Origin of the sequence: Methylobacterium sp. Leaf113 (genome assembly GCF_001423325.1) — a bacterium.
In the GTDB taxonomy this organism is placed as follows: Bacteria; Pseudomonadota; Alphaproteobacteria; order Rhizobiales; family Beijerinckiaceae; genus Methylobacterium.
This window is the reverse complement of the sequence record NZ_LMNJ01000053.1, coordinates 1-112353: the sequence shown is the minus strand read 5'-3', so window position 1 is coordinate 112353 and position 112353 is coordinate 1. Positions and strand designations below refer to the sequence as shown.

Here is a 112353-nt window from a genome sequence, read left to right as displayed (position 1 = left end):
TCCGGCGTGAATGCCGGCATGGTCTATGGCACCGATGGCGCCCTCTCGGCCCTCGATCTGACCGTGATGAGCGATCCCCAGGGCGCCCAGATCGTCTACGAGGTGGCGCCGGTGATCCGGCAGGCCGACCTGGCGCGCCATCCCGGGATCGCACCCGCCCTCGCGCGGGTCTTTCAAAGCCTCGACGCCGCCACGCTGCGGCGCCTTAACGCCCGTATCACGGTCGACGGGGAGGTCGCCGAGGCCGTGGCGGCCCGCTACCTGTCCGAGACCGGATTGCTGCCGTGATGCCGGCCCGCTCGGCGACACCCCCCAGCATCGGTTTCCGCTGGCTGCTGCCGATCCTCGCGACCGCCTTGGGTTTCGGCGCCCTCGTCCTGGCACTAACGGAGATGCCCCTCCTGAACCTCGCCGGGAATCGCCTGGTGCAGGGTCGGCCGCTCTTCGCCGGTCTCGTTCTCGGAGGGCTGCTCCCCGTGATCCTGGCCCTGAGCGGCCTCGCCCTCGGGCTCCTGATGGGGTCGAGGCAACGCGCTTCGGCCGGAGCCGCGATCGTGCTTCTCGCCGGCGCCGTCCTGGCCCTGGCCTACGGGCTCGGCGACGGCGCCGCCCGGAGCCTCGGGGGCATCCCCCCGGCAGCGCGCGCCAGCCTTGGCCCGGGAAGTTGGTTCGCCGCCGCGCTGCTGATGACGGGCGTCGGCCTCGCGGTTCGGCGCGCCGACCGTCCGGGTCTCGGCTGGCTGATCACCCTCGGGGGCATCCTCGGCCTCGGTCTGCTGGCGAACAGCGGCGCGGTCGGCGCCCTGTCGCTCGCCGTCGAGTATGCGGCCCGTCGGGAGGCGGTGAATGCGGCGATCGGCGAACACCTCATCCTGTCCGGCGCAGCGCTCGGCCTCGCTGGAATCGGGGCCGTCCTGCTCTCGTTGCCGCGCCGGGGGCAGGGCGTCGTCGCGATGGTGCTCACCGGCGTGCAGGTGATACCCGCCGTCGCCCTGCTGGGGGCCCTGGTGGCTGTCACGGCCGGACTCCTGCGCGCGCTTCCGGTCCTGCGCGATCTCGGCCTCTCGGCGCTCGGGCCGGCGCCGGCGATCGTCGCCATCGCGGCCTACCTGGCCCTGCCGCTCTGGCGCGGCCTCGCCCTGGCGCTGCGCTCCCCCGACCCCGCGAGCCTGGAGGCCGCCGAGGCCATGGGACTCAGCCCCGGGCAGATCCTGATCCGCCTGCGCCTTCAACTCGGCGCGCCGATCCTGGTGGGCGCCCTGCGGGTCGCCGCCGTGCAGAGCCTCGGCCTCGCCACCCTCGGCGCATTGGTGGGAGCCGGGGGCCTCGGACGGATCGTCTTCGACGGGATGGCCCAGTTCGCGCCCGACCTGATCCTTCTCGGCGCCATTCCGGTGGTGGCCCTCTCGCTCGGGACCGAGCGCGGCCTCAGCGCCGTCGAAGCGGCAGCGCGCCGGCGGTGGCACGCGTGAGGATCAGCCTGCATCCCGCCCTCGGATTCGGCCTCTCGGGCCTCATCCTGGCCATCGCCAGCCACCCGGCCGTGGCGAGCCGCATCGCCGACGCGCTCGGCGAGCCCGCCCGTCGGCCGCTGGAGACCGTGCGCCTCCTCGATCTGGCGGGTCGGCACCTCATCCTCGCCGGAACCGGCCTGGCGCTGGTGGCGCTCCTCGGCATCGGCCTCGGCCTCCTGGTCACCCGCCGCTTCGCAGCGCCATGGCGTCCGGCCGTCGATGGTTTCGCCGCGGCGGCCCAGGCCGTGCCGCCGGTCGTGGTGGTGGCTCTCGCCCTGCCAATCCTCGGCTTCGGCGGGCCACCGACGCTACTGGCCCTCGTGGCCTACGGCATCATGCCGGTGCTGCGCGGCACGGTGGGTGCCATCGAGGGCGTGGCCCCGGAGGTTCGCGAAGCCGGCCGGGCGATCGGCCTGAACCGGTGGCAGGTCCTGCTGCGCATCGAACTGCCCCTGGCCACGCCCGTCCTCGTCGAGACCCTGCGCACCGCACTGGTGCTTGCCATCGCCACGGCCGCGGTCGGTGCCCTCGCGGGTGCCGCGACCCTCGGCACGCCCATCGTGGCCGGCCTTCAGAACCAGAACACCGTGGCGATGCTCCAGGGCACCGCCGCGACGGCAGCCCTGGCCTTCCTGGCGGACGCCGCGCTCCTGACGGCGGTCGCCCTGTGGCGCGCTACTCGTCCTTGAAGACCACTTCGGCGCCGCGCGTGACCCGGGTGGCGAGATCGCGGGCGTCCCAGTTGGTCAGGCGAATACAGCCGTGCGATTCGGTCTTGCCGACCTTCTCGGGCTCCGGCGTGCCGTGGATGCCGTAGGACGGGATCGACAGGTCGATCCAGACCACGCCGACAGGGTTGTTGGGGCCGGGCGGGATCGTGAACTTGGTCTTCGCCTTCACGCCGGCGAATTGGTATTTCGGGTCGTAGGTGTAGGTCGGCGCGTAGGCGACGCCCTCGACCTTGGCCGTGCCGGATGGCGCGGGCTTCTCCTCGCTGCCGATCGAGGCGGGATAGAAGGCCACGAGCTTGCCCTCCTTGTCGAAGGCCCGCACGGACTTGCTTTCCTTGTCCACCTCGATGCGCGTCACGTCCTTGGGATCGCGCGCCTTCGCGTCGTCCGGGTTCGACGGATCGGTTTTGCTCTGGTCGGACTTGGTTTGCCGGGCCTTTGTCTCGTCGGACTTGCCCACGTCGGACTTAATCACGTCGGACTTGGCCTGGTCGGACTTGGCTTGGTCGGACTTGGCCTCTGACTTGGCCTGGTCGACCTTGTCTTGCCCGGCCTTGGCCTCCTTGCCCTTGCTCCCGGAATCCTTCGCGTCGTCCTCCTTGGCCGGGCGCTTCGATCCTATCTCCTCGCGTTTCCGCTTCTCTTCGGGCTTCGGCTTGCCGGTCTCCAGCGCGGGCACCGCCGCCACCACGATGACGGTCCCGGCCTTGTCGAAGGCGGCGTCGGGATTGAGGGCGGCGAGCAGGTCGGGCGACATGTGGAAGCGCTCGGCCAGCATCTCGCGCGGGCTGGTGTAGCCGAGCGCATCGAGATCGGCCTGGGCCTCCATCTTCGGCGGAATGGACTCGACATAGGGACCGGCCGCGTCGGCGTCGCTGATGGTGTATTCGGTCAGCACCGGATCGGGGCTGGTCGCCTGCAGCTTCTCGGCAAGCTCGGGCTTCACCCCGTTGCCGGGCTTTGACCCCTTGGCAGCCTCGAGGCCGTTGGCACTGGCGAAGGCGGCGAGCGCACCGCGCAGGTTGTCGCCATCGCGGCCGTCGATCGCTCCGGGCGAGAAATGCGCCCGGTCCAGCAGGATCTGAGCCTTGATCAGGGCCGGCTCCGGCCGCTTCGTTCCGCTCCGCTTCGCATTGTCGGTCTCGGCGGACCCATCGCCCCGGACCAGGGTCGCGGATTCCACCGCCTCGCGCGTCAGGCTGGGCGCTTCGCCCGTCTTCCTGTCGTCATCCTTCGGCGCGGCCGAAGCCGTGCTTCCCAGCAGAAGCAGAGTGAGAACGGCGAAGCCGCCACCGATCGATCGTCCGCCCTGAATCACCCGAAACTCCTGCACCGTCTTATGATTTGCGCAGGAGTAAGAGCGCTCGCCCCTTCGGCGTTCCGTCCGTCACTGACAGAGCCGATGGCCGGCGTTGCGCTGGCGCTCGTCGAGGTGGAGATGGTTGGCATGGGCCGCGTCCGAGCCGGGGCCGAGTACGGTGCGGAAGAAGTCGCAGGCGCGCCCACGCACCGCGGTCAGGAAGGTCGCCTCCGGCGTTCCCTCCGTCGCCGGCATCACCGAGATCGTGGCACGCCCGGCAAACCCGAATGCCATCACGTCGACGCCGTTGGCGAAGCTGTGCTCGCTCAGCTTGGCATCGGGATCGTGGTTCTGGCCCCGGCACTCGTAGGAGGTGCCGATCGACAGGCTTTTGAGGGGCTGGCCGAGGTCGCGCGTGGCGGCGACCTGAGCCTCCGTCGTCCAGCGAGCAAGAGCTTCGGCCGTCTCGCAGACCAGCGTCGCCGGCGGTGTCAGGGCGATCTCGTCGGCCAGGGCGGTCAGCTTCAGGGGCCGCGCCGCGCCGCATTGGCCGTTGGAGATGGCCGGCAACGCCTCGAAACGAGCTCCGAGGCGCTCCAGTCGGGCCCGGCAGGCGCTGTCGTCGAGGGGCGCCACCGTGACGGCGAGCGGCGACCCTGAAAGGTCGGCCGGACGCGGCGGCGGTACCGGGATCTCGCCGCTCGCCGTCGGCTTCACGGTCTCACCGGCTTTGGCGGCTTCGTCGGATGGACCGGCCTTGCCATCCTCCTTGACCGTTTGGGCCGGTCGGGCCGCGTCCGGTCCCGCCGGAGCGCTGCGCGAGAGTTCGGCCGGACGCTCGGGCGGACGCGGCGTCTCGCCCGTCGAAGCCGCAGGAGCCACGCCCGGAAGATCGACGGGCCGCGGAGGCGGGGCCGGCGGCGGCATCGGAATCGCGGTCGCGTCCGAGGGCACGCCCTTTTCGAATGCGAGTGAAGGATGGAGCATCAGGACGAGGAGGGCCGGGCTGACCCGGAGGCCCTTCCAGAAGGCCGCCCTCGGGGAGCCGGTTCGGCAGCGCAGGCGCATCGCGTTTCCATCCTGGTCCGGCCGCTCCTTGATCGGAGCGATCCATCGGGCCGGCACGATCGTGGGCTTCAGGCCCTTCGACAAGCGCACAAAACCCACGCTTCGTCGCAAACGTCACCGAGCGGCGCCTTTGCGCCCGGCGCCCGCGTGCTTACCTTGCGTCGCGCGGCGCGACGCACTCCAGGCGACGCACCGTGCGCAACGCCGCGCGACGCACGAAGGAACGCGAATGACCTCTGGCACGCCCGACGCCACCCTCGACACCGCCGGCACCCCGGCGTCGATCGGGCCCTTCGCGGATCGGACCTGGGCTACGCCCCACGGCCTCCCGCCCTTCGAGCACATCGAGCCCGCCCATTACCTGCCGGCCTTCGAAACGGCCCTCGCCAGCCACGCGGCCGAGATCGTGGCGATCGCGGGCGAGACCGGCCCGGCCACCTTCGACAACACCGTCGGCGCCCTGGAGCGGGCCGGGCACGACCTCGACCGCGTCGCTTCGGTGTTCTTCAACCTCAGCGGCAGCCACACCAACCCGGACCTTCAGGCCGTCGAGCGCGCCATCACCCCGCGCCTGGCCCGCCACGGCAGTGCGATCTACCTCAACGCCGCCCTGTGGGCCCGCATCTCGGCGGTGGATGCCGAGGCCGAACAGCTCGGTCTCGAGGAACGCCGCGTCCTCGACCGCTACCGGACCCGCTTCCGGCGCTCGGGCGCGGATCTCGCCCCCGACGCCAAGACCCGAATGGCCGAGATCGCCGGGCGCATGGCGGAACTCGGCACCACCTTCAGCCAGAACCTTCTCGCCGACGAGAGCGCCTTCGCGCTGCCGCTCGAGACCGAAGACGACCTGGCCGGACTTCCCCCCTTCCTGCGCTCGGCCGCCGCGTCCGCCGCGCGTGAGCGCAACAGCCCGCACGAGCATGTCATCACCTTATCGCGGTCGCTGATCGAGCCATTCCTGGTGTTCTCGACCCGGCGCGACCTGCGCGAGAAGGCCTACGAGGCTTGGACCCGGCGCGGCGAGAACGGCGGGGCCACCGACAACCGCAGCCTCATCGCCGAGATCGTGGCCCTGCGGGCCGAGCGGGCCCGCCTCCTCGGCCACGACAGCTTCGCCCATTTCAAGCTCGCGGACACGATGGCGGGCTCGCCGGACCGCGCCATGGACCTCCTGCGCAACGTCTGGACGCCGGCCCACCATCGCGCGGCCGCCGAGCGCAACCGACTCCAGGCCCTGGTCCAGGCCGAGGGCCACAACTTCAACCTCGCCAAGCACGATTGGCGTCACTACGCCGAGAAGCTGCGGCGGGCCGAGCACGACCTCGATGAAAGCGAGATCAAGGCCTACCTGCCCCTCGACGGGGTGATCGCGGCGTCCTTCGATACGGCCGAGCGGCTGTTCGGCCTGCGCTTCGAGGAACTGCCGGACGTGCCGCGCTATCACCCGGACGTGCGGGCCTGGGCCGTGCGCAATGCGGACGGCTCGGAAGTGGGCCTGTTCCTGGGCGATTATTTCGCCCGCGCCACGAAGCGCAGCGGCGCCTGGATGAGCGCCTTCCGCTCGCAGGAGCGATTCAACGGCGACATCAAGCCGATCATCGTCAATGTGATGAACTTCGCCAAGGCGCCGGAAGGCGAGGCGACGCTGCTGTCCTTCGACGATGCCCGCACGCTGTTCCACGAATTCGGCCACGCCCTGCACGGCCTCCTGTCCGACGTGACCTATCCGCTGTTGTCCGGCACCGCGGTGGCGGGCGATTTCGTCGAGCTGCCGTCCCAACTCTACGAACATTGGCTGGAGCAGCCGGAGGTCCTGCGCCGGCACGCCCGCCACCACCGCACCGGCGAGCCGATGCCCGAGGACCTGCTGAAGCGCCTGCTCGCCGCCCGCACCTTCAACCAGGGCTTTGCCACCGTCGAGTACACCGCGTCGGCCATCGTGGACATGACCCTGCACCTGTCGAGCGCCGGCGAGGACGGCCTCGACGTGGCGGCGTTCGAGGCCGATGCCCTCAAGCGCATCGCCATGCCGGCCGAGATCGCGATGCGGCACCGGACACCGCATTTCGCGCATATCTTCTCGGGGGACGGCTACGCGGCCGGCTATTACAGCTACATCTGGTCGGAGGTGCTCGACGCCGACGCCTTCGATGCCTTCCGCGAAGCCGGGGACATCTTCCATCCGGAGACGGCGGCGCGCCTGCGCAAGTATGTCTACGGCGCGGGCAACCTGCGCGATCCGGGGGAGGCCTACACCGCCTTCCGGGGGCGGTTGCCGAGCATCGAACCGCTGCTGCGCCAGCGTGGCTTGGCCGCCTGAAAACAAGGTAACGGTTTCGTAAAGAAACAGCCTTAACCAATGCTTCCTGCCTCATCAGGAAGCTTTGGTCATGACGGATAAGGTCCTCGCGGCGTCGGCGGAACCCTCGCCCGACACCCTCCTCAAGCAGGCGATCCTCGGTGCCCGCGCCACGGCCGAGCGCGCCGCCCGGCCCGTGGACACGGCGGTCGCGGCTCGTCCGGCCTTCCGGTTCGAACCGCGCCTCGCCGTCCTGGCCGCCGTCGCCCTCGGTGCCGGGTCTCTCCTGGGCGCCGGTGCGATGAGCCTGACCGCCCCGCGCGGCAGCGATGGCGCCGAGGTCCTGGTCCAGATCCGCCATCAGATCGACGCCGCTCGGACCGAATCGGACCGGCAGATCGAACGGCTGTCAAAAAGCCTGGCTCAGCTTCAGGAGGGCGCCGAGGCGGCGCGCTCGGAGGCTAAGACCCGGCACGCCAACCTCGCGGAGCGCCTCGGCCGCGCCGAGCAGAACATCACCGGGAAACTCGCCGCCACCGGCGATCGTCTGGAGCAGGCCGAGAAGGATCAGAGCGCCCGCCTCGCCGCCCTGACGACCCAGATCGAGAAACGCGCGGCGATGCCGATTCCGGGTCCGGCTCCCGCACCCCAGGCCGCCAAGGCCGCCGCAGCGGAGCCGAGCGAGACCGGCACGATTCCGGACAAGCCGAAGCCGTCACCGACCGAGAACTGGGCCGTGCGCGAAGTCTATGACGGGGTGGCCGTGCTGGAAGACCGTAAGCGCCGTCTCGTCGAGGTCGGACCGGGCGACACCGTGCCGGGTGTCGGCCGGATCGACGCCATCGAACGGCGCGGCAAGACCTGGGTGGTGGTGACGAAGCAAGGCACCATCACGCCTCAGACGTGGTAAGGCCCGATCGGAATCCTGTCCGTCGGCACCAATGACGGACCCGCGCTCAGGACGCGTGGGTCTCGATCTCGGCTTCGGCGCTGCGCACCGGGAATCGCGGCTCGATGGTGAGCGGATCGGCGATCATCGAACCGCGCGCGGCGCGATTGCGGCCATGCGTCAGGGCTCGGGTCTGGGCCTCGGCGGAGGGATGCAGAATGGCCGAGAGGAAGGCGAAGCCTTCGAAATCGGAGTCGAGATTCTTGGCTTCGAACACTGGCATGGCGGTCACCGGACCTAAGGCCCTGCATGGCTCCCGAAAGGAAGCTGCAGACCCCGTCATTGGCAGATAATGGGGACATCGGCAATAAGTTCCGAAACCCATCGATTATTTACCGTTAATTCACCTCTGCACCTTGCCGAAGATGAAGGCGGTGCGGCAGCGCACCCATTACAGTGTTCGCTAGTTTTCGAAGATTTCGCCCGGACGACCGGCCACGTCGGTTTCGACGGCGAAGAGATGCCCCGCCATCGGGTCGATCGTGGCGTCGCGCCCACGCAGAGCGGTGGTGATGAACAGCGTCGTCAGGTCGGACCCGCCGAACGCGCATTTGGTCACGAGGGCGGTGGGAACCGGCAGGACGCGCTCGATGCGGCCATCGGGATCGTACCGGGTGATGCGCGATCCGCCGTAGTGGCAGACCCAGAGATGGCCTGATGCGTCCACGGTCAATCCATCAGGCTTGCCCCATCCCGATTCGAACGCCGCGAACGGGCGGGGCGGGCCGATCCGGCCCTCGTCCCAGGTGTGGACACGGATCAGCCCTTCCGCGGTATCGGCCGTGTAGATGCGCGCGCCGTCCGGCGTCACCACCGGCCCGTTCGACACCGTCACGGCTCCCCCGAAGGCTTCGAGCCGGCCCGCATGCCATCGGTGAAACGTGCCGGTCGGCTTCTCCTCCGCTTCGTCCATGGTGCTGAAGTAGAGGGCACCGTCGGGACCGACATGGCCGCTGTTGAGGCGATTGCCCGCGTGATGGTCGTCGGGGCGCACCAGCACCTCGCGCCGGCCGCTTTCCAGGTGAAGCCGCGCCACACCGGACTTGAAGCCCGCGAGCAACGTATCGGGATCCGCCGTGAGCAGGGCGAAACCGAGTTTCTCCGGCTGCGGATGATGGTGCGTCGCGCCGGTCTCGGGATGGTAGCGCCAGATCGCGGGGTCCTCGACATCGACCCAGATCAGCATGCCGGACCGGGCATCCCAGGTCGCTTCCTCGCCGAGCTCGCAGCGGCAGGCGACCGCCACACGGGGAGTGTGCGGGTGGACGCGGGGTGTCGTCATCGTGTCGGGCTCCGGGCAGCGCGGGCGGGGTGTCGGGCGGTATGAGGCGGTGGCGGGATCATCGCCGGAAGACGGTCAGGCCGTATCCTCCCGCAGCAGCTCCGTATTGACCGCGAAGGCCGCCATGGCACCCTCGGCGGCGGCGACCACGGCAAACTGCACCCGCCGCGAGGCATCGCCGGCCACGAACAGGCCGGGCACGTTGGTGGTCTCGTACTCGCCCGTAGGAACGACGCCCTTATGCGTCAGGTCGCACCCGAGTTGCGTGATCAGGTCGGAGGGTTCGCACGGCATCGGCATCAGGAAAACCGCGTGGCAGGGCAGGGTCGCACCGTCCGCGAAGACGAGGCGTTGCGGCTGCCGGCCGTCCCCCTCCAGGCGCCGGATCGCAGTCTCGACGATGCGGATATGATGCCGCCCCAGGCGCTCACGGTCCGGGTCCGAGAGAGGCGTCGCGTGGGCATCGGTGCAGAGGGTCACGTCCCGGCTCCACGCGGTGAGTTCCAGCGCCATGCCCCTGGCGGCCTCGCCATAGGCGTAGGCCACGAGGGGGTGATCGCGGTGCTCATATCCGTCGCAATAGGGGCAGGAATGGACGCCGTGACCCCAATAGGTGTCGAAGCCCTCGACGGAGGGCAGGGCCTGGTGAAGGCCCGTGGCGAGGATCAACTTGCGCGTCGTCTCCCGGCGTCCGTCGGCAAGTTCGACGGAAAAGCCCTCGTCCCCACGGCGTGCCCCGGCGACGGCGACCGCACGGTGCTCGACATTCGGATACCGGGCGAGGTCTTCCCGTGCCTGCGTCCGCAGATCCAGGGGCGGCGTCCCGTCCCGGGTGAACACGCCCCAGGTGCGGGGCGAGACCGCGTTGCGGGGCTCACCGGCGTCGCAGAGCAGCACATCGCGGCGGCAGCGGCCGAGGATGAGGGCTGCATTCAGCCCGGCAGGGCCGCCGCCGACGATGATGACGTCGTGCATGTGGTGTTGCTCCCCGATGTGAACTCACATCCGGTCAACGATCCGTGCTGCATCCCTGTTCGTTCGGCGGCCGCAAGTGCCGGGAAACCGTTCCGCGCCACCGACGCCGGATATGAAAAAGGGCGCTCGCGCGCCCTCGTTCCGGTCAGTCAGCCGAGAGGGGTCCGCCTCAGGCGGCCGTCGGGGCCTTCACGGGAATGCCCTTCTCGGCCAGGAACTGCTGCAGCTCGCCCGACTGGAACATTTCGCGGGTGATATCGCAGCCGCCGACGAACTCGCCCTTCACGTAGATCTGCGGAATGGTGGGCCAGTTCGAGAAGGCCTTGATGCCATCGCGGACCGCCATGTCGTCGAGAACGTTCACGCCCTTGAACGGCACTTCCAGGTAATTAAGGATCTGCACGACTTGGCCGGAGAAGCCGCACATCGGAAACTGGGGGGTGCCCTTCATGAACACGACCACGTCCTGGGACTTGATCTCGTTCTCGATCGTGGTGTTCGCGTCGCTCATAGGAAACCTCGTTGTCTTGGATTGCGTGTCGTAACGGCTGAGTTCAGGATTTTGAGGCGGATTTCAAGATCGTCGACTCCGCGATTGTGCGCAAAGCGGCATCCACATCGAACGGCGTGACGAGGAGTTCGTCCGGCCCCAGCGGATATCGGGGCGGCAGGTGAGGGAGAAGACTGTCGCCGTAGGTCGTCAGTCCGAGTCTCGCCTGCGCCTGAGCCAGGGTCCAGATCTTGTCCCAGTCCAGGCGCTGGCGCATCGACCGCTCGTAGCGGGCGGGCGCGGCGATCTGAAACGTCCCAGCCTCGTTGCGCCAATGCTCGACCACGAGGGTATCGGGGGCGGACAGGCGCTTGCGAAGTTGCCCGAGCGTCTGGGCAAGCAGGCTTTCCACGGCCTGGATCTGAGACCGCCCCACGCTCTCGATCTCCTCGGCGACGTTCTCCCAATCCAGGATGTTCGACAGGTCCAGCCGGCGCGCGAGTTCACGCAGGGTCGAGGCCTGCTGCTCGGCCCAGGTCACGATGTCGTCGTCGTAGAGGCTCGGCTGGTCCATTCGGCTGGTCCATGCGGTCCGCCGCCGGCGGCGACCTCAATCCTGCGGGACGCCGGTGGTCAGCGCAAGGGCGTGAAGCACGCCGCCCATGCGCCCCTGGAGGGCGCCGTAGACCATCTGGTGCTGGGCGACGCGGGTCTTGCCCTTGAAGGCCGCGGACAGGACCGTGGCGGCGTAGTGGTCGCCGTCCCCGGCCAGATCCTTGATCTCGATCCGGGCGTCGGGCAGCGCCTCGCGGATCATCGCCTCGATCTCGCGCGCATCCATCGGCATCGGGTTGGCTCCTGACGATCGGAATAAGGGGCTTCAGGCGGGAACGCCGGCCGGCTGGCTCGCCATATAGGCCGGCAGCCAGCCCTCGTGGGTTTCCCGAAGGTCGGCCACCGATATGGTCTCGCCGTGCGGCAGGGTCAAATGGTCGGTCCCGGTGACGCCGACGACGGCGGCGGGAACGCCCTGCGCCGAGGCGCTGTAGAGAAGATCCGGAGCAGTCTCGGGATCGACCGCCAGGAGATAGCGGGCCTGATCCTCGCCGAAGAGGTAGGCGTGGGCCGGCATGCCCGACGGGACCTGGGGCAGAGCGGCGCCGATGCCGCCGGCCATCGCCATCTCGGCCAGCGCCACGGCGAGGCCGCCATCGGAGAGATCGTGGACGGTGTCGACCAGACCTGCGGTGATCAGCCCGCGCACGAAGTCGCCATTGCGGCGCTCGACCGCGAGATCGACGGGCGGCGGAGCCCCTTCCTCGCGGCCGGCGATGACCGAGAGATAGACCGACTGACCGAGCCAGCCGGCGGTCTCGCCGATCAGCACCAGGACGTCGCCGGCGCGCTTGAGGTCGATCGTGGCGTGGCGGGTCACGTCGTCCAGCACACCGACGCCGCCGATGGTGGGGGTGGGCAGGATGCCGACGCCGTTGGTCTCGTTATAGAGCGAGACGTTGCCCGAGACGACGGGGAAGTCGAGCGCCTTGCAGGCCTCGCCGATGCCCTTGAGACAACCGACCAGTTGGCCCATCACCTCGGGCTTCTCCGGGTTGCCGAAGTTCAGGTTGTCGGTGATGGCGAGCGGGCGTCCGCCGACCGCCGTGATATTGCGCCACGCTTCCGCCACGGCCTGCTTGCCGCCCTCGACCGGATCGGCCTCGCAATAGCGCGGGGTGACGTCGGCGGTCATGGCGAGTCCGCGCGGGCCGTCCTCGACCCGCACGATGGCGGCATCGCCGCCCGGCTTCTGCACCGTGTTGCCGCCGATGAAATGGTCGTACTGCTCGTAGACCCAGCGCTTCGAGGACAAGTCGGGCGAGCCGACGAGGCGCTTCAGGGCCTCGGCGCTGCCGACCGTCTCGGGCACGTCGGCGGCGGCGATCACCGGCTGGTGCGTGTTGGCGATGTGCGGCCGGTCGTAGAGCGGCGCCTCGTCGCCGAGTTCCTTGATCGGCAGGTCAGCCATCACGACGCCGTCATGCTTGACGACGAAGCGGAGCGTATCGGTGGTGTGGCCGATGATCGCGAAATCGAGGCCCCACTTCACGAAGATCGCTTCGGCCTCCGCTTCCATACCGGGCTTCAGAACCATGAGCATGCGCTCCTGGCTCTCGGACAGCATCATCTCGTAGGCGCTCATTCCGGTCTCGCGAGCCGGCACCTTCTCGATGTGGAGTTCGACGCCGAGATCGCCCTTGGCGCCCATCTCGACGGCCGAGCAGGTCAGGCCGGCCGCGCCCATGTCCTGGATCGCGATGACGGCGCCCGAGGCCATCAGCTCGAGGCAGGCTTCCAGCAGCAGCTTCTCGGCGAAGGGGTCGCCGACCTGCACGGTCGGGCGCTTCGACTCGGAAGCGTCGTCGAATTCGGCGGACGCCATGGTGGCGCCGTGGATGCCGTCGCGACCGGTCTTCGAGCCGAGATAGACGATCGGATTCCCGACGCCGGTGGCGGCCGCGTAGAAGATCGCATCGGTGCGTGCGAGGCCCACCGCCATGGCGTTGACGAGGATGTTGCCGTCGTAGCGCGGATGGAAGCCCATGGCGCCGCCGACCGTGGGCACGCCGAAGGAATTGCCGTAGCCGCCGATGCCCGCGACCACCCCCGAGACGAGGTGGCGGGTGCGCGGATGGTCGGGCGAGCCGAAGCGCAGGGCGTTGAGGGCCGCGATCGGGCGCGCGCCCATGGTGAACACGTCGCGAAGAATGCCGCCGACGCCGGTCGTCGCGCCCTGGTAGGGCTCGATGAAGCTCGGGTGGTTGTGGCTCTCCATCTTGAAGACGCAGGCGAGGCCGTCGCCGATATCGATGACGCCGGCATTCTCACCGGGCCCCTGGATCACCCAGGGGGCCGAGGTCGGCAGGCCGCGCAGATGCTTGCGGGAGGATTTGTAGGAGCAGTGCTCGTTCCACATGGCCGAGACGATGCCGAGCTCGGTCAGGGTCGGGTCGCGCCCGATCAGGCCGCGGAAACGCGCGTACTCGTCCGGCGTCAGGCCGTGCTGGCGGACCAGTTCGGGGGTGATCGGAACATCGTTGCAGAACATGCGACCCTCTCGGCACGGCCCCCGTCCGGGTCCGGCCGTGCGTCACGGCTCTAAAGCGGAACGCCGCGCCCTGGCAACATGTGATCGCGGATCGAGCCGGTCCGAACCCCTAATCGGGGTCGGTTTCAGCGACCGCGCACCCCTTGGGTTGCTCCGTCACGTTGCGCCAGCGTCGGATCAGGCCGTGGACCGGCTCTGGCCCGGCCACGAAGACGATGTAGTCGAACGCCTCCGGGTCGCGGCTCGACATCAGCAGCTGAAAGTGCATGCGGAACAGGTTCCACTTGCGCCGCGCGATGATGCGCGGCTCGATCAGGTCCTCGATGCGAACATGGATCTCGACCGGGCGATGGGCACGGGGCGCCGGCAGCTTCGAGGCGCTGAGGGGATTGCGCTTGTGAACCGAGAGCCAGTCCCACTTCGCCCGCACGTCGAGCCAGACGATGGCATCCGAAGCCGCCACGCGGGCGAGGGCGGCACGGGTCTCGATGGCGCGCGGATCGAGGGTGATCCACGGGATGACGCTGCCGATGCTCACGAACGACACCGGTGTCCCGCGCCGGCCGAACTCCGGATCCCGGGTCAGGACCCGGTCCAGGGCTTCGAGACCGAGGAAGCTGGAGGAGGAATGGCCGATCACCACGATCTCGGAGGCGCGGCCCTCGGCCCCCCGGATGATGTCGGCGAAGGCGTCCAGGCGGTCTCGCATCCGGGTGTCGGCGCCGCTGGCATGGTCATGTGTGAAGGCGGTGTCGTCGACGAGATGGGCCACGTAGAACGGCTTACCGCGCGTCACCCGCATCAGCACGGCCAGAATGCCGTAGGCCAGGGGGGGCACGGCCAAGAAGACCCAGGGCCGGGCATCGACCGGTGCCAGCGCCGCCAGTCCGGCCGCCACCGCGAGGCTGAGGACGACGAGGAAGAGATAGATGAAGTGGACGCCGATGATCACGCGGGCGAAGCGCCGGGCTTCGCGCCGGAACGGCCGCAGGTAGCCGACCCGCAGCAGGCGGAGCCACAGCGCCGGGACCTCCCAGAGCCGCCGCCCGTTCGACCGGGGAAAGCGGGCGCGCACGATGTCGTCCCAGCGCAGCAGGGTGTATTGGGTCGGTGCGCCGTCGAGGGTCACGGTCCAGTCCAGGGCGAGGCCGTCCGGCGTGCGCTCGGGGTCGCTCACCGTGATCGCCATGCTGCGGCGGACGGCGGCCAGCCGGCTTTCCCGCCGGAAGAGGCCCCAATAGGTCTCGGGCTCACGCGGGTCGAAGCCCGGCATGTAGAAGACCTGACGGGGTTGCGTCGCGGTCGGCTCGGACGGCTGGACGATGAGAAATCCCTCTGTCGGTTGATCCGGACGCATCAGGCCGTCGCACCCGGCATGTCGCCGCGGCTGGCTCCGGGATCGGTGCGATTCGCCGATCTCGGCCTCGGACCACCCCAGTCCCTACACGAGTCGCGACGAAACCAACGAGTCCGAAAGCGCATCAGGCGCCCGTTGCCGGCGCGTGCGCGAGAAATTCCGCGATGGCGCCGACGAAGCGTTCGCCATAAGCCTCGCGCTTGCGCTCGCCGACGCCGTGGACGGTGCGCAGCGCGTAGAGATCGACAGGCTTGGTGCGCGCCATCTCGATCAGCGTCCGGTCCGGGAAGACCATGAAGGCGGCAATGCCCTCGGCCCGGGCGATGGTGGCGCGCAGGCCGCGCAGGTGCTGGAACAGGGCCTCGGTGGCCGGATCGAGATCCAGGCTCGCATCGTCGCGGGTCGCCCCGCGCTTGCGGTCGCGCGGTTCGGCCACCTTCGGCTCGGGATCGGGGCGCATCTGGATCGGTTCTCGGCCGAACAGGATCGCCTCGCCCTTGTCGGTGAGGGAGAGCCCGCCGAAACCGTCGCCGTTCTCGGTCACGGCGCCGGCCGCGAAGAGCTGGCGCAGCATCGCGCGCCAGGCGGCGATGGGCTTGTCGGCGCCGACCCCGAAGGTCTTGAGCGCCACGTGGCCGTTGCGCCGGATCGTGTCAGATTCCTTGCCATGGACCACGTCGCAGACATAGGCGGCGCCGAAGCGCTGGCCGGTGCGCACGATGGCCGAGAGCAGCTTCTGAGCCGGCACCGTGGCGTCGATGAGCGAAACGCCGCTGCGGCACAGGTCGCAGCGGCCGCAGGGCTCGCTCGCCTCGCCGAAATAGCCGAGGAGCGACTGGCGCCGGCAGGTGGCGCCCTCGCATAGCGCGATCATTGCCTCGAGCTTGCGCCGCTCGACCCGGCGGCGCTCGTCCGGCACCTCCTTCTCGTCGATCTGGCGCCGGCGCAGGGCCATGTCGTCGAGGCCGTAGATGGTCAGGGTGTCGGCCGGCAGACCATCGCGGCCGGCGCGACCGATCTCCTGGTAATAGCCCTCGACGTTGGAGGGCATGTCAGCATGGCAGACGAAGCGCACGTCGGGCTTGTTGATGCCCATGCCGAAGGCGACGGTGGCGGTCATCACGACGCCGTCCTCTTGCAGGAAGGTGTCCTGGTTCTTCATGCGCGTGCCCTGGTCAAGGCCGGCATGGTAGGGCAGGGCGTTGAAGCCGTCCTTGGCCAGGGTCTCGGCCAGCTGCTCGGTACGCTTGCGCGACGAGCAGTAGATGATCCCGCTCTCGGCGCGCCGGTGGCGCAGGAAGCGCTCGATCTGCCGGGTCGGATTGTCCTTCGGCGCGAAGGTCAGGCGGATGTTCGGCCGGTCGAAGGAGTGGACGAAGGCCTTCAGCTCGCGCCCGGCAGGGAACAGCCGCTCGGTGATGTCGGCCCGCGTCGCCTTGTCGGCGGTGGCGGTGAGCGCCACGGTCTGGACGTTGCCGAGGGCTTCGCGCGCCCGGGCGAGGTCCCGGTACTCGGGCCGGAAATCGTGGCCCCATTGCGAGACACAGTGGGCCTCGTCGACGGCGAGCCGCCGCACGCCGGCGCCCTTCAGGGCGTCCATCAGCCCTTCCATCATCAGCCGCTCGGGCGAGACGAAGAGCAGGCGCAGGTCGCCACTGCGGATCTTGCGCCAGGTCTCGCGCGACGTCGCCTCGGCGACCGAGGAGTTCAGGGTCGCGGCCGCAACGCCGAATCCCAGCATCTGCTGCACCTGATCGTGCATCAGGGCGATCAGCGGCGAGACCACGACGGTCAGGGACGATTCGACCAGGGCCGGCAGCTGGTAGGTCATCGACTTGCCGGAGCCCGTGGGCATCACGGCGAACACGTCGGTCCCGTCGAGGACGGCTCCGATCACCTCGTCCTGGCCGGGCCGGAAATCATCGTAGCCGAAGGTGGTCTTCAACGCGGCGCGAGCCTCGTCGAGGCGACTGGTCATCGGAATCCTGATCGTCTGTCGGAGTGAGACACGGCGGAGGCGGCCGCCGAAACGGCAAGGGCGGCAATCGCGGCGATCGCGCCGACAGGAGCCTTCCATGCCTCTGAACCATCCGGAGCGCCGAGGTCAATCACCGCGCGGGGGACTGGTCCGCGCAGGGCTCCGGGTCCGGATTTTCGCCGGGCCGGGTGGGGCATGCATGGCCCACCCCGCACCGGGCGGCACGGCGCGACCCGGGGCCTTTAAGCGGACGGAAAGATCCCTCCTCGATCCTGGCGGATGCGTTCGCCACCGGCGCGCGCATGTCCGGCATCCCCGTCGCGAGCCTCATCGAGCCATGATGGTCATCCCGTTTCTCGGCGTGTCGGGCGCTCTCGCGGCCGCCCTGGTGGGTCGGCGCTCCCTCGCGCTCGGCCTCTGGGGCGTCTCGCTCATCGCGCTCCTCCTGCTGTTTCGCCAACACGCCTCCGACGCGCTGAACCTAACCTTCTGAAAGCCGGATCCCGTGACAGACGCCCTTCTCACGCCGGTCGGGGCACGCGCCCTGAACGCCCTTGGGCTTACCGGTTGCAGCGCCATTCTCCTTGTCGCCTTCGGCTATCAGGTGGTCGACGGCGAGTTGCCCTGTCCGCTCTGCATCCTCCAGCGCGCCGCCTTCGCGGCCGCCGGAATGGGCTTTGCCCTGAACGTCTGCCTCGGCGCACGCCCCGGGCACTACGCGATCGTCGTCCTGGGCTCCGTCGCCGGCTTCGGCATCGCCGCCCGGCAGACCCTGCTGCACATCGTGCCCGGCACGGGGGTCTACGGTTCGGCCCTGTTCGGGCTGCACTTCTACGTCTGGTCACTGATCGCCTTCGCGGGCCTGATCGTGGCCGCCGCGATCCTGTGCTTCTTCGAAGGTCAGTTCGCAGCGCGCGATCGACCGTCGAGCCGAGCCCGGATCGGGGGCTTCGGCCTCGCCAGCGTGCTCCTGTTCCTCGCGATCACCCTGGCCAATGCGGGCTCGACCCTGGCGGAATGCGGCGGCGGCCTCTGCCCCGACAATCCCACCCGCTATGAGTTCTGGGATTCGCTGCTCGGCCGCTAGGGCGACGTCGGGGCTGCCCGAACCCGCTGGCGGTGCGAACCGGCCCTCCGCTCAGCGCAGGGCGATGGCGGCCGCGGCCCCCGCCATGACGATCGCCGAGCCCTGGTTGATCCGGCGGCGGGCGCGACGGGCGGTGAAGATGCGTCGCGCCCGCACCGCCGCGAGGACGTACAGATGGGACAGATCGACGACGCTCGGGAGCAGGGCCAGGAAGAACAGGATCACCTTCGGGTTGCCGAGGGTCATGGCGAGGCCGCCCAGAAACGCCCGGATGGTGTCCTAGCGCGAGGTCGTGGCGATCGCGGGGGCATCCACCGAGGCGGTCCAGGTCTTCCAGGCGAGATAAACGAGATAGAGGATGCCGGCGACCTTCAGGGCCAGGAAGATCGGGGCCGCGGCCTGCGCCAGGAGGGCGAAGCCGCCGGCCGCGATGGCGAACCAGGTCAGATCCCCCAGGATCTTGCCGAGGACGAAGCCGGCGATGCCGCGGGACCCGCTGGTGATAACCCGCGCCACCAGGGCGGCGATGCCCGGGCCGGGGGAGGCTACGACCCCGGCATAGATCATCGCGAATAGGGCAAGGCTGGAAATCGGCATGGTCGCGAAGCGCGTCAATCGCGGGCGATTCGCCCGTCCAGCACCCTTACCATGTCGGCCCGCCCTTCAAGCTCCCCGAACAGCGCCGGGTCGGCCCCCGTCATCCAGACCTGGCCGTGCAGGGCCTCCAGCGCATCGAACAGGCCGGCCCGCCGGCGGGGATCGAGATGCGCCGCGACCTCGTCGAGGAGGATCACCGGCGCGAGCCCGCTCATCGCCTGAACGAGCCGGGCATGGGCCAGCACGAGCCCGATCAGCAGCGCCTTCTGCTCGCCGGTCGAGGCGGTGGCGGCCGGTACGTCCTTCGGGCCATGGCGGACCACGAGGTCGCTGGTCTGCGGCCCGCTCAGCGTTCGGCCCGCCGCCCGATCGCGGGCGCGGCCCTGGCGCAGGGCCGAGCGGAAGCGGTCCTCGGCCTCGATCGCCGGCCACACCGCCACGAGGTCGTCGAGGTCGCCCTCCAGGCGCAGGCCGGCCCAGGGGAAGGGCTGGGCGTCGTCACGGCTCTCAGCGATGAGCCGGTCGAGGCGCTCGGCGGTCTCGCGCCGGGCCAGTGCGACCGCGACGCCGAGTTCCGCGACTTCGCGCTCGACCGCATCGAGCCATTGGCCATCCGTCGGTCGCTCATCCAGCAGGCGGTTGCGCGAGCGCAGCGCCCGTTCGAGCGCGTTGACGCGGGCGCCGTGAGTGGCGTCGACCGCCAGCACCAGCCGATCAAGGAAGCGGCGGCGATCGCCCGCCGGCCCCCGGAACAGGCCGTCGAGGTCGGGTGTCAGCCAGACCACCCGGAAAAATTCAGAGAAGGCGACCGGGGAGGGCGCGGTGGCCCCGTCGATCCGGCACAGGCGCGCGGCCCGGCCGTCGAAGCCGGGCGGTTCGTAGCCGGTCCCGATCCGGTGTTCGGTTTCGTCGCCCGACTGTGTCGCCCCAGCCAGCGACATGGACACGGCGAACCCGCCCGGCCCGCCGGTCCGCGGCATCGCCGACAGGTCGGCGCGGCGCAGGCCGCGTCCCGGAGAGAACAGCGAGATGGCTTCGAGGAGGTTGGTCTTGCCGGCACCGTTCTCGCCCACCAGGGCGACGAAGCGACGGTCGACCGCAAGGTCGAGGTCGGCGTGGTTCCGGAAGTCGCGGCAGATCAGACGGGTGAGACGCACCCGCCAGCCCTTAGCCGATCACCCGCATCCTGTCTCGCGCCGCGACGCAGGACGCGCCGATCACACCCGCATCGGCATCAGGACGTAGAGGGCGGCCGCGCCCTCGCGATCCTGGATCAGGGTCGGGGAACCCGGATCGGCCAGCTTGAACAGGGCGGTGTCACCCTCGAGCTGGCTCGTAATGTCGAGGAGGTAGCGGGCGTTGAAGCCGATATCGAGGGCGGGGGCGTCGTAGTCGACGTCGAGTTCCTCGGTGGCGCTGCCGGAATCCGGGTTGTTCACCGAGAGGGCCAGGCGGCCCTCTTGAACGGCCAGCTTCACTGCGCGGCCGCGCTCGGACGAAATCGTCGAGACACGGTCGACGGCCTTGGCGAAGACGTCGCGCTCGACCGTCAGGAACTTGTCGTTGCCCGAGGGAATCACGCGCTGGTAGTCCGGGAAGGTCCCGTCGATCAGCTTCGAGATCAGAACCACGCCGCTGGCGAACTTGAAGCGGATCTTGGCCGGCGACAGGTCGATCTCGACGCTTTCGCCGCCATCCTCCACGAGCTTGATGATCTCCGCCACCGCCTTGCGGGGCACGATGATGCCCGGCATGTCGCGGCTGCCCTCGGGCGCCTCGATCTCCACGCGGGCGAGGCGGTGCCCGTCGGTGGCGACGCCGCGCATGCGCAGCGTCCCGTCGACCTCGATGGTGTGGAGATAGATGCCGTTGAGGTAGTAGCGCGTCTCCTCGGTGGAGATCGCGAACTGCGTCTTCTCGATCAAGCGCTTCAGGTCGGACGCCGCGATCACGAAGCGGGTCGGCAGCTCACCGGCGGCCAGATCGGGAAAATCCCCCTCCGGGAGGGCGCCGAGCGAGAAGCGCGAGCGTCCCGACCGGATGGTCATCTGGCCGGTCTCGCCGCTGGTCTCGAGGGAGACCTGGGCGCCGTCCGGCAGCTTGCGAACGATGTCGTAGATGACGTGGGCGGGCACCGTGGTGGCACCGGCATCGACCACGTCGGCCGGAATGGTTTCCGTCACCTCGATGTCGAGGTCGGTCGCCCGCAGCTCCAGGCCGCCGGCGTCACAGCGGAGCAGGACGTTGGACAGGATCGGAATGGTATTCCGGCGCTCCACCACGCGGTGCACGTGGCCGAGCGACCGAAGGAGGGCCGCACGCTCGACAGTGACTCTCATGGTTTGAACTCGTGGTCTCTCGTCGGACGTCGCCAAAACGGGCGCGATCGACGCGCTCCGGTTCCACGTGCGTCCTGGCACCGTGGCCGCTGAACTTGGCGAAGCCTCCCGGCGAACGCAAGTGCGAGAGGCCGGCTATCCCGCGGCGGATTCGGGGCGTCGCATAACGGCGCGACACCCCGGCACGCTCAATCCTGCAGCATGCGCTTCAGGAGCTCGACCTCGTCGTTCAGGACGTTGTCCTCGCCGATCAGCTTGTCGATCTTGCGCACGGCGTGCAGCACGGTGGTGTGATCGCGACCGCCAAAGCGGCGGCCGATCTCCGGCAGCGAGCGCAGGGTGAGCACCTTCGACAGGTACATCGCGATCTGGCGCGGCTTGACCACGGCGGCGGTGCGCCGTTCGGACAGGATGTCGGAGCGCGAGACGTTGTAGCGCGAGGCCACCAGCTTCTGGATGTCCTCGATCTTGATGCGCTTGGGCTCGCGGTTCTTCACGAGGTCGCGAATCGCCGCCTCGGCGGTCTCCATCGTCACGGCCGCGCCCGTCAGGGTGGCGTGCGCCAGCAGCCGGTTCACGGCGCCCTCGAGGTCCCGGCCATTGGCGGTGATCGCCCGGGCGACGTAGGTCGCCACGGTGGGCGAGACTTCGAAGCTCGGATGCGAGACCTGCACGGCGGCGAGCCGCGCCGAAAGGATCGAGGTGCGCAGCTGCTCGTCGAGGGTGCCGATCTCGACCACGAGGCCGCCGGCGAGGCGCGAGCGGACCCGCTCCTCCAGGGCCTCCAACTCGGTCGGCGGACGATCGGAGGCCACCACGACCTGGCGCCCGGCATCGATCAGCGCGTTGATGGTGTGTCCAAACTCCGCCTGGATCGACTTGCCCTGGATGAACTGGACGTCGTCGAGGATGAGGAGGTCGATGGCCCGCAGGCGCTCCTTGAAGGCCAGGGCGTTCTGAGTCTTCAGGGCGTTGACGAAGCCGTACATGAAGCGGTCGGCAGTGAGATAGATCACCCGGCGGCCGGATTCGCGGGCGGCATGGCCGATACCGTGCAGCAGGTGGGTTTTGCCCAGGCCGACACCGGCATGGAAGTAGAGCGGGTTGTAGAGCGCCCCCTGTCCGTCGTGCCGGGCGACGCGCTCGGCGGCGGCGTGCGCCAGGGCGTTCGAGCGGCCGACGACAAAGCTCGCGAAGGTCAACCGGTTGTCGAGGGGAGCGCCGTTGAGATCGCCGCCCGCGTCGCCGCGGGGCGCCGGATGGGTTTCACTGTCGGAGCCGACGCTCGATTCGCCGTGCGACGGCATCGTGTTGCCGGCGGCTTGCAGGCGGGCCAGCGGGCTCGCGGCGTTGCTGGTCTTCGGGGTGCTGGTGGCGGGACGCACGGCGGCGGAGGGGCCGCGCACCGACACGTCCAGGCGCGAGACCGATTCGACTTCGCTGCGGAAGGTGTTCAGCACCCGGTCGAGATAATGGGATTCGATCCAGCTCTTGAGGAATCGCGTCGGGACCGTGAGCCGGGCCGTGCCGTCGACGACCTCCACGAGTTCGAGCCGGGCGAACCAGCTGGCGAAGACATCTTCGCCGAGTTCGGCCCGCAGGCGCCGCTTCACCCGAGCCCAGGCGGCCACCGTATCGGGTCCGCTCACGCCGCTCATGCCCATCTCGGCATTGCCGGATACGCTACCGTCGACATGCATCATCGCTCTCCTCGTGCCGAGGACGGAGGGCCGCCACCGGTACGTACGCACACTTGACTGAAGTCGCGTCCCGCGAGGCATTCGCGAGACCCAGATCGCCACCCAAAAGTCAATCGACTCCGGGAGGCCTTTTGTCGATGAAGCAAGCCTATCAACAATAAGCTACGGTTCTCCTAACAGCGGGACTAACGGGGATAGCAAAAATTGCGGCAATTCCGACGCGGGTTACGTCCCCTGAGTCCAGTCGCGAATCCCACCTTGTGGATGATTCGATCTCGACTCGATGGTGCTGAGAATTTGTTGGTTCATCATGACACATCGTTAAGCTACACTCGCGGGACAGGCGTCGCAACAGAACAGATTCAAATGAGGGTTAACGCCTTCTTTCAGAGATTGTCCTGATTCGGGAGTCGCCGGCCGAGCATTCGTGACGAATTCAAACCAAGCGCCGCCGATGCGCGCAGCAGTGAAGCGCGACTGCTGCCAAGAGGCTCCGATCAACGCCGAACGCGCTTCCGGTTGACCGACGCCGAAAACGAAAAAAGCCCGGCATCGCTGCCGGGCTTTTTCAGTCGCGTCTGGAAGAAAGGTTTAGGCGGCGAGCGCCTTCACCCGCGCGGCGAGGCGCGAGACCTTCCGAGAGGCGTTGTTCTTGTGCACGATGCCGTGCTGAGCGGCCCGCATGATCTCGGGCTCGGCGGCGCGGAGGGCGGTCAGCGCATTCGACTGATCACCGGTGGCGATGGCCTCCTCGACCTTGCGGACGAAGGTGCGCATGCGGCTGCGACGCGAGCGGTTGACCGCGGTGCGCTTCGCAATCTTGCGGGTCATTTTCTTGGCCGACACGGTGTTGGCCATGGGGCATCCTCGTCACGTTTGAGGCGATCGCGACGAGCCCTCGGGCTGTGATGTCGGTGGATCGCGTGCAGGTTGTTCGGGCAATGGCGAAGCCGACGATCGCGGTAAGCGCGCCCGTCGGCGATGTGGGCTCTATAAACACGCGTTGCCGATCCGTCAACGGAACGTCATCGTGGCGTCGTCAGGCTTCCGGCCACCGAGGCCTGCCGAACCTGTCAAACAGCGGGGCGACGGATGGCGAACGAGGCGGACCAGGCAAGGATCGACCAGTATCGGCCGCTCTCGGGCATGGAGACGCCGCGCTTTGTCGGGCTCGCCAGCTTCATGCGACTCCCGATTCTCGCCCCGGCCGAGGCTCCGGGCCGAATCGATATCGGTCTCGTCGGCATTCCGTTCGACGGCGCCACCACCAACCGGCCGGGCGCACGCCTGGGTCCGCGCGGCGTGCGCGAAGCCTCCACCGGCACCCGCGCCCGCAATGCCGCCACGGGCATCGCGCCCTACGACCTCGCGGCCTGCGCCGATCTCGGCGACGTGCCCATCAATCCCATCGACGTCGGCGCGACCGCGCGCGCCATCGAGGCGTTCTACCGGCCTCTGGCGGAAGCCGGCATCGTGCCGCTCTCGGTCGGCGGCGACCACTTCGTCACCTACCCGGTGCTGCGCGCGCTCGGTCGCTCCCGCCCGGTCGGGCTTATCCATATCGATGCCCACAGCGATACCGACGACGCACAATATGACGGAACCCGCCTGACGCACGGCACGCCGTTCCGCCGCGCCATCGAGGACGGCGTCCTCGACCCGAGACGGATGGTGCAGATCGGGCTGCGCGGCAGCATCGATTCGGCGGACGAGCTCGACTGGGCCCGGGACCAGGGCGTCCGCATCGTACCCATGGAAGCGGTGATCGCCCGCGGGCTGCCGGAGGTGCTGGCGGAGGCTCGCAGCGTCGTCGGGACGGCGCCGGCCTATCTGAGCTTCGACATCGACGCCCTCGACCCCGCCTATGCGCCCGGTACCGGCACGCCGGAGATGGGAGGCTTCACCGCCCGGGAAGCCCTGCAGATCGTGCGGGCTCTGCGCGGGCTCGATCTCATCGGCGCCGACGTGGTCGAGGTCGCGCCACCTCTCGACCCGTCGGGGATAACGGCGCTGGCCGGAGCGACCCTCACCTTCGAGATCCTGTGCCTCCTGGCGGAGGCCGTCGCGGCGCGGCGCGATTGACTTCGTGCGATTGACGCGGCGCGTCCCGTCCGGGAAGGCTGCGCCGGCGATGATGCAGGAGACACGCTTGAGCGACGCCATCACCCTCTACCACGCGCCGCAGACGCGCTCGTCCGGCGTGCGTATCCTCCTGGAGGAACTCGGGGCCCCGCATCGTCTCGAGGTCATCGACCTGCGTTCGGGGCAGGGACGGGATGCCGCCTACCTCGGGATCAATCCCCTCGGGAAAGTCCCGGCTTTGCGCCACGGCGAGGCGCTGATTACCGAGCAGGCGGCGATCTACCTCTACCTCGCCGACCTGTTTCCTGAGCGCGGCTTGGCTCCCCCGATCGGCGACCCGCTGCGCGGGCCGTACCTGCGCTGGATGGTGTTTCACGGATCGAGCTTCGAGCCGGCGGTGGTCGACCGGGCGCTCCAGCGCGAGGCCGGCCCCCGGGCGATGTCGCCCTACGGGGATTTCGATGCCGTCCTGAAGGCGGTTGTGGACGCCCTGTCGTCGGGACCGTGGCTTCTCGGCGAGCGGCACTCGGCGGCCGACGTTCTCTGGGGAGCCACCCTGGGATGGACGACGCGCTTCAAGCTCGTACCGGAGGAGCCCGCGATCATGGCCTACCTCGCCCGTGTCGCAGCCCGTCCGGCCGTTCTCAAGATGATGGCGGAGGACGCCGCTCTCTCGGCGAAGATGGAGGCGGCGCGGGCCTGACCGCGCGACCGACCGCAGAGGAACAACCGATCAGCGGAACGCTCAGCCGCGCGGCAGGGGCGTTCCGGTGCTGGTGATCGCCAGGTCGGACGCCGGTGCGGCGGGGCCGAAGGCGGCGATGAGGTGGACGCCGATCACCGGGCCGAACACCAGGGTCATCATCACGGCCATGATCAGCGCGACATTGGCATCGCCCGGCGCGGCGCGCCGTGGCTTGGAACGGCGCGCCTTGACGCGGACTAGTTTCGATCCGTCGACGCGGCGGAAGCTCAGGGTCCGCACCGGGGCGACGGCACCACGCAGACGCGGAAGGGCATTCGAGAAGGTCATCGGCTCACCTCATTCGACCGGGCCATCGCAGGCCGGTCGCGGGCGAGCCCGATCAAGCGATCAGGCGCGGGTCTCGCGGAGGGCCGTCGGCAGCGCGGTCCATCGACTACTGTCGCTGGGCATTAGGGTCGGGAGTTCCTGTGGAGCCGCATGGGCGAGCGGGATGTGCTGCACGTGCGAACGACGCCGAAATGATGCGGCGGGAGGCGTTAGTCAAGGCTTAACGCGCCGGCGCGCGATCGGCTCCGCAGGCTTTTGCGGATCGCCGGAGCTCAGGCGTTGAGCAGGCCGGCGAAGTGCCGGATCAGGCGCCGGCCGACCTCGTCCTTGTCGAGGGTCGGCCAGGTTTCGACCGTGCCGTCGCGCCCGACGAGATGCACGGTGTTGGCGGTGCCGCCCATGACGCCACCGGCCGGCGAGACGTCGTTGGCGACGATGAGATCGCAGCCCTTGCGGGCGATCTTGGCGCGGGCGTTGTCGAGGACCGTGTCGGTCTCGGCCGCGAAGCCGATCACGAGGCGCGGGCGCCCGGCCGTCCGCCCGGCGATGGTGGCGAGGATGTCCGGGTTCTCCACCAGGGCGAGGGGAGCCGGCGCGGTCCCGTCCTTCTTGATCTTCGACGCGCGGGTCTCGGCCGGGCGCCAGTCGCCGACGGCAGCGGCGAAGATGGCGAGATCGGCCGGCAGGGCGGCCTCGACCGCCGCCAGCATCTCGCGCGCGGTCTCGACCGGGACCACCCGTACACCGGCCGGGGCCGGGATCAGAACCGGCCCGGAGACCAGGGTCACGTCGGCCCCGGCGGCGGCGGCGGCGGCCGCGATGGCGTGGCCCTGCCGTCCGGAGGATCGATTGGCGAGGTAGCGCACCGGGTCGATCGGCTCATGGGTCGGCCCGGAGGTTACGAGAACGCGCTTTCCGGCGAGCGGTCCGGCGGGTGGTGCGCCCGGCGCGGATCGTCCGGCGAGGAAGCCGAAGCCTGCGGACGGCCGAGTCTCGGACGGCTGCGTTTCCGCCTCGGAGCCATCGGCCAGGAGCGCTTCCACCGCGTCGGCGATCTCGGACGGTTCGGCGAGGCGCCCCGGGCCGAACTCCGCCTCCGCCATGGCGCCGTCGTTGGGGCCGATGACGCGGACGCCGTCGCCCTTGAGGGTCGCGAGGTTTCGCTGGGTCGCGGGGTGCTGCCACATCCGCACGTTCATGGCCGGTGCGATCAGGATCGGCAGCGTGGTGGCGAGGAGCACGGTGGCGGCCAGATCCGAGGATTCGCCGGTGGCCATCCGGGCCATCAGGCTGGCGGTGGCGGGCGCCACCACGATGGCGTCCGCATCCCGCGCCAGCTTGATGTGGCCGATATCCGCTTCCTCGGCCCGGTCGAACAGGTCGGTATGGGCGCGCTCGCCGGCCAGGGCCGCCGCCGCCAGGGGCGTCACGAATTCCTGTGCCCCCTTGGTCAGCAGGGGTCGGACCTGCGCTCCGCGCTCACGCAGGCGCCGGATCAGGTCCAGCGCCTTGTAGGCGGCGATGCCGCCCCCGATCACGAGGAGGATGCGGCGGTTCTGGAGCGGGCGGGTCATGATCCGGAACCCCTTAAGGCAAAGCAATCAGGCCGGCGCAAAAGCTACCGGAAGGCCATCACCAGCGCACCGATGGCGATGCCCCAGAGGGCCAGCGTCGACCAGATCGCGCGCCGGCGCTCGGCCCGCGCGAAGGCGTCGAGGCTTTTGCCGTCGCCCGAGCCGGCCTCGTCGAGGCGCACCAGGATGCGGCGCAGGCGCTGGGCGAGGTCGGGGAGGTCCGAGACCACGTCGGTGATGGTGAGGGCGGCGCGGCCCAGACTCTCGACACGTCCCACCGGCCCGAGGTTGCGGGCGATCCAGGAGCGCACCACCGGCTCGGCGCCGGTCCACATGTCGAGTTGCGGATCGAGGGAGCGGGCGACGCCCTCGACCACCACCATGGTCTTCTGCAGCATCACCAGCTCGGTGCGGGTGCTCATGTCGAACAGGGCGGTGATGTCGAACAGCAGGGTCAGCACCTTGGCCATCGAGATCTCGTCGGCCTTGCGCTGGTGGATCGGCTCGCCGATCGCCCGGATGGCCTGGGCGAAATCCTCCACCGAGTGGTGCGCCGGCACGTAGCCGGCCTCGAAATGCACCTGGGCCACGCGCTTGTAGTCGCGCAGGATGAAGCCGAGCAGGATCTCGGCCAGGAACCGGCGCTCCATGTGCCCGAGGCGGCCCATGATGCCGAAATCCACCGCCACCAGGGTACCGGTCGGATCGACGAACAGGTTCCCGGGATGCATGTCGGCGTGGAAGAAGCCGTCCCGGATGGCATGGCGCAGGAACGACTGGATCACCGCCCGGCCGAGGGCCTTCGGATCATGTCCGGCGGCCACGATGGCGGCGCGATCATTGAGGCGGATCCCCTCGATCCACTCGCTCGCCAGGACGTCGCGGCCGGTCAGCTCCCAGTCGGGTTTGGGCACGCGGAAATCGGCATCGTCGCGGGTGTTCTGCGCGAGTTCGGACATCGCGGCCGCTTCGAGCCGGAAATCCATCTCCATCATCACGGAGCGCGCCAGGATCTCGACCACCTCGCGCGGTCGCAGGCGCTCAGCCTTGGGCGACAGCACGTGCACCACCCGCGCCATGAAGCGCATGACCTGGAGGTCGCGCTGGAAGCGCTCGCGCACGCCGGGGCGCATGATCTTGATCGCCAGGACGCGCACGGCCCCCTCCTCGTCGAGGATATGGGCCTTGTGGACCTGGGCGATCGAGGCCGCCGCGATGGGTGGGCTGAACGAGACGAAGAGCTGTCCCACCGGCCGCCCGAGGGTGGCCTCGACCACCCGGATGGCGACGTCCTGCGGGAAGGGCGGAACCCGGTCCTGAAGCGTTTCCAGGTCGCGCGCCGCCTCCATGCCGACGATGTCGGGACGGGTGGCGAGGAACTGGCCGAACTTGACGTAGCTCGGACCCAGGCGGGTCAGGGCGCGCTGCAGGGGGCCGGCGCCGCTTCCGAGGCCAGGACGCTCCAACATCCGCCCGAGGCGCAGAGCGAAGCGGAGATGCGGCGGCAGCTCGGCGGAATCGACCAGCGCCAGGGCGCCCTCGCGGGCGAGCACGAAGCCGACCTGCGCGCCCCGGGCCAGATGAACGACGGCGCCGAGCATCAGGACGCCCGGCCCGTCGCGAGAGCCACCCTCACGAGACCTTCCAGCCCGAATGGATCGCCACGATGCCGCCGGTCAGCGGCCGGTGGCTGACATGGCGGAAACCCGCCGCCTCGATCATCCCGGCGAAGCGGCCGGGGGAGGGGAACTTGCGGATCGATTCCACGAGGTAGCGGTAGGAATCGGCGTCCCCCGCCACCTGCGCCCCGAGGCGCGGAATCACGTGGAACGAGTAGGCGTCGTAGATCCGATCGAGCACCGGCAGGTCGACCTTGGAAAATTCCAGACAGAGGAAACGGCCGCCCGGCTTCAGCACCCGGTGCGCCTCCGCCAGGGCCTTGTCGATGCGCGGCACGTTCCGGATGCCGAACGCGATGGTGTAGGCGTCGAACTGCTCGGGCGGCAGCGGCAGCGCCTCGGCATTGGCGGTCACGAAATCGATCCGCCCCGTGAAGCGGTCTCCCGCCCGCTCGGCGCCGACCCGAAGCATCGCCTCGTTGATGTCGAGGACGGTAGTGTGGGTGGCGGGACCACCCGCCTCCAGGGCCCGGAACGCGATATCGGCGGTACCGCCGGCGACATCGAGGTGGCGGAAGGGCCGGTTGCGCGGGGGCCGCAGCATCGAGATCAGGTGCGACTTCCAGGCGCGGTGGAGTCCGCCCGACATCAGGTCGTTCATGAGGTCGTAGCGCTTGGCGACCGAGCGGAACACGTCGTCGACGCGCCCCTGCTTCTCGTCGAGCGCCACGTTCTCGAAGCCGAAATGCGTGCTCGCCGCCTCTTCGGACTGCGCGACCGACCGTTTGACCGAACTCATGGACCACCCTCTCGCGGACGCTCATAGCGAAACGTGGCCGAAATCGCCATCTGCCTTGCGGACGGTTTCACCATCGGCGAAGCCGCACAGGACCCGGCGGTCCCGCCGCATATGACCCGGCGGTCCCGCCGCACCTGACCCACGCCAACGCCGCACCGAGATCCCGATCCCGCCCATGCCCGAACTTCCGGAAGTCGAAACCGTCCGCCTCGGCCTCGCGCCGGCCCTGGTGGGGACCCGCTTCGCCCGAGTCGTCCTGCGGCGGCCGAACCTGCGCTTCCCGTTCCCCGCGCGCTTCGCGGAGCGCCTGGAGGGGCACAGGGTCACGGATCTGGCGCGACGGGCGAAGTACCTGGTGGCCACCCTCGATTCCGGCGAATCGCTCATCATGCACCTGGGCATGACCGGCCGCTTCGACGTGGCGTTACCCGACGGTCGCAACCTGTCGCCGGGGGACTTCTACCTCGAGGGCGCGCAGGGCAACGCCAAGCACGACCACGTGGTGATGGCGATGTCGAACGGCGCGACCGTGACCTATAACGACGCCCGGCGCTTCGGCTTCATGGACCTCGTCCCGACCGAGACGCTTTCGGCCAGCCGTCACTTCGCCGGGATGGGCCTCGAGCCCCTGAGTGCGGCGCTGACGCCGGAAGCCGTGGCGTGCCTGTTCCGAGGCAAGATCACACCGCTGAAGGCCGCACTCCTCGACCAGCGCCTGATCGCGGGCCTGGGCAACATCTATGTCTGCGAGGCTTTGCATCGGGCGGGACTCCACCCCGAGACGCGGGCAGGAGCCCTGGCCAAGCCGGATGGCACGCCCACGCCGAAGGCGCGCCGGCTCGCCCGGGTGATCGGCGAGGTGCTGACGGAGGCGGTGGCGGCCGGCGGCTCGACCTTGCGGGACTACGCCCATCCCGATGGCGGCAGCGGCGCTTTCCAGCATGCTTTCCGCGTCTACGATCGTGTCGGCCATTCCTGTAGCGGCAAAGCCTGTACTGGTACGATCGAGAGGATCATTCAATCCGGACGGTCGACATTCTTCTGCGCGACCTGTCAGCCCCGATCCGCGAAATAACAGCGCAGGATTCCGCCGCTTCTCGTCGCTGATGACAACGAGGGATGTCGGACGTTAAACCTCATTTGATATTTCGCTGCGACCATCATCTCCGGCGAACGGAATTCCGGTTCTTCGGAAGACTGGGTGCCCAACCATAAGCTTACAGGTTTTGGCCCCATACAATCAGGTTGGGAACAGCGCGGGGAGGGCGCTGTGTCTGCCTGATCCGTGTCGCCGACCCCTCGGAATCCAGGGCGCGCATGTACCCCATCGCCAGCAACGAAGCGGACCGCCTGAAGGCGCTGCGAGACCTCGAGATCCTGGATGCCGAAGCGGAACCGCATTTCGACGCCATATGTCGCACGGCGACGGCCCTGTTCGGCATGCCGATCTCCTACGTCTCGCTGATCGCGGAGGATCGTCAGCACTTCATGGCCCGGTGCGGTCTCGACCTCGACGGCACGACCCGCGAGGGAGCATTCTGCAACTACGCCATCCTGTCCGATGCGGTGTTCGTGGTCGAGGACGCCTGGGAGGATGCCCGCTTCTCCGGCAGTCCCCTGGTCATCGGGCCACCCCATGTCCGCTTCTATGCCGGCGCTCCGCTGATCGCATCGACGGGGCACCGAGTCGGCATCCTCTGCGTCCTCGATACCAAACCGCGCCGGTTCTCCCCCGACGATCGCGCCCGGTTGCAGGATCTCGCCTCGGTGGTCAGCGCTCAGTTGAGCCTGCATCGGGCGAAGGCCAAGCTGCGCGAGCGCGAGGCGCATTACCGGCTGCTGGCCGAGAACAGCTCCGACATGGTGATCTGGGCGACTCTCGACACCGTTCGCCGCTACGTGTCGCCCGCCTCCCGAACCCTGCTGGGATACGAGGCCGACGACCTCATCGGCACCCGTCCAATGGATCATGTCCATCCCGCCGATGCCGAAGCCTATGGCCGGCTTCTGAACGACCTCTGCGAGGCCCGCGTGACGCAGGCGGTCTCGACCCAGCGCTACCGACGCAAGGATGGCAGCTGGATCTGGGTCGAGGTGAATTTCAACCTCACCTACGAGGCGGACGGTGAACGCCCCAACGGCTACGTGGCGGCGGCGCGCGACATCACGGCCCGCAAGGAAGCGGAGTTCCGGATCGCCCACATGGCGCGCCACGACGCACTCACCGACCTCGCCAACCGGACGCTGTTCCGCGAACGGCTGGTCCAGGAGCTGAGCATGAGCCAGCGCCGCTCCGCCAGCTTCGCCGTGCTGTGCCTTGATCTCGATCGCTTCAAGTCGGTGAACGACACCCTCGGGCACCAGGCGGGCGACGCTCTCCTGCGCGCGGTCGCGACCCGGTTGCGCGGCCTCGTGCGGGCCGAGGACACCGTCGCCCGGATCGGCGGCGACGAGTTCATGATCATCCAGACCGGCCCCGTGGTCGGCAGCAGCATCCGCAATCTGGCCCAGCGTCTGATCGAGGTCGTCGCCCAGCCGATCGATCTCGACGGGACCCGCGTATCGGTCGGCGTCAGTGTCGGCGTCGCCATGGCGCCTCAGGACGGGGCCGACCCCGACGTGCTGTGCCGCCATGCGGATATCGCGCTGTTCCGCGCGAAGGATGCGGGGCGCAACACCTTCCGGCTCTACGAAGCCGGAATGGATTTCGGGTCCGGATCGGCCACCGGCTTCCGTCGGGTCGGTGACGTCCCGGCGGCGTGAGCCGACCCGAGCGGCGTCACCAGCCCCGGACGTCCTCGCCGGTCGGGCGCCGGCCCTGGGGTGTCAGGCCGTTGATCACCTGCGGCAGAACCTGGGAAAGTTGCGACAGGAGATCGTCGCGGTTGAGGCCGGTTCGCTGCTGAAGGGTATCCACGGTGTCAGGACCGAGCGCGTCCGCGAGCCGGTTGGGCTCGACCGGGCGGTTGCTGCCATGCCCGATCCACGACTCCATGACGTCGCCGAGGCCGCCGCGCTGGAAGCGATCGATCAGACCGTCGAGGCCCGACTGGCCGTCCTGTGGCTCGTGGTCCAGGCGGGCGTAGGGGCCTGCACCGGCGCTGCGATCACCCAATCCGCCGCCACGGTCTCCGGGGCCATCCAGCATCCCGGACAGATCGCTGAAATCGCCCCCGCGGCTCGGCGGCTGCGCATCCTCGTAACCGCCACGCCCGTATCCCGCGCCGGGTCCGCGATCCTGCCCTCCATCCTGGCCGCGATCCTGGCCGAACCCACCGATATCACCCTCGTCGTGGCCACGGGGATCACGCGCCTCGCCGCGCTGGCCGCCGCCGAGCAGATCGCCGAGTCCCCCGGCCCCCTTCGACATCAGGAGCATCAGCAGCGCCTGCACGATTGGCGACATGGCGCCGCCCAGCATTCCTCCGGACGCACCGCCGGATGGGCCACCGCCAAAGCCGCCACCGTGTCCGCCACCGCGCTCCGGCTCACGTCCCTGACCACCGCCGAGCACTTGGCCGAGTACACCACCGATGACTTGATCGAGCAGGCCCATGAGCGTTCTCCCCTATCCCGTGAATTGTGATCCGGGTCGCGCCCCCGGAAGCGGCCGCTGGTTCGCCTAGTCGCGTCGGCTGCCGCCGGTGCCGGCGCGATCCTTGGCGGGCAGATGATCGAGAGGATTGGTCCGTGCGCCCGGTTTGGCGCCAGCCGCGGTGATCACCGTGCCGGAGGAAATCGCGCTCGGCGGCGCGACCTGCCCGGTCGGCCGCGTGGCCGGAGCGGTGCCGTCGTTCGACGGCACGGTGGCGGGTGTCGGCTGGTCGTTGGGATTGGCCACCGTCTGGGCCGCCGCGGGCCGCAGGCTGGCCGGGGTGATGAGCATCCCGACGGCACCCGACACGGCCAGACCGGCCAGGAACAGCGAGGTCACACCGGAACCGGCGCGGGGCCGAAAGGGCGGACGTGGGCACTTGATCGTCGTCACGGGCGGTCTCCGGGGCGATGGTCTGAAGGTCTCAAACCAAGCCCCGGCGTCCCGAAGGGTTCCGGCCCCAGGGGCCACCATCGGCCAAGTCGACCGACAATCGCTCCGACGTTCAGCCGCGCTTGCGCCCGCCGCCGCCCTTGTATTTGGGCTTCTGTCCGCCGAGTCCCTGCGTCGACCGTGCCTTCGGGCGCTCCTGCCATTGCGGCGGCGCCGATCCGACCGGTAGTTCGCGGTCGGTGCCCGGCCCCATATTGTCGAGCGTCGGCTTCGCGATCCGGCTCTGCTTGGCCCCGAAGCGCCCGGCCTCGCGCTCCACGTCGCCCTGTCGCGCCATGGGATCGTCCGAGACCAGGAGTTCCGTGGCCTGGAGGCGCTTGAGTTCGTCGCGCAGGCGTGCGGCCTCCTCGAAGTCGAGGTCGGCGGCCGCGGTCCGCATCCGTTTCTCGAGGTCGGCCATGACCGCCTTGAGGTTGTGACCGATGGTGACGGCGTTCTTGGCGAGCCCCGTATCCACCTGGACATGGTCGCGCTCGTAGACGCTGTCGAGAATGTCGGCGATTCCGCGCTTCACGCTCTGCGGCGTGATGCCGTGCTCCTCGTTGTAGGCGAGCTGCTTGGTGCGGCGGCGCTCGGTCTCGGCCATCGCCCGCTCCATCGAGCCGGTGATGTTGTCCGCATAGAGGATGCAGCGTGCGTCGGCGTTGCGGGCGGCGCGCCCGATGGTCTGCACCAGCGAGGTCTCCGAGCGGAGGAAGCCCTCCTTATCGGCATCCAGGATGGCCACCAGGGCGCATTCCGGGATGTCCAGGCCTTCTCGGAGGAGGTTGATGCCGATGAGGACGTCGAACGCTCCCAGCCGCAGGTCGCGGATGATCTCGATGCGCTCCAGGGTGTCGATGTCCGAGTGCATGTAGCGGACGCGCACGCTGTTCTCGTGCAGGTACTCGGTCAGATCCTCGGCCATGCGCTTGGTCAGCGTCGTCACCAGCGTGCGGTAGCCGGCCTGCGCCACCTCGCGCACCTCGCCGAGCAGGTCGTCGACCTGGGAGCGGGCGGGGCGGATCTCGATCACCGGGTCGACGAGGCCGGTCGGGCGGATGACCTGCTCGGCGAAGACGCCGCCGGTCTGCTCCATCTCCCACTTGGCGGGCGTGGCCGAGACGTGGATCGATTGCGGCCGCATCGCGTCCCATTCCTCGAACCGCAGCGGGCGGTTGTCGAGGCAGGAGGGCAGGCGGAAGCCGTACTCGGCCAAGGTCGCCTTGCGGCGGAAGTCGCCCTTGTACATGCCGCCGATCTGCGGAACCGTCACGTGGCTCTCGTCGGTGAAGACCAGGGCGTTGTCGGGCAGGTATTCGAACAGAGTCGGCGGCGGCTCGCCGGGCTTTCGTCCGGTCAGGTAGCGCGAATAGTTCTCGATGCCGTTGCAGGCCCCGGTGGCCTCGATCATCTCGATGTCGAAGGTGCAGCGCTGCTCGATGCGCTGGGCCTCGATCAGGCGGCCCATCTTGGTCAGTTCGTCGACGCGCAGCTTGAGTTCGGTCTTGATGCCCTTGATCGCCTGCTGAAGGGTCGGGCGCGGCGTGACGTAGTGCGAATTGGCGTAGACCTTCACGAACTTCAGGTCGTTGATCTTCTTGCCGGTGAGCGGATCGAACTCGGTGATCGACTCGATCTCGTCGCCGAACAGCCCGATGCGCCAGCCGCGATCCTCCAAGTGGGCGGGCCAGAGTTCGATCACGTCGCCGCGCACCCGGAAGGTGCCGCGGGCGAAGTCGGACTGGATGCGCTTGTACTGGAGCGCAACCAGGTCGGCGATGAGCTGGCGCTGCTCGATCTTCTCCTCCAGCGACACCGTGAACGACATCGCCGTGTAGGTTTCGACCGAGCCGATGCCGTAGATGCACGAGACCGAGGCGACGATGATGACGTCGTCGCGCTCGAGCAGGGCGCGCGTCGCGGAATGGCGCATCCGGTCGATCTGCTCGTTGATCGACGATTCCTTCTCGATGAAGGTGTCCGAGCGCGGCACGTAGGCCTCGGGCTGGTAGTAGTCGTAGTACGAGACGAAGTACTCCACCGCGTTGTCGGGGAAGAAGCTCTTGAACTCGCCGTAGAGCTGCGCCGCCAGGGTCTTGTTCGGTGCCAGGATCAGGGCCGGGCGCTGCGTCGCCTCGATGATCTTCGCCATCGTGAAGGTCTTGCCGGAGCCGGTGACGCCCAGGAGCACCTGGTCGCGTTCCGCCTTCTTCACGCCGTCCACCAGCTCGGCGATGGCGCGGGGCTGGTCGCCCGCCGGCTCGAACTCGGACTTGAGCGTGAAGGCCAAGCCGCCCTCGGATTTCTTCGGCCGGTCCGGCCGGTGCGGCACCCAGGTCTGGCCGTCGCGGAACAGCGGATTGCCCTCGGTGAGGAGGCGCGAAAGCGCATCCACCGTGGCCGAGACCCCGTCGGTGGCGAGGGAGCTGTCCCCATCATCCGCCAGACCTTCCGGCACCGGCCCGTCCTCGGGTCCGCGCAGGCCGAGGGCCTGGGCGAGGCGCGGGTCGACATCGGCCGCATCGCCCTGGGCGAACGTCGCCTGTGCGGCCTCGCCGAAGCCCATGCCGGTGGTCTTGTCAGGGGCGGGCGCCTTGTCCGAACCAGGTGCCTTGTCCGAACCGGCTGCCTTGCCGGCTGCCGCGTTGGCCTGCCCCTTGCGCGCGGCCGGCTTCTTCGGCTGGCCGGGACGGGGCGGGGCCGGCGGTTCGATGGCCGGAAGACGGTTGCGGTTCAGCGCCGGGCTGAGCAGGGCCGCCAGATGCTCGTCGAGGGGCTGCAACTCGGGCTTCGACGCCTTCGAAGTGGACCTTTGGGAATGGGACGTTCTGGCGCCCGCACGCTGGGCACTTGGGACCGGGTCGGACGCGTCACGGGGCTTCTTCGAGATCGGCATCCTCTGAGTATGGTTCCTGCCCCCTCGTTGGGAAAGAGCCGCGCCCGGATGATCTGATCGCCCCTGCGGCTTGGCCCGCCGCAGCGGCCGATCCGGGGCGATTTGGCGCGCCTCCCCGGTGTCGCGTTGCCTCGGCAGGGATGCGGTGGCGTGAAAGCAGACGAGCGGATGCAGCGGTGGATCGCGGCCCGCAGGCGCAGCCAATTCCTCGACTCTCGGCCGGGGCGCGATAGATCTCGACTGAAACAGGATTTCAGCCCGAACGCCTGTCGACCGCTCCAGCGCCAGAAATCCCCGAATCGAACAGCGGACACCTCATGGACCCCGACGCCCCGGCGAAGCCCGAACTCGATGCGGACACCCTGGCCTTCGCCGGCCGGGTCTTCCAGTACGCCCGCATGGGTCATGCGGACGAGTTGGCCGAGCTGTTCGGCCAGGGCCTCCCGGCGAACCTATGCAACGACAAGGGTGACAGTCTGCTGATGCTCGCCGCCTATAACGGGCAGGCCGAGACCGCGCGGGTGATCCTGGAGAACGGCGGCGACCCCGAACTCGCCAATGTGCGCGGACAGACGCCGCTCGCCGGCGCGGCCTTCAAGGGCGACCTCGATATCGCCGGGCTTCTCCTCGCCCACGGGGCGCAGGTGGATGGCACGGGCGGCGGCACGCGCACCGCCCTGATGACGGCCGCGATGTTCAACCGGACCGAGATGGTCGCGCTCCTGCTGCAGCACGGCGCCGACCCGGACCTGCGCGACGGCGCCGGGCTCACCGCCGCCGAGATGGCCCAGTCGATGGGGGCCGCCGACACACCGCTGCAACTGGCCAAGGCTCGGCGCCCCGGCACCGCCTGAAAGGCCGGCGGGCGCAACGTCGCTCCAGGGAGGAAACCCCGATGAGACCCGCACGCCTGAGACTCGCACGCCTGAGACTCGCAGGTCTGAGACTCGCACGTCCGGCCGTCATGGCCGTCCTCCTCGCAGCGGCGACGCCCTGGCCGGCGGTGGCGGCCGACGATTGGCCGATGTTCGGCCGCGACCACACCAACCAGCACTTCTCGCCGCTGACCGGGATCGACCGCGGCAACGTGACGTCGCTGCGTCCGGCCTGGATCTTCCAAACCGGCATCACCGGGTATTTCCAGGCGGAACCGGTGGTGGTCGGGACGACGCTCTACGTCTCCACCACGCAGAATCACGTGGCCGCCCTCGATGCCCGCGACGGCCGGGTGCTGTGGACCTACACCCACAAGGCCCGCACCGAGAAGATCTTCGGCCCCCCCTCGAACCGGGGCGTGGCGGTCTCGGACGGCAAGGTCTTCGAGGCCACGATGGACGGGCGCGTGATCGCTCTCGATGCCGCAACCGGCAAGGTCCTGTGGGACCACGAGGCGGTGCGCCCGGAGGAGGGTGAATCCGAGACCGCCTCGGCCCTGGCCGAGGGGCTCGGAGCCGGCACCGTGCAGGGGTCGAGCCGCCTCGGCTTCAAGATGCCGCCGCTGGTGGCCGACGGTCTCGTCATCGTGGGCGTGGCGGGGGCCGGCTACGGCCTGCACGTGGAAGACGCCAAGGGCGGCCTCGACGGCGGCGCGGTGGTGGGCATCGAGGGCGGCTACGGCCGCCGCGGCTGGCTCGCCGCCTACGATGCCGCCACCGGGGCCGAGCGCTGGCGCTGGTACGTCACCAAGGCGGACGGCTGGGAGGGGGATTTCTCCGCGACGACGCCGGACGGCGTCGCGCTTCATCGCGACATCGCGGCCGAGAAGGCGGCCGCCCCGGCGCACCGGGAGGCCTGGCGCGTCGGTGGCGGCTCCCTCTGGATGACGCCGGCCTACGACCGGGACCTCGGGCTGATCTATGTCGGCACCGGCAACCCGGCGCCGCAGAATTTCGGTCTCTCGCGCCCGGGCGACAACCTCTACACCATGAGCCTCGTCGCCCTCGACGTCCGCACCGGGCAGCTGCGCTGGTACTACCAGCAGGTCCCGCACGACGAGTGGGGATACGACGTGGCGAGCCCGCCCTTCCTGCTCGACCAGCCGACCCCACAAGGACCGGTCAAGGCCGTGGCGCAGGGCTCGAAGACCGGCTGGCTCTACGTCCACGACCGCTCAACCGGCAAGCTCCTGACGAAGTCCGCGCCGCTAATCGCGCAGAAGAACCTCTACGCCCCGCCGACCGAGGCCGGCACGGTGGTGAGCCCCGGCCCCCTCGGGGCGATCTCCTGGCACCCGGTCGCCTACGATCCGCGCGCCGGCACCGCCTTCGCGCAGGTCCGGCATGGGGCCACGACCTACGTGGTGAAGACCGTGGCGGCTGCCGCCGACCGCCCGGCGATCCGCTACACCGAGACGACCGAGGCCAAGGACGAGCCCAGCTTCAGCACCCTGACGGCGGTGGACCTCGCCAGGGGCGGCGCGATTAAGTGGAGCGTGAAGGGCGGCAGCCGCCTCTCCGGCGGCACGCTCGCCACCGCCTCCGGCCTCGTCTTCTCCGGCGAGGAGGACGGCCATCTCGATGCCCACGATGCCGGGACCGGCGCCGTCCTGTGGCGCTTCCAGTGCGGCGCGGGGATCGGCGGCCCGCCGATCACCTATGCGCTCGAAGGCCGGCAATACGTCGCGGTGGCAGCCGGGGGCGCCTCCTTCACCAAGGGCTCGGGCTTCGGCACCGGCGACGCACTGGTGGTGTTCGCGCTGCCGGACGGAGCGCCTGTTCGCCCGTGATCGGATGTGAAATGACGGCGCGGGCGGCGCGCGGCTTGCGTGGGCCGCCCCTCGCAACCAGAGACTGCACCATGACGACCGACGCCGCCGAACCGCACCAGCCCGAGAATCGCGGGCCGCCGGTGGTCCGCACCATCGCCATGCCGGCCGATACCAATCCGGCCGGCGACATCTTCGGCGGCTGGCTGATGGGGCAGATGGACCTGGCCGCCGGCAACATCGCGGCGCGGCGCTCGCGCGGGCGCTGCGCAACCATTTCGGTCGAGGCCATGACGTTCCACCGCCCCGTGATCGTCGGCGACGAAGTCAGCATCTACGCCTGGATCGTGCAGGTCGGCCGCACCTCGATGCGCATCCAGGTCGAGGTCTGGCGGCGCGAACGCGAGGGCGAAACGACCATGAAGGTGACGGAGGGGCTGTTCACCTTCGTGGCGATCGGCGCGGACCGCCGCCCCCGGGTGATCCCGACCGAGTCCGCATCGGTCCCGGCGTGAATCGGTTCGGCCGATCGCGGCGCGCAATGCTCGGCGGTGCGCTCGCGTCGGGCGGTGCCCTCATCCTCGGCGAACGCTGCGCCTCGGCCGCCGCCCCGTCCTGGTCGGCCGACAGCCTCAACGCGGCGGCCGCCCGCACGGGCCTCGCCTACGGCGCGGCGGTGAACGGCGTGACCCTGCGCCAGGACCCCGCCTACGGGCGGGCGCTGGCGCGCGAGGCCGGCATCCTCGTGTCCGAAAATGCGATGAAGCTCACCTATGCGTGGCGGACGCCGGAGAACCTGGATCTCAGCTATGCGGACGAGGTCGCGGCCTTCGCGCGCGCCAACCGGCAACGCCTGCGCGGCCATACCCTGGTCTGGCACGAGGGCCTGCCCGCCTGGGTCGAGGCCCGGCTCCGGGCCGGCGAGGGCGAGGCCTTCCTGCGCCGCTGGATCGACGCCATGGCGGGGCGCTATCGCGGCCGGATCGAGGCCTGGGACGTCGTCAACGAGATCTGCGGGCCGCAGGACGGACGCGCCGACGGGCTGCGGCGCACGCCCTGGCTCGATGCGCTCGGCCCCGGCTACGTCGATCTCGCCTTCCACCTCCAGCACGCCGTCGCGCCCGACGCGGCGGGGGTCTGGAACGAGAACGACCTCGAACTCGATGCCGACTGGATCGATCAGCGCCGCGCCATGGTGCTGCGGACACTCGAGGGGATGCGCCGGCGCGGCGTGCCGATCCGCCGCCTCGGCCTGCAGGGTCACCTCTACGCCAAGCATCCGCTGAACCAGGACAAGCTCCGGCGCTTCCTGGCCGAGGTCGCGGGCCTCGGGCTCGCCATCGAGGTGACGGAGTTCGACATCAACGACCGGACCTACCCGGCCGATCTCCCGGCCCGCGACCGGGCCGTATCCGACCTCGCCCGCCGCTTCCTCGACGTGGTGCTGGATGAGGCGGCGGTCCTCAACGTGCTGACCTGGGATATCACCAACCGCAACACCTGGCTGAACACCAACCCGGAGCGCCGGCGCGCGGACGGCCTGATGCAGCGCGCCCTGCCGCTCGATGAGGCATTCGCGCGGACGCCGCTCTGGTCGGCGATGCACCGGGCCTTCTCGGGCGCGCCGGACCACCGCAAGGCCCGCGACGCCCTGCGCGGTGCGTGACGCTCAGCGGGCGATCATCCGGGCCTGCTGCGGCCGGTCGCCCGCGTGCTGGCGCAGGAAGGCCGCCATCTCGGCAAGCTCCGGGGCCTTGGAGCGGAAGGTCACCGACAAGGCCAGCAGGGTGTCGGCGTGGTCGAGCCCGGCATAGATGCGCTCCTGCACCGGCACCCGGGCGTCGCGAAGGCGGGCAGCGAGGTTGCGGGTGTTGGACGGCCGCACGGTGGTGTCGCCGTCGCCGCTGGCGAGGAAGGCGGGCGGGGACCGCGGACCCGCGAAGGTGATGGGTTGGGTCGCCGCCTTGTCGGGGGCCTCACCGAACAACTCTGTGGCGGTGCCGGCATCCAGCGGCAGGAAATCGTAGGGACCGGACAGGCCCGCGACGGCGCGGATCACGCGCGGATCGACGCCGGCCCGGCGCAGGTAGCTGGGATTCACCCCGAGCATCACCGCGTTGTAGGCCCCGGCGGAATGTCCCGCGAGGACGATCCGGCGCGGATCCCCACCATAGGCGGCGATGTTCTGCTCGACCCAGGCCACGGCCTGCGCGCCATCGTCGAGGAAATCGGGGAAGCGGACCTCCGGATAGAGACGATAATCCGGCAGCACCGTCACGAACCCCTGGGCGGCCAGCGCCTGCCCGACGAAGGCATAATCTTCCTTCGAGCCATTCTTCCAGGAGCCGCCGTAGAAGAAGACCAGCACCGGTGCGCCGGCCGCGCCGGCCACCGGCGTGAACACGTCGAGGCGCTGGCGCGGATGCGTCCCGAACGCCGCGTTCTTCAGGCTGAGACGGCCGCCCTGGTCTCGGGGTCCGATCGCGTCGAAGAAGGCGAGGGGCGAGCAGGCCGTGATCCCGATCGCGACGAGGGCGAGAGCGGCAAGGCTGGCAAGGACGGCAAGGACCCGGGTCATGCATCTCTCTGTTGGCGCGCGTGCCCCCTGTGACAGGGCTGGCGCGGCGGATTCATGGCGCGATTGGGACGCCGGAGCGGTGCAGCGCCCCGATCAGGTCCTGAGTACGAGGCAGGCGCCGCCGACCTGGCGGATCTTGCCGCACAGGATGTCGGCCGCCTCGCGGCTCTGGGCCGGTATGCGGATGCGGTAGAAAGCGCGCGTACCGCGGCTGCGCAGACGTGTGCCGATGATCATCGGGCGAACATCGCCGATGACGCTTGTGTAGAGCTTCCGTGTCCGCGTGAAACTCTGCAGCGCCAGGGCCTTCGAGAAGTTTCCGGCGAGCTGGATGCCCCAGGGCGCTGCCGGTCCCTCGTTGCCGCCCAACGCGAAGCGATCGCCGCGCGACGGAATCCGCAGGGCCGCCGTCACCTTCAGGCAGCTCGTCTCGGACTCGGCTTTAGGCTCGGTCTCCCCTCTGGCCTTGGTGTCGGCCGATTCCGGGGCCGAATCCCGGTCCCGCGGCGGGTCGCCCTCCGGCATCTCGACCGCCGTTCCGGGTCGCCACGCCTCGGCGGGCGCACCCGTGATCGCCAGCACGTAGTTGCGCGTCTCCGTCGGCAGGCCGCCGGTGCCCGCGAGCCACGACGACACACGCCCGGGTCCACCGTTATAGGCCGCCGCCGCGAGGCCGAGATTGCCGAATTGCCGGTTCAGGTCGGCGAGCAGGTGGGCCGCGTGGGGAATCGCCTGCTCGGGATCGAAGGGATCGGTCAGGCCGCGCTCCCGGGCCGTGCCGGGCATGAACTGCGCCACGCCCTGCGCGCCCACCGGGCTCACGGCGCTGACGCGGAACGCGCTCTCGCGCCAGATCAGCCGCGTCAGGAACGGCACGGGCAGCCCGCGCGCCTTGGCCGAACCCTCGATCAGCCGGCACAAGGCCTGCTCCACGGTCTCGGTCGCCCCCTCGGCGGCGGCAAGGGCCGGACACGGCACGAACGCCGCGAGGACGAGGAGAAGGGCGGCGGGAATGAATCTGAGGAACGCGGTCACCGCCGGGTTGTAGAGCGCGCGCGTCGCCGATCAATTCCCAGCGCGCGGAGACAAGGGCGGGGGTCGCGTCGATCCGCGTTCGCCGATCGGTGGCACCCACGCTATAACCCTGACGCGAACGCTTTCCGCCCCACTCCAGAACAGGCCTCGATGACCGCTACGCTCCTCGACGTACAGGACCTGTCGGTCGCCTTCCGCTCGCGCGAAGGCGAGACCCGCGCGGTGGACGGGGTCAGCTTCACCATCCAGCCGGGCGAGACCCTGGCGCTGGTCGGCGAGTCGGGGTCCGGCAAGTCGGTCACCGCTCTCTCGATCCTGCGTCTTCTCGATGGCAGCGCCCATCATCCCGGCGGCCGCATCCTGTTCAAGGGCCAGGACCTGCTGGCCCTGCCGGAGAAGCGCCTGCGCGGCATCCGCGGCGCCGACATCACCATGGTGTTCCAGGAGCCGATGACCTCGCTGAACCCGCTGCACACGATCCAGCGGCAGATCGGCGAGGTGCTGGAAGTGCATCGCGGCCTGTCCGGCCGCAAGGCACGGGCGCGCATCCTCGAACTGCTCGAATTGGTCGGCCTGCGCGACGCCGAGCGCCGCCTGAACGCCTATCCGCACGAATTGTCGGGTGGCCAGCGCCAACGGGTCATGATCGCCATGGCGCTCGCCTGCGAGCCCGACCTGCTGGTGGCCGACGAGCCGACCACCGCCCTCGACGTGACGGTGCAGGCGCAGATCCTCAACCTGCTGGCCGACCTGCAGAAGCGCCTCGGCATGGCGATGCTGTTCATCACCCACGACCTCGGCATCGTCCAGCGCATCGCCGATACCGTCTGCGTCATGCTCGCGGGACGCATCGTCGAGGCGGGCCCGGTGGCGGAGATCTTCGCCCGGCCGCAGCACGACTACACCCGCCGTCTGCTCGCCTCGGAGCCGAAGGGCCGTGCCAACCCGGTGCCGGCCGATGCCGCGCCCCTGCTGGAGGCCGGCCCCCTCAAGGTCTGGTTCCCGATCCGCGAGGGCTGGCTGCGCCGGACCACCAGCCACGTCAAGGCGGTCGACGGGGTGTCCCTGCGGGTGCGGGCCGGCGAGACCGTGGGCGTCGTCGGCGAATCCGGCTCTGGCAAGACCACCCTCGGACTCGCCCTCCTGCGCCTGACCGGTTGCGAAGGCCCCATCGTCTTCCTCGGGCGCTCCATCGCCGGCCTGCCGCCCGCCGCGATGCGCCCCGTCCGCCGCGACATGCAGGTGGTGTTTCAGGACCCCTACGGCTCGCTGTCGCCGCGCATGACCGTGGCCGACATCGTGGCGGAGGGTCTGGTGGTCCAGGGCGCCGTGCGGACGCGGGCCGAGCGTCACGCGGTGGTCGCGGGGGCGCTCACCGATGTCGGCCTTGATCCCGCAACCATGAACCGCTACCCGCACGAGTTCTCGGGCGGCCAGCGCCAGCGCATCGCCATCGCGCGCGCCATCGTGCTGAAGCCGAAATTCATCGTCCTCGACGAGCCGACCTCGGCCCTCGACCGCTCGGTCCAGGCCCAGATCGTCACCCTCCTGCGCGACCTCCAGCGCGAGCGCGGCCTCGCCTACCTGTTCATCAGCCACGACCTGAAGGTGGTGCGGGCGCTGGCGAACTACGTCCTCGTCATGCAGAACGGCCGGGTGGTGGAGGAGGGGCCGGCGGAGGCGATCTTCGCCGCGCCCAAGACCGCCTACACCCAGGCCCTGTTCGCCGCGGCCTTCGACCTGCAGAGCGACACCGTCGCCGACCCGATCCCGGCCTGAGGGGAGGGGGATGCCGCGCGCTTTCCTCATCGTCCTCGATTCCGTCGGCATCGGCGGCGCCCCCGATGCCGACCGCTACGGCGATTCCGGGTCCGACACCCTCGGGCACATCGCCGAAGCCTGCACCCAGGGACGCGGCGACCGGGCGGGCCTGCGCGCCGGAGCGCTGACGCTGCCGCATCTCGGCGCGCTCGGCCTCGGCCTCGCCGCACGGGGGGCGACCGGAACGCTGCCGCCGGGGCTCGATGCCATCGGCCCGGTGCAGGGCGCCTACGGCCACGCGATCGAGACCGCCGCCGGCAAGGACACGCCCTCAGGCCATTGGGAGATCACGGGCGTGCCGGTCCGTGAGCCCTGGGGCTATTTCCCCGTCACGGTTCCGGCTTTCCCGGCCGCGCTCACGGACGCGCTGATCGCGCAGGCCGGCCTCCCCGGTATCCTCGGCGATTGCCACGCGGCCGGCACCGCCATCATCGACCGTCTCGGCGCCGAGCACCTCCGCACCGGCAAGCCGATCTGCTACACCTCCGCCGACAGCGTTTTCCAGATCGCCGCGCACGAGGAGAGCTTCGGTCTGGAGCGCCTCTACGCCACCTGCCGGATCGCCCGCGATCTCTGCGACGCCTACCGGGTCGGCCGGGTCATCGCCCGCCCCTTCGTCGGTACCGAGCGGGAGGGTTTCCGGCGGACCGCCCACCGCAAGGACTACGCCGTCGAGCCGCCCGGCCGCACGCTCCTCGACACGCTCGCGCAATCCGGCCGGTCCGTCGTCAGCGTGGGCAAGATCGGCGATATCTTCGCCCACCGGGCGACCGGGCGGGAGATCAAGCCCGCGGGCAACGCCGCCTGCCTCGACGCGGCGCTGGCGGCCTTCGCGAGCCTGCCGGATGGGGGACTCGTCTTCCTCAACCTCGTCGATTTCGACACCGACTATGGCCATCGCCGCGACGTCCCGGGCTATGCCGCCGAACTCGAAGCCTTCGATGCGCGCCTGCCCGAGATCCACGCCGTGCTCCGATCCGGCGACCTCTGCGTGATCACGGCCGATCACGGCAACGATCCGACCTGGACCGGGACCGAGCACACCCGGGAGCAGGTGCCGGTGCTGGCCTTCGGGCCAGCGGTCGCGCCGGGGCCGCTCGGGCGACGCGAGAGCTTCGCGGATATCGGCGCGACGCTGGCGCGGCATCTCGGCGTCGCGCCGCTGGCGGCCGGACGATCCTGGCTCGAATGATCTGCCGGCTTAAATGATATCCTGGCTCGACGTGATGCCACCCGAGGGAACACCATGAGGGACGAAGATGACGGCGCGCCCCGCAGGGCGATTGCGCATCGGGTCGGGGAACCGCTCGATGCCCTGTCGGTGACCGATCTCGCGGAGCGGATCGCCCTGCTGACCACGGAGATTGCGCGGCTGGAGGCGGCCCGCGCCGCCAAGGAAGCCGCCCTCAAGCGGGCGGATTCGCTCTTCCGCCTGTAAGGAAAGTCTTTGCCTCCGCGCCATTTTCGGAAGGAATTTCGGTTCTCCCCCAAATGGGGGATGATGCTCCTGCACCCCTGCGCTTCTATGCGACGCGTTGAGACACGTGAGGGTGGCGATGCTCGAGAGATGGACGATGGCTCCGTGGATGCGTCGGCGACTGGCTCGGCACGTCGAGCGGGGTTCGAGCGACCGAGTGATCGCCTGCCTGATCACTTCGGCGCTCACGCCCACCGCCGGGGAAGTTCCCGTCAGACCGGCTCTCGGCGGACCGGCCGCGGACTACGACCTCTCGAACGTCATCCTGTTCCGGGCGCTCGCCGTCCGGAATCCGACCGGCGCCGCGTCGCGCGCCCCGTGACCGCATCGCTCATCGGATCAGGCTGAACCCCGAGATCAGGCGCGCGAGATCGACCTGTCGGGTGACGCCGGTCTTGGCGAAGATCGCTTTGACCTGACTGCGGATCGTCTCGTGCGCGACCGATTGCTGGGCGGCCAGGAGCGCGATCGTAGCCCCGTCGGCGATGCCGCGGGCGATCCGGGCCTCGGCGGCGGTCAGGTCGAACAGGCCCGCCAGGAGTTCGGTGCCGGGAACCGGGCGCGGCAGGACGGGCGCCGCCAGCATCAGCATCGTTCCGCCGCCGAAGACATCCTGGGCGAGGCCGCGCACCGGCAGCAGGTGCATCACCATCGCGGGGTTGTCGGCATCGGCGGGGACCGGGATCGAGCGGGCCGCGTTCGCCCGGCGGCCCGAGAGCACGTCCGACAGCAGGGCATCGGCGCCCGGATGGCTGAGGGTGACCCGGTCGCGCTGATCCCGGACCACCCGCGGCACCAGCCCGGCGAAGGCGGCGTTGCGGTTGTGCAATCGGCCGTCCGCGCCGAGGACGGCGGCCGGAAGGCCCAGCACCTCCAGGGCTTCCACCGCCGCACGGGCCCGTTCGAGCTTCAGCCGCGCCGAGACCAGGGCGGCGCGTCCGAGATGCGGCCGCAGGGTGTCGAGGACCCGCATCGCCTCTGCCGGAACCGGCCCGTCCACGAAGCGCCGCTCGATGCTGAAGATGAGTGTGTCGCCCGTCGAGAGCGGGCAGGCGGTCGCGGTTCCCCACCCGAGGCCACGCGGGCGCAGGAAGTGCTGGATCAGGACGTCCTGCTCCAACTCCTCGGGGGTGTAGACGTCCTGTTCGCGCACGAACCCGGCGTGGCGAGCGGCCAGCAGGCGCGCGGTCCGCTGGCCAGCGCTGCTCCAGCCCCCCGATGCAAAATCCGCCATGACTTGGTCGAGGGATTTCGAGTTGATCCAGCGGTGAGATCTCAGATCAGAGGCAATCAAAACTGTGCCTTGCGCACCGGCGATCCCGGCGAGCTGATCCAGCACGGAGGGCCAAAGTTCGGGAAGGACCGCCGCCTCGTAGATGAGATCCGTCAGGCTCTCGAAATCAATCTGCGCAGATCCCTCAGGCACGGCTCTTGATCCACCCCGGGACGATATTCTGTATTCTACCCACCATGAGTCTAAAATCTGCTTTTCAGCAAGGCGATTTGACGAGTCGATCCCGGCTCCGGACTTCGGTCGGGCCGGATTGCCGGCCCCTGCGTCGCGGAAGTCACGGCGACGTTCGCGGGTGAGGTCCTGCCCGGCGCTTGCATCATCGTCGCCCATTCATCTCGGCCTTTCCATCTGTGTTGCCCATGGATGCGCCTGATCCGCGCAGCGGAAGCTGCCTCGAAAAACGGTTCTTCGTGTTAGGGGAGGGAGCGTGGGTTCCTGTGAAGGAACCTTGGGCCGGGCCGGCAGGTCATGTCGGTTCGGGCCGGGGGCGAGGAGAGTGGCGTGCGGCATTGGCGCGAGGGGCCGGGGGACCGGCGGAGCTACCACCACGGCAACCTGAAGGAGGCCCTGATCGAGGCTGCCCGCCGCTTCATCGCGGAACGCGGCATCGGCGGCTTCACCCTGGTGGATGCCGCCCGCCTCGTCGGTGTCACTCCGGCTGCCCTGTATCGCCACTTCCGCGGTCGGGAAGCCCTGCTCGAAGAGGTCGCGGGTCGGGGCTTTGCCGATCTCGCCGAACGTCTGGCCCGTGCGCTCACCGCCAAAGGAACGCCCCTGGAGCGGTTCACCCGGATGGGTGAGGCCTACCTGGCCTTCGCCGAAGAGGAGCCCGGCTATTATGCGGCGATCTTCGAGACCCGCGGCCTGAGCGCCGGCGTGCCGAATGCGGAGGCGAGCGTACGCCCCAGTCCGTTCGACCTGCTGGTGGACGCCCTGCAATCGACCTTCCCCGAAGGCTTCGGCGGCGTCGCACCCCGCTTCATCGCCCTGGAGGTCTGGGCCCTCGCCCACGGACTCGCCACCCTGGCGGCGTCCGGCCATCTGCCGAAAGGCGCCGGCATGCCGGACAAGTACGAACTGCTGCGTGCCGGCGTCCTCGCCCTCGTCCACGGGGCTGCGACCGGAGGGCGCGGAACCAGCGCAACGACCTGAGGGGCGACCCCTTGAAAGCAGCGCGATCCGTCCGCAAGTGAATGTCGTTCACATTTACATTGGAGTCGTGAGCCGTGAGTCTGTCTTCCTCCTCCCCCTTCACCTCCGGGAAGGTCTGCCGCAGCGGCCCCTTCCCCAAGCGGTCCCTGGAAATCGGCGCGATCGTCGTCGCGTTCGTCTATTGGTGGCCGCTCGCCGCCGCCTACATCGCCTGGAAGGTCGCGGGTTACCCTGCGCTCAGCGAACTGCGCGGCTTGGCCGGCCGCGGGGCCGCGTGGAACGCGGGCGCCGCGCGCTCGCGCTTCGCCGCCGCGTTCGAGGCCGCCAACGGCACGTCGACGGGCAATCTGGCCTTCGACGCCTACCGCCGCAGCGAGCTCGAGCGTCTCGACGCGCAGCGCCGCGCCCTCCAGGAGGAGAGCCGCGAGTTCGCCGACTTCGTCGAAGAGCTGAAGCGGGCCAAGGACCGCGAGCAGTTCGACGCTTTCATGCAGAAGCGCCGCAGCGCGGACACGACCCGCTCGGTCTGAGCGTCGTCTCCGGCGAGCGCTGAATACCGAGGGCTTCCGGTTCAGGCCGGGAGCCCTTTTTCACGGGCGCAATCCGTCCGAAGACCTCGCTCGCAATCCCGCGATGCTCTAGAAATCCGGTTTCGGTCTTGCCTCGGTCTCCCGCCGCTCAGGATCAGACCTCGGCTTGATGGAGATCCAGCGATGCAGGCAGCCGCCGCGACGGTCCGGGTGGTGGACCACCCCCTCGTGCAGCACAAGTTGACCCTGCTGCGTCAGCGTGAGCGCTCGACCAAGGGCTTCCGGCAGATCCTCAACGAGATCGGCATGCTGCTGGCCTACGAGGTCACCCGCGACCTGCCGCTGGAATCGGTGACGATCGAGACCCCGATCCAGTCGATGGAGGCCCCGCAGATCGCAGGCAAGAAGCTGGTGCTGGCGCCGATCCTCCGGGCCGGCGTCGGCTTCCTCGACGGCATGCTGTCCCTGGTGCCGTCGGCCCGAGTGGCGCATGTGGGTCTCTACCGCGATCCCGAGACGCTGGAGGCGGTGGAGTATTACTTCAAGGCGCCGTCCGACCTCGTCGACCGGACCGTGCTGGTGCTCGATCCCATGCTGGCGACGGCGAACTCGGCGGTCGCCGCCATCAACCTCCTGAAGCAGCGGGGCGCGCAGGACCTGCGTTTCGTCTGCCTGCTGGCGGCGCCGGAAGGCATCGCCCGCCTGCAGGCAGCCCACCCGGACGTCCCCGTCTGGACCGCCGCCATCGACAGCCACCTCAACGACCACGGCTACATCGTGCCCGGACTCGGCGATGCCGGCGACCGAATGTACGGCACCCGCTGAACTCCGCGCCCCCCCTCCCTTGCCAATCGGGATGCCGGCCGCAGATGACGGGGCTCCCTGGAGACACCCTGCGATGACCGCCAGCCTGCCCGAGACCATGCGTCAGATCCGCTACGCCGCAGCCGGCGGGCCGGACGTGCTCACCCTCGAAACGGTGCCGCTGCCGCAGCCCGGCCCCGGTCAGGTGCTGATTGAGGTCGTGGCCGCCGGCATCAACCGGCCGGACATCCAGCAGCGCGAGGGCAAGTATCCGCCGCCGAAGGGCGCCACCGAGATTCCCGGCCTCGAAGTCGCCGGTCGCATCGTCGGCCTCGGCGAAGGCGCGACGGGCTTCGCGCTCGGCGACGAAGTCTGCGCCCTGGTGATCAGCGGCGGCTATGCCGAGTTCGCGGTGGCCGAAATCGGGCAATGCCTGCCGAAGCCGACATCGCTCAGCCTCGTCGAGGCCGGCGGCCTGCCGGAGAACTACTTCACCGTCTACAGCACGGTGATCGAGCGCGGTCGCCTGAAGGCCGGCGAGGCCTTCCTGGTCCATGGCGGATCGAGCGGCATCGGCTCGACCGCGATCCAGATCGCCAAGCATCACGGCGCCCGCGTCTTCGCCACCGCCGGGTCGGCCGAGAAATGCGACTTCTGCGTCAAGCTCGGCGCCGAGGCCGCGATCAACTACCGCGAGGCCGATTTCGTCGAGGAGGTGAAGCGGCTCACCGACGGCAACGGCGTCGACGTCATCCTCGACATGGTCGGGGCGCCCTACCTCGCCAAGAACCTCTCGGCCCTCGCGATCGAGGGGCGTCTGGTGCAGATCGCCTTCATGCAGGGCTACAAGGTCGATGCCTTCAGCATGACGCCGATCATGATGAAGCGCCTGACCTTCACGGGCGCCACCCTGCGCGCCCGGCCCAAGCCCGAGAAGGCGGCGATCGCCGAAGGCCTCGCCCGGGATGTCTGGCCGCTGCTGGAATCCGGCACGATCCGGCCCGTGATCCACGCCACCTTCCCGTTGGAAGAGGCACGAAAGGCCCATGAGCTGATGGAATCCAGCGCCCATCTCGGCAAGATCATGCTGGTGACCGGCCGCTGAGCCGGACCTGGACGGGAACTCCGCTCTCGACCCTCGCGTTTCAGACCCGAGCAACAATCACGAGCCCGGTTCCGCGGAATCGACGCTCGGGTCGAAACAGCGGTCTTCAGGGCCGTTCAAGCGAGGATCGCATGGCAGACAATCTACACGGCCAGGAAGCCCGGCAGGGCAAGCGCGGCAAGCCGGTGCTCTACGTCCTCGTCGCCAGCCTGGTGCTGCTCGCGATCGCGATCACCGGCCTGATGACGTGGCAGGGCGCGAATTCGCCGAAGGACTACGCCTCGCAGAGCCAGGATGCTTCCCGCCAGGAAGTGACGGGCTCGGTGAAGGGCGATTCGAACGCGACGTCGTCGTCGAATACCGGTTCGGTGCCGGCCTCGAACCCGGCCTACCCGGCTCCGGCCCAGCCCGCGGCCAACGGCAACAAGCAGTAGGACGAGATTCCCGTCTGTGCCGGTCCGCCTCAGCGGGTCGGCACGGGCGTTTCACCGCGATAATCGTAGAAGCCGCGCTTGGATTTGCGTCCGAGCCAGCCGGCCTCGACGTATTTCACGAGAAGCGGGCAGGGCCGATACTTCGAATCGGCAAGTCCCTCGTACAGCACCTGCATCACCGACAGGCAGGTATCGAGGCCGATGAAGTCGGCGAGCTGCAGCGGACCCATCGGGTGGTTCGCGCCGAGCCGCATCGCCGTATCGATGGACTCGACCGAGCCGACACCCTCGTACAGCGTATAGATCGCCTCGTTGATCATCGGCAGCAGGATGCGGTTGACGATGAAGGCCGGGAAATCCTCCGACATCGTCGAGATCTTGCCGAGCTTGGCGATGAAGGCCTTGGCCGATTCGTAGGTCGGGTCTTCCGTGGCGATGCCGCGGATCAGCTCCACGAGCTGCATCACCGGCACCGGGTTCATGAAGTGGATGCCGATGAAGCGCTCCGGCCGATCGGTCGATGCCGCCAGCCGGGTGATCGAGATCGACGAGGTGTTCGTCGCGATCAGGGCGTCCGGCCTCAGTGAGGCGCAGAGCGCGCTGAAAATCTGGCGCTTGGTCGCTTCGTCCTCGGTCGCGGCCTCGATCACGAGGTCGCAGGGCGCCAGATCGTCGAAGGTCTCCGCTGCGACGATGCGGGAGACGGCCGTCCGGCGCTGCTCGTCCGCGATGGTGCCCTTGGCGACCTGACGGGCGAGGTTGCCGTCGACCGTGGCGAGGCCGTTGTGGATGCGCGCCGGGTCCCGGTCGTTCAGGCGGACGTCCAGGCCGGCCATCGCGCACACATGGGCGATGCCGCTGCCCATCTGCCCGGCGCCGATGATGCCGACCGTCCTGATATCGATGCCCATCGTCTGCACTCGCACCCCTGAGGGCGTCCCCTCGTCGCCGACCGGGCCCCCCGCCCGGCCGCCCGGAACGACCGTGTCGCTTATAACGTCCTGCGGCGGCAGCGTCCTAGAGCAATTCCACCTCGCGCGACCACCCTTCGCCCGGGACGGCCGGTGTGAACAGCGCAGACCGGCCGTCTCGGGCGTTCGTCTCAGCCCTTGGCCTTGGCGATCTCGGCCTGCAGCTCGGGCACGATCTGGAACAGGTCGCCGACGAGGCCGTAATCGGCCACCTGGAAGATCGGAGCGTCCTCATCCTTGTTGATGGCGACGATGACCTTGGAGTCCTTCATGCCGGCCAGATGCTGGATCGCACCGGAGATGCCCACGGCGACGTAGAGATCGGGCGCCACCACCTTGCCGGTCTGGCCCACCTGCCAATCGTTCGGGGCATAGCCCGCATCGACGGCGGCGCGGGAGGCACCGACCGCGGCTCCGAGGCTGTCGGCCAGAGGCTCGATCAGCTCCTTGAACTTGTCGGACGAGCCGAGCGAACGGCCGCCGGAGACGATGATCTTGGCCGCGGCCAGTTCCGGGCGGTCGGACTTGGCGATCTCCTCGCCCTTGAAGCTCGACTTGCCCGACGAGGCGGCGGCCTGGACCGGCTCGATCGCGGCGGCCGCGCCGCCTTCGCCGGCCGGCTTGAACGCCGCCATGCGAACGGTGATCACCTTCTTGCCGGCGCCGGCCTGGACGGTCTGGATCGCGTTGCCGGCGTAGATCGGACGCTCGAAGGTGTCGGGCGAGACGACACTGATGATGTCGGAGATCTGCGCCACGTCGAGGAGCGCGGCCACGCGCGGGAGTACGTTCTTGCCGGTGGTGGAGGCCGCGGCGACGATCACGTCGTAGGGCTCTGCCAGGGCGACGAGCAGCGCGGCGGTGGGCTCGGCGAGGAGATGGTCGTAGATGGCGTCCTCGGCCAGCAGCACCGTCTCGACCCCGTCGAGCTTGGCGGCGGCCTCGGCGGCCGGGCGACTGCCGGCGCCGGCCACGAGAGCATGCACGGGAGCGCCGAGGGCGGTCGCGGCCGTCAGAGCCTTGAGGCTCGCGTCGCGGACGGCGCCATTGTCGTGCTCGATGAGAAGAAGGGTGGCCATGGTGTGCGAACCTCGAAATCGATCAGCGGGAGGGTCCCGGACCCCGATCGCCCGCCGCAAACCTGCGGCGGGCCGTGAAACCGATGGGTGGCGTCGGGCTCAGAGAACCCCGGCCTCGCCCTTCAGCTTCTGCACGAGTTCGGCCGGGGACCCGACCTTGATGCCGGCCTTGCGCCCGGCGGGCTCGACCGTCTTGAGCACGGTGACGCGCGGCGTCACGTCGACGCCGAGCGCGTCGGGCGCCAACTCCTCCAGCGGCTTCTTCTTGGCCTTCATGATGTTGGGGAGCGAGGCGTAGCGCGGCTCGTTCAGGCGCAGGTCGGTGGTGACGATGGCGGGCAGCGTCAGCGACACGGTCTGCAATCCGCCGTCGATCTCGCGGGTGACGTCGATCGAGCCCTCGCCGAATTCGAGCTTGAAGGCGAAGGTGCCCTGCGGCCAGTCGAGGAGCGCGGCCAGCATCTGGCCGGTCTGGTTCGAATCGTCGTCGATCGCCTGCTTGCCCAGGATGACGAGGCCGGGGGCCTCCTTCTCCACCAGAGCCTTCAGGATCTTGGCGACGGCGAGGGGCTCGACGAGGCCGTCGGTCTTCACCAGGATGGCCCGGTCCGCGCCCATGGCGAGTGCGGTGCGAAGCGTCTCCTGCGCCTGCTGCGGGCCGATGGAGACGGCGACGATCTCGGTGACCTTACCCTTCTCCTTCAGACGGATCGCCTCTTCGACGGCGATCTCATCGAAGGGATTCATCGACATCTTGACGTTGGCAAGATCCACGCCCGAACCGTCGGCCTTGACCCGGATCTTGACGTTGTAGTCGACGACCCGCTTGACGGGCACCAGAACCTTCATGGCGTTCACTCTCCTCCGCGCGGACGGTTATTGTTCGATCAGGTCGGCGCGGCGCGCAAAGGCCCCCCGGCACAACCGAAGGTCTGGACCCTGATCATTGAAGCGGCGGACCGTAACGGCCTCATTTCCGCCTTGTCAACGCAAGGCTCCGCGCGCGCGAGCGCCTGTCGCGCAGGGCCCAGGGGCCGTGCTCTCAGCTGCGGCCGCTTACGGTCAGCGGTTCTGTCCCGGAACCCAGAGCACGTCGTCGGCCCCGTTGGCGTTCGCGGTGCGGCTTGCCACGAACAGGAAGTCCGAGAGCCGGTTGAGGTATTGCAGCGCTTCGGCCGAAACGATCTCGCCCTCGGTGGCGGCGAGCGCCACAGCCAGACGCTCGGCCCGACGGCAGACGGTGCGGGCCAAGTGCAGGGCGGCGGAGGCGGCCGACCCGCCGGGCAGCACGAAGGACTTCAGGGGTGACAGGTCGGCGTTGAGGGCGTCGATGTCGCGCTCCACCCGCTGCACCTGGGCGGCGACGATCCGCAACGGCTCGTATTGGGGCGGCTCGGCGCTCTCCGGCGTCGCGAGGTCGGCGCCGAGATCGAACAGGTCGTTCTGGATGGCGCCCAGCATGGCGTCGAGGCGCGGCTCCGCATGCAGCCGCGCGAGACCGATGCACGAATTGGTCTCGTCCACGGTGCCGTAGGTCTCGATGCGCAGGTCCGCCTTCGAGCGACGCTCGCCGCTGGCGAGCGCGGTCGATCCCTTGTCGCCGGTGCGGGTGTAGATGCGATTGAGCGTGACCACGATGACGTCCGATCCTGAGCGAGCCTGGCGGTGGGGCGGAACCTAGCGCAGAATTCGGCGCCGGGGAGTCTATGCCGGCGCGCGGGAGATTGCGCGGGCGCGAAGGAGCCCACCGCAGACCCCCGCAAACGCAGAGGGCCGGCCCCGCTCTCGCGAAACCGGCCCCGGCAAGTCCGAAGGGACTGTCGGATTAGACCATGCGGCCGCTCAGAAGGTATAGCCGATCTTGCCGCCGAAATTGGTCAGGCCGCGATTGTTGGCGCAGAGGCCGGCATTCGACATGTGCTCGACCGTGGCCATGATGCTCCAATGCTCGGTGAGCCGGAAGCCGAGGGCGGCCGCCTCGCGGAACAGCGGGTTGCAGCCCAGCGTGTTGAAGCCGGCCGGGGCGGTCGGCTTCGGTCCGGTGTAGCCGTTATGGGCGCCGGCGCCGAAGAAGCCCTCGAGGAAGACCATGTTGTTCAGGGTCTGGGGGAAGAGGTCGACGGTCCAGGTCGCACCGATATAGGCGTAGCTGGTGCGGCCGCCGAAATTGTAGCTGCCGCCCACCGTCGCCCGGGGCACGAAGGCCTGCCAGAACGGATCGATGCTGACGAGCGGCTTGGAGAACAGGATCTCGCCGTTGATGTTGCTGGTGTTGTGCTCGGCGCTGCCGGGGTCCTGCACGGCCCCGCCGATGCGGACCTCGGAGACGATGCTGAGCGGCTTCACCGGGCTGAGATAGGCGGCGGCCGGCGGCGGCGCGGACGGGAAGTCTGCGGCCTGGACCGGCAGGGCCGTGGCGAGCACGGCGGCAGCGGCAGCGAGGCGGAACGAGTGGGAATGCATCAAGACGGTTCCGGTTGAACCGGTCCTGTCTAGCACGCGCGATCGCGCGGGCGGCAGGCTCCAAGGCGAGCGGATCGCCGATAGCTGTGCGGTGAGGCTCACCAGCCACACCCCCGGCTTCCCGGACGCGACGGGGATTACGCGCCGGCCACAATCGCCGGGACGCGGAACCGCTTCAGGCCGAGCGCCACCAGACCACGCCCATGATGAGGATGATCGCCAGGAACTGCAGCAGCACGCGCAGGCGCATCAGCTTCTGCGACACGTTCGCGCTGCCGCCGCGCATCATGTTGAGGAGGCCGAGGAACAGCACCACCGCCACCGCCACACAGGCGAGGAGCACGAGAGAGTTGGAAGAGATCACGGGGTCAGGTCTCGCGTCTGTCAGGTCGGTTCGGTTCGGTTGGGGGCTGAGCCCCATATGGGCCGCGCCGTTGGCGCAGCCCAGGGGGCACAGATGCCCGGCGGGGAAGGCGCCCCGAATTCGGGGCGCCGGGTCAGTTCCGGCGCAGCAGGCGCTCGAAATAATCGAGTTCCTCGCGCGGGCGGCTCGGGTCGCCGAGCTTGCGGCGCAGCTCCTCCATGATGCGGCGGGTGCGCTGCACGGCGGATTCGTCCGCCGTCGGCACGCGGGCATTGCCGCTGGTCATGTCGCGGCCCTTGCTGGGGCGACCGAGGGGATCGTCGTCGCGATTGCCGGCCTGGCCCTGCTGGCTCGGCTTCTCGCCGCCCTCGCCCTCGCCCTCGCCTTTACCCTCGCCTTCCCCTTCCGCCATCTCCTGCATCTGCTTCTGCATGCCCTCGGCGCCCCGCTGCAGGCCTTCGAGAGCCCGACCCTGGGCGTCCGCGGCATCGCCGTCCTTGCCCTGGCCGAGAGCGCCCTCGGCCTCGCGCATGGCCTCCTCGGCATCCGACAGGCCGTCCTCGCCCTGCATGCCGAGGTCCTTCATGCGGCGCTGGAGGTCTTCAAGGCGCTCGCGCAGGGCCTGCTGGCGCTGTCCGGCGCCACCCTTCTGGCCCTCGCCCTTTTGGCCCTGCTGGCCCTGCCCCTGCTGGCCCTGCTGGCCTTGACCCTGCTGGCCCTGCTGGCCTTGGCCAGGCTGACCCTTCTGTCCCTCCTGCCGCTGGCCCTGCTGACCCGGCTGCGGACGCTGGCCGCGCTGGCCCTGCCCCTGCTGGCTGCGCTTGTCCTGACCGTCCTTGAAGGTCTCGTCGCGCAGGGCCTGCTGCTCGCGCGACAGCTTGTCGAGTTCGTCGGCCTGCTTGCTCATCTCGCGGCTGCTGGGGTCGGACTTGCCGCCCGGCTCGGCCGTCTGGAGATTTTCCAGGATCTCACGAAGCTGATCGAGCAGCCGCTGCGCCTCCGCCGTATCGCCGCGCTTCATGGCCTCGGCCATGTCGCTGAGCATCTTGTTGAGGTCGTCAGGCGTCACGGTCTTGGCGTTCGGATTGGGCGGGCGCTTCTCGGCCTGAGACAGGGAATCCTTGCGCTGACGCTCGGCCATGTTCTTCATGAACTTGTCGAGGGCCTGCTTGAGATCTTCGGTAAGCTTCTTGATCTCTTCGTCGGGCGCATTGCGCTCGATCGCCTGCTTGAGGTTGTCCTGTGCCGCGCGCAGGCTCTTCTCGGCGTCGGAAAGGTCGCCGTCCTCGATCTTCAGGGCCATCTCCCACAGAAGGTCGGCCACCTCCATCAGGGCCTCGTCGTTGCGGGCGGCCCGCAGGCGGCGGGACGCGGTCTTCAGCCCGAGGAAAACGCTGGGCTGAGGCGTGAACCGGTCCGGGGCGATCTGGAGCGCATCGAGGGCGGTCTGGACCCGCCCGCGGCTCTCGTCCGGCGCCGTGATCAGGCGGCGGCGCTCCTCGGCCAGCGCGCGGGCGAGGGGCTGCGCGAAGATCCGGGCCGGCAGGGTGATCTCGGCGGTGGGGGTGCGCCCCTCCTGGCCGGCTTCGTCCTTGACCACCAGGGTCAGGCGGACGCGAGCGCCCGACCAGGGATTGTCGGTGAGATCGACCAGGGTCTTGGTGTCGTGCTCGCCGGTCGCATCCGCCGGCAGCGCCAGGGCGATCCGCGGCGGCGGCACCAGGGAGCGGGTGTTGGCAAGGGGCTCGACCAGGCCCTCGGCGGCGGCGATGCCGTAATCGTCCTTGGCCCGGTAGGTCAGGTTGAAGGTCCCGCGCGCATTCACGTCCAGCGCACCGATGCGCTGCACCTCGGGCGGGGTGTCCGGGATGGTCTCGATCACGAGGTGCTGGGTCGGGCCGCCGACCGTCGCGATGGTGAGATCGGCCGTCTCGCCGGTAAGCTGGAAGCGGTCCTCGCGCAGGTCCGCCTGCGGGGGCTTGCCGGGCAGCGCCTTCAAGCCGGCATTGGGCGTCAGCACGGCTTCGCCCTGGCCGGCGATGCGGACGATCAGGGTGGAATTGACCGGCGCGCGCAGACGCTGCCGGTCGCCGGTCATGGTCACCACCAGGGGCGGCAGCCGGGTGTAGAGCGGCGGGTCGATCCAGCCGTCGACCCGGAAGTTCGGCCCAGGCGCCGGGGGCGCCTGCCAGTCGAAGGCCCCGAGGATGCGCGGGCGCCACTCGGCGCCGGCCACGAACAGGCTCGCCACCGCGGCGACCATCAGGCCGGCCCGCAGGGCGAAGGGGTCGCGCCGCGCCATGGCGGGTCGCGGCGGGCCGGCCTTCAGGCCTGCCACGGCGGCGACGGCGCGGGCCTGATGCATGGCCCAGAGGGCGCGGGTGGCCGGGTCGGAGGTTCCGACCGCCAGGGTGTCGTCGATCGCCGCGGCGGGGTGATGAGCCAGCGCGCCACCCTTGGCGGCAGCCTCGCGGTCGATCCGCGCCAGCGCCTCCCGGCGGGTGCCGGGCCGCAGACGCGCGAGCGGCAGGAGCACGGCCCCCAGCGCCAGTGCGAACAGAGCGAGGCCGACGATGCGGCCGAATGGCGGCAGGTCGAGCCAGAGCCCGAGCCACGACAGGGTCAGGAAGGCGAGCCCCACGCCGAAACCGCGCCACAGGATCGGCCAGGCCCGTTCCCACAGCCCGGCCACCTGCGACCGCGCGACGAGGCGGTCGAGCCGCTGCTGCGGCCCGGCACCGCCGGTCGCCTGTGCCTGCGGATTGCCCGTGGAGGTCGCCGGCTCGGCCTCGCCCATCGTGTCTGGCTCCTCGCGCGCCGCATCGGCGGCACGCCTGCCGATCAGGCTAGCATGGTGGAGGCGCCGTGCGGCGGGGTCAAATCAGCCCAGGGGAGGGGTCCTGTCGAAAGCGGTCCGATCGTTCGAGGGATCGATCTGAACCGGTCGTGCCTCTCGCGGGTTGCTGCCACGATTTTCAGAACGCCGGAAGGATGCCCGCCATGGTCGATGTCAAACCCCTCGTCGATGCTCTGGTCCGCTCGCGGCGCGGCAGCCTCGCGGCGACGGCGGCCCTCGGGGGCCTTGCCCTGGTGGCGGGTCTCGCGGCGCGGGCCCTGCGGGGGCCGGGCGCGCCGGAGGCGGCAGCGGCTCCCGCCGCCGACGCTTCGGCCCCTACGGTGGGCGAGGACGAGGCTCGTATCATGCTGCGGGCGATGGTGGCCGCCACCCTGGCGGACGGCCTGATCGACAAGGACGAGCGTCAGCGTCTCGACGCGGCGGTGCAGGCCTCGGGCTTGGCCACCGACGGAGCGGCGTGGCTGGAGGCCGAGATCGCCGACCCGGTCGATCTCGACGAGATCGGGGACGCCGTGAAGACGCCGGAACAGGCGGCGCGGATCTACGCCGCCGTCCGTCTCTCGGTGCTGGCCGACACCCTGCAGGAGCGCGAGTTCCTGAAGCGTCTCGCCGAGACCCTGGATGTCCCCGAGGAGGCTGTCAGCCGCATCGAGGGCGAACTGGCGGCGTGACGGTCAGGCCTGCGGGGTGAGCCAGCCGGGCACCCGGTCGAGGCCGATCAGGTCGTCGTAGCTCTGGCGCGGCCGCACCACCGCCGCGTCGGCGCCCCGCACCAGCACCTCCGGCACCAGCAGGCGCGAATTGTAGGTGCCGGCCTGGACCGCCCCATAGGCCCCGGCGCTCATGATGGCGATCAGGTCGCCGGGGGCGACCTCCGGCATCTCGCGAGCGAGCGCCACGTAGTCGCCGCTCTCGCAGACCGGTCCGACCACGTCGGCGACGAGGCGGGGCGTCTTGGGTGTCGGCTCCGTGACCGGGCGCAGGCCATGATAGGCGTCGTAGAGGGTGGGGCGGATGAGGTCGTTCATCGCCGCGTCGACGATGACGAAGGTCCGGCCCTCGGTGCGCTTCACATAGATCACCCGCGTGACCAGGATACCGGCATTGCCGGCGATCATCCGGCCGATCTCGAACACCGGGCGCAGGCCGAGCGGCGCGAAATGCGGGCGCAGGATGGCGGAGAGCGCGGCCGGCTCCGGCGGCGGGGCGTTGTCGTCGCGGTAGGGGATGCCGAGGCCGCCGCCGAAATCGATGTGGTGGAGCGGATGGCCCTCGGCCATCAGGTCGCGCGCAAGCCCCGCGAGCAGGCCGGCGGCATGGTCGAAGGGCGCCAGATCGGTGATCTGGCTGCCGATATGCATGTCGACGCCGGAGATGGCGAGGCCCGGCAGCGTCGCCGCATGGGCATAGACCGCCCGGGCTCGGCTCAATGGAATGCCGAACTTGTTCTCGGACTTGCCGGTCGAGATCTTGGCATGGGTGCCGGCATCGACATCGGGGTTGACCCGGATCGAGATCGGCGCGGTCAGACCGAGGCTGGTGGCCACGGCGGAGAGTTCGGCCAGTTCGGGCTCGCTCTCGACGTTGAAGCAGTAGATGCCGGCCTTGAGGGCGGCGGCCATCTCGCCGCGGGTCTTGCCGACGCCGGAGAACACGATGCGCTGCGGATCGACGCCGGCCGCCAGCGCCCGGCGCAACTCGCCCTCGGACACGATGTCCATCCCGGCGCCGAGGCGCGCCAGGGTCGTCAGCACGGCCTGATTGGAGTTCGCCTTCATGGCGTAGCACACCAGGGCGTCATCGCCCCCGAACGCTTCGGCGAAGACGCCGTAGTGACGCTCCAGCGTGGCGGTCGAATAGCAGTAGAACGGCGTCCCGACCTCCTCGGCGAGGGCGGTCAGATCGACATCCTCGGCCCGAAGACGGCCATCGCGATAGTGGAAGTGGTGCATCGGCCTGCCTGCGAGCGTCCCGACCGGGATCATCGTCCGGGCACGGCGCACCGCGAGGCGCGCCGCTCCGCACGGGGGAGGGGGAGGAGCTTGGTGACCCGCTTCTACAGCAGGGGATCGAGCAGGAAAGGCCGGTTGGGAACGACGTAGCCGCGTTTGGCGCCGCGGGTCGTCTTCACCGGTGCCTCAGCCCCGGAGCCCGGCACCGCCAGGGTGTCGAGTTCGTCGCCCGCCCGCACGGCCTCCGGATCCGGCGCCGCAGTACCGCCACCGAGGCCGACGCTCTGCGGCAGGGCGCGGGGGCTCGCGACGCCGGGCAGACCCGGGCGGGCGAACGAGCGCGCGGCCTCGGTGCCCGGCGGCGGCTCGAGCGCGCCGCGACGGCCGCAGGCCGAGGCGCCGAGCGCGATGAGACCGACCAGGGCGATCGTCGGCAGATGGCGGGCGGGGAGGAACATCAACGCTTGGCGATCCGAAACGCGGTGGCGGACAGCATAGCCGTTGCGGCATCGCGAGGCGAGCACGACGGCGACGCTGTCCCGCTTGGCGTTCGACGAGGCTCAGCCCTTCTTCTTGCCGTCGGTCTTCTGGTAGACGTCGATGGCGCGACGGCAATTCTCGGACAGCTTGGTCCAGTTGGTCTGGAAGCACTTGTCCAGGGCCGGATCGTCGGTGGCGAGATTGCCGCAATAGGTCAGGTAGTCGCCGGTGCAGTACTTCTTCAGGGTCTCGTTGCCCCGCTTGGTCTGGGGTGCCGCGGCCCCCTGCGGCTGGGCGGCCGGCTGAGCGAGGGCCGGCGCGGCCAGGATGGAGGCCGTTCCGGCGAGGACGAGGGCAAGCGACGTGAGCTTAAGGGCCATGATGGGCGCAGTCCGTCTCAAAAACAGGGAATGGGCGATCCGATGAAGCGCCGACATGGTCGAAACAAGGCGCGCGGGTGGTCGCCGCGTGGTCAGGCGGCTTTCTACGCCGCGATTTCCGGTCCGCGCAACGGCCGCCACGTTTTCCGGCGCACATGACGACGCCTCAGGCCGCCACATGGGTTTGGCGGCCGATCCGTCGGTTGATCCGGGTTCGTGGCCGAACCCTCAGTTGGTCTGGGCCGGGAGCGAGAAGGCCGAGGCCGGCGGCAGGCGCTCGCGCTGCATCAGGCCGTCGGCCACGTCCGAGATCCGGCGCCGGAGGTCGGCAGCCTCGCCGTCGCGGCGGGCCATCACCTCGGCGAGGGCTTTTTCGGCCGCCGCGAGGCTGGCCCGCAGGGTTTCGCGCTCGGCCACCAGCGCGGCGGTGAGATCCGTGACATCCCTGCCCGCATCGGCGGTGTCGGTCGCGCCGCCCGGCTGGACCGGCCCGGAGCGGAGGGCGATGAGGTCGTCGAGGACGTCCCGGTGGGCCTCCTCCAGCACCTGCAGCGTGGCGATGCCGAGGGCGGTGTCCTGGCGGGCCGTTTCGAGATCGCGCTCGACCGCGTTCAAGGTCGCCCGCGTCGCCGCGATCACCGCTTCGCGCTCGCTGAGGGTGGCGTCGCGCGCCTCCACCGTCCGGGTCAGGGCGGCGGCCTCCATCGTCCGTGCCCCGATGGCGGCGAGGTCGGCGTGGCGATGGGCGGCCACCGCCTCGACCTTCCGCTCCAGGCGGCGCTGGGCGACGGCGAATTGCGCCCGCAGGTAATCCTTCTCGGCCGCCACTTCGGTGATCGAGAGGGGCAGGCGTGCCTGCAGGCGGCGCTCGGACAGGCGAGCGGCCCGCGCGTTCACGGCGGGCAGCAGCAGCAGCGCGCACAGGCTGGCGGCGAGGAAGCCGAGCGCGAAGATCATCACGGTTTCGATCACGCGGTAACGCTCACCCAAGACGCCGTGGACGGGAACGGCGCCCGATGCGCCCGGCACCGTCGCCCCTGGGACGCCTGTTTAGCTCATTTCTTCCCGGGATGGGCAAGGCTCTCTCAGAAAGCCGAGGCGGCATCGGTGACCGACGGCAGGACTTCGGCGCAAACCACGAAGACGCCCCCCCTATGCGCCGCCGCCCGGGCCGCTCGGGACGGTTCGGCACCTGGCCGGCTGCGACCTGCTGCCGCAGCGCCGGGCGTCCGGGTCAGAACGGGTTCCAGGTCGGTTTGCTGGTGAATTTCAGGTAGCCGATATTGATGCCGAGGCGGGCACCGACACCGGTCCGGATCGGCACGACCACGATGTTGTCGGCCGTGACCGCCGTCATGCCGAAGCCGCCGACGAGGTAGGCCGACCCGTCGACGCCGCCGAAGCGGCGATACAGGCCCGAGACGGCCGGAAGGTTGTAGACCAGCATCATGGTGCGGTCGCCGTCACCGCCGACATCGAAGCCGATCGACGGCCCCTGCCAGTAGATGCGGCGCTGTCCGGCATTGCGGGTGTAGAGCGTGCCCTCGCCGTAGCGGACGCCGCCCACGATGGCGCCGGACGCCTCCTGGCCCAGGATGTAGCCATTCGGCTCGCCCCAGCGGCGGGTCGCCTCCTCGACGAGTTTCGCCAGACCCCGCGACATCGACCCGAAGAAGCGGTGGCCGTTATCGACCAGCTCCTCCGGACGGAACGTGCCCGGCCCGCCTTCGACGGCGGCGAGCGCACGCGGCGACACACCGAGGAGCAGCGCGCCCGCGAGGCCGCCGACGAAACCGCGCCGCGTCGCGGGGCGGGGCGCTGAGAGGGCACGGGCGGCCCGATGGTTCGACGTCATGCCTCGTCCCTCCTGCTTATCCCTGCCGCCGATGCGAGGCGGTATCGTCTTGCTAACCGAGGCCGCGCTATCCATCGCCGGACAACCCTGGGGGCGGACGTCACCCCGTGTCGGTGCGCTCCGATCCCCGGCGAAGGCCGCAACCGGACCTGCCGACCGGTTCCGGCAACCGATTTTGGCGACCATGATGCGAAACAAAGCAACATGTGGTTAACACGCCGTCACTGGCTCCTCGCCGCCGCCGGCGTCGGACACCCGATCATCGCCCGGGCCGCCAGCCTGGTCGACCTGCCGGCCGGCCCGATCGCCCTGAACGGCTTCGATGCGGTCAGCTACTTCCTCGACGGACCCGAGGCGGGGCGCCCGGCTTACGAATGGGCCTGGCACGGCCGGACCTGGCGCTTCGCGCGCGCCGGAAACCTGGAAGCCTTCCGCCGCGATCCGATCGCCTACGCACCCCGCCTCGGCGGCTTCGATGCGGTCGGCATCCTGGACGGGCGCCTCGTCGACACGGACCCGCTGATCTTCGCGCGACTGTCGGGTCCGGCCGGCGGCGATCGGCTCTACCTGTTCCGCAACGAAGCGCACCGGGCGCAGGCGATGGCCGATCCGAGCCTCGCTCCCCGGGCCGAAGCCCGCTGGCCGACGCTGCAGGAACAGCGCGATCGAAACCTGTCGGACTGAGCGCCGGGACGCCGGCTCAGATCCGGCTCTCGCCCTGCGCCGAGCGCCGTTCCGAAGGGCGCCCGGCCGGACTGCGCTCGGGCAGGACGAGGTTTTCGGCGTAGCGGGCGTCGCCCAGGGCCGCGAACGGACCGTTGCGGTAGTTGCGGGTGTAATGGCCGTAGGTCATCGGCCGTCCGGCCGGCGCGACGACGCAGCCGCCCGCGACCGTGAGGATGTGGTCCCCGGCCGCCGTATCCCATTCCATGGTCGGGCCGCAGCGCACGTAGATGTCGGCCTCGCCGGAGGCGATCAGGCAGAATTTCAGGGCGGAGGCGGCCGAGCGGGTGGCACTCACCCTGAGAGCCCCCAGGCAGGCTTCGGTCTCGACATCACCGTGGCGGTTGCTGCGCAGGGCGACGAGGCCCTTGTCCGGCATCGGCCGGACCCCGATGGGCAGCCGCTCGCCGAGGCGTCCGTCGTGGATCTCGGCCTCGAAGGCCTGCGCGCCCGCGCCCCAGACCCGGGCGAGGCCGGGAGCCGCGAGGGCGGCGGCGATCGGCCGATTGCCGGCGACCAGCCCGATATTGACGCTGTACTCGGCGTTGCCGGCAAGAAAGTCGCGGGTACCGTCGAGGGGATCGACCAGGAAGAACAGCGGCGCGGGCGGATGATCGTAGGTCGATTCCTCGGCGATCACCGGGATGCCCGGCCAGTGGCGGGCGAGTTCGGCGAGGATGAAGGCCTCGGATTCCGCATCCGCCTGGCTCGACGGCGATCCGTCGAGCTTGACCACGTGCGGACAATCGCCGCCGTGATGCCGCTTCAGGATTTCGCCTGCCCGGCAGGCAATTTCCATCAGGGTGGCGGCAATACGGTCGCGCGTCGGAGCATCAATCGACATAATACTGCCTATGATGCCCGTGCCACAGACCCTTGTCGACCCGGATCGCGACGGGCCGAGACGCTTTTCAAAGCAATCGGCGCCGTCTATCGGTGCCGTTCACGACCGGACGCGGCCCCGAAACGCCTGCGCGGAGCGCACCATGACCCCCCTCGATCTCGACGCCCTCGACCTGTCCGCCCTGCTGTGCTCGCGCGTCTGCCACGATGTGATCAGCCCGGTGGGCGCCATCGTGAACGGCCTGGAGGTTCTGGAGGACGAGAGCGACACCTCCATGCGCGAATTCGCCCTGGAGCTGATCGCCAAGAGCGCGCGCCAGGCCTCGGCCCGGCTACAATTCGCCCGCATCGCCTTCGGCGCGGCCGGCTCGGCCGGAGCCTCGATCGATCTCGCCGACGCCGAGAAGGTGTCGCGCGGCATGTTCGTCGACGACAAGACGCAGCTCGCCTGGAGCGCGCCGCAGGCGCTCTATCCGAAGAACAAGGTCAAGCTGCTCCTCAACCTCGTGATGATCGCCCAGAGCGCGATCCCGCGCGGCGGCCTCATCGACGTGGTGGTGCGGGGCGACGGCGAGGCGCCGACCCTCGTCCTTAAGAGCAAGGGCTCGCATGCCCGCATCCCCGCCCATGTCGAGGCGATGATCGCCGGAACCCCGGAGGGCGGCACCGTCGACGCCCACGGCATCCTGCCGTTCTATGCCGGCCTCGTCTCCCGCGCGGCCAACATGGATGTGCGCTTCTCGATCGAGGGCGACACGGTGACGATCGAAGCGACGCCGAAATCCGTCGCGCCGGCCCCCGACGCCCATGCCCCGGCCCCGAAGGCGATCGAGGACGACCGTCCTTCGGATTCCGAGCCGCCCGAGACGGCCCTCGCCTGAAGCCCGGCAAGACCCCGGAAAAAGCCTGCCCCAAGGCGGATAGGCGGGAGATCGACAAATATTATTGCGGTCTCCCACTTTGATCCATGCGGTGAAACCCTTCCCTAACTGGTTCGGGTCCAAGCTCCGTCCTGCACAGACTGTAGTGCGCGTATGGACTGAGTACCCCTCATGGACGACTTGTTGCGTGAGTTCCTGACCGAGAGCGCCGAGCATCTCGATACGGTCGATGCCGAACTCGTCCGGTTCGAGCAGGATCCGAACAACCAGACGATCCTGCGGAATATCTTCCGCCTCGTCCATACCATCAAGGGCACCTGCGGATTCCTCGGCCTGCCGCGCCTCGAAGCGCTGGCCCATGCCGCCGAGACCCTGATGGGCCAGTTCCGCGACGGCATGCCGGTCACCGGTCCCGCAGTCAGCCTCATCCTCGTCACCCTGGACCGCCTGAAGGCGATTCTCGGCGATCTCGAAGCCACCGGCACCGAGCCGACCGGCAGCGACGACGACCTCATCGGCGCCCTCGAGGTGATGGCCTCGGCACCGATCGCGCCGGCCGCTCCGGCGCCCGCCCCCGAGATCAAGCTGCCCGACCCCGTCATCCGCGAACTGAAGCCCGGCGAAGTCACCCTGGAGGATCTCGAGCGCGCCTTCATGGAGGCCGAGGGTCCCGATCCGTTCGACGCCCCCGTGGCGGCCGCACCCGAGCCCGTCGCGCCTCAGCCCGTCGCTCTGGCACCGGAGCCCGAGGCGCCCGCCCCGATGCCGGTCCGGGCCGCCGAAGCCCCGGTGACCGAAGCGCCCGCGAAATCCGCCGATGCGCCCGCCGCCTCGGACGGCGAGGGCGCGATCGCCAAGGTCCAGACCATCCGGGTCAATGTCGACACCCTCGAACACCTCATGACGATGGTGTCGGAGCTGGTGCTGACCCGCAATCAGCTCCTCGAGATCGCCCGCCGGCACGACGATTCCACCTACAAGGTGCCGCTCCAGCGCCTCAGCCACGTGACGGCCGAGTTGCAGGAGGGCGTCATGAAGACGCGCATGCAGCCGATCGGCAATGCCTGGCAGAAGCTGCCGCGCGTGGTCCGCGACCTGTCGTCCGAACTCGGCAAGCAGATCGAGCTCGTCATGAGCGGCGCCGAAACCGAACTGGACCGTCAGGTCCTGGAGGTGATCAAGGACCCGCTCACCCACATGGTGCGCAACTCGGCCGATCACGGTATCGAGTCCTCGGCCGACCGCAAGGCCTCCGGCAAGCCGGTGCGCGGCACGATCCGCCTCTCCGCCTACCATGAGGGCGGCACCATCACGATCGAGATCGCCGACGACGGCAAGGGTCTCGACCTCGCCGCCATCCGCCGCAAGGCGGTCGAGCGCAAGGTCGCGAGCCAGGCCGAGGTCGAACGCATGACCGACGCCCAGGTGGCGAAGTTCATCTTCCACCCGGGCTTCTCCACCGCCGCCGCCATCACCTCGGTCTCGGGCCGCGGCGTCGGCATGGACGTCGTCAAGACCAACATCGAGCTGATCGGCGGTGTCATCGACATCAACACGCAGCTCGGCCGCGGCACCACCTTCACCATCAAGATCCCGCTCACCCTCGCGATCATCGCCGCTCTCATCGTGAAGGCCGGCGAGCAGCGCTTCGCGGTGCCCCAGGTGGCGGTGCTGGAGCTGGTGCGGGTCGACAAGGCGACCGCGCAGAAGGTCGAGCGCATCAACGGTTCGCCGGTTCTGCGCCTGCGCGAGCGCCTGCTGCCCATCGTCACCCTGACGGGCGTGCTCGGCCAGGATCAGGCCGCCGACGCCGTCGATTCCGGCTTCGTGGTGGTGGCCCAGGTCGGCCGCCAGCGCTTCGGCATCCTGGTCGACGAGGTCTTCCACACGGAAGAGATCGTCGTGAAGCCGATGTCCTCGAAGCTGCGCCACCTGCCGCTCTTCGCCGGCAACACCATCCTGGGCGACGGCGCCGTCGTGCTCATCGTCGATCCGAACGGCATCGCCCAGCAGGTCAGCCAGGGCTCGCAGTCCGGCGCGATCCCGGTCGAGGCCGAGGTCGAGGAGATCGAAGCCGCCGATGCCAAGTCCACGCTGCTCGTCTTCAAGGGCGGCGCCGGCAGCTTCAAGGCGGTTCCGCTCTCACTGGTGACCCGTCTCGAAGAGATCGAGTCGGCCAAGGTGGAATGGGTCGGCGGACGCCCGCTGATCCAGTATCGCGGTCGCCTGATGCCGCTGGTGCCGGCCGATCCGTCGATCGAGATCCGCAGCTCCGGCACCCAGGCCCTGGTGGTGTTCTCCGACGGCGAGCGGGCCATGGGCCTCGTGGTCGACGAGATCGTCGACATCGTCGAGGAACGCCTCGACGTCGAGATCGCCGCCGAGCGCTCGGACCTGATCGGCTCCGCCGTTCTGCGCGGCCGCGCCACGGAGATCATCAACATCGCCCACTTCCTGCCGCTCGCCTACGACGACTGGGCGCGCGGCCCGAAGAAGCCGGTCAAGCACAGCTCGACCCTCCTCCTCGTCGACGATTCCGCCTTCTTCCGCGACATGCTGAGCCCGGTTCTGAAGGCCGCCGGCTACAGCGTCATCACCGCCGCCAGCGCCGACGAAGCGGTGGCGACCCTGCTGTCGAACGGCCGCGTCGACGTGGTGGTGTGCGATCTCGAAATGCCGGGCCGCAGCGGCTTCGATCTCGTCGGCGCCATGCGCAAGGTCGAGGGTCGCGTCGCCAGCCTTCCGGTGATCGGCCTGTCCGGCACCATCGGGGCCGAAGCCATCGAACGGGCACGCACGCTCGGCATCGCCGATCTGGTGGCGAAGTTCGACCGCAGCGGGCTGATCTCGGCGCTGGCGGAGCTGGACGCGCCCAGCCTCGCCGCCGTCGCCGCCGCCGCCTGATCGCACAGCCCCCTTCGGAGTTCACGCCCATGATGCAGGCTGCCAACACCAATGCCGCGGATGCCGGCGGCACCCGTGATTTCGTCACCGTCTTCGTCGGCGAGACGATGTTCGGTCTCGCCATCGACCGGGTCCACGACGTCTTCATCCCGGCCGGTGTCACGCCGGTGCCGCTGTCGCCGCCCGAGATCGTCGGGTTGCTCAACCTGCGCGGCCGCGTGGTCACCGCCCTGTGCCTGCGCCGCCGCCTCAGCATGCCGGCCCGGACCGGCGACGCGGCCCAGATGGCCATCGGCCTGGAACAGGGCGGCGAGACCTTCGCGCTCATCGTGGACGGGGTCGGCGAGGTGCTGAAGCTCGGAGCCGAGACGCATGAGCCGGTCCCGATCAATCTCGATGCCCGCTGGCGCGACCTCACCCTCGGCGTGCACCGCCTCGACGGCCGCCTCCTCGTCATCCTCGACGTCGACGCCCTCCTGGCTTTCGGAACGACCGCCCGCACCGCCGGTGCAGCGTGAGCGCGCAAGGGGAGACTGAACCGATGAAAACCTGCCTCATCGTCGACGACTCCGCCGTCATCCGGAAGGTGGCGCGCCGCATCTTCGAGACCATGAACTTCCAGGTCGGCGAGGCCGAGGACGGCGAGAAGGCGCTCACCGCCTGCACCGAGACGATGCCGGACGCGATCCTGCTCGACTGGAACATGCCGACCATGGACGGCTACGATTTCCTGCGGGCGCTGCGGAAATCCCCCGGCGGCCAGAAGCCGAAGGTCCTGTTCTGCACCACCGAGAACGACGTCGGCGCCATCGCGCGCGCGCTCCATGCCGGGGCCGACGAGTACATCATGAAGCCGTTCGACCGCGACATCGTCACGGCGAAGCTGGCCCAGGTCGGGTTCGCCGTCGAGGCCGACGCGGCCTGACGCGGCCCCGGGCCGCGCCACGCGCCCCGTCCGGGACCCTCTTCCCCTCCGACCGATCTTCCGCGTCGCTCAAACCGTGAATTCATGATGGCCGCCACCGCACCGACCTACGCGTCGACCCATCCGGCCCCGCCGCCCCAGACGGGGCAGCGCGTCCGGGTGCTGATCGCAGACGATTCAGCGGTGGTGCGCGGGCTCGTCGCCCGCTGGATCGGGGAGGCCGGCTACGAGGTCGTCGCCACGGCCGCCAACGGTCGCATCGCCCTGGAGGCGATGTCGCGCCACGACCCCGACGTGATCCTTCTCGACATCGACATGCCGGAACTCGACGGCACCCAGGCCCTGCCGCTGCTGCTCGCCAAGAGCCCCGGCGTCCAGGTCATCATGATGTCGACCCTGACGACCCGCAACGCCGACATCTCGCTGCGCTGCCTCGCTCTCGGCGCCGTCGACTACATCCCGAAGCCCGAGAGCAATCGCGGCGTCACCACCTCGGACGCCTTCCGCACCGACCTCATCGAGCGGGTCCGCATCTTCGGCTCCGCCCGCGCTCGCAAGCGCGGCGCCTCCAGCGCGCCGATCCCAATCGCCCACGGCATGCCCGCCCCCGCGCCGGTCTCGGCCCTGCGGCCAACGTCGCCCCTGGTCCTGCGTCCGAAGGCCCGCACCGGCATCGCGCCCCGCGTCCTCCTCATCGGCGCCTCCACCGGCGGCCCGCGCGCCGTCGGCGAGGTGCTGGAGAAAATCGGCACCGCCACCCTGCGCCAGTTCCCCGTCCTGATCGTGCAGCACATGCCGCCGGTCTTCACCGCGGTGTTCGCCGAGCATCTCGGTGTCCGGACCGGCCTGCCGGCGGCGGAGGGCAAGGCCGACGAGCGCCTCCAGCCCGGACGGATCTACGTGGCGCCCGGTGGCCGGCACATGGGCCTCGGCGGCAGTCGTCAGGACGTGACGATCCGCCTGCACGACGGCCCGGTGGTGAATTTCTGCCGCCCGGCCGTCGACGTCCTGTTCCAGGATGCCGCCACGATCTTCGGGGCCTCCGCCCTGGCGGTGGTGCTGACCGGGATGGGCTCGGACGGCACCGGCGGCGCCCGCGCGCTGACCGAGGCCGGCGCCGCGGTGCTGGCCCAGGACGAAGCGACCAGCACCGTCTGGGGTATGCCGGGCAGCATCGCCAAGGCGGGCCTGGCCCAGGCCATCCTGCCGCTGGCGGAGATCGGCCCGGCCTTGCGCAATCTTCTGACGGGGCAGGGCGCATGACCGACGTCGAATTCGATTTCCTGCGCGCCTACCTCAAGACCCGCTCCGGCCTCGCCCTCAGCGGCGAGAAGCGCTACCTCGTCGAGAGCCGCCTCGGCCCGGTCTGCCGCCGGTTCGACATCGCCACCCTGGGCGCGATGGTGTCGGCCCTCAAGAGCAGCCGCGACGTCGCCCTGGAGCGTGCCGTGGTGGAGGCGATGACCACCAACGAGACGTTCTTCTTCCGCGACCGCACGCCCTTCGACCTGTTCCGCGACGTCCTGCTGCCGGAGGCCATGGCCCGACGCGCCAGCCAGCGCCGCCTGCGGATCTGGTGCGCGGCGGCCTCCACCGGCCAGGAACCCTATTCCCTCGCGATGATGCTGCAGGACGCGGCGCCGCGCCTCGCCGGCTGGACCGTCGACATCATCGGCACCGACCTCTCCACCGAAGTGCTGGAGAAGGCGAAGGCCGGTCTCTACAGCCACTTCGAGGTGCAGCGCGGTCTGCCGGTTCAGTCCCTGATCAAGCATTTCGAGCAGGTCGGCGAGCAGTGGCGCATTTCCGCGTCCCTGCGGCAGATGGTGGATTACCGACCGCTCAACCTGTTGCAGCCCTTCGACGGCCTCGGCACCTTCGACATCATCTATTGCCGCAACGTGCTGATCTACTTCGATGCGCCGACCAAGGGCGACGTCCTTGCCCGCCTGAGCACCAGCCTGGCCCCGGACGGAGCCCTGCTGCTCGGCGCGGCCGAGACCGTGATCGGACTGACGGAGAAGCTGGTTCCGAACGCCCAGCACCGCGGCCTCTACGTCCAGGCCGGCCGCACCCCCGCCGCCCGGCCGGCGGCCGGCGGCATCCTGTCCCCGGCGGTCGGGTCTCCCGGCCTCCTGCCACCCGCCGCCCAGACGGGTGCCGCCGCAGCGCCGCCCCTGCGCCGGGTGGTCGGGCTCTAGAACAGCCCGGTTGCCCACAGCCACGCCCCGCCGGGCCGTCGCTTCGTTCGTCGTGAGCCAGAGCCGGATGCGCTGCGTGGACGATTGCGGGCAAGCGTGAATCAGCGCGATGGGGCCAGGCCCCGCGATCCTGTCGACGGCTGAACTGACCGCGCCCCGGAACCACAGCCCCTTGATCGCCACACACGCTGACGTCCGGACACAAAAAAGGCCCCGCTCGCGCGGGGCCGTTTCACCGTCTGGCTCGGGTTCGTCAGACGGCGATGCGCTCTTCGCCCTCGTTGGGCTCGCGCAGCACGTAGCCGCGGCCCCACACCGTTTCGATGTAGTTCTTGCCCGAGGAGGCATTGGCCAGCTTCTTCCGGAGCTTGCAGATGAACACGTCGATGATCTTCAGCTCGGGCTCGTCCATGCCGCCGTAGAGATGGTTGAGGAACATCTCCTTGGTGAGCGTCGTGCCCTTCCGCAGCGAGAGGAGTTCCAGCATCTGGTACTCCTTGCCGGTGAGGTGGACGCGGGACCCGGAGACCTCGACGGTCTTCTGGTCGAGGTTCACGATCAGGTCGCCGGTGGTGATCACCGACTGGGCGTGGCCCTTCGAGCGGCGCACGATGGCGTGGATGCGGGCGACGAGTTCGTCCTTGTGGAACGGCTTCGTCAGGTAGTCGTCGGCGCCGAAGCCGAGGCCCTTCACCTTGTCCTCGATGCCGGCCATGCCGGAGAGGATCAGGATGGGGGTCTTCACCTTGGCGACGCGGAGGTTCCGCAGCACCTCGTAGCCCGACATGTCGGGGAGGTTCAGGTCGAGCAGGATGATGTCGTAATCATACAGCTTGCCGAGGTCGATCCCCTCCTCGCCGAGGTCAGTGGTGTAGGTGTTGAAGCTCTCGGACTTGAGCATCAGCTCGATGCTCTGCGCGGTTGCGCTGTCGTCCTCGATCAGAAGTACCCGCATCGTCGGTCCCCAGCCCAGCCGGCCGTCTGCAGCGTACGGGCAAGCCCCCGCTGTTCGTCCACCACCGGCCCGTGGCGGACGCTCCCTCGTCTATGACGTGAAACGCTATTCGTTAATCGTTAACAAACCCTGATTCCCGGACGCAAGCACCCAAATCACCCCGGGTGCCGGCCGCGCCTCGAACCGTTGACGGTCTGTTCTCGAAAGACCGGTCACGGGTCGGATGCGAAGCCTCTGCAAATCGCCTCAAGTGCCTCGTCCGCAAGGACATGTTGCGCGCTGTCTCTCCGGCGCCACGACGCCGAAACGTCGTGTGGTCCGGAGAGAAATTTTTTAGGTTCCGGCACAGGGCCGGCGGCCCGCTACAAGCCCGATGCCCACAGTGTTAAGGAGGGAGGTAAACGAATGGTTGAGAGATTCACCGATGACCCAGCTTGACCCTAGCGCCGCACGCTTGCGCCTGGCTGGAGCGCGCGGTGCGCTCGACGGCGTCGAGGTGCTGGAGACCTACGGACGGGTCGTGGCGATTCGGGGCCTGCTCATCGAGGTGGCGGGTCCGGTCGCGGCGATGCGCCTCGGCGGCCGCCTCGACATCGCCGTGGAGAACGGTCTCGGCGCCGTCCCCTGCGAAATCATCGGCTTTCAGGGCGACCGGGCGCTGGCGATGCCGTTCGGCTCCCTCGAGGGCGTCCGGCGCGGCTGCCCCGCCATGGTGCGCGACGAGGCCGCCGGCGCGGTCCGGCCGTCCTCGGCCTGGCTCGGGAGGACCATCGATGCCCTCGGCCGTCCGATCGACGGGCTGGGGCCGCTGCCGCCCGGCCCGGCGATCTATCCCCTGCGCGCCGATCCGCCCCCGGCCCACGCCCGGCGCCGCGTCGGTCCGCCCCTCGATCTCGGCATCCGCTGCATCAACACCTTCCTGACCATGTGCGCCGGCCAGCGCATGGGCATCTTCGCCGGGTCCGGCGTCGGCAAGTCGGTGCTGCTGTCGATGCTCGCCCGCTACACCGCCGCCGACGTGGCGGTGATCGGCCTCGTCGGCGAGCGCGGGCGCGAGGTCCAGGAGTTCCTTCAGGACGATCTCGGCGCCGAGGGCCTGGACCGGTCGGTCGTGGTGGTCGCCACCTCCGACGAGCCGGCCCTGATGCGCCGCAACGCCGCCTACGTCACCCTGGCGATGGCCGAGTATTTTCGCGATCAGGGCGCGCAGGTGCTGTGCATGATCGATTCGATCACCCGCTTCGCCATGGCCCAGCGCGACATCGGCCTCGCGGCCGGCGAACCGCCCACCGCCAAGGGCTACACCCCCACGGTGTTCAGCGAGTTGCCGCGCCTGCTTGAGCGGGCCGGTCCCGGCACGGGGGAGGGGGCGATCTCGGGCCTGTTCACCGTTCTGGTCGAGGGCGACGACCACAACGAACCGGTGGCCGACGCCGTGCGGGGCATCCTCGACGGGCACATCGTGATGGAGCGCGGCATCGCCGAGCGCGGGCGCTATCCGGCGATCAACGTCCTGCGCTCGGTCTCCCGCACCATGCCGCGCGCCTGCGACCCGGAGCACCTGCCGACGGTGCGGCGGGCGCGGCGCCTGCTCTCGACCTATGCCGACATGGAGGAGTTGATCCGGCTCGGGGCCTACCGGGCGGGCGCCTCGCCGGAAGTCGACGAGGCGGTCGCCCTCATGCCCGAAATGGAGGCTTTTCTGGGTCAGGGTAAGGAAGAAGCAACTTCGATCGGCGAGGGTTACCGTCGCCTGGCAGAGATTGTCGGTGCCCCGTAAGGGGTCACCCCGACGTAATCATCCTGAAGCCGGGTCCGGTCGCGCAGTCCCCGCGCGCCGGCAGGCCGAGCGTTGCGTGGAGTGAACCCGTCCATGAAATCCCGTGACACGTTGATCCGGCTGCGACGCTTCCAGGTCGACGAGAAGCGTCGCCGCGTGACGCAGATCGAGATGATGAAGGCGGACTTCACCCGCATGGCGCTGGAGCTCGACCGCGAAGTCGCCCACGAGGAGAGCCGCGCCGGCATCTCCGATCCCGCCCATTTCGCCTACCCGACCTATGCCCGTGCCGCCGCCACGCGCCGGGACAACATGCGCCAATCGGCAGCCGCCCTCGAGGGCCAGCTCGCCGAAGCCAAGGCCGAACTCGGCGAGGCCTTCGAGGACCTCAAGAAGATCGAGATCCTCGATGACCGCGAGCGCACCGCCGAGCGCGCCGCCGAGGCCGCCCGCGATCAGGCCGCCATGGACGGGATCGGCCTCTCGCGCATCCGCGCCTGACCCCCGGTTTCGTGCCGGCCGCAGGCGCGAGCCGGCACGAAACCGTCATGATCCCGTGGGATGAGCCGGTCCTGCCAGGGCCAGACCGAACCTCGCTTGCGATGCGCCGCATCGTCGTGCAGGGAAAGGCCCGAACCAGGGGCGTGTCCGAACCACCATGAAGAAGATCAGCGATTTCATCTGGCCGATTATCGGCCTCGCCGCCGTGATCTGTTCGGGATACCTGCTCTACAAGGAACTGGCCGGCATCTCGATGGCCGAGATCAAGGGCAGCTTCGCGGCGATCCCGACGCATCGCTTCCTTCTCGCCGCCCTCTCGACCCTGGTCGCCTATGCGGCCCTGGCCTGGTACGACCGTATCGCCCTGCTGCATCTCGGCGTGCGCCACATCGGCTGGTTCTTCGTCTCGGTCTGCTCGTTCACCACCTACGCGCTGTCGCACAACATCGGGGCCTCGGTCTTTTCCGGCGCGGTGGTGCGCTACCGGGCCTACACCGCCAAGGGCCTGTCGGCGGCCCAGGTTGCGGTGCTGGTGGCCCTGTGCTCCTTCACCTTCGGCCTCGGCACCATCCTGCTCGGCGGCTTCGTGCTGACGGTCCTCCCCGACACTCTGACCCGCCTGAACGGCTACCTGCCGGCGATCCTGACCGACCCCGCCACCGCCCGCATCCTCGGCGCCGGCCTCCTCGCCTTCGTCGCCCTGTACGTGATCGGCTCGCTGCTGCACCTGAAGCCGCTGACCATCCGCACGTTCAAGCTCGAATATCCGCGTCCCCGCATCATGGCGCGCCAGCTCATCGCCGCTCCGCTGGAGCTTCTGGGTGCGGCCGGCATCATCTACTTCGCGCTGCCCGAGGCCGGCAATCCCGGCTTCCTCGTGGTGCTGGCGGTGTTCCTGGCGTCGTTCTCGGCGGCCCTGGTCTCCAACGCGCCGGGCGGCCTCGGCGTGTTCGAGCTGGTCTTCGTGGTGGCGATGCCTGACATCGCTCGGCCCTCGGTGATCGCCGCGCTCCTGGTCTTCCGCCTGTTCTATTTCTGGCTGCCCTTCGTGATCTCGGTCGTCGTGGTGCTGCTCTACGAGCGCAACCGCCTCGCATCGGCCCTGCGCGACAAGCCGCACGATTCCTCCGCGCCCGACGCCCCCCTTACCGCCCCGGGCCTCAATGCGAACGCCCTCGAGCGCCGCATGGAGAAGAAGCCGGTCTGATCCGGCTTCGAGCACCCCCGTCGCAGCCTTGTCCGGGGCCTGTCGCCGAGCGCCCCGACCGGGGCACCCGGCGGCGGGCCCTTTTCGCTGTCCCGACGGGTGAGGAGGGTCACACCGACCCCACCGTGCGCAGCCGGGCGCGTGGATGGATCTCGGCCTGGCTCATCACCGGCGTTTCGCGCCGGAAGCGCTCGATGATCGAGCGCACGAAGGGCCGGGCCTGGACCGAGGTGACCAGCACCGGCATCTCGCCCATGCGGGCGGCGGTCTCGAAGCGATCGCGCACGGTGTTGACGAATTCGGAGAGCTTGGAAGGCTGCATCGCGAGATAGCGCTCGTCGCGCTCGCCCGCGATCGCGTCGAGGAAGGCCTGCTCCCAGGCCGGCGACAGGGTGATGATCGGCAGCATACCGTCCGGCCCCTGGTACTGGGCGCAGATCTGGCGCCCGAGCCGGGCGCGGACGTGCTCGACGATGTCGCGCGGGTTCTTCACGTGCCCGGCCACCTCGGCGATGCCCTCGATGATCGCCCCGAGATCGCGGATCGAGACCCGCTCGGCTAGAAGGAACTGCAACACGCGCTGGATGCCGGTGGTGCCGATCTGGCTCGGCATGACCTCCTTGAGGAGGTCGGCATGCTCCTTCGAGACCTCGCGCAGCAGCTTCTGGACTTCGACGTGGTTCAGGAGTTCGGAGACGTGGGCCTTGATGATCTCGGTGAGATGGGTCGAGACCACGGTGGCGGCGTCCACCACGGTGTAGCCCTTGAGCTGGGCCTGATCGCGCAGGGAGGCGTCGATCCAGGTAGCGGGCAGACCGAAGGTCGGCTCCAGCATGTGCTGGCCGGGCAGCTGCACCTGCCCACCCATCGGGTCCATCGCCATGAACTGACCGGGGAAGATCTGGCCCGTTCCGGCCTCGATCTCCTTGACGCGGATCACGTAGGCGTTGGCATCGAGCTGGACGTTGTCGAGGATGCGGACCGACGGCATCACGAAGCCGAGTTCGGCCGCGAGCTGCCGGCGCAGGGCCTTGATCTGGTCGGTGAGGCGGTCCTGCCCTTCCGGGCCGTTGACCAGCGCCAGCAGGGCGTAGCCCATCTCCAGCTTGAGATCGTCGAGCTTGAGGAGGTCGGTGACGGTCTCCTCCTTGGCGGCCTGGGCGGCGGCGACGGCGGAGGCGTCCATCGGCGCCCCGTCGGCGTCGAGGGGCGGCGCCTCGCGGGCGACCTTGGCGAAGTGCCAGGCGGCATAGCCGGAGGCGCCGGCCAGGGCGAGGAACGGCAGCATCGGCATGCCGGGCAGGAGCGCGATCAGCACCATGACACCCGACGACATGCCGAGCGCCTTCGGATAGTTCGCGAGCTGCTTTCCGAGCGCCTTGTCGGCCGAGCCCTTCACGCCGGCCTTCGACACCAGGATGCCGGCCGCCGCCGACACGATGAGGGCCGGAACCTGCGAGGCCAGCCCGTCGCCGATGGTGAGCAGAGTGTAGGTCTTGGCCGCCCCCAGGAACGGCATGCCCTGTTGGGCGACGCCGATGATGATGCCGCCGATGACGTTGATGAAGGTGATGAGCAGCGCCGCGATGGCGTCGCCCCGGACGAACTTCGACGCACCGTCCATGGCACCGAAGAACGAGGATTCCTCCTCGAGGGCGCCGCGCCGGGCCTTGGCCACCTTCTCGTCGATCAGCCCGGCCGAGAGGTCGGCGTCGATGGCCATCTGCTTGCCCGGCATCGCGTCGAGGGTGAAGCGGGCCGCCACCTCGGCGATGCGGCCCGAACCCTTGGTGATGACGACGAAGTTCACGATGATCAGGATCGCGAAGACGATGATCCCGATGACGAAGTTGCCCCCCATCACGAAGTTGCCGAAGGCCTCGATGACGTGGCCGGCCGCGGCCGTGCCTTCGTGGCCGTGCCCGAGGATGAGCCGGGTGGAGGCGAGGTTGAGGGCGAGGCGCAGCAGGGTCGCGACCAGGAGCAGGGTCGGGAAGACCGTGAACTCGAGGGGATTGTCGATGAACAGCCCGGTCATCATGATCAGCACCGAGATGATGATCGAGACCGCCAGCAGGAGGTCGAGCAGGAACGCCGGCAGGGGGAAGATGAGCACCGTGAGGATGCCCATCACGGCGGTGGCGAAGAACAGATCGGTGCGCTTCGAGAGCGCGGTCAGGTTCGCCCGGTTGGGGATCGCGAAGCTCGCGAGATGCCCCAAGCTCCCCCCGAATCCCGCTGCCGGACCCGGCGTGGCGGCCGTCTCGCTCATCGTCACCCTCACGCCCCCAACGATCCGGGGACCAGGCAAGTTTTGCCGGGTTTAGGGTTAGCGAAGCGTTAACACCGGGCCAGACCGACCGTCCTGGGCCGGGATTATGAGGGACTGGAACCCGTCGAGCGCCGAGAAAGGCCGGCGACGGACGCGCCCGGATTCGATGATACCGGGGCGCAGGTGCTTACCCGACGCACGCAGGCAAGTCTGTCCCGTCTGAAAGCCTCGGCCTCTGGGTCTCAGGCCCGTACCTGTCAGGTCATGTATTTCCGGGTGACCACGGCGCCCGCGAACAGGGCGGCGGCGCCCGCCGCGATCAGGCAGATCATCAGGACGCGACGGGGCTGCTGCGCCGATTCCGGCTTCACCGGCGGGACGATCATGCTGAAGAACTCGATCTGCCGGGCGGCGACGATACGCGCCCGCTCGTTCGAGGCCAGCACCTTGGCGAAGTACTTCTCGGCCTCCATGCGGTCGGCGTCGAAGGCCTCGAATCGGGTGAGGGCGTCGGCCAGCACCCGGCGCTGCTCCGGGTCCTCGCTCGCCGACTGGCGCTCGATCCGGGCGATGTTGTCGTCGAGGTCCTTGAGCTGGGCCTTCATGTCCTGAATGCGGCGCGTCTCCGGCGAGAGATCGCGCTGGCTCTGGATGAGCTGGACGGCCAGGTTGATGCGGGTGGTCCGGAGTTCGCTGATGACCTTGAGATTGCTCTCGTTGGTCTTCTGCGCGTCGAGGACGCCGTCCCGGTTGCGCAGCGCCGCCACTTCGGTCCGGATCTTGGTCATCCGCTCCTCGGCCCGCTTCAGCTCGCGCGAGCTTTCCGCCACGGCATCGTCGCGGGCGCGGCTGCTCAGGGCGTTCACCATGCGCTCGCTCTCGGCCAGGATCGCGTTCGACAGATCGAAGGCTTCCTGCGGATCGAAGGCCGTGACCGTCAGGTTGATAATGCCGGAGCCGGCCTCGATCTTGGCGTGGACCCGCTCGTTCCAGTACTTCACCAGCTTCTCGACCGGCTTTTCCGGGTCGAAGCGGGATAAGTAGTCGATATCGGGCCGCGAGAACATCGCGCGCACCGATTGATGCTTCTCGATAGCCTCGATCATCGGACGGCTGACGATGTAGTTCATCGCGATCAGGCTGTCCTGCGCCACCATCTGGTGGCTCGGGGAACCCGAATTGGTCCCGACCTGATCGGGCGAGGCCTTCTCGACATTGCCGAGCGCCGGCCGGAGGGCGAAGCGCGATTCGATGACGTAGCGATCGGACGCGATGAGGCCGTAATAGACGATGGCGGCCAGGGTCGGGATCACGAAGCAGACCAGGAACAGCACCGGGATGATGGCGTCGGTCTTGACGTGGCTCTGATAGGAGCGAATGCCCTTCTTGCGGTCGGCGAAGCGGGAGACGCGCGCGATCTGCTTGAGGGATTCGGCCACCGCGTTGGACCGGTCGGCGGTGGTGAGCGGTTGTCCCTGCGGGTTGCGGATTTCGATGCTCATGCGCCCCGGTCGTCCCTCTGGGTGGGCGAAGCCACCGCCCCATCCGTGTCCATTCATCATCGCCGCGGCGAAACCGTGACCGAACCGGCCCGGACGCGCGCTCACGCGTTCAGGCGGCGATAGACTTCGATGGCGTCGTTGATGTCCTCGTAGACGATCGCGCGCCCGTTGATGATGACGATCCCCTGCTGGCACCAGGTGCGCAGGGTGTCCATGCCGTGCGAGACCATGATCACGTCGGCATTCTCGCGCCGGGCCGCGAAGGCCTCCTCGCAGCGCTTCTGGAAACGGGCGTCGCCGACCGCCGTCACCTCGTCGATGAGGTAGCAGTCGAACGGGATCGCCATGCTCATGCCGAAGGCGAGCCGGGAGCCCATGCCCGACGAGTAGGTCTTGATCGGCACGTCGAGATAGCTGCCGAGTTCGGAGAAATCCTCGACGAATTCCAAGACCTTGCGGGGATCCTCGCCGTAGATCCGGGCCACGAAGATGATGTTGTCGCGCCCCGTCATCTGCGGGTGGAAGCCGCCGGCGAAGCCCAGCGGCCAGGACACGCGCCGGTTGCGGATGACCCGCCCCTTCGTCGGCATCTCGGTTCCGGCGAGCAGCCGCAGGGAGGTCGACTTGCCGGCGCCGTTGATGCCCAGGATGCCGTAGCTGACCCCCGGTTTCAGGGTGAACGAGACGCGCTCCAGGATCGTGCGGCGGTGCCCGTCCGTCCGGTAGATCTTGGTCACGTTGTCGAAGCGGATCACGGCTGAGGAGGGCTCCCGACGGCGCGGCCGGCCCGATCGCGGGCGCGGACAGCACGTCACCGCGACGGGATCGCCGACAAAAGCGGCGAATCTGAGAAAGGACACCCCGACCGGGCAGCGCCCCCCCGCGCTCGTCCGAGGGAATTCCGAGGTCCCAATTTCAAGATTCTTCGGTCCCGATTCCGAGAAGAATCGACAGCTTTGCCGTTCGGAGGCTTGCACGCCGCGGGTGCGGCTTGTACACGACGCCTCCCGGCGCCCTCGCGAAGCCCGGTCGCCCGAGCGGCGGCTGTGAGACGCAGGCCCGGGACCGGAGGGGTGGCCGAGTGGTTGAAGGCGCACGCCTGGAAAGTGTGTATACCGGAAACGGTATCGCGGGTTCGAATCCCGCTCCCTCCGCCAGATGCTCGTAACCCTCTGACAGCAAACGGTTTCGGCACGCGATAGCCCGTGTGGCGTCGTCGTGTCCCGGGGATGCGACGCCGAGGGTGCGGCGCGCCTTGAATCGGCTGTCGCCCTGCGGTCGTCGGACCGTGCGCCTGCGGGTTCTCACCGCTCTCATGGCGAGCGTGAAGCACCCCCATCCAAGGTCGGACAGCGCTGGCGCCCGCCCCGCATCTCGGCGCCGCTCCGACAGTGGCGGCGTCCGGCTTTCACGATGCGTCTGGGCCGAGGCGCGGCGGCCGCAGCCGGACGGGTCTCGCGACCAGCCTCGACCCGCCTGATGCTGTCAAAAACGCGGCGAACTCGTCGCCAGCAACGGCACCGCACCGCCTCAGTCATGCCCGCCACGCAAGCCTTCAGTTCGCAACCAGAGCGCGAACTTGCAAGTTGATTTCCCGCCGCCGCAGGCTTCAACGGCGTATTTCAACTGCCATCTGCCATGCGATCCCGTGGCGATACTACGTAGGTGCGGCACAATCATGCGCCTGCGCAGTCCATCCGGAATGAACCCTGTCCAGATCTGCAAATTTTCTTAGGCTGGACCGTTTTCCTCTTTCAAACATGAGCGCGCCGCCCTAACTTGGTTAACGAAACGTTTTCGTGGAAGCGGCCGATGAACTCCCGGGAGGGCGGCTCGTGATCGGCGGCTTCTTGTGCCTGTAAGCAACTCAAATTCCGGTTCTTTGCCAGAAATGAGAGGTCATTGCTTCGTCAACACTCGGTAGGACGTCGGCTGGATGAAGGTTGTTTGGATCAGCGGCCTTATTCCGCTCCCATTGACTGCCGGTGATCGGGTCTATTCTGCCCGTTTCGCAGAAGCCGTCGGCGCAGCCGGGGCAAACGTCTATCTCCTCGGTCTCAGTTCCGGAGACGGGCCGGACGATGCGGACAGCCTCGGGTCGGACGTCATCTTGCTGCCCGTCCACACGGCGCAGCGCGGGCGGCCGCGCGCCGTCGTCAGCCGGCTGCCCATCGTCACGGCGCGCTGCTCGCCCAGGACCATCCGCAACCGGATGCTGCGCCTGCTGGCGGAGGAAGAGCCCGACGTCGTCGTGATCGACAATTATGCGGCGGGCTGGGTACTGCGGAAGCTCGCCTGCGTGCCCGAGAGCCGGTTCAAGCTCGTCTACATCGCCCATAACGACGAAGAGCAGGTCGCCCGCGACATCGCGCAGGCCTACCGGGGCAACACGCTGAAGAAGCTCGTCCTGGCGGCGAATGCGCTCAAGGTCGCCCATCTGGAGCGCAAGCTGCTCCACGCGGCGGACCTCGTGGTCACGCTCACGGGCAGGGATGCCGAGATGTTCAAGCCGCGCCTGGCGGGCGCCGATGTGCTCGTCGTGCCCCCGGGGTTCGCCGGAGAACGGGTGGCCGCGCGGCGGATCGATGCCGCGGTTCCGCGCCGGGTGGTGATGCTGGGCTCCCTGCGATGGCTGCCCAAGAAGATGAACGTCGCCGCCTTCCTGACCGCCGCCGACGCGATCCTGGCCTCGGCCGGCGTCGAGCTGCATCTGGTCGGCGACGTCTCGGCCGCGTTCCGGGCCGAATGGGAAGGGCAACTCCGCGCGACCCGCTTCCTCGGCTTTGTCGAGGACGCGGAGCAGGTGATGGCGCAAGCCCGTCTGGGGCTCATCGTCGAGGCCGTCGGCGGCGGCTTCAAGCTGAAGGTGTTGGACTACATCTTCAATCGTCTTCCCGTGGCGGCCCTGGAGGGCTCGTTCGAGGGCGTTCCGGACGCCATCATGGACCATTGCCTGCTGGCCGGGGATGGCGCGGAGCTGGCCCGCAAGATCGTCGATGTCATCGACGACTTCCCGCGTCTGAACGCGATGCAGGAAGGCAGCTTCGCCGCCGCTTCGGGCACCTTCGACTGGAGCGAGAACGGCCGGCAGTTCCTGGACGTCCTCGAGTCCCTCGCCCCGGCCGGCCGGTACAGGGTTTCTTCGTCGGCCTCGTCTTCGGCCCCATCTTCGGCTCCGTCTTCGGCCGGATCCTGATCCGGGCCGCCTGACATCCCGAGCCGCGAGCCGCGAGCCGCAAGACGCCGTCGGTGGCCAGAGTTCAGGATGCGAGCCGGCCCGGAAGCGCTCCGCCGCCACAGACGGCACGCCCGCGGCCCGTCCCGCAGGGGCCTCGACCCGGACTGGACAGACATTCGAAATCCGGCCTAGTCTTGCGGAAAGTCTGCCGCTAAGGGGGATAAAGCCCGGGCTTTATCCGACTTTTCAAATTGTCTCGGTGCGCCTCAGGCCACAAGGCGTGTGCAGATCCATGCATCTCACCTATCTGTTCGATCCCCTGTGCGGCTGGTGTTACGGCGCGAGTCCCGCATTGGCCTGGCTCGCCCAACGGGAGGGTGTCGAACTGCGGCTCGCGCCCACAGGCCTGTTCGCCGGCGATGCGGCCCGCCCGATGGATGCGGCCTTCGCCGGCTACGCCTGGCAGAACGATCAGCGCATCGCGGCGCAGACCGGGCAGGTGTTCTCCGAAGCCTATCGCGCCCTGATCTTCGAGACCTCCGGCCTCGTGTTCGACTCGGCCGCGACCACCCTGGGCGTCGTGGCGATCGGGCTGACCGCGTCCGGCTCCGAGGCCGAGGGGCTGCAGGCATTGCAGCAGGCCCGCTACGTCGAGGGACGGGATACCGCGGACCGTTCCGTCGTAGCGGATGTGCTGACCCGGGCCGGCTTCGCCGAGGCTGCCGCACGGGTGACAGCGTCCGACGAAACGCTCCGCGACAGCGGCCGCCGCCGGATCGACGCCGCGCGCCGGATGATGGCGCAGTTCGGGGTCCGGGGTGTTCCCGCCCTCGTCATCGCGGACGGGCGCGGCGCCCGGCTGATGCCGAGCGGCATTCTGTTCGGCGACCGGCAGGGGCTGGCCGCCGAGCTTCAGGCAGGATCAGGGGGATTATCATGACGCAGACCACCACGGCGCCCGAAACCGGATTGCGCTGGACCCACTTTCCCGCCGGGCCGGACGGCTTCTTTCGGGCCCCGGTCCTGGTCGAAGGGCCGACCGAGGCGATCCTGATCGATGGCGGGTTCACCTTTTCCGACGGTCGCGCCCTCGCGGAGGCGATCGCCGCCACGGGCAAGCGGCTGACCACGATCTATGTCAGCCAGTCGGACCCGGATTATTACTTCGGCCTGACACCGGTCTGCCACGCCTTCCCCGAGGCGCGGGTGCTCGCCGCCTCCGCCACGGTGGCGGCCATCGCCGCCTCGGTCGACAAGAAGATCGCCGCCTGGGGGCCGCAGCTCGGAACGAACGGCCCGCAGACCCGGGACGGGACGGTGATGCCGGAGGCGTTCGACGGGGCTGCCCTCGCGGTCGACGGCGAGCGGGTGGAGATCGTGCCAGCCGCCGGTCTGCCCAACCGGCGCACCCTGTTCGTGCCGGCGCTGAACGCGGTGTTCGGCGGCGTCCTGATCTTCTCCGGCGTCCATGTCTGGACCGCCGACACGCAGAGCCCGAAGGCACGCGCCGCCTGGATCGCCGAACTCGATCGCATCGCCGCCTGCCGACCCGTCGTCGTGGTGCCGGGCCATCAGGTGCCGGACGCGGCGACCGACGCGTCAGCCCTCGCCTTCACCCGGGCCTACCTCCTGGCCTTCGAGGAGGAATTGGCCAAGGGCGGCGATGCCGCCGCGCTGACCGCGGCGATGCAGGCCCGGTTCCCGGGCCTCGGCATGGGCATCGCCCTCGACATCGGCGCCAAGGTCGCCACCGGTGCGATGAGCTGGGGCTGAGGGTGCCTCGGCTCAGGTGGTGAAGACAGCCCGTCAGAAGGCGTAGCGCACGGTGCAATAGGGCATCCGCTCGGCGAGCAGGGCCTTGAACCGGGCGAGCCATTGGCCCTTCCAGCCGGTGCGGTAGCGCAGGTTGGCTCCGCCGCCTTCCGAGACCTTCGCCTCCTGGATGTCGGGGCGCCACAGCAGGTCCTCGGCCTTGGGGTGCCATCCGAGATTGACCGCGTGCAGGTCGGCATTGTGGGTCAGGAGGATGATCTCCGCCTTCAGCTGCGCCCGGGCCGCCGGCCCGATGCCGTCGTCGATCGCCTCGAACAGCGCCCGCCAATCCGCCTCCCAGCCCTCGTAGAGGATCACCGGCGAGAAATTGACGTGGACCTCGTAGCCGGCGGCGACGAAGTCGTCGATCGCGGCGATGCGCTCCGGGATCGGGGCGGTGCGGACATCGACGATGCGGGCGATGCGCTCCGGCATCAGCGAGAAGCGGATCCGGGTCTTGCCCTGCGGATCGTAGGCGAGGAGGTCCCGGTTCACCGCCTTGGTGGCGAAGGAGGCCTTGGCGTTGGGCAGGTCGCGGAAAAGGCCGACGAGGTCGCGCACGGTATCGCTGACCATGGCGTCGACGGACAGGTCGCCGTTCTCGCCGAGGTCGTAGACCCAACGCGCGGCGTCGATGGTGTCGGGCTCGGTCAGCGGCCCCTGGCGGGCAGCGTGGCGGGCGATGGCGGCGGCCACCGCCTCGACATTGACGAACAGCGAAATCGGGTTGGCGAAGCCCTTGCGCCGGGGCACGTAGCAATAGGCGCAGGCCATGGCGCAGCCGTTCGAGGTCGAGGGCGCGATGAAGTGGGCGCTGCGCCCATTCGGACGCATCGCCAGACCCTTCTTCACACCGAGCACCAGCGTCGAGCGCTTGATCCGCACCCAGTCCTCCACCGACCCCGCATTGCCGTGCAGGCTCGGGATGTTCCAGTGCGAGGGCACCACGATGCGCTCGGCCGCGGGGAAGCGATCAAGAATCTCCCGACCCCGCGAAAAGTCCGGCACCGCCGGCTCGTGGTAGATGGTGCTGACGTCGAGGAGTTCGCGGGCGCGCGCCATGGGCCTTCGGGCTGTCGGGCTTTCCGGACCGCCGGCGGCCGATCCACAGCCCGGCAACGCGCCGCGACGGCGAGCGCTCCGTCGAAAGCGCGATCCGTCGGAAAGGCGATCCGTTGGTACGGGGATCCGCGCGCGACCCCTACAGGCGGGCCAGCAGTTCGGCCTTCTTGGCGTTGAACTCGGCCGCCGTCAGGATGCCCTTGCGCTGAAGCTCCGACAGCCGCTCGATGGTCGTCAGCACGTCGCCGGCCGGTGCTGCCGCGTGTGAATCGGTCGAGGCCGGTTCGGGGGCGAACGGCTCGTGTGTGAACGGCTCGGGGGCAAAAGGTTCGGGCGTCGGAGGCCGCGTCCCGGCTTGCCCCTCGCCACGCTCGGCCCCGTCGAGGCGCCGCAGGGTCGCGAGGTCGATCGCGCCGGCCGGGCCGGAGAAGCGCAGGCTCGTGCCGCCGCCCTGCTGCTGCGAAACCCCGCTGATCAGGTGGTCGTCGGTGTCGTAGATGGCGACGCCGCTCTCGGTCTCGACCACGATGCGGCGCTGGGCCGGGAAATAGGCGTAGCGCATGCCGTTCTGCGACCCGGAGGTGGCCGGCGATCCCCATTCGGCGGGCCAGAACGGACCCGTGCCGCGTTGCGGCTCCGGCCGGTCTCCGCCGCGCGCGGGGTCGGACCAGCCCGTCGCCGGCAGCGCGGCCGCGAGGGTGGTGCACAGGGCATCGACCCGGGCCTTAAGGTCTGTGTTGAACATGTCGCCGATCATGGTCATGCCGGAGCCGGACCATTGCCCGAACCCGCCGAGATCCGGATGGTTGAACTGCGCCATCCGGCCGTGCCCGGCCTCAAGGGCGTGGACGAGGTGGCGCACGGCATCGAGGCTGACCCGGTAGCGGTCGGCGATGGCCTGCAGCCCGTTGGGACGATCCGTCATGCCCTGGTCTCCTCGCATGGGCGGCCCACGCCGGGCCGGATGCAGTTCAACCATGACGCAAGCCGGCACGCGGCGGAAGCCGGGAGGGCCGTTCGTACAACGCTTCCTGGTACAGCCCGAACCGTTACCGTGCGGGTGCAAGAGTTTGCCCCAGGTGAAAGTGTTTGCCCCGGGGGCAAGAGTTTGACTCGGGTGCAAGGGTCTGCCCCGGGCGCAAGGGTCTGCGCGAGGCGTACGGGTTCGGAGATCCCGCCCGGAGTCCGGCCGCACCGGCCCGCGGCGTTGCGCGTCGCAAAAAGATTTGCGCACCGGCGGACCTTCCGAGGAAGCGTGAGCGTTCCTGTCTCGATTTTCCGAGTCCGGGCGCCGCGCAGCGTCCGGCTCGACGCATGACCTGATCCTCGCCCGGAGCCACCATGGCCGACACGACGAATCCCGCCGACCGCTCGATCCCGTACGGCCGCGCCAAGCGTTCGCGCATCAAGGAGGGCTCGCCCTATCCCCTCGGCGCGAACTGGGACGGCCTCGGCGTCAATTTCGCGCTGTTCTCCGCCCACGCCACCAAGGTCGAGCTGTGCCTGTTCGACGATGACGGCGTGAACGAGATCGAGCGGATCGAGCTGCCCGAGTACACCGACGAGATCTGGCACGGCTACCTGCCTGACGCGCGCCCCGGCACCATCTACGGCTACCGCGTCCACGGCCCCTACGAGCCGAAGGCGGGCCATCGCTTCAACCCCAACAAGCTGCTCATCGACCCCTACGCCAAGGGCCTCGTCGGCTCGATCACCTGGAACCCGGCCCTGTTCGGCTACCAGATGGAGACGGGCGACGACCTGACCTTCGACGAGCGCGATTCCGCGCCCTTCACCCGCCGGTCCCGCGTCATCGACCCGGCCTTCACCTGGGGCCGGGACCGCAAGCCGCACGTGCCGTGGGAAAAGACGATCTTCTACGAGACCCACGTGAAGGGCTTCACCAAGCTGCACCCGGCGGTGCCCGAGAAGCTGCGCGGCACCTATGCCGGCCTCGGCACCCCGGCGGTGCTCGACTACATCAAGAGCCTCGGCGTCACCTCGGTGGAACTCCTGCCGGTCCACGCCTTCGTGCAGGACGACTACCTGCAGGAGAAGGGCCTGGTGAACTACTGGGGCTACAACACCATCTCGTTCTTCACGCCCGCCCGGCGCTACGCGGCGGTGCCGGACTTCGCCTTCTCCGAATTCAAGGAGATGGTGGCGCGCATGCACGGCGCCGGCCTCGAGGTCATCCTCGACGTGGTCTACAACCACACCGCCGAGGGCAACGAGAAGGGTCCGACCCTGTCGTTCAAGGGCGTCGACAACGCCTCGTACTACCGGCTGATGCCCAAGGAGCCGCGCTACTACATCAACGACACCGGCACCGGAAACACCTTCAACCTCTCGAACCCCCGCGTGCTGCAGCTGGTGACCGATAGCCTGCGCTACTGGGCCACCGAGATGCGGGTCGACGGCTTCCGCTTCGATCTCGCCACCATCCTGGGCCGCGAGCCGCACGGCTTCGACGAGGGCGGCGGCTTCCTCGATACCTGCCGCCAGGACCCGGTGCTGAACAACGTCAAGCTGATCGCCGAGCCCTGGGATTGCGGTCCGGGCGGCTACCAGGTCGGTGGCTTCCCGCCCGGCTGGGCCGAGTGGAACGACCGGTTCCGCGACGACGTGCGCGGCTATTGGCGCGGCGACGAGGGCATGCTGCCGGATCTCGCCGCCCGGCTCACCGGCTCGGCCGACAAGTTCAACAAGCGCGGGCGCAAGCCCTGGGCATCGGTGAACTTCCTCACGGCCCATGACGGCTTCACGCTGAACGACACCGTGTCGTACAACGAGAAGCACAACATGGCCAACGGCGAGGACAACCGCGACGGCCACTCGCACAACCTGTCGAACAATTACGGCGCCGAGGGCCCGACCGACGATCCGGAGATCCGCGCCATCCGGCTGCGCCAGATGCGCAACATGCTGGCGACCCTGTTCCTGTCGCGCGGCACCCCGATGCTGCTGGCCGGCGACGAGTTCGCCCGCACCCAGAACGGCAACAACAACGCCTATTGCCAGGACAACGAGATCTCCTGGCTCGACTGGGAGGCCGTCGGTCCGGAGGAGCGCGATCTCGCCGAGTTCACGCAGCGCCTGACCCTGCTGCGCGAAGCCCTGCCGATCCTCACTCGCGGACGCTTCCTCACGGGCGCCTACGACGAGGAGTTCGGGGTCAAGGACGTGACCTGGCTGAAGCCGGACGGCACCGAGATGTCGCCCGAGAACTGGACGCAAGGGGACGCCCGCGCCATCGCGGTGCTGCTCGACGGGCGCGCCCAGGCCTCCGGCATCCACCGGCGCGGCGGCGATGCCACCCTGCTCCTGCTCTACAACGCCTATCACGACCTCGTGTCGTTCACGCTGCCGGAATCGGTCGGCGGCGTCGGCTGGACCCGGCTTCTCGACACCAACCTGCCCGACAGCCAGGACGTGGTCAGCAAGCCGATCGGCGCCACCTACGACGTCACCGGGCGCTCGATGCTGATGTTCGTGCTCAAGCCCGAAGAGGTCGACGGCGTCGACGCCAGCGACATGGAGCGCTCCTACCAGCACGTGATGCAGGCCTTCGAGCGCGCCAACGTCAACAGCGTCCGCTTCGAGACCGAGCAGCGCTGACGCCAACCGGACCGGCCGCGCGCGCCCCGTCGCGCGGCCGCCTCACGCTCCCCCCGCGCGGCCGTCTTCGGACCGTCGCGGGGCCGGATCGCGCGTGCCGCCTCGCGAGACTGTCACCGCCGCGCGGTCCACCGAGGGAACGATGCGTCCGCCCAGTGTTTGTCGCATGTTAGGCGAGGCCGGCGGGAGCCTCCTCCCGGAGCCTCCCGGTTTGATTGCGCGACCATGATCGAGACCCCCACCCTCCCGTCGACGGACGAGACCCTGTCGGCGGACAAGACAAGCGCGACCACCCAGCCCGCGATGGCGGCGACCGGCCCCGACGCCGGTCCCGAGGCCGCGTTCTTCTTCGCCGCCCTAGCCGCTTCGCGCATGCCGATGGTGGTGAGCGATCCCCGCCTGCCCGACAATCCGATCATCTTCACCAACGACGCCTTCCTGGAGATGACCGGCTACGGTCGCGACGAGGTCATCGACCGCAACTGCCGCTTCCTGCAGGGGCCGGAAACCGACCGCGCCTCGGTGCGCGAATTGGCGCGCGGCATCGCCGCCCGCGAGAACGTGGCGACCGAGATCATCAATTACCGCAAGGACGGCACGCCGTTCTGGAACGCCCTGTTCGTGTCGCCGATCTACGACGCGAGCGGAACGCTGGTGTACTTCTTCGCCTCGCAGCTCGACGTTTCGCGCCGGCGCGACGCCGAGGAAGCGCTGGGGCAGGCCCAGAAGATGGAGGCCCTCGGGCAGCTCACCGGCGGCATCGCGCACGACTTCAACAACCTGCTGCAGGTCATCGTCGGCTACGTCGACATCGTCGGCTCCGGCCTCGACGATCCCGAAGCCGACCGCCGCCGCCTGCGCCGCGCCACCGACAACATCCGCACCGCCGCTGAGCGTGCCACCACCCTGACCCAGCAATTGCTGGCGTTCGCCCGCAAGCAGCGCCTGGAGGGGCGCTCCGTGAACCTCAACGCCCTGGTGCAGGGCATGGCCGATATGGCGAGCCGCACCCTCGGCGAGACCATCAGCATCGGGTTCGACCTCAGTCCCGAGCTGTGGACCTGCCGGGTCGATCCGACCCAGGCCGAGGTCGCCCTGCTCAACATCTTCATCAATGCCCGCGACGCCATGCCGGAGGGCGGGCGCCTCACCGTCGCGACCGAGAACCACGTCATCGCCGACGATTCCGGGAGCACCCTGGCGCCCGGCCGCTACGTCACCGTCAGCCTCTCGGATTCCGGAAGCGGCATCCCGCCCCACGTGTTGGCGCGGGTGATGGACCCGTTCTTCACCACCAAGGAGGAGGGCAAGGGCACCGGCCTCGGCCTGTCGATGGTCTACGGCTTCGCCAAGCAGTCGGGCGGCGCCGCCCGGATCGAATCGGTGCTGGGGGAGGGCACCATCGTGCGGCTGTCCTTCCCGGCCGCCGAGCAGGAGGCGGCGGACCCGGCCCCGGCGGCGGCGCTCGATCCAGCCCAGGACGGCACCGGCACGGAGACCATCCTGATCGTCGACGACCGGGACGATGTGGCGGAACTGGCCCGCACCATCCTGCGCGATTTCGGCTACACCACCCTGATGGCGCAGAACGGACGCGAGGCCCTCGAGGTGCTCGACGCCGGCGGTCCCATCGACCTGCTGTTCACCGACCTGATCATGCCCGGCGGCATGAACGGCATCGCGCTGGGGCGCGAGGCCAAGCGCCGGCGCCCGGACCTCAAGGTTCTGCTCACCACCGGCTACGCCGAGGCGAGCCTGGAGCGAACCGATGCCGGTGGCTCGGAGTTCGATCTTCTGAACAAGCCCTATCGCCGGACGGACCTGATCCGCCGGGTGCGGGCGATCCTCGACGGACCCGGTCCCCTCGGCTGAGACGCCGGCCGGGTCCGTCCCACCGGAGTGCGTTCGGATGGCCCAGGGCGACAAGTCGAAATACACCGACAAGCAGATCCGCAAGGCCGAGCACATCGCCGAATCCTACGAATCGCGCGGAGTGCCGGAGAAGCAGGCCGAGGCTCGGGCCTGGGCCACCGTCAACAAGGACGACGGCGGCGGCAAGAAGCCCGGCGGGGCCGGGCGGGGGCGGGCGACCGGGCACCCAGCCGCCCATCGCGGCGGCGAGACGGGAGGGAAAGCCTCCGCCTCCCGGACTGCGGAACAGCGCTCCGCCTCGGCCAAGAAGGCCGCCGCGACCCGCAAGCGCAATGCCGAGGCGGCGCGTCACGCGTCGTGACAGGCGGCCAAGGGCCGATCGGCTGGCCGATTTGCTCGGCGCCGTCATTCCGGGTCGCCGAAGGCGAGCCCAAACCCGGAGGGGGGCGCCAGCGGCGTGCACTCCAGATCCGCCGATGGCGCGAAGTGCTGCACCACCTGCGTGTCTGGATCCCGGGCTCCGCTGCGCGGCCCCGGGATGACGCCGCGCTTCCTGTGAGTCTCCGGCAGGACCCTCGTCGGCACGATGACCCCACCGGCAGAGACGAAAGAACGACCCCGCGCCCGCGTGAGGGCTGCGGATTCGGCCGTCTCAGGCCATCGCGGTCTTCAGGTGCTGGTCGACCTTGTCGAGGAAGCCGGTGGTCGAAAGCCACTTCTGATTCGGACCGACCAGGAGGGCGAGGTCCTTGGTCATGAAGCCAGCCTCGACGGTGTCGATGCAGGTCTTCTCCAGGGTGGCGGCGAAGGTGGCCAAAGCCGCGTTGTCGTCAAGCTTGGCGCGGTGCGCGAGGCCACGGCTCCAGGCGAAGATCGACGCGATCGAGTTGGTCGAGGTCTCCTTGCCCTTCTGGTGCTCGCGGTAATGGCGGGTCACCGTGCCGTGCGCGGCCTCGGCCTCGACGGTCCGGCCATCGGGAGTGAGCAGCACGGAGGTCATCAGGCCGAGCGAGCCGAAGCCCTGCGCCACGGTGTCGGACTGCACGTCGCCGTCGTAGTTCTTGCAGGCCCAGACGTAGCCGCCCGACCACTTGAGGGCCGAGGCCACCATGTCGTCGATCAGGCGGTGCTCGTAGGTGATGCCGGCGGCGTCGAACTTCGCCTTGAACTCGTTCTGGAAGACCTCTTCGAACAGGTCCTTGAAGCGGCCGTCATAGGCCTTGAGGATGGTGTTCTTGGTCGAGAGATAGACCGGGTACTTCCGGTTGAGGCCGTAATTCATCGAGGCGCGGGCGAAGTCGCGGATCGAATCGTCGAGGTTGTACATCGCCTGGGCGACGCCGGCGCTCGGGAACTTGAAGACCTCGCGCTCGATCACCGTGCCGTCGTCACCCTCGAACTTGATGGTCAGGCGGCCCTTGCCCGGCACCTTGAAGTCGGTGGCCTTGTACTGGTCGCCGTAGGCGTGGCGGCCGACGACGATCGGCTGGGTCCAGCCCGGCACCAGGCGGGGCACGTTCTGGCAGATGATCGGCTCGCGGAAGATCACGCCGCCGAGGATGTTGCGGATGGTGCCGTTGGGCGACTTCCACATCTCCTTCAGGTTGAATTCCTTCACCCGCTGCTCATCGGGGGTGATGGTCGCGCATTTCACGCCGACGCCGTGCCGCTTGATCGCCTCGGCGGCCTGCACGGTGACCTGATCGTTGGTGGCGTCGCGGTGCTCGACGCCGAGGTCGTAATATTCGAGGTTCAGATCGAGGTAGGGATGGATCAGCTTGTTCTTGATCTCGCTCCAGATGATCCGGGTCATCTCGTCGCCGTCGAGTTCGACGACCGGGTTCGCAACCTTGATCTTGTCCATCAGCAGCACGCCTTCCTGAGCCAGGATGTCCACCGGCTCCACGCAAGGCGGATGCCGGTCCCGCGCCGTCCTTAGCCCGCGCGGTCCCGGGGCGGAAGCGCGGCAGCCCTGTCCCGGACCCGTCTTCGGCGCCTGCGCGCTGACAAACCTTTTGCCCTGTCAGGGAGCGGCGACGAGGCGCGCGATCTTGGTGGCCTGATCGAACATCGCGTTCAGCGCCTCCTGGATCTCGGTGGCCGAACTCGCGGTGCGGAAGTAGCCCGGCGACGCGCATTTTTGCAGTGCTCCGGGCACCTTCGGAATCAGGCTGTTCACCCGGTAATTCTCAGCCTGGACGGCCGGGAACGGGTGATTCGGCTTCGCGATCGGCACATACGGGATATGGAGGATCGAGATGGTGATGCCCCGGTCCTTCAAGGGCTGACATAGGGACGGATCGAGCGGTCCCGCCTGCGATCCCGTCCATTTGGGCAGATCGCCCGGGCGTTTGGGCGCCTCGTAAGTCTGGTTGTTGTTCATCCCGTCCGTCACCACGAACACGTATGGCAGCGCCCGCTTCGCGCTCAAGCCGTCGCCCACATTGGTGATCATGCGATTGACCACCGGAAAGACGTTGTCGTAGTGCGTCCCGCCGCTCCCGCGCGGAACGGATTCCATGCCGATATCCATGTAATTCTCGAGATCGACGCTGGTTAGCGAATCGAATTCGGAGGTAATGCCGGCGGCGGTTTCGAGCTTGCTCACGAACGGGTACAGGCCGATGCGGAACTGATTGTTCAGGGTCAGGTTGCTTTTGGCCTTGGCAATCAATCCCTGGACCGCGTTGCTCACCGTCGCGATGCGAAGCTCGACATTGTACTTCTTCGACAGGGCGAAGCCCTTCCATCCGGGGAAATGGCAGGCGAAGGAACAGTTGTTGGGTAGTCCTTCGTTCATGTCGGGGTTGAGCTTGCCGAACTCGGTCTGCGCGACGGGCGAGGTCGGAAAGCCCATTGAGCCGGACGTATCGAGCAGCAGGTAGAAATCGACGTAGCTGCTGAGCGTCAGGCTGGAAACGGATTTGCCCGTGACCGCGACCGACGCCATATCGCCCAGGACCTTGCTGAACGGCGACAGGAAACTCGAGCCGTAGGTCACCTGCGCCGTGATGACGCCGCCGGTGCGGGTCACCGTCAGGTCCGGGATGAGCGGCAGGCTCGTGAGCATCGGCCCGGCATTGACCCGGAAGGCGGCGAGCCCGCGCGCCTTCGCCAGCGCCAGGGCCGATTGCGTCGGGTCATCCTCGCCCTTCGGATTCTGCGAGATGTAGTCCCGCGCCGTCGCGATGGCGGTGATGGTGGCGGCGTCCGCCGCACGGTCGAAATGAGTTCGGTAGTTGACGCCGCGCATGTAATCGAGCCCGAGGCCCGTTATGCCGATCAGCGGCACCAGGCTCAGGGCGAAGATCAGGACGACGTTGCCGCCGCGATCGGTGCGCAGGCGACGCAGGCGACGCGTGAACCGGGAGAGGAGAGCGGCGATCATCGGGAGGGCCTCACGACGCAGGGCAGGCACGGGCGGTCGTCGTGCCGCCGCTCGGGTCGAAGGCGATCCCGGCGACGTAGCGCGGCGAGAGGTAGAAGGATTTGGCGATGCGGACGGAGCCGACCACGGATTGGGCGATCAGCGGCTTGTAGTCGAACACGACATCGGCCACGACGAGGAACCCCGGCCCGAAGGTGTCGTTCGGGAGCGTCGCCGGGCTCGGCCCCGCGGTGTTGGGGGCCGCGACCAGAACGTCGGTGCAGGAGCGCCCCTGACCCGACGTCCAGGTGACACGGGGGACGAAGGTGCAGGTCGTGGTGCAGCCGAGGGGGAGGGTCCGGAACTGGACGCCCGACAGCGACCATTTCAGCAGGGTCCAGACCGAGACGTTCTGCTCCCTGGCCGCCTTCATGGCCTCCGGGAACATCACGAGCTGGGCGCGCGAGATCGCCAGGATGTCGGTCTGGGTGATGCTGCCGGTGTCGTTGCGGGCGACGAGATCCGCCAGGGTGCTGGCGGCCAGCTCCACCTTGCGCATCATGATGATGTAGCGGACCAGGTCGAAGGTCACCGCCGACAGGATGATCATCACTGGAACGATCAGGGCGAACTCGACGATCGCGATCCCACGCCGGTTGGCGCGGAACCGCTTGAGGGTCCGGCGGCTCATGAGACGTCGCAAGCTCATGCAGAGTCGCAGGCTGCGGAGTCGAAGGCTCATGGCTGCCTCAGCATGGGACCTGGACGTTGCGCGTGGTGAAGGGCTCGTTGCGGAAGGCGATCGCCGCCCGCGCGTAGGAGACCTTCCCGAAAGTCGAGTCCGTGCCGAGATTGAGGCCGAGCCAGAGAAAGCTGAACACCGGCACCGGATAGAAGACCTGGATGTAGCCGTAGGTCCCCGGCGCGCCGGGGCAATACGGCGTCCGATCCTTGTCCATCACCACCGGGACGAGGCCGGTCTCCTCCGGGTTGATGAAGGCGGCAAATCCGCCGCCGGAGCCGGTCAGGGTCGTGGTCTGAAGGCTGGTGATGATCCGGTCGCACGACAGCCCGGCAATCAGCTTGGTGCAGAAGACCGTCTTGCGGAACCCGTTGGCGGTGGACGCGTCCTGCGTCAGCGCGCCGAGCATGACGGCACGGCTCGCATCGGCCGTCGCCTTCTCCACGGCCGCATAACAGAAGATATACAGGCCGCATTGAAGGATTTCGACGAAGACGAGCATGAACAACGGCATGACCATGGCGAACTCGACTGCTGTCGCGCCGCTGGCGGAGCGTCGAAATCCGTACAACCGTCTCTTGCACCGCGTTGCGAACGGCAGGACGGTCGTTGCGGCGCCAGATGTCTGTCGATCCGGGTCTATAATCCGTGCCGTCATTGTGAGACCCGCGGGCTCCTTTGAATTCACTCCGACTATCCGCAGTCCGAATCCGTCTAGACCAGCAATGCGCGCCAAGCCTTAAGGTCGCATTACGTCGGTCGTCGAAGGTCGCGGTCATCGGCCAAGGCCGGCCCGATCTCCCGGATGCGCCCGCAATCCTGGTTCATGTCTGGATCAAGCCCGGACCACGGCCGGGCCAGGGCTGGGCCAGGGCTGGACATTGCCCGCAACAACCGGAATCTGCCGATCCGACGGTCGCCGGGCGCCTCTCGAACCGCCTGCGGCCCCTGTCCGCCACCATCAGCGACGAGATCACCATGAGCGAACGCATCATCCTCCGGGCCGGCGAGGCCCTGGTCGCCGGCGGCCCGCCGAACACCGCCTCCGAGCCCGAAGTCATCATCGGGGAACTCGACGGTCCGGTGGGCACCGCGCTCGCCACCCTGACGGGCGATCAGGTCGTCGGCCACAGCCGCGTCTTCGCCCTCCTGAACACCGACATCATGGTGCGGCCGGTGACGCTGTGCGTCTCCAAGGTCAGCGTCACCGAGAGCAAGTACACCTCGATCCTGATGGGCACGGTGCAGTTCGCCATCGCCAACGGCGTGCTCGACGCGGTGCGGGCCGGCTACATCCCCAAGGAGAAGGCCAACGACCTCGGCATCATCTGCTCGGTCTGGCTCAGCCCCGGCGTGATCGAGGCCGAGACCGTCGACCACAAGGCTTTGTTCGACATCCAGCGCCGGGGCATGACCGAGGCGATCCGCAAGGCGATGACTAACGAGCCCTCGATCGACTGGCTGCTGGAGAACCAGGACAAGATCATCCACAAGTATTATCAGATGGGTCTCGACGGAAAGATCTGAGACGGACCACGCCCGGCCGGGCCGGCGGCGCTTTGCCGTCGCGCCCGGCTCGTGCGACAGGGCGCGGATGCCCGCCGCCCCACCCGCTGCCGACGCCATGACCCAACCAGACTCGACCCAACCAGACTCGACCCAACCAGACTCGACCCAATCAGACTCGAACCCGCCAGATCTGAACCCGCCCGCCGGCCCGGTCGTCATCCTGGTCCAGCCGCAGCTCGCCGAGAACATCGGCATGACCGCGCGCGCCATGGCGAATTTCGGCCTGTCGGAGCTTCGTCTGGTGGCGCCGAAGAACGGCTGGCCCAAGAAGGGCGTGCGCGAGGCGGCCTCCGGCGCCACCCACATCCTCGACGGCGCCACCGTTCACGCCACCCTCGGCGAGGCGATCGCCGACCTGCACTACGTGCTGGCCACCACCGCCCGCGAGCGCGGGCAGATGAAGCGGGTCTACGCCCCGGACGAGGCCATGCGCGACGTGGCGGGGCGCACCGGCCAGCGCGTCGGCATCCTGTTCGGGCGCGAGCGTGCGGGCCTCGACAACGACGAGGTCTCGCTCGCCGACGCCATCGTGACCTTCCCGGTCGACGCGCGCTTCTCGTCGCTGAACCTCGCCCAGGGCGTCCTGCTGATGGGCTACGAGTGGCGCCGGGCCGCCGGCCTGTCGGCGCTGCCCTTCACCGGGGAGATGCTGTCGCCGCCCGCCACCCGCGAGGCGATGGCCTCCCTGTTCGCGTCCCTGGAGGAGGGCCTGGCCCGGGCCGGGTTCTATCCGCCCGAGAAGCGGGACATCATCGCCCGGAACATGCGCGACATGCTCCACCGCATGGCCATGACCGAGCAGGATGTGCGGACGATGCGCGGCGCTTTGCGCGCCCTCATGACTCGCAAGACAAACTGACGGCAACACATCCAAGAACAGGCGATCTTAACGGCGTCGCTATATTTGCATGGCAGCCTACAGCCCCATGCCTCTTCATCGTCTCACCACGTTCGGCGGCGAGTTCGCCTCCGCCTCCCGCGAAGCGGCGTTCCAGGCGGAGCGCCTGCCGGAGACGCTGCGGCACACGTGGGTGATCTTCCTGACCTGCATCGCGGTGAACGTGCTGCTGTTTGCCAACGATGCGAGCTTCCTCAGCGGTCAGGACGGTCTCGGCGAGATGCTGGTGGCACGCCTCACCATCCTGTTGGCGACCCTGGGCGGGCTCGTCGCCCTGCCGCATATCCGGACGTTCGCCCGGCTGCAGCAGCTCCTCATCCTGTGGCAGGTGCTGGTGAGCGTGGCCATCGGCTGCCTCTGCGGGTCGCGGACGGACAACGCCGTCCTGGCGACCCTTCTGGTTCCCTCCGCCTTCATGCTCCTGCTGCCGCTGAGCTTCGCCTGGACGGCCATCGCCGGCAGCTTCTCCGGGATCGTCCTGCTGGCGGGATACCTGATGCCGCGATCCGCGCCCGCCGCGGGCATCGGCATGACGATCGAGGTCAGCCTGGCGATCCTGACGATCCTGCTGTTCGTCGCGCGCTCGAACCGCCTGCGGCGGCTCGAATGGGCTGCGGCCGGAGCCGAGCGCAAGGTGAGCGGCGAACTCGCGGAGAGCCGCGAGTTGTTCGAGGCGATGTTCCGGGCGGTCCCGGTGCCGATCGTCATGTCGAACGCCGCCACCGGACGACTCGTCAGCACCAACGATGCCGGATTCCGATTTTTCGAGATCGGCGCCGGTGACGTTCTGACCAATTACGGGACCCGGCATTTCCTCTCCCAGGCGGATCACCATCAGGTGCAGGAGATCCTGGGCCGCCAGGCGGTGATCCGGGACCGGGAGACCAGCATCGAGGTCCTCACGGGCGAGCGCCGCGACGTGCTCCTGTCGGTCGAGACGCTGCAGGTCGACGGGATCGTCTGCCACGTCTCCAGCCTCGTCGACATCACCAGCCGCAAGGCCGCCGAGGCGCAGATCCGCCTCGCCGCCAACCACGACGTGCTGACCGGCCTCGCCAACCGGGCCCTGTTCCAGGCGACGCTCGACACCGCCCTGGCGCGCGCCGCCTCCGAGGACGCGCAGGTCGGGCTCATCCTCCTCGACCTCGACGCGTTCAAGGAGATCAACGACACCCTCGGGCATGATTCCGGCGACGCCCTGCTCAAGGAGGTGGCCCGGCGGCTGTGTCAGGTGATCGGCCCCGACGATCTCGTGGCCCGGCTCGGCGGCGACGAATTCGTCATCCTCTCCTGCGGAACCGACGGGTCCGGCCGGAGCCGCATCCACGACGTCGCGGCGCGCATCCTCGACGCCCTGCGTCCCACGATGCCGATCGGCGGGCGGGTCGTCTCGCTCCGGGCGAGCCTCGGCCTCGCGCTCTATCCGGAGCACGCGCGCAATCCGGCGGACCTGTTCACCAATGCCGATCTCGCGCTCTACGCCGCCAAGGCCTCGGGGCGCAACCGCGCCACCCTGTTCGCGCCGGCGCTGCGGGCCAGCATCGAGGACCGGGTGACGGTGACCCGCGAGATGCGCGCGGCCCTGGAGATGGGCAGCGGACTCGTGGCCCATTACCAGCCGAAGATCGACATGCTGTCCGGGGCCGTGATCGGCTTCGAGGCTCTGGCGCGCTGGCAGCACCCGACCCGCGGGTTGCTCAAGCCCCGGGACTTCTCGGCCGTGTTCGACGACGGCGAGATCGGCATCGCGGCGAGCGACGCCCTGCGCCGGCAGATCATCGCCGACATCCTGCATTGGATCGGCCTCGGACTCGAGCCGGGCCGGGTCTTCCTCAACCTCGCCTCGGTGCAGTTCGCGCACGGCGATCTGACCCGGGCCTTCCTCGACGACGTCGACGGCGCCGGCCTCCCGCGCGCGCGGGTCGGGGTCGAGGTCACCGAGACCGTCCTGCTCGGCAGCCACGTGGACCGGGTCAGCAGCGTCCTGTCGGAATTGCACGCGGCCGGCATCCGCGTGGCGCTCGACGATTTCGGCACCGGCTACGCCTCGCTCACCCACCTCAAGCAGTTCCCGGTCGACGAGATCAAGATCGACCGCAGCTTCATCCAGGACCTGGGACGCAACACCAACGATGCCGCCATCGTCGCCGCCGTGCTGCAACTCGGCCGCAGCCTTGGGCTCGACATCACCGCCGAGGGGGTCGAGACGGCGGAGCAGGCTGGCTTCCTGCGCGACCACGGCTGCACCTTCGTGCAGGGCTACCTCCACGCCAAGCCGATGGCGGCAAACCGCGTCCCGGGTTTCCTGCGCAACCGCCTGGACCGGCTCGGCGACGAGGAAGCGGGAATCGTGCGCCAAATCGCCTGATCGGATCGTCGGTCAGGGCGCCCCGAACCGTCCAAGAGCGAAGGGGCTGACCCACCAAGTCGCTCAAGAGTTCAGAAACCAAGTCATGATACGCGCTTCCACGAACGGACCATCAACCCCAGGTTGTATTAGTCTCTATTGATCTTGAACGATAAATGATAATATAGAGGCAAGTATCATTGTTGAGTTTCCCGGCGCAATTCAAATGTACGTCGAAACCCTGGAATTTTCCTCTCGTTATTTTTTTGATTTGATCGAGAGCCAGGGGGTCAACGGCAGTTGGAGCTGGCAATTTGCCGAAAACCGGCACGTCTGGTCGCCGGGCCTGTTCCGCGTCCTCGGCCTCGACCCGCAGACCATCCGGCCGAGCTACGATCGCCTGGTCAGCCTGATCGATCCCCAGGACCGGGACACGGTGGAGACCGGTGTCGACCTGCTCCATGGCGTGACGCTCGGCCCTCAGACACTCCGCATCCGCCGACCGGACGGCGCGATCCGTGTGCTGTCGTCCCGGATCGAGATCTCTCTCACCCCGGACGGGCGCCCACGCGGGGCGGCCGGGGTCGTGCTGGACGTGACGCATCAGGAAATCCTGAGGGAGGCGCGCCTGGCCGAGCAGCGCCGCCGCCGCGCCTGGTACGACGACCAGCGCATCCTGACGTTCTTCAGCGACCAGTCCCATCTGTTCACCTGCCAGGAGGAAGCCTCGGAACTGACCGGCCTCTCATCGGACGAAATCGCAGCCGACGCGTTCGTGACGATCGTGGCGGATGAGCGGGAGCATGCGCGGGCCGAGAATGCCGAGGCACTGGCGGCGGGAAAGGCCTTCCGGGTGACGCCCCACATGCGCATCGCCCGGCATGATCGGGCCTTGTTCGAAGCGTTCATCGTCCCGATCCGCGATGCGGGCGGAGCGATCCGAGAATGGGCCGGCATCACCCGGCCGATGGGCTCGAAGGCCTCTCCGGCCACCGAACTGCTTCTGGAGGGGCTCGAACAGGCCATCGACGGGCGCCACATGCGCGCCGCCCGTGCCCTGCTCGATTGGTCGATGACCGACCTCGCCCAGGCCGCCGGCCTGTCGCTGTCGACGGTCAAGCGCATGGAGGAGAATGTCGACGGCTCCGCGCCGGCGTCCCGTCGCAAGGCGGTGGCGACCCTGCGCCGCTTCGGCATCCGCTTCTCCCTGATGGAGGGCAACGTCATCGGGGTCAGCGCGACCTGACGCGCTCCGTCGGCCGGGGCACCCTGCCTGGGATAAGCCCCTCGGCCGCGTCGCGCCGGGGCCCGCATTCCATCGGCGATCAGGTGCCCGGCATGCTCCAGGGCGGTCGGCGTCGGCACCGTGTCGGGCCGGCCCCTGCGGCGGCCCAGTGGACGTTATGCGCCCGGGGCAAGAACAGCGTCAGGCTCTGACGAACATCGGCACCACTTCGCCATGGGTTCAACGCCGACCGCGTCACGCGAATAGTTCGGTACCGACCGCCATCCGGTCTGATTTACATGTTTCGTACGCCAGATAACCGACTTTAAGTTGCATCATACGAAAAAATGCTTTGTTCGATTTGACATTATACAATTTAAATATCATTTGTTGTTTTCCTTTGGTCGGACACCAATGAACGTCGACGATCTCGTATTTTCGTCTGGGCAGTTTCTGAACCTGATCGAGAGCCAGGGGGTCACCGGCACCTGGGGCTGGCGCTTTGCCGACAACCAGCACGTCTGGTCGCCGGGCCTGTTCCACGTCGTCGGCCTCGACGCCCAGAGCACCCGGCCGAGCTACGATCGTCTCGTCGGCCTGATCCATCCCGAGGATCGCGAGAGGATGCAGACCGGATTCGACCTGATCCACGGCGTGACGCTCGGCCAGCAGACCCTCCGCATCCTCCGTCCGGACAACGCAATCCGTGTCGTATCGGCCCGGACCGAGATCTACCTCGGGGCGGACGGACGTCCGCGCGGCGCGGCCGGCGTCATGCTGGACGTGACGGATCAGGAGCGGCTGCGCGAGGCCCGCATCATCGAGCAGCAGCGCAGGCGAGCCCTGTTCCGGCAGACGCGGACACTGACCTTCTCCAACGATCCGGACTACGCGTTCTCGATGCCCCAGGAAGCCTCCGAGCTGACCGGCCTGCCGCTCCAGGACATCTCGGCAGATGCCTTCCAGTCGGTGGTTCGCGAGGAGCGCGAGCATTGGCGCGGGCTGAGCATCGAGGGCCAGCGCTCAGGGCTGGTGCATGTGACGAAACCCGTCCTGTACCTGGCCGGCGATGATCGCGGGCGCTTCGAGGTGTTCACCGTTCCGATCCGCGATGCGGCCGGCGTGGTGGTGGACTGGAGCAGCCTGACCCGCCCCATCGGATCGCACACTCCCCTGGCCGACGACCGGCTTCGCGAGGGCCTTGAGCAGGCCATCGACGGGCGCCATCTGCGCGCCGCCCGCGCGCTTCTGGACTGGTCGATGACCGATCTCGCCCAGGCTGCCGGCCTGTCGCTCTCCACCGTCAAGCGCATGGAGGAGAACGTCGACAGGATCGCAAGCCAATCCCGACACCGGGCCATGGAAACCCTGCGCCGCTTCGGCATCCGCTTCTCCCTCATGGACGGCGGCGTCATCGGCGTCAGCGCGACATGAAGCGGTCGACCGGCCGGACCTCGCGAGACGCAAAATCAGCGTCCGGTTCGGCAAACTCAGCGTCCGGCTCGAAAGCAGCGTGATCGACGCCGGCTCGCCCGGGTGTCGGCCTGCCCATCTTGCTATGGATAGTTCGTCCTGACCGAAAGATGCTTGAGTTCGTTCATGCAACTCTCGATTGACTGACGTAAACTTGTATTACCGCGTGTTGATCCCGGACCAATATCGTCACTATAGGTCAAAACTATCTTTTGTTGGTTTTTGGTCCGAAACGCATGGACGTCGACGACCTCGGATTCTCATCCCGGTATTTCCTCACCCTGATCGAGAGCCAGGGTATGACCGGAACCTGGGGTTGGCGTTTCGTCGACCACCAGCACGTCTGGTCGCCGGGCCTGTTCCACGTGCTCGGCCTCGACGCCCAGAGTACCCGGCCGAGCTACGATCGTCTGGTCGGCCTGATCCATCCCCAGGACCGCCACAGGGTGCAGACCGGCGCCGACCTGAGGCACGGCGTGACGCTCGGCCAGCAGACTCTCCGCATCCTCCGACCGGACAAAACCGTCCGCATGCTGTCGGCTCGGACCGAGATCTATCTGGGCGTGGACGGACGTCCCCGTGGCGCGGCCGGGGTCGTGCTGGACGTGACGGATCAGGCGATCCTGCAACAGGCGCGTTTGACCGAGAAACGGCATCGGCGGGCGCTGTTTCTGGAAAAGCGCATTCTGTCCTTCTCCAGCCATGAGACCAATCGGTTCTCATCGCAGGAAGAATCGTCGGAAATGACCGGCATCCCGATGAGTGAAATCGCAACCGATGCGTTCGTGGCCATCGTGGACGAGGACCGGGAGCGCATGCGGGTCGAGAACGGAGTATTGCTGGAGGCCGGGAAGGCCTACCGGTCGGTCGCTCTCTTGCGCCTTGCCGGCAACAACCGCGGCCGCTTCGAGAGCTTCATCGTCCCGGTCCGTACTGAGGGCGGGGATGTCCGGGAATGGGCCGGCGTCACCCGCCCGATGGGCTCGACCATGTCGCCGGTCGCCGATCAATTTCTCGAAGGTCTCGAGCAGGCCATCGACGGACGTCATCTGCGCGCCGCCCGTGCCCTGCTGGACTGGTCGATGACCCAGTTCGCCGAGGCCGCCGGCCTGTCGCTCTCCACCATCAAGCGCATGGAGGAGAACATCGACGGGATCGCGCTGCAGTCCCGCCACAAGGCCGTGGCGACCCTGCGCCGCTTCGGTATCCGCTTCTCCCTGATGGAGGGCGGCGTCATCGGCGTCAGCGCGACGTAGCGCGCTGACGGTCGTTGCGAAGGGAGCGGCCTCAGCCGAGCTGAGCGAGGGCCTGCTCCACGTCGGCGATCAGGTCCTCGACGTTTTCGAGACCGATCGACAGGCGCACCGTCTCGGGACCGACCATGGCGGCGGCCTTGTCGGCGGGGTCGAGCTGGCGGTGGGTTGTGGTCGCCGGGTGGATCGCCAGGGATTTGATCTCGCCGATGTTCACGAGGTGCGAGATCAGCTTCAGGCTCATGATGAACGTGACCGCCGCCGGCTCGCCGCCCTTCAGCGCCACGGTGAAGATCGAGCCCGGACCCTGCGGCACGTAGCGGGCCGCCATGGCCTCGCCCGCCTGGCCGGGCAGGGCCGGGTAGCTCACCCAGGCCACCGCCGGATGGTCTTTGAGGAAGGCCGCCACCGCCCGGGCATTGGAACAGTGCCGCTCCATCCGCAGCGGCAGGGTCTCGATGCCGGTCAGGGTCAGGAAGGCGTTCATCGGCGACAGGCCGGGGCCGAGTTCGCGCATGCCGAAGACGCGGCAGGCCGACGCGAAGGCGAAATCCGGGAAGCGCTCCGTGAGCACGAGGTCGTCGTAATCGGCCCAGGGCTCGCTCATCAGGTTGTAGCGTCCGGGCACCGCCGCCCAGTCGAAGCGGCCGGCATCGCAGATCACCCCGCCGATGGTCTGGCCCGAGCCGCCGAGGAACTTCGAGGTCGAGTGGATGACGATGTCGGCGCCGTGCTCGATCGGCCGGATCAGGGCCGGGGAGGCCAGGGTGTTGTCGACGACGAGCGGCAGCCCGTGCCGGTGCGCCACCTCGGCGATCCCGGCCAGATCCATCACGGTCGCGCACGGATTGACGATCGACTCGCACACGATCGCCCGGGTCTCCGGGGTGATCTGCGCCTCGAAATCGGCCGGGGTCAGCCCTTTGGTGAACTGGGGCTTGAGGTCGTAGCGCGCGTCGAGGCGGTTCATCAGGCCGAGGGAGCCGCCGAACAGGCGCGAGGAGGCGACATAGGCCTCGCCGCTCTTCATCAGGGTCATCAGCACCATCAGCACGGCCGACTGGCCCGACGCCACCGCCACGGCGGCCTTGGCGCCCTCCAGGGCGGCGACGCGGCGCTCCAGGGCGGCGACGGTGGGGTTCGAGCCGCGCGAATACGAGAACCCGGTGCGGCGCAGGGCGAAGATGTCCGCCGCCTGCTGGGTGTCCTCGAAGACGAAGCCGTTGGTGAAGTAGATCGGCTGGACCCGCGCGCCGGTGGCGGGGTCGGGCGCGGCGCCGGCATGGATGGCCTGGGTCGCGAAGCGGTGGGTCTGGGTCTCGGTGGCCATCGGGGCCTCCCGTCTGTGAAGGGCGCGGTGAGCGGTCAGGCGGCGCGGTGGGTGAAGGCGCGCAGGGTCCGGACCAGGGTCGAGGGCTCGTAGGGCTTCGGGATGAAGCGCGCCCCGTCGGGCATGTCGTTCGGGCCGGGCGTGCCCATGCCGGAGACGACGAGGACGGGGATGGTCGGCCAGCGATGAGCCACGAGGCGGGCGAGCGCGAAGCCGTCCATCGAGCCGCGCGGCATGTCGACATCGGTCATCAGCACGTCGACGTCGCTGCGCGTCTCCAGCACCGAGAGGGCGTTGTCGGCGTGGCTCGCTTCCAGCACCTCGAACCCGGCATCCGCGAGGGTGTCGGCGGCTTCCATCAGGAGCAGGCCGTCATCTTCGACGAGGAGCACGACGGGGAGGTCTGGCTGGGGTTGCGTCATCGGCGGCCGGACGTTCTCGCGATACGGGGACGGTCGGGGCCTATTCCCCGCCGACAGTGCCGTCAATAACGGGTGGTGTCGCGCATCCGTTTCGCCGGCGCGGTGACGCGGCGACCGGGCAACTCCGGCGCGAAGGCGATCGCCAGCGACACCAGCCCGGCCAGGATGGCGAGGAACGCCAATCCGTCGTTGATCGAGTCCACAGTGGCCCAGGCCGACATCATCGCCTCCGAGGGTCGCCGGACCAGGGTCCACCGCGCGTGGTAAAGGATGCGTTAACACGGCCGCCGCTCAAGCCGTCAGGGCCGCGTCGAGATCCGCGATCAAATCCTGTGGATCTTCGAGGCCGACCGACAGGCGCACCACCTCCGGCCCGGCCCCGGCGGCGATCCGCTGCGGATCGGTGAGCTGGCGGTGGGTGGTCGAGGCCGGGTGGATGATCAGCGAGCGGGTGTCGCCGATATTGGCCAGATGCGAGAACAGGGTCAGGCCGGAGACCAGCTTGACGCCGGCCTCGTAGCCGCCCTTGAGCCCGAGGGTGAACACCGCCCCGGCCCCGTTCGGCGTGTAGCGCCGGGCGAGCTGGTGGTAGCGGTCGGTCTCCAGCCCCGGATAGCTGACCCAGTCCACCGCCGGGTGGCCCTGCAGGAAGGTGGCGACGGCCAGCGCGTTGTCGCAATGGCGCTGCATCCGCAGCGGCAGGGTCTCGATGCCGGCGAGCAGCAGGAAGGCGTTGAACGGCGACAGGGCCGGCCCGAGGTCGCGCAGGCCGAGCACCCGGATGGCGATGGCGAAGGCGAAGTTGCCGAAGGTCTCGGCCAGCACCTTGCCGGCATATTCCGGGCGCGGGGCCGACAGCATGGGGAAGCGCGCATCGCCCGCCCACGGGAAGGTGCCGCCGTCGACCAAGAGGCCGCCGATGGAATTGCCGTGGCCGCCGAGGAACTTGGTCGCCGAGTGCACGACGATGTCGGCCCCGTGTTCGAAGGGGCGGATCAGGTAGGGGCTCGCCATCGTGTTGTCGACGATGAGCGGGATGTTGTGGCGCCGGGCGATCTCGGACAACGCCGCGATGTCGGTGATCACGCCACCCGGATTGGCGATGGACTCGCAGAAGATCGCCTTGGTGCGGGGCGTGATCGCGCGCTCGAACGACGACGGATCGTCGGTCTGGGCCCAGACCACATTCCAGCCGAAGTTCTTGTAGGAATGGTTGAACTGGTTGATCGAGCCGCCGTAGAGCCGGTCGGCCGCGATGAACTCGTCGCCCGGCTGCATCAGGGCGTGCATCACCAGGAACTCGGCCGCGTGGCCCGAGGCCACCGCCACCGCGGCGGTGCCGCCCTCCAGCGCCGCGACGCGCTCCTCCAGCACCGCGTTGGTCGGGTTGGTGATGCGCGAATAGATGTTGCCGAAGGCTTCGAGCCCGAACAGCGAGGCGGCGTGCTCGGCATCGTCGAACACGAACGAGGCGGTCTGGTAGATCGGCGTCGCCCGCGCGCCCGTGGTCGGATCGGGCGCCGCGCCGGCATGGATGGCGCGCGTGTTGAAGCCGGGCAGACGATCGGTCATCGCAAAATCCTCCCGGGCCCGCCGGCCCGCACATGCGTGTCTTCTACGCCCCGCCAGAAGCCGGCGGAAGAGGCCGCAATCCGCTGAAACGAACGTTGGTTCTTTATGCCGGACGGGGGAGGGGGTCAAGGCGGGGGCGGGCCGGGCCTGTCTTTCGGAAAGCCGGGCTGTCGCCGGGATGAAGCGCCGTCATTCCGGGGCGCCGTAGGCGAGCCCGGACCCGAAGGGGCGCGCCAGCGGCGTGCAATCCAGACCCGCCAACCGCGTTCACGTTTGCACCACCTGTGTTTCTGGATCCCGGGCTCCGCTGCGCGGCCCCGGGATGACCGGGTGTTCTAGGAAACAGTCCGGCTTGCAAACCGGAACTTGCAAACCAGAACTTGCAAACCAGGATATGGACGCGCTGCCAGCCGAGGGTCGCCCGTCCACCCCCACCCCTGACCCCTCCCCATAAGGGGGAGGGGGACGCCCAACCCACACACCAGCGCTATCCTGCCGGTCGCGCCTGCGCTAAGGCCGCGCGCATGAGCCACACAGCCCCCCGCCAGCCCGCCCTCCGCCCGACCCTGCCCAGCGACACCGTTCCGGCCGCCCGCATCCTCATCGCCAGCTTCGTCGGCACCGCGATCGAGTTCTACGATTTCTACGTCTATGCCACCGCCGCCGCGCTGGTGATCGGGCCGATCTTCTTCCCGCCCGGCGATCCGGCGGTGCAGACGCTGGCGGCCTTCGCCACCTTCTCGATCGCCTTCATCGCGCGCCCCCTCGGCGCCGCGTTCTTCGGGCACTTTGGCGATCGGGTCGGGCGCAAGGCCACGCTGGTGGCCTCCCTGATGATCATGGGCCTGTCGACGGTGCTGATCGGCTGCCTGCCCTCCTATGCCACCGCCGGATGGTGGGCGCCCTTCCTGCTCTGCGTCCTGCGCTTCGGCCAGGGCGTGGGCTTCGGCGGCGAGTGGGGCGGCGCGGCCCTGCTGGCGGTGGAGAACGCCCCCCCGGGCCGGCGCGCCCTCTATGGCATCTTCCCGCAGCTCGGGGCGCCGGTCGGCTTCATCACCGCCAATCTGGGCTTCCTCGGCCTCGCCCTGGCCCTGAGCCCGGCCGACTTCCAGGCCTGGGGCTGGCGCATCCCGTTCCTGGCCAGCGCCGTGCTGGTCGGCGTGGGGCTCTATGTCCGGCTGAAACTCACCGAGACCCCGGTGTTCAAGGCCGCCCTTGAGAAGGCCGCCCCCGAGCGCGTGCCGCTGGCGGTGATCTTCACCAAGTACATCCGCGCCACCCTGCTCGGCACCTTCGCGATGGTGGCCTGCTACGCGGTGTTCTACCTCTCCACCGTGTTCGCCCTGAGCTACGGCGTCTCGACCCTCGGCTTCACCCGGCCGACCTTCCTGCTGTTCGAATGCGTCGCCGTGCTGTTCATGGGCCTCGGCATCCCGCTCTCGGGCTGGGCCGCCGACCGCTATGGCCGTCGCCCCGTCCTGCTCTCCGGCCTCGTCTTCACCGCCAGCCTCGGCCTGCTGATGGGCCCGATGCTCGGCAGCGGCCAGGGCGGCCTCGTCCTGGGCTTCCTGTGCCTCGGCCTGTTCGCCATGGGCTGGCTGTTCGGCCCCATGGGCGCCCTGCTGCCCGAACTGTTCCCCACCCGCGTGCGCTACACCGGCGCCTCCGTGACCTACAATCTCGCCGGCATCCTCGGCGCCTCCGCCGCGCCGTATCTGGCGCAGCGGCTGTCGGAATGGGGCGGTGTGGGTTGGGTGGGGTTGTATTTGGCGATCGCGGCTGGGGTTAGTTTCGTGGCTGTGGCTTTGATGGCGGAGACCAAGTACACTGGATTGACCGTGTACCAGAACTAAATATCTGCGTCGGAACAAATCATGATATCGAGACACGAGAAAAATCAAATAAGGCGCAATTCGAGGAAGGCGCGCCTTCAATCAAAATCTTCGTCAGAATCATTATCTACAGTAAGTTGCATCAATAAGCGGGATAAAAGATTTAAAAGTTATTTTGAACCTATATTTAATCCGACCGACGAATGGCCGTTTAGCGAAGCGCCTTGGCGGATTTTGGGCGACAAGCGAAATTATCACTCTGTCCTCACTGCGCGCAATCTCCTGGTGCAACTCGCAAATTTTGATAGAGAGGTTATTCAATCGGCTTCATTCGAAAGCTGTGATTTCGATGGCGACTTTTCGCAATCAAGTCCTTCATTTAAAAAATGTGTATTTGATAAATGTGATTTCGGCCTCAGCTCTTGGCGTAGAGCACGATTCAAGGGTTGTACGTTCATCAGAACCTCTTTTAGCTTGTCGACGTTCGTCGATTGCGAATTTCGAGACTGCAAATTTATCGAGATTGGCTTTTCTGGAAACGAGACTATTCTTGATGGAACACTATTCACGAATCCGACCGAGTTTATCAGCAACGTTTATTTGAATGAAGATCCGGAAATATTAAGAAAAAATGGCACTTCTTTATCATATCAATCAATGCGTTTAGATGGAACAAAAGTTTCAATTTCTCGGACATTGCTTGCTAACCTTGCAGTATCCGGGGAAGAAAAATCTTATTATGCAATTTTGAAATTTAACCAAAGACAATCTCTGATAGCAAAAATGAGTAATAATAGATATGAATTAGCGTCAAAACCAGGTCTTGATAAAGAAATACAATTAGTCTGAAGGCTAGTCCTTCTAAAATCTGAATTTTTAATGATGAATTTTATTGGTCGTATTAATAACTGGGGAGAAAGCGTAGCGAAACCAACCTTGATTGGAATTGCTGTTATTTTAGTTTTCGCGTTGCTGTATTATCTAACGGGGATGCGGCAAAACGCGTGGGCGGCTCTGGAAGCTAGCGTCGACATCTCTCTGCTGATTGGCTACACGAAGCACGCAGCGATTTCCTGCACTAACTCCGAGAGATTTGCATTCACTTGCAATATGGTGGCAGGACTGATCTGGTATTCTGTTTTCGTTCCGACCATCATCGGTCGCGTTAGCCGGATTAGATAGTGTCAATCCTAGCTCAATTTTTATTTGGTAGTTATGCCCGTCGAGATTTCAATCAGAGATCTGACGTTGATATTCTATGCGTCACCGAAGAAAATTGGCAAAGGAACGCTTCGGAGGGAAAAATTAATATTTCTTTTTATCCGAAGTCTGATTTTCTTAAAGCATCCTCGCAAGGAGACCTATTTATTCTTCATATAATAAAGGAATCAAAGGTTCTGTATGATCCAAACTCTCTTCATCATTTAGCGGAACGCGCCTTTCAGTACAAAAGCACTTATCAGGAAGATATAAGAAACGCCTCGGAATTGGGCTGGTTTTTACTTAAAAACTCAACCAAATACCCGCCTAGCGTTGATGCCAACAGGATATTCAATAAAAGAATGGCTTGGTGTGTCCGCACTATTTTAATTGCCTTGAGTGTTCAAAATGATAATCCCATATTCGACGCTTATGGTTTGAGCAAAATATCAGGTTCCGATAAAACTTTCGATCTCTTAAGCCACAAAGACGAACCAACCGTGTCTAGAACAGATCTCAATGAGTTTGATAGAATTATTTCTGAGTTTGGAACGAAAAAAATACCTTTCTACTTGATACATACCGCTAAGGGTTCAATTAAATATTTTTCAGAAAAAGGAAATCAAGTCGCTGTCAAAACGCTAGGGTCTGGACTCGATCAGCACCAGAAGGCGATGACGGCAGCGAGTGCGACGGCCGAGGCGTAGTTTCGGGCCAGCTTGTCGTAGCGGGTGGCGATGCGACGGA

The 112353-nt window shown here is 68.5% G+C and carries 104 protein-coding genes, 1 tRNA gene and 2 pseudogenes (1 of these 107 only partly in view); 52 read left to right on the top strand and 55 right to left on the bottom strand.

Annotation, left to right across the window (positions count from 1 at the left end; genetic code table 11):
* The 3 genes in view from ASF60_RS22160 to ASF60_RS22150 are tightly spaced (each overlapping or abutting the next) and all read left to right on the top strand, a layout consistent with a single transcriptional unit that may run on beyond the window.
* Positions 1 to 288, top strand: partial view of a glycine betaine ABC transporter substrate-binding protein gene (locus tag ASF60_RS22160; RefSeq protein ID WP_056190270.1) — the 3' portion only. Its footprint begins 606 nt before the window's first position; the window shows 288 of its 894 coding nt (coding positions 607–894); its start codon lies beyond the left edge, outside the window; the stop codon is at positions 286 to 288.
* On the top strand, positions 288 to 1472 hold the full coding sequence (locus tag ASF60_RS22155; RefSeq protein WP_056190267.1) for an ABC transporter permease subunit: 1185 nt from the start codon (positions 288 to 290) through the stop codon (positions 1470 to 1472). The genes ASF60_RS22160 and ASF60_RS22155 overlap by 1 nt, the downstream gene beginning before the upstream one ends.
* Positions 1460 to 2203, top strand: coding sequence for an ABC transporter permease subunit (locus ASF60_RS22150; protein WP_056190265.1), 744 nt, complete (start codon positions 1460 to 1462; stop codon positions 2201 to 2203). Before ASF60_RS22155 ends, ASF60_RS22150 begins: the two co-directional genes overlap by 13 nt.
* Here ASF60_RS22150 and ASF60_RS25895 read toward each other — a convergent pair.
* Together ASF60_RS25895 and ASF60_RS22140 are read right to left on the bottom strand one after the other, a co-directional pair.
* The gene (locus tag ASF60_RS25895; RefSeq protein WP_244478542.1) at positions 2190 to 3563 is read right to left on the bottom strand and encodes a L,D-transpeptidase family protein; all 1374 of its coding nucleotides are present in this window, start codon (positions 3561 to 3563) and stop codon (positions 2190 to 2192) included. The genes ASF60_RS22150 and ASF60_RS25895 overlap by 14 nt on opposite strands.
* 69 nt (positions 3564 to 3632) lie before the next feature.
* Positions 3633 to 4532, bottom strand: coding sequence for an extensin family protein (locus tag ASF60_RS22140; protein ID WP_156634369.1), 900 nt, complete (start codon positions 4530 to 4532; stop codon positions 3633 to 3635).
* Positions 4533 to 4842: 310 nt separating this feature from the next.
* Here ASF60_RS22140 and ASF60_RS22135 point away from each other — a divergent pair, with 310 nt between their 5' ends.
* Complete coding sequence (locus tag ASF60_RS22135) at positions 4843 to 6933, top strand: M3 family metallopeptidase (protein WP_056190263.1); 2091 nt, start codon at positions 4843 to 4845, stop codon at positions 6931 to 6933.
* Positions 6934 to 7003: 70 nt separating this feature from the next.
* A complete protein-coding gene (locus tag ASF60_RS22130; protein ID WP_056190261.1) occupies positions 7004 to 7822 on the top strand; it encodes a hypothetical protein in 819 nt (272 codons plus the stop codon).
* Positions 7823 to 7868: 46 nt separating this feature from the next.
* Here ASF60_RS22130 and ASF60_RS22125 read toward each other — a convergent pair whose 3' ends face one another.
* From ASF60_RS22125 to recQ, 9 genes are all read right to left on the bottom strand, one after another.
* Positions 7869 to 8084: a hypothetical protein gene (locus ASF60_RS22125; protein ID WP_056190259.1), complete on the bottom strand. Its 216-nt coding sequence runs from the start codon at positions 8082 to 8084 to the stop codon at positions 7869 to 7871.
* Between the two features lie 180 nt (positions 8085 to 8264).
* The gene (locus ASF60_RS22120; protein ID WP_056190256.1) at positions 8265 to 9143 is read right to left on the bottom strand and encodes an SMP-30/gluconolactonase/LRE family protein; all 879 of its coding nucleotides are present in this window, start codon (positions 9141 to 9143) and stop codon (positions 8265 to 8267) included.
* A gap of 75 nt (positions 9144 to 9218) precedes the next feature.
* The gene (locus ASF60_RS22115) at positions 9219 to 10118 is read right to left on the bottom strand and encodes an NAD(P)/FAD-dependent oxidoreductase (RefSeq protein ID WP_056190254.1); all 900 of its coding nucleotides are present in this window, start codon (positions 10116 to 10118) and stop codon (positions 9219 to 9221) included.
* A gap of 169 nt (positions 10119 to 10287) precedes the next feature.
* On the bottom strand, positions 10288 to 10629 hold the full coding sequence (gene grxD, locus ASF60_RS22110; RefSeq protein ID WP_056190252.1) for a Grx4 family monothiol glutaredoxin: 342 nt from the start codon (positions 10627 to 10629) through the stop codon (positions 10288 to 10290).
* Positions 10630 to 10672: 43 nt separating this feature from the next.
* Entirely contained in the window at positions 10673 to 11182 is a 510-nt protein-coding gene (locus ASF60_RS22105) for a DUF29 family protein (RefSeq protein WP_056190250.1), read from the bottom strand.
* Between the two features lie 36 nt (positions 11183 to 11218).
* Positions 11219 to 11455: a BolA family protein gene (locus ASF60_RS22100; RefSeq protein WP_056095688.1), complete on the bottom strand. Its 237-nt coding sequence runs from the start codon at positions 11453 to 11455 to the stop codon at positions 11219 to 11221.
* A gap of 33 nt (positions 11456 to 11488) precedes the next feature.
* On the bottom strand, positions 11489 to 13714 hold the full coding sequence (gene purL, locus ASF60_RS22095; protein WP_056190248.1) for a phosphoribosylformylglycinamidine synthase subunit PurL: 2226 nt from the start codon (positions 13712 to 13714) through the stop codon (positions 11489 to 11491).
* A gap of 109 nt (positions 13715 to 13823) precedes the next feature.
* Positions 13824 to 14987, bottom strand: coding sequence for a hypothetical protein (locus ASF60_RS22090; protein WP_056190426.1), 1164 nt, complete (start codon positions 14985 to 14987; stop codon positions 13824 to 13826).
* A 208-nt stretch (positions 14988 to 15195) separates the two neighbouring features.
* Positions 15196 to 17049, bottom strand: a complete 1854-nt coding sequence (gene recQ / locus ASF60_RS22085; RefSeq protein ID WP_056190246.1) for a DNA helicase RecQ — start codon at positions 17047 to 17049, stop codon at positions 15196 to 15198.
* Between the two features lie 337 nt (positions 17050 to 17386).
* Between recQ and ASF60_RS25245 the strand changes: the two genes are divergently transcribed.
* On the top strand, positions 17387 to 17542 hold the full coding sequence (locus ASF60_RS25245; RefSeq protein WP_200941014.1) for a DUF5993 family protein: 156 nt from the start codon (positions 17387 to 17389) through the stop codon (positions 17540 to 17542).
* A gap of 12 nt (positions 17543 to 17554) precedes the next feature.
* Positions 17555 to 18136 (top strand): disulfide bond formation protein B, encoded by a 582-nt coding sequence (locus ASF60_RS22080; RefSeq protein WP_056190244.1) that lies wholly within the window; start codon positions 17555 to 17557, stop codon positions 18134 to 18136.
* Between the two features lie 51 nt (positions 18137 to 18187).
* Here the strand turns inward: ASF60_RS22080 and ASF60_RS25890 are convergent, their stop codons facing one another.
* The 6 genes from ASF60_RS25890 to rpsT all read right to left on the bottom strand — a co-directional run bounded on the left by ASF60_RS25890 (position 18188) and on the right by rpsT (position 23630).
* Positions 18188 to 18382 carry a hypothetical protein gene (locus ASF60_RS25890; protein WP_244478541.1) on the bottom strand — a complete coding sequence of 65 codons (195 nt, stop codon included), beginning with the start codon at positions 18380 to 18382 and terminating at the stop codon, positions 18188 to 18190.
* Positions 18383 to 18415: 33 nt separating this feature from the next.
* Positions 18416 to 18751: a LysE family translocator gene (locus ASF60_RS25885; protein WP_244478540.1), complete on the bottom strand. Its 336-nt coding sequence runs from the start codon at positions 18749 to 18751 to the stop codon at positions 18416 to 18418.
* Positions 18748 to 19890: a DNA replication/repair protein RecF gene (gene recF / locus ASF60_RS22070; RefSeq protein WP_056190242.1), complete on the bottom strand. Its 1143-nt coding sequence runs from the start codon at positions 19888 to 19890 to the stop codon at positions 18748 to 18750. The genes ASF60_RS25885 and recF overlap by 4 nt, the downstream gene beginning before the upstream one ends.
* Before the next feature lie 60 nt (positions 19891 to 19950).
* Positions 19951 to 21072: a DNA polymerase III subunit beta gene (dnaN, locus tag ASF60_RS22065; protein ID WP_056190240.1), complete on the bottom strand. Its 1122-nt coding sequence runs from the start codon at positions 21070 to 21072 to the stop codon at positions 19951 to 19953.
* A gap of 188 nt (positions 21073 to 21260) precedes the next feature.
* Complete coding sequence (dnaA, locus tag ASF60_RS22060) at positions 21261 to 22772, bottom strand: chromosomal replication initiator protein DnaA (protein WP_056190424.1); 1512 nt, start codon at positions 22770 to 22772, stop codon at positions 21261 to 21263.
* 591 nt (positions 22773 to 23363) lie between these two features.
* Entirely contained in the window at positions 23364 to 23630 is a 267-nt protein-coding gene (rpsT, locus tag ASF60_RS22055) for a 30S ribosomal protein S20 (RefSeq protein WP_056190238.1), read from the bottom strand.
* Between the two features lie 234 nt (positions 23631 to 23864).
* Between rpsT and speB the strand changes: the two genes are divergently transcribed.
* On the top strand, positions 23865 to 24854 hold the full coding sequence (gene speB, locus ASF60_RS22050) for an agmatinase (protein WP_056190236.1): 990 nt from the start codon (positions 23865 to 23867) through the stop codon (positions 24852 to 24854).
* A 52-nt stretch (positions 24855 to 24906) separates the two neighbouring features.
* Positions 24907 to 25557: a glutathione S-transferase family protein gene (locus ASF60_RS22045; protein WP_082508143.1), complete on the top strand. Its 651-nt coding sequence runs from the start codon at positions 24907 to 24909 to the stop codon at positions 25555 to 25557.
* A 42-nt stretch (positions 25558 to 25599) separates the two neighbouring features.
* On the opposite strand, the gene ASF60_RS22040 is transcribed toward ASF60_RS22045, so the two are convergent.
* The 4 genes from ASF60_RS22040 to ubiE all read right to left on the bottom strand — a co-directional run bounded on the left by ASF60_RS22040 (position 25600) and on the right by ubiE (position 29879).
* Positions 25600 to 25887: a hypothetical protein gene (locus tag ASF60_RS22040; RefSeq protein WP_156634358.1), complete on the bottom strand. Its 288-nt coding sequence runs from the start codon at positions 25885 to 25887 to the stop codon at positions 25600 to 25602.
* A gap of 272 nt (positions 25888 to 26159) precedes the next feature.
* Positions 26160 to 27461, bottom strand: coding sequence for a bifunctional phosphopantothenoylcysteine decarboxylase/phosphopantothenate synthase (locus tag ASF60_RS22035; RefSeq protein WP_056190232.1), 1302 nt, complete (start codon positions 27459 to 27461; stop codon positions 26160 to 26162).
* Positions 27462 to 27505: 44 nt separating this feature from the next.
* The gene (ubiB, locus tag ASF60_RS22030) at positions 27506 to 29062 is read right to left on the bottom strand and encodes a 2-polyprenylphenol 6-hydroxylase (RefSeq protein ID WP_056190229.1); all 1557 of its coding nucleotides are present in this window, start codon (positions 29060 to 29062) and stop codon (positions 27506 to 27508) included.
* Positions 29063 to 29093: 31 nt separating this feature from the next.
* A complete protein-coding gene (ubiE, locus tag ASF60_RS22025; protein ID WP_056190227.1) occupies positions 29094 to 29879 on the bottom strand; it encodes a bifunctional demethylmenaquinone methyltransferase/2-methoxy-6-polyprenyl-1,4-benzoquinol methylase UbiE in 786 nt (261 codons plus the stop codon).
* A gap of 175 nt (positions 29880 to 30054) precedes the next feature.
* On the opposite strand from ubiE, the gene mutM reads away from it, so the two are divergent.
* On the top strand, positions 30055 to 30954 hold the full coding sequence (gene mutM / locus ASF60_RS22020; protein ID WP_056190226.1) for a bifunctional DNA-formamidopyrimidine glycosylase/DNA-(apurinic or apyrimidinic site) lyase: 900 nt from the start codon (positions 30055 to 30057) through the stop codon (positions 30952 to 30954).
* 242 nt (positions 30955 to 31196) lie between these two features.
* Positions 31197 to 32642 (top strand): sensor domain-containing diguanylate cyclase, encoded by a 1446-nt coding sequence (locus ASF60_RS22015; protein ID WP_244478539.1) that lies wholly within the window; start codon positions 31197 to 31199, stop codon positions 32640 to 32642.
* Between the two features lie 16 nt (positions 32643 to 32658).
* Here ASF60_RS22015 and ASF60_RS22010 read toward each other — a convergent pair whose 3' ends face one another.
* The 3 genes from ASF60_RS22010 to uvrB form a co-directional block, all read right to left on the bottom strand.
* A complete protein-coding gene (locus ASF60_RS22010) occupies positions 32659 to 33435 on the bottom strand; it encodes a YidB family protein (protein ID WP_056190223.1) in 777 nt (258 codons plus the stop codon).
* A gap of 66 nt (positions 33436 to 33501) precedes the next feature.
* Entirely contained in the window at positions 33502 to 33867 is a 366-nt protein-coding gene (locus tag ASF60_RS22005; RefSeq protein ID WP_244476864.1) for a hypothetical protein, read from the bottom strand.
* A 112-nt stretch (positions 33868 to 33979) separates the two neighbouring features.
* Positions 33980 to 36805: an excinuclease ABC subunit UvrB gene (gene uvrB / locus ASF60_RS22000; RefSeq protein WP_056190222.1), complete on the bottom strand. Its 2826-nt coding sequence runs from the start codon at positions 36803 to 36805 to the stop codon at positions 33980 to 33982.
* 317 nt (positions 36806 to 37122) lie between these two features.
* On the opposite strand from uvrB, the gene ASF60_RS21995 reads away from it, so the two are divergent.
* The 4 genes from ASF60_RS21995 (at position 37123) to ASF60_RS21980 (ending at position 41175) form a co-directional block, all read left to right on the top strand.
* Positions 37123 to 37659, top strand: a complete 537-nt coding sequence (locus tag ASF60_RS21995) for an ankyrin repeat domain-containing protein (protein WP_056190220.1) — start codon at positions 37123 to 37125, stop codon at positions 37657 to 37659.
* 110 nt (positions 37660 to 37769) lie between these two features.
* A complete protein-coding gene (locus tag ASF60_RS21990) occupies positions 37770 to 39530 on the top strand; it encodes a pyrroloquinoline quinone-dependent dehydrogenase (RefSeq protein WP_056190219.1) in 1761 nt (586 codons plus the stop codon).
* Positions 39531 to 39601: 71 nt separating this feature from the next.
* Positions 39602 to 40024 carry an acyl-CoA thioesterase gene (locus tag ASF60_RS21985; protein ID WP_056190217.1) on the top strand — a complete coding sequence of 141 codons (423 nt, stop codon included), beginning with the start codon at positions 39602 to 39604 and terminating at the stop codon, positions 40022 to 40024.
* A gap of 26 nt (positions 40025 to 40050) precedes the next feature.
* Positions 40051 to 41175: an endo-1,4-beta-xylanase gene (locus tag ASF60_RS21980; protein WP_056190215.1), complete on the top strand. Its 1125-nt coding sequence runs from the start codon at positions 40051 to 40053 to the stop codon at positions 41173 to 41175.
* Between the two features lie 3 nt (positions 41176 to 41178).
* On the opposite strand, the gene ASF60_RS21975 is transcribed toward ASF60_RS21980, so the two are convergent.
* Both ASF60_RS21975 and ASF60_RS21970 read right to left on the bottom strand, forming a co-directional pair.
* Entirely contained in the window at positions 41179 to 42087 is a 909-nt protein-coding gene (locus ASF60_RS21975) for an alpha/beta hydrolase (RefSeq protein ID WP_056190212.1), read from the bottom strand.
* A gap of 93 nt (positions 42088 to 42180) precedes the next feature.
* Positions 42181 to 43122 (bottom strand): lytic transglycosylase domain-containing protein, encoded by a 942-nt coding sequence (locus ASF60_RS21970; protein ID WP_056190210.1) that lies wholly within the window; start codon positions 43120 to 43122, stop codon positions 42181 to 42183.
* A 150-nt stretch (positions 43123 to 43272) separates the two neighbouring features.
* Here ASF60_RS21970 and ASF60_RS21965 point away from each other — a divergent pair, with 150 nt between their 5' ends.
* From ASF60_RS21965 to ASF60_RS24855, 4 genes are all read left to right on the top strand, one after another.
* Entirely contained in the window at positions 43273 to 44901 is a 1629-nt protein-coding gene (locus tag ASF60_RS21965) for an ABC transporter ATP-binding protein (RefSeq protein ID WP_056190208.1), read from the top strand.
* 10 nt (positions 44902 to 44911) lie between these two features.
* Entirely contained in the window at positions 44912 to 46135 is a 1224-nt protein-coding gene (locus tag ASF60_RS21960; protein WP_056190204.1) for a phosphopentomutase, read from the top strand.
* Between the two features lie 54 nt (positions 46136 to 46189).
* Positions 46190 to 46381 carry a DUF1192 domain-containing protein gene (locus ASF60_RS21955; RefSeq protein WP_056190202.1) on the top strand — a complete coding sequence of 64 codons (192 nt, stop codon included), beginning with the start codon at positions 46190 to 46192 and terminating at the stop codon, positions 46379 to 46381.
* Between the two features lie 148 nt (positions 46382 to 46529).
* On the top strand, positions 46530 to 46742 hold the full coding sequence (locus tag ASF60_RS24855) for a hypothetical protein (RefSeq protein WP_056481757.1): 213 nt from the start codon (positions 46530 to 46532) through the stop codon (positions 46740 to 46742).
* A 9-nt stretch (positions 46743 to 46751) separates the two neighbouring features.
* On the opposite strand, the gene ASF60_RS21950 is transcribed toward ASF60_RS24855, so the two are convergent.
* The gene (locus tag ASF60_RS21950; RefSeq protein WP_082503764.1) at positions 46752 to 47846 is read right to left on the bottom strand and encodes a helix-turn-helix transcriptional regulator; all 1095 of its coding nucleotides are present in this window, start codon (positions 47844 to 47846) and stop codon (positions 46752 to 46754) included.
* Positions 47847 to 48215: 369 nt separating this feature from the next.
* Here ASF60_RS21950 and ASF60_RS21945 point away from each other — a divergent pair, with 369 nt between their 5' ends.
* The 5 genes from ASF60_RS21945 to ASF60_RS21925 all read left to right on the top strand — a co-directional run bounded on the left by ASF60_RS21945 (position 48216) and on the right by ASF60_RS21925 (position 51739).
* Positions 48216 to 48866: a TetR/AcrR family transcriptional regulator gene (locus ASF60_RS21945; protein WP_056190417.1), complete on the top strand. Its 651-nt coding sequence runs from the start codon at positions 48216 to 48218 to the stop codon at positions 48864 to 48866.
* 74 nt (positions 48867 to 48940) lie between these two features.
* On the top strand, positions 48941 to 49396 hold the full coding sequence (locus ASF60_RS21940; RefSeq protein WP_056190199.1) for a DUF2852 domain-containing protein: 456 nt from the start codon (positions 48941 to 48943) through the stop codon (positions 49394 to 49396).
* 183 nt (positions 49397 to 49579) lie between these two features.
* Positions 49580 to 50221, top strand: a complete 642-nt coding sequence (gene upp, locus ASF60_RS21935; RefSeq protein ID WP_056190198.1) for a uracil phosphoribosyltransferase — start codon at positions 49580 to 49582, stop codon at positions 50219 to 50221.
* Positions 50222 to 50294: 73 nt separating this feature from the next.
* The gene (locus ASF60_RS21930; RefSeq protein ID WP_056190196.1) at positions 50295 to 51305 is read left to right on the top strand and encodes an NAD(P)H-quinone oxidoreductase; all 1011 of its coding nucleotides are present in this window, start codon (positions 50295 to 50297) and stop codon (positions 51303 to 51305) included.
* A 131-nt stretch (positions 51306 to 51436) separates the two neighbouring features.
* Positions 51437 to 51739, top strand: a complete 303-nt coding sequence (locus tag ASF60_RS21925) for a hypothetical protein (RefSeq protein ID WP_056190194.1) — start codon at positions 51437 to 51439, stop codon at positions 51737 to 51739.
* A 29-nt stretch (positions 51740 to 51768) separates the two neighbouring features.
* Here the strand turns inward: ASF60_RS21925 and ASF60_RS21920 are convergent, their stop codons facing one another.
* From ASF60_RS21920 to ASF60_RS21890, 7 genes are all read right to left on the bottom strand, one after another.
* Positions 51769 to 52650 (bottom strand): 3-hydroxybutyryl-CoA dehydrogenase, encoded by an 882-nt coding sequence (locus tag ASF60_RS21920; RefSeq protein WP_056190193.1) that lies wholly within the window; start codon positions 52648 to 52650, stop codon positions 51769 to 51771.
* A gap of 191 nt (positions 52651 to 52841) precedes the next feature.
* Complete coding sequence (locus ASF60_RS21915; RefSeq protein ID WP_056190191.1) at positions 52842 to 53789, bottom strand: electron transfer flavoprotein subunit alpha/FixB family protein; 948 nt, start codon at positions 53787 to 53789, stop codon at positions 52842 to 52844.
* A 99-nt stretch (positions 53790 to 53888) separates the two neighbouring features.
* Positions 53889 to 54638 (bottom strand): electron transfer flavoprotein subunit beta/FixA family protein, encoded by a 750-nt coding sequence (locus ASF60_RS21910; RefSeq protein ID WP_056190189.1) that lies wholly within the window; start codon positions 54636 to 54638, stop codon positions 53889 to 53891.
* 213 nt (positions 54639 to 54851) lie between these two features.
* Positions 54852 to 55424: a cob(I)yrinic acid a,c-diamide adenosyltransferase gene (locus ASF60_RS21905; protein WP_056190187.1), complete on the bottom strand. Its 573-nt coding sequence runs from the start codon at positions 55422 to 55424 to the stop codon at positions 54852 to 54854.
* Positions 55425 to 55631: 207 nt separating this feature from the next.
* On the bottom strand, positions 55632 to 56252 hold the full coding sequence (locus tag ASF60_RS21900; RefSeq protein ID WP_082503765.1) for an acyloxyacyl hydrolase: 621 nt from the start codon (positions 56250 to 56252) through the stop codon (positions 55632 to 55634).
* A gap of 175 nt (positions 56253 to 56427) precedes the next feature.
* Complete coding sequence (locus tag ASF60_RS21895) at positions 56428 to 56613, bottom strand: twin transmembrane helix small protein (protein ID WP_056190414.1); 186 nt, start codon at positions 56611 to 56613, stop codon at positions 56428 to 56430.
* Positions 56614 to 56749: 136 nt separating this feature from the next.
* Entirely contained in the window at positions 56750 to 59413 is a 2664-nt protein-coding gene (locus tag ASF60_RS21890) for a TIGR02302 family protein (RefSeq protein WP_056190184.1), read from the bottom strand.
* A gap of 203 nt (positions 59414 to 59616) precedes the next feature.
* Between ASF60_RS21890 and ASF60_RS21885 the strand changes: the two genes are divergently transcribed.
* Positions 59617 to 60144, top strand: a complete 528-nt coding sequence (locus tag ASF60_RS21885; RefSeq protein ID WP_056190182.1) for a DUF533 domain-containing protein — start codon at positions 59617 to 59619, stop codon at positions 60142 to 60144.
* Between the two features lie 3 nt (positions 60145 to 60147).
* Here the strand turns inward: ASF60_RS21885 and lysA are convergent, their stop codons facing one another.
* The 5 genes from lysA to ASF60_RS21860 all read right to left on the bottom strand — a co-directional run bounded on the left by lysA (position 60148) and on the right by ASF60_RS21860 (position 64140).
* A complete protein-coding gene (gene lysA / locus ASF60_RS21880; protein ID WP_056190180.1) occupies positions 60148 to 61425 on the bottom strand; it encodes a diaminopimelate decarboxylase in 1278 nt (425 codons plus the stop codon).
* Positions 61426 to 61529: 104 nt separating this feature from the next.
* Positions 61530 to 61883 (bottom strand): hypothetical protein, encoded by a 354-nt coding sequence (locus tag ASF60_RS21875; RefSeq protein ID WP_056190178.1) that lies wholly within the window; start codon positions 61881 to 61883, stop codon positions 61530 to 61532.
* Positions 61884 to 61985: 102 nt separating this feature from the next.
* The gene (locus tag ASF60_RS21870) at positions 61986 to 62285 is read right to left on the bottom strand and encodes a hypothetical protein (protein ID WP_056190176.1); all 300 of its coding nucleotides are present in this window, start codon (positions 62283 to 62285) and stop codon (positions 61986 to 61988) included.
* 228 nt (positions 62286 to 62513) lie between these two features.
* A complete protein-coding gene (locus ASF60_RS21865; RefSeq protein ID WP_082508137.1) occupies positions 62514 to 63257 on the bottom strand; it encodes a hypothetical protein in 744 nt (247 codons plus the stop codon).
* A gap of 262 nt (positions 63258 to 63519) precedes the next feature.
* On the bottom strand, positions 63520 to 64140 hold the full coding sequence (locus tag ASF60_RS21860; protein ID WP_056190172.1) for a DUF1134 domain-containing protein: 621 nt from the start codon (positions 64138 to 64140) through the stop codon (positions 63520 to 63522).
* Between the two features lie 204 nt (positions 64141 to 64344).
* On the opposite strand from ASF60_RS21860, the gene ASF60_RS21855 reads away from it, so the two are divergent.
* Positions 64345 to 64824 carry a hypothetical protein gene (locus ASF60_RS21855; RefSeq protein WP_056190170.1) on the top strand — a complete coding sequence of 160 codons (480 nt, stop codon included), beginning with the start codon at positions 64345 to 64347 and terminating at the stop codon, positions 64822 to 64824.
* 16 nt (positions 64825 to 64840) lie between these two features.
* Here ASF60_RS21855 and ASF60_RS21850 read toward each other — a convergent pair whose 3' ends face one another.
* Positions 64841 to 65707, bottom strand: a complete 867-nt coding sequence (locus ASF60_RS21850) for a 3'(2'),5'-bisphosphate nucleotidase CysQ family protein (protein WP_056190168.1) — start codon at positions 65705 to 65707, stop codon at positions 64841 to 64843.
* A 142-nt stretch (positions 65708 to 65849) separates the two neighbouring features.
* Here ASF60_RS21850 and chpT point away from each other — a divergent pair, with 142 nt between their 5' ends.
* The 6 genes from chpT (at position 65850) to ASF60_RS21820 (ending at position 72617) form a co-directional block, all read left to right on the top strand.
* Positions 65850 to 66587: a histidine phosphotransferase ChpT gene (chpT, locus tag ASF60_RS21845; protein WP_056190167.1), complete on the top strand. Its 738-nt coding sequence runs from the start codon at positions 65850 to 65852 to the stop codon at positions 66585 to 66587.
* Between the two features lie 171 nt (positions 66588 to 66758).
* Positions 66759 to 69491 (top strand): hybrid sensor histidine kinase/response regulator, encoded by a 2733-nt coding sequence (locus tag ASF60_RS21840; protein ID WP_056190165.1) that lies wholly within the window; start codon positions 66759 to 66761, stop codon positions 69489 to 69491.
* Between the two features lie 32 nt (positions 69492 to 69523).
* The gene (locus tag ASF60_RS21835; RefSeq protein ID WP_056190412.1) at positions 69524 to 70009 is read left to right on the top strand and encodes a chemotaxis protein CheW; all 486 of its coding nucleotides are present in this window, start codon (positions 69524 to 69526) and stop codon (positions 70007 to 70009) included.
* A 23-nt stretch (positions 70010 to 70032) separates the two neighbouring features.
* The gene (locus tag ASF60_RS21830; protein WP_056190164.1) at positions 70033 to 70416 is read left to right on the top strand and encodes a response regulator; all 384 of its coding nucleotides are present in this window, start codon (positions 70033 to 70035) and stop codon (positions 70414 to 70416) included.
* Positions 70417 to 70503: 87 nt separating this feature from the next.
* Entirely contained in the window at positions 70504 to 71679 is a 1176-nt protein-coding gene (locus ASF60_RS21825; protein ID WP_443136790.1) for a protein-glutamate methylesterase/protein-glutamine glutaminase, read from the top strand.
* Complete coding sequence (locus tag ASF60_RS21820; protein WP_082508136.1) at positions 71676 to 72617, top strand: CheR family methyltransferase; 942 nt, start codon at positions 71676 to 71678, stop codon at positions 72615 to 72617. The genes ASF60_RS21825 and ASF60_RS21820 overlap by 4 nt, the downstream gene beginning before the upstream one ends.
* Before the next feature lie 253 nt (positions 72618 to 72870).
* Here ASF60_RS21820 and ctrA read toward each other — a convergent pair whose 3' ends face one another.
* Positions 72871 to 73572 (bottom strand): response regulator transcription factor CtrA, encoded by a 702-nt coding sequence (ctrA, locus tag ASF60_RS21815; RefSeq protein ID WP_019903129.1) that lies wholly within the window; start codon positions 73570 to 73572, stop codon positions 72871 to 72873.
* Positions 73573 to 73996: 424 nt separating this feature from the next.
* Here ctrA and fliI point away from each other — a divergent pair, with 424 nt between their 5' ends.
* The 3 genes from fliI (at position 73997) to ASF60_RS21800 (ending at position 77060) form a co-directional block, all read left to right on the top strand.
* Positions 73997 to 75352 carry a flagellar protein export ATPase FliI gene (gene fliI, locus ASF60_RS21810; protein WP_056190162.1) on the top strand — a complete coding sequence of 452 codons (1356 nt, stop codon included), beginning with the start codon at positions 73997 to 73999 and terminating at the stop codon, positions 75350 to 75352.
* A gap of 93 nt (positions 75353 to 75445) precedes the next feature.
* Positions 75446 to 75853, top strand: coding sequence for a flagellar export protein FliJ (gene fliJ / locus ASF60_RS21805; RefSeq protein ID WP_056190161.1), 408 nt, complete (start codon positions 75446 to 75448; stop codon positions 75851 to 75853).
* A 157-nt stretch (positions 75854 to 76010) separates the two neighbouring features.
* Entirely contained in the window at positions 76011 to 77060 is a 1050-nt protein-coding gene (locus ASF60_RS21800; RefSeq protein WP_056190159.1) for a lysylphosphatidylglycerol synthase domain-containing protein, read from the top strand.
* Positions 77061 to 77169: 109 nt separating this feature from the next.
* Here the strand turns inward: ASF60_RS21800 and flhA are convergent, their stop codons facing one another.
* From flhA to ASF60_RS21785, 3 genes are all read right to left on the bottom strand, one after another.
* The gene (gene flhA / locus ASF60_RS21795; RefSeq protein ID WP_056190156.1) at positions 77170 to 79332 is read right to left on the bottom strand and encodes a flagellar biosynthesis protein FlhA; all 2163 of its coding nucleotides are present in this window, start codon (positions 79330 to 79332) and stop codon (positions 77170 to 77172) included.
* Positions 79333 to 79589: 257 nt separating this feature from the next.
* Positions 79590 to 80834 carry a hypothetical protein gene (locus tag ASF60_RS21790; protein WP_056190154.1) on the bottom strand — a complete coding sequence of 415 codons (1245 nt, stop codon included), beginning with the start codon at positions 80832 to 80834 and terminating at the stop codon, positions 79590 to 79592.
* 101 nt (positions 80835 to 80935) lie between these two features.
* Positions 80936 to 81589 (bottom strand): ABC transporter ATP-binding protein, encoded by a 654-nt coding sequence (locus ASF60_RS21785; protein ID WP_056190152.1) that lies wholly within the window; start codon positions 81587 to 81589, stop codon positions 80936 to 80938.
* 312 nt (positions 81590 to 81901) lie between these two features.
* On the opposite strand from ASF60_RS21785, the gene ASF60_RS21780 reads away from it, so the two are divergent.
* The 4 genes from ASF60_RS21780 to ASF60_RS21765 all read left to right on the top strand — a co-directional run bounded on the left by ASF60_RS21780 (position 81902) and on the right by ASF60_RS21765 (position 85785).
* A tRNA-Ser gene (locus tag ASF60_RS21780) sits at positions 81902 to 81991 on the top strand.
* A 779-nt stretch (positions 81992 to 82770) separates the two neighbouring features.
* Complete coding sequence (locus ASF60_RS21775; protein WP_082508135.1) at positions 82771 to 84030, top strand: glycosyltransferase; 1260 nt, start codon at positions 82771 to 82773, stop codon at positions 84028 to 84030.
* A 274-nt stretch (positions 84031 to 84304) separates the two neighbouring features.
* Entirely contained in the window at positions 84305 to 84952 is a 648-nt protein-coding gene (locus tag ASF60_RS21770; RefSeq protein ID WP_056190148.1) for a DsbA family protein, read from the top strand.
* Positions 84949 to 85785 carry an MBL fold metallo-hydrolase gene (locus ASF60_RS21765; RefSeq protein ID WP_056190147.1) on the top strand — a complete coding sequence of 279 codons (837 nt, stop codon included), beginning with the start codon at positions 84949 to 84951 and terminating at the stop codon, positions 85783 to 85785. Before ASF60_RS21770 ends, ASF60_RS21765 begins: the two co-directional genes overlap by 4 nt.
* 33 nt (positions 85786 to 85818) lie before the next feature.
* Here the strand turns inward: ASF60_RS21765 and ASF60_RS21760 are convergent, their stop codons facing one another.
* Positions 85819 to 86886, bottom strand: a complete 1068-nt coding sequence (locus tag ASF60_RS21760) for a spore photoproduct lyase family protein (RefSeq protein WP_056190145.1) — start codon at positions 86884 to 86886, stop codon at positions 85819 to 85821.
* Between the two features lie 139 nt (positions 86887 to 87025).
* Positions 87026 to 87811, bottom strand: coding sequence for an SHOCT domain-containing protein (locus ASF60_RS21755; RefSeq protein WP_056190143.1), 786 nt, complete (start codon positions 87809 to 87811; stop codon positions 87026 to 87028).
* A gap of 416 nt (positions 87812 to 88227) precedes the next feature.
* Between ASF60_RS21755 and glgX the strand changes: the two genes are divergently transcribed.
* The 3 genes from glgX to ASF60_RS21740 all read left to right on the top strand — a co-directional run bounded on the left by glgX (position 88228) and on the right by ASF60_RS21740 (position 92737).
* Positions 88228 to 90504, top strand: coding sequence for a glycogen debranching protein GlgX (gene glgX / locus ASF60_RS21750; protein ID WP_056190142.1), 2277 nt, complete (start codon positions 88228 to 88230; stop codon positions 90502 to 90504).
* A gap of 303 nt (positions 90505 to 90807) precedes the next feature.
* Positions 90808 to 92376: a hybrid sensor histidine kinase/response regulator gene (locus tag ASF60_RS21745; RefSeq protein ID WP_056190409.1), complete on the top strand. Its 1569-nt coding sequence runs from the start codon at positions 90808 to 90810 to the stop codon at positions 92374 to 92376.
* Positions 92377 to 92413: 37 nt separating this feature from the next.
* Positions 92414 to 92737: a hypothetical protein gene (locus tag ASF60_RS21740; RefSeq protein WP_056190140.1), complete on the top strand. Its 324-nt coding sequence runs from the start codon at positions 92414 to 92416 to the stop codon at positions 92735 to 92737.
* A 291-nt stretch (positions 92738 to 93028) separates the two neighbouring features.
* On the opposite strand, the gene ASF60_RS21735 is transcribed toward ASF60_RS21740, so the two are convergent.
* The 4 genes from ASF60_RS21735 to ASF60_RS21720 form a co-directional block, all read right to left on the bottom strand.
* Positions 93029 to 94240 (bottom strand): NADP-dependent isocitrate dehydrogenase, encoded by a 1212-nt coding sequence (locus ASF60_RS21735; protein WP_056190406.1) that lies wholly within the window; start codon positions 94238 to 94240, stop codon positions 93029 to 93031.
* Positions 94241 to 94399: 159 nt separating this feature from the next.
* Positions 94400 to 95794: a pilus assembly protein TadG-related protein gene (locus ASF60_RS21730; RefSeq protein ID WP_056190138.1), complete on the bottom strand. Its 1395-nt coding sequence runs from the start codon at positions 95792 to 95794 to the stop codon at positions 94400 to 94402.
* Positions 95775 to 96485: a TadE/TadG family type IV pilus assembly protein gene (locus ASF60_RS21725; protein ID WP_082508134.1), complete on the bottom strand. Its 711-nt coding sequence runs from the start codon at positions 96483 to 96485 to the stop codon at positions 95775 to 95777. Before ASF60_RS21725 ends, ASF60_RS21730 begins: the two co-directional genes overlap by 20 nt.
* 7 nt (positions 96486 to 96492) lie before the next feature.
* The gene (locus ASF60_RS21720) at positions 96493 to 97143 is read right to left on the bottom strand and encodes a TadE/TadG family type IV pilus assembly protein (RefSeq protein WP_082508133.1); all 651 of its coding nucleotides are present in this window, start codon (positions 97141 to 97143) and stop codon (positions 96493 to 96495) included.
* 320 nt (positions 97144 to 97463) lie between these two features.
* Between ASF60_RS21720 and ASF60_RS21715 the strand changes: the two genes are divergently transcribed.
* The 6 genes from ASF60_RS21715 to ASF60_RS21690 all read left to right on the top strand — a co-directional run bounded on the left by ASF60_RS21715 (position 97464) and on the right by ASF60_RS21690 (position 105253).
* On the top strand, positions 97464 to 98012 hold the full coding sequence (locus ASF60_RS21715) for a formaldehyde-activating enzyme (protein ID WP_055952093.1): 549 nt from the start codon (positions 97464 to 97466) through the stop codon (positions 98010 to 98012).
* A gap of 97 nt (positions 98013 to 98109) precedes the next feature.
* Positions 98110 to 98913, top strand: a complete 804-nt coding sequence (locus ASF60_RS21710) for an RNA methyltransferase (RefSeq protein ID WP_082508132.1) — start codon at positions 98110 to 98112, stop codon at positions 98911 to 98913.
* A gap of 67 nt (positions 98914 to 98980) precedes the next feature.
* Positions 98981 to 101320 carry a putative bifunctional diguanylate cyclase/phosphodiesterase gene (locus ASF60_RS21705; RefSeq protein WP_162241343.1) on the top strand — a complete coding sequence of 780 codons (2340 nt, stop codon included), beginning with the start codon at positions 98981 to 98983 and terminating at the stop codon, positions 101318 to 101320.
* A 250-nt stretch (positions 101321 to 101570) separates the two neighbouring features.
* Positions 101571 to 102545: a PAS domain-containing protein gene (locus ASF60_RS21700; protein ID WP_162241342.1), complete on the top strand. Its 975-nt coding sequence runs from the start codon at positions 101571 to 101573 to the stop codon at positions 102543 to 102545.
* Between the two features lie 393 nt (positions 102546 to 102938).
* A complete protein-coding gene (locus ASF60_RS21695; protein WP_056190129.1) occupies positions 102939 to 103958 on the top strand; it encodes a PAS domain-containing protein in 1020 nt (339 codons plus the stop codon).
* A 275-nt stretch (positions 103959 to 104233) separates the two neighbouring features.
* Complete coding sequence (locus tag ASF60_RS21690) at positions 104234 to 105253, top strand: PAS domain-containing protein (RefSeq protein WP_056190127.1); 1020 nt, start codon at positions 104234 to 104236, stop codon at positions 105251 to 105253.
* Positions 105254 to 105284: 31 nt separating this feature from the next.
* Here the strand turns inward: ASF60_RS21690 and ASF60_RS21685 are convergent, their stop codons facing one another.
* The 4 genes from ASF60_RS21685 to ASF60_RS21675 all read right to left on the bottom strand — a co-directional run bounded on the left by ASF60_RS21685 (position 105285) and on the right by ASF60_RS21675 (position 108574).
* The gene (locus ASF60_RS21685; RefSeq protein ID WP_056190125.1) at positions 105285 to 106580 is read right to left on the bottom strand and encodes an O-acetylhomoserine aminocarboxypropyltransferase/cysteine synthase family protein; all 1296 of its coding nucleotides are present in this window, start codon (positions 106578 to 106580) and stop codon (positions 105285 to 105287) included.
* Between the two features lie 35 nt (positions 106581 to 106615).
* Positions 106616 to 107002 (bottom strand): response regulator, encoded by a 387-nt coding sequence (locus tag ASF60_RS21680; protein WP_056190123.1) that lies wholly within the window; start codon positions 107000 to 107002, stop codon positions 106616 to 106618.
* Positions 107003 to 107064: 62 nt separating this feature from the next.
* Positions 107065 to 107226, bottom strand: a complete 162-nt coding sequence (locus ASF60_RS24850; RefSeq protein ID WP_156376018.1) for a hypothetical protein — start codon at positions 107224 to 107226, stop codon at positions 107065 to 107067.
* A gap of 67 nt (positions 107227 to 107293) precedes the next feature.
* Positions 107294 to 108574, bottom strand: a complete 1281-nt coding sequence (locus ASF60_RS21675; RefSeq protein ID WP_056190122.1) for an O-acetylhomoserine aminocarboxypropyltransferase — start codon at positions 108572 to 108574, stop codon at positions 107294 to 107296.
* A gap of 524 nt (positions 108575 to 109098) precedes the next feature.
* Between ASF60_RS21675 and ASF60_RS21670 the strand changes: the two genes are divergently transcribed.
* The 4 genes and pseudogenes from ASF60_RS21670 to ASF60_RS25880 all read left to right on the top strand — a co-directional run.
* A complete protein-coding gene (locus ASF60_RS21670) occupies positions 109099 to 110427 on the top strand; it encodes an MFS transporter (protein ID WP_244478538.1) in 1329 nt (442 codons plus the stop codon).
* A 21-nt stretch (positions 110428 to 110448) separates the two neighbouring features.
* Positions 110449 to 111255, top strand: a complete 807-nt coding sequence (locus ASF60_RS24845; RefSeq protein WP_156634356.1) for a pentapeptide repeat-containing protein — start codon at positions 110449 to 110451, stop codon at positions 111253 to 111255.
* A gap of 30 nt (positions 111256 to 111285) precedes the next feature.
* Positions 111286 to 111588, top strand: coding sequence for a hypothetical protein (locus ASF60_RS24840; protein ID WP_156634354.1), 303 nt, complete (start codon positions 111286 to 111288; stop codon positions 111586 to 111588).
* Positions 111588 to 111806, top strand: a pseudogene (locus ASF60_RS25880) (nucleotidyltransferase domain-containing protein); the annotation flags it as partial. The gene ASF60_RS24840 and the pseudogene ASF60_RS25880, both read left to right, overlap by 1 nt.
* Positions 111807 to 112264: 458 nt before the next feature.
* Here the strand turns inward: ASF60_RS25880 and ASF60_RS24835 are convergent.
* Positions 112265 to 112353, bottom strand: a pseudogene (locus tag ASF60_RS24835) (IS5/IS1182 family transposase); the annotation flags it as partial.

What these genes read in the sequence shown, in the direction of transcription:
- ASF60_RS24850 (WP_156376018.1), bottom strand. Translation starts at nt 107,226, where the DNA reads ATGATGTCGGCCTGGGCCACTGTGGACTCGATCAACGACGGATTGGCG.
- ASF60_RS21790 (WP_056190154.1), bottom strand. Translation starts at nt 80,834, where the DNA reads ATGAGCATCGAAATCCGCAACCCGCAGGGACAACCGCTCACCACCGCC.
- ASF60_RS21990 (WP_056190219.1), top strand. Translation starts at nt 37,770, where the DNA reads ATGGCCGTCCTCCTCGCAGCGGCGACGCCCTGGCCGGCGGTGGCGGCC.
- ASF60_RS25245 (WP_200941014.1), top strand. Translation starts at nt 17,387, where the DNA reads ATGATGGTCATCCCGTTTCTCGGCGTGTCGGGCGCTCTCGCGGCCGCC.
- ASF60_RS21760 (WP_056190145.1), bottom strand. Translation starts at nt 86,886, where the DNA reads ATGGCGCGCGCCCGCGAACTCCTCGACGTCAGCACCATCTACCACGAG.
- ASF60_RS21720 (WP_082508133.1), bottom strand. Translation starts at nt 97,143, where the DNA reads ATGACGGCACGGATTATAGACCCGGATCGACAGACATCTGGCGCCGCA.
- rpsT (WP_056190238.1), bottom strand. Translation starts at nt 23,630, where the DNA reads ATGGCCAACACCGTGTCGGCCAAGAAAATGACCCGCAAGATTGCGAAG.
- ASF60_RS21920 (WP_056190193.1), bottom strand. Translation starts at nt 52,650, where the DNA reads ATGGGCATCGATATCAGGACGGTCGGCATCATCGGCGCCGGGCAGATG.
- ASF60_RS21890 (WP_056190184.1), bottom strand. Translation starts at nt 59,413, where the DNA reads ATGGGCGAGGCCGAGCCGGCGACCTCCACGGGCAATCCGCAGGCACAG.
- ASF60_RS21855 (WP_056190170.1), top strand. Translation starts at nt 64,345, where the DNA reads ATGTGGTTAACACGCCGTCACTGGCTCCTCGCCGCCGCCGGCGTCGGA.
- ASF60_RS22035 (WP_056190232.1), bottom strand. Translation starts at nt 27,461, where the DNA reads ATGACCCGCCCGCTCCAGAACCGCCGCATCCTCCTCGTGATCGGGGGC.
- ASF60_RS24840 (WP_156634354.1), top strand. Translation starts at nt 111,286, where the DNA reads ATGATGAATTTTATTGGTCGTATTAATAACTGGGGAGAAAGCGTAGCG.
- dnaA (WP_056190424.1), bottom strand. Translation starts at nt 22,772, where the DNA reads ATGCATGTCGACGGTAGCGTATCCGGCAATGCCGAGATGGGCATGAGC.
- ASF60_RS24855 (WP_056481757.1), top strand. Translation starts at nt 46,530, where the DNA reads ATGCGTCGGCGACTGGCTCGGCACGTCGAGCGGGGTTCGAGCGACCGA.
- ASF60_RS22120 (WP_056190256.1), bottom strand. Translation starts at nt 9,143, where the DNA reads ATGACGACACCCCGCGTCCACCCGCACACTCCCCGTGTGGCGGTCGCC.
- ctrA (WP_019903129.1), bottom strand. Translation starts at nt 73,572, where the DNA reads ATGCGGGTACTTCTGATCGAGGACGACAGCGCAACCGCGCAGAGCATC.
- ASF60_RS21705 (WP_162241343.1), top strand. Translation starts at nt 98,981, where the DNA reads ATGCCTCTTCATCGTCTCACCACGTTCGGCGGCGAGTTCGCCTCCGCC.
- ASF60_RS21850 (WP_056190168.1), bottom strand. Translation starts at nt 65,707, where the DNA reads ATGTCGATTGATGCTCCGACGCGCGACCGTATTGCCGCCACCCTGATG.
- mutM (WP_056190226.1), top strand. Translation starts at nt 30,055, where the DNA reads ATGCCCGAACTTCCGGAAGTCGAAACCGTCCGCCTCGGCCTCGCGCCG.
- ubiE (WP_056190227.1), bottom strand. Translation starts at nt 29,879, where the DNA reads ATGAGTTCGGTCAAACGGTCGGTCGCGCAGTCCGAAGAGGCGGCGAGC.
- ASF60_RS21740 (WP_056190140.1), top strand. Translation starts at nt 92,414, where the DNA reads ATGGCCCAGGGCGACAAGTCGAAATACACCGACAAGCAGATCCGCAAG.
- recQ (WP_056190246.1), bottom strand. Translation starts at nt 17,049, where the DNA reads ATGACCAGTCGCCTCGACGAGGCTCGCGCCGCGTTGAAGACCACCTTC.
- ASF60_RS21955 (WP_056190202.1), top strand. Translation starts at nt 46,190, where the DNA reads ATGAGGGACGAAGATGACGGCGCGCCCCGCAGGGCGATTGCGCATCGG.
- flhA (WP_056190156.1), bottom strand. Translation starts at nt 79,332, where the DNA reads ATGAGCGAGACGGCCGCCACGCCGGGTCCGGCAGCGGGATTCGGGGGG.
- ASF60_RS21870 (WP_056190176.1), bottom strand. Translation starts at nt 62,285, where the DNA reads ATGGCCCTTAAGCTCACGTCGCTTGCCCTCGTCCTCGCCGGAACGGCC.
- ASF60_RS22155 (WP_056190267.1), top strand. Translation starts at nt 288, where the DNA reads ATGCCGGCCCGCTCGGCGACACCCCCCAGCATCGGTTTCCGCTGGCTG.
- ASF60_RS21775 (WP_082508135.1), top strand. Translation starts at nt 82,771, where the DNA reads ATGAAGGTTGTTTGGATCAGCGGCCTTATTCCGCTCCCATTGACTGCC.
- ASF60_RS22115 (WP_056190254.1), bottom strand. Translation starts at nt 10,118, where the DNA reads ATGCACGACGTCATCATCGTCGGCGGCGGCCCTGCCGGGCTGAATGCA.
- grxD (WP_056190252.1), bottom strand. Translation starts at nt 10,629, where the DNA reads ATGAGCGACGCGAACACCACGATCGAGAACGAGATCAAGTCCCAGGAC.
- ASF60_RS21755 (WP_056190143.1), bottom strand. Translation starts at nt 87,811, where the DNA reads ATGACGGATCGTCCCAACGGGCTGCAGGCCATCGCCGACCGCTACCGG.
- fliI (WP_056190162.1), top strand. Translation starts at nt 73,997, where the DNA reads ATGACCCAGCTTGACCCTAGCGCCGCACGCTTGCGCCTGGCTGGAGCG.
- ASF60_RS21830 (WP_056190164.1), top strand. Translation starts at nt 70,033, where the DNA reads ATGAAAACCTGCCTCATCGTCGACGACTCCGCCGTCATCCGGAAGGTG.
- ASF60_RS21690 (WP_056190127.1), top strand. Translation starts at nt 104,234, where the DNA reads ATGGACGTCGACGACCTCGGATTCTCATCCCGGTATTTCCTCACCCTG.
- ASF60_RS21860 (WP_056190172.1), bottom strand. Translation starts at nt 64,140, where the DNA reads ATGACGTCGAACCATCGGGCCGCCCGTGCCCTCTCAGCGCCCCGCCCC.
- ASF60_RS22125 (WP_056190259.1), bottom strand. Translation starts at nt 8,084, where the DNA reads ATGCCAGTGTTCGAAGCCAAGAATCTCGACTCCGATTTCGAAGGCTTC.
- ASF60_RS22015 (WP_244478539.1), top strand. Translation starts at nt 31,197, where the DNA reads ATGTACCCCATCGCCAGCAACGAAGCGGACCGCCTGAAGGCGCTGCGA.
- ASF60_RS21875 (WP_056190178.1), bottom strand. Translation starts at nt 61,883, where the DNA reads ATGTTCCTCCCCGCCCGCCATCTGCCGACGATCGCCCTGGTCGGTCTC.
- ASF60_RS21680 (WP_056190123.1), bottom strand. Translation starts at nt 107,002, where the DNA reads ATGACGCAACCCCAGCCAGACCTCCCCGTCGTGCTCCTCGTCGAAGAT.
- ASF60_RS21725 (WP_082508134.1), bottom strand. Translation starts at nt 96,485, where the DNA reads ATGAGCCTTCGACTCCGCAGCCTGCGACTCTGCATGAGCTTGCGACGT.
- ASF60_RS22135 (WP_056190263.1), top strand. Translation starts at nt 4,843, where the DNA reads ATGACCTCTGGCACGCCCGACGCCACCCTCGACACCGCCGGCACCCCG.
- ASF60_RS22105 (WP_056190250.1), bottom strand. Translation starts at nt 11,182, where the DNA reads ATGGACCAGCCGAGCCTCTACGACGACGACATCGTGACCTGGGCCGAG.
- ASF60_RS21965 (WP_056190208.1), top strand. Translation starts at nt 43,273, where the DNA reads ATGACCGCTACGCTCCTCGACGTACAGGACCTGTCGGTCGCCTTCCGC.
- ASF60_RS22040 (WP_156634358.1), bottom strand. Translation starts at nt 25,887, where the DNA reads ATGACCTTCTCGAATGCCCTTCCGCGTCTGCGTGGTGCCGTCGCCCCG.
- ASF60_RS21995 (WP_056190220.1), top strand. Translation starts at nt 37,123, where the DNA reads ATGGACCCCGACGCCCCGGCGAAGCCCGAACTCGATGCGGACACCCTG.
- ubiB (WP_056190229.1), bottom strand. Translation starts at nt 29,062, where the DNA reads ATGCTCGGCGCCGTCGTTCATCTGGCCCGGGGCGCGCAGGTCGGCTTC.
- chpT (WP_056190167.1), top strand. Translation starts at nt 65,850, where the DNA reads ATGACCCCCCTCGATCTCGACGCCCTCGACCTGTCCGCCCTGCTGTGC.
- ASF60_RS21960 (WP_056190204.1), top strand. Translation starts at nt 44,912, where the DNA reads ATGCCGCGCGCTTTCCTCATCGTCCTCGATTCCGTCGGCATCGGCGGC.
- ASF60_RS22045 (WP_082508143.1), top strand. Translation starts at nt 24,907, where the DNA reads ATGCAGGAGACACGCTTGAGCGACGCCATCACCCTCTACCACGCGCCG.
- ASF60_RS24845 (WP_156634356.1), top strand. Translation starts at nt 110,449, where the DNA reads ATGATATCGAGACACGAGAAAAATCAAATAAGGCGCAATTCGAGGAAG.
- ASF60_RS21765 (WP_056190147.1), top strand. Translation starts at nt 84,949, where the DNA reads ATGACGCAGACCACCACGGCGCCCGAAACCGGATTGCGCTGGACCCAC.
- ASF60_RS21925 (WP_056190194.1), top strand. Translation starts at nt 51,437, where the DNA reads ATGGCAGACAATCTACACGGCCAGGAAGCCCGGCAGGGCAAGCGCGGC.
- ASF60_RS22100 (WP_056095688.1), bottom strand. Translation starts at nt 11,455, where the DNA reads ATGCCGATGGATGCGCGCGAGATCGAGGCGATGATCCGCGAGGCGCTG.
- glgX (WP_056190142.1), top strand. Translation starts at nt 88,228, where the DNA reads ATGGCCGACACGACGAATCCCGCCGACCGCTCGATCCCGTACGGCCGC.
- ASF60_RS21715 (WP_055952093.1), top strand. Translation starts at nt 97,464, where the DNA reads ATGAGCGAACGCATCATCCTCCGGGCCGGCGAGGCCCTGGTCGCCGGC.
- ASF60_RS21840 (WP_056190165.1), top strand. Translation starts at nt 66,759, where the DNA reads ATGGACGACTTGTTGCGTGAGTTCCTGACCGAGAGCGCCGAGCATCTC.
- uvrB (WP_056190222.1), bottom strand. Translation starts at nt 36,805, where the DNA reads ATGCCGATCTCGAAGAAGCCCCGTGACGCGTCCGACCCGGTCCCAAGT.
- ASF60_RS21985 (WP_056190217.1), top strand. Translation starts at nt 39,602, where the DNA reads ATGACGACCGACGCCGCCGAACCGCACCAGCCCGAGAATCGCGGGCCG.
- ASF60_RS21900 (WP_082503765.1), bottom strand. Translation starts at nt 56,252, where the DNA reads ATGCATTCCCACTCGTTCCGCCTCGCTGCCGCTGCCGCCGTGCTCGCC.
- ASF60_RS21710 (WP_082508132.1), top strand. Translation starts at nt 98,110, where the DNA reads ATGACCCAACCAGACTCGACCCAACCAGACTCGACCCAACCAGACTCG.
- lysA (WP_056190180.1), bottom strand. Translation starts at nt 61,425, where the DNA reads ATGCACCACTTCCACTATCGCGATGGCCGTCTTCGGGCCGAGGATGTC.
- fliJ (WP_056190161.1), top strand. Translation starts at nt 75,446, where the DNA reads ATGAAATCCCGTGACACGTTGATCCGGCTGCGACGCTTCCAGGTCGAC.
- ASF60_RS21915 (WP_056190191.1), bottom strand. Translation starts at nt 53,789, where the DNA reads ATGGCCACCCTTCTTCTCATCGAGCACGACAATGGCGCCGTCCGCGAC.
- ASF60_RS22090 (WP_056190426.1), bottom strand. Translation starts at nt 14,987, where the DNA reads ATGCCGGGCTTCGACCCGCGTGAGCCCGAGACCTATTGGGGCCTCTTC.
- ASF60_RS21975 (WP_056190212.1), bottom strand. Translation starts at nt 42,087, where the DNA reads ATGACCCGGGTCCTTGCCGTCCTTGCCAGCCTTGCCGCTCTCGCCCTC.
- ASF60_RS22010 (WP_056190223.1), bottom strand. Translation starts at nt 33,435, where the DNA reads ATGGGCCTGCTCGATCAAGTCATCGGTGGTGTACTCGGCCAAGTGCTC.
- ASF60_RS25890 (WP_244478541.1), bottom strand. Translation starts at nt 18,382, where the DNA reads ATGACCCTCGGCAACCCGAAGGTGATCCTGTTCTTCCTGGCCCTGCTC.
- ASF60_RS21910 (WP_056190189.1), bottom strand. Translation starts at nt 54,638, where the DNA reads ATGAAGGTTCTGGTGCCCGTCAAGCGGGTCGTCGACTACAACGTCAAG.
- ASF60_RS21980 (WP_056190215.1), top strand. Translation starts at nt 40,051, where the DNA reads ATGCTCGGCGGTGCGCTCGCGTCGGGCGGTGCCCTCATCCTCGGCGAA.
- ASF60_RS21770 (WP_056190148.1), top strand. Translation starts at nt 84,305, where the DNA reads ATGCATCTCACCTATCTGTTCGATCCCCTGTGCGGCTGGTGTTACGGC.
- ASF60_RS21825 (WP_443136790.1), top strand. Translation starts at nt 70,504, where the DNA reads ATGGCCGCCACCGCACCGACCTACGCGTCGACCCATCCGGCCCCGCCG.
- ASF60_RS21745 (WP_056190409.1), top strand. Translation starts at nt 90,808, where the DNA reads ATGGCGGCGACCGGCCCCGACGCCGGTCCCGAGGCCGCGTTCTTCTTC.
- ASF60_RS22140 (WP_156634369.1), bottom strand. Translation starts at nt 4,532, where the DNA reads ATGCTCCATCCTTCACTCGCATTCGAAAAGGGCGTGCCCTCGGACGCG.
- purL (WP_056190248.1), bottom strand. Translation starts at nt 13,714, where the DNA reads ATGTTCTGCAACGATGTTCCGATCACCCCCGAACTGGTCCGCCAGCAC.
- ASF60_RS21930 (WP_056190196.1), top strand. Translation starts at nt 50,295, where the DNA reads ATGACCGCCAGCCTGCCCGAGACCATGCGTCAGATCCGCTACGCCGCA.
- ASF60_RS21835 (WP_056190412.1), top strand. Translation starts at nt 69,524, where the DNA reads ATGCAGGCTGCCAACACCAATGCCGCGGATGCCGGCGGCACCCGTGAT.
- ASF60_RS21685 (WP_056190125.1), bottom strand. Translation starts at nt 106,580, where the DNA reads ATGGCCACCGAGACCCAGACCCACCGCTTCGCGACCCAGGCCATCCAT.
- ASF60_RS21675 (WP_056190122.1), bottom strand. Translation starts at nt 108,574, where the DNA reads ATGACCGATCGTCTGCCCGGCTTCAACACGCGCGCCATCCATGCCGGC.
- speB (WP_056190236.1), top strand. Translation starts at nt 23,865, where the DNA reads ATGGCGAACGAGGCGGACCAGGCAAGGATCGACCAGTATCGGCCGCTC.
- ASF60_RS21800 (WP_056190159.1), top strand. Translation starts at nt 76,011, where the DNA reads ATGAAGAAGATCAGCGATTTCATCTGGCCGATTATCGGCCTCGCCGCC.
- ASF60_RS21695 (WP_056190129.1), top strand. Translation starts at nt 102,939, where the DNA reads ATGAACGTCGACGATCTCGTATTTTCGTCTGGGCAGTTTCTGAACCTG.
- ASF60_RS22130 (WP_056190261.1), top strand. Translation starts at nt 7,004, where the DNA reads ATGACGGATAAGGTCCTCGCGGCGTCGGCGGAACCCTCGCCCGACACC.
- ASF60_RS21735 (WP_056190406.1), bottom strand. Translation starts at nt 94,240, where the DNA reads ATGGACAAGATCAAGGTTGCGAACCCGGTCGTCGAACTCGACGGCGAC.
- ASF60_RS21670 (WP_244478538.1), top strand. Translation starts at nt 109,099, where the DNA reads ATGAGCCACACAGCCCCCCGCCAGCCCGCCCTCCGCCCGACCCTGCCC.
- dnaN (WP_056190240.1), bottom strand. Translation starts at nt 21,072, where the DNA reads ATGAGAGTCACTGTCGAGCGTGCGGCCCTCCTTCGGTCGCTCGGCCAC.
- upp (WP_056190198.1), top strand. Translation starts at nt 49,580, where the DNA reads ATGCAGGCAGCCGCCGCGACGGTCCGGGTGGTGGACCACCCCCTCGTG.
- ASF60_RS21885 (WP_056190182.1), top strand. Translation starts at nt 59,617, where the DNA reads ATGGTCGATGTCAAACCCCTCGTCGATGCTCTGGTCCGCTCGCGGCGC.
- ASF60_RS21820 (WP_082508136.1), top strand. Translation starts at nt 71,676, where the DNA reads ATGACCGACGTCGAATTCGATTTCCTGCGCGCCTACCTCAAGACCCGC.